The following is a 115,343-nucleotide window of genomic DNA, read 5'->3' as shown; positions in this document are numbered from 1 at the left end:
CAATGGCTGGAGCAAGTGTTCCGTGGCAAAGATTTTGGCCTGACCATCGTTTCGCATACCGAGCCAATGGATATCGGCATCTATGCGCGCCCCGATTACTACTTCCAATATGACAACCCCGAGTTCCAGGCTCTGATCACTGAACTGAATGCAGAAGCCAAGGCTGATAAGCGGACGGAACTGCTGCACAAGGCGCAGACGATGATCTCCGAGGATTACGTCAACGGGTACCTCTTCCAATTGGCGGCAACTGGCGTGGCCAATGCCAAGCTGCAGGGCCTTTGGGTCAATGCACCAACACAAGCCACTGACCTGACCGGCGTGTCCTGGGCCGAGTGACCTGGCCACATTAACAAACAGGTCTCCGAACACGTTCGGGGGCCTCCACCACGGGGAACGGTTCAACCATCATGCTGCGCTATAGTCTCAAGCGGTTTCTGTCGCTGCTGATCAGTCTGCTGGTGGCAAGTATCGTCATCTTCGTGGTGATCGAGATCGTCCCGGGCGATCCGGCCACATACATGCTGGGCATCAATGCTCAGGAAGACACGATTGCCGCCCTGCGCGAGGAACTTGGCCTGAACGCCTCCAAGCTTGAACGTTACTGGAATTGGTTGAGCGGCATGATGGTGGGCGATTTCGGCACGTCCTACACTTATCGTTCCCCGGTCAACGAGTTGATTGGTGATCGGATTTGGGTTTCCTTGCCGCTGGCATTGATAGCGCTGACTCTCTCGACCGCTATTGCTTTCCCCATTGGTATCATTGCGGCGTCGCGCCGTGGATCGGTCACCGATATGTCGGTCATGGGCGCCACTCAGCTGGGTGTCGCTATCCCGAATTTCTGGTTTGCGATGATCCTTGTTTTGATCTTTGCGATCAATCTGCGTTGGTTTGCTTCTGGCGGCTTCCCCGGTTGGGACGAAGGTGTTTTCGCGGGCCTCAAGGCTTTGACGTTGCCTGCAATTGCTTTGGCCCTGCCGCAAGCCTCGATCCTTGCGCGCGTCATGCGGACCTCCCTGCTGGATACGTTGTCCGAAGATTTTGTCCGCACTGCACGCGCCAAAGGCCTGTCCAAGGCCAAAGCCTTGCGTCGTCATGCGCTGCGCAACGCGTTGATCCCGGTGCTGACCATCATTGGTTTGCAGTTCTCGTTCATGCTGGCAGGGGCCATCATCATTGAAAACGTGTTTTACCTGCCAGGGCTTGGCCGCCTGATTTTCCAAAGCATTTCTCAGCGTGATCTGATCGTGGTGGAAAGTGTGGTGATGTTGTTGGTCTTTGCGGTGGTGCTGGTGAACTTCTTTGTCGATCTTACCTATGCGCTGGTGGATCCACGCCTTCGAGGGAGACAGTGATGAGCCTGACCACAGCCCCCCCCCGCAAGCCGTCTCTCCTGCGTACAATCACGAGTTCGCTGAACCTGACGCTGGGCCTTTTCATTATCGTGGTTTTTTTTGGCGGAGCGCTGATCTCGCTGGTCTGGACACCGTTTGATGTGGCCAGCCTTGATATTCCCAACAAGTTAAAGGCACCCGGCCTGCCGCATCTGATGGGCACGGATCACTTTGGTCGCGATGTATTCTCAATGATCCTTGTGGGCGCACGCACATCGATTGCAGTGGCTGTTGTGGCCGTTGGCATTGGCATGGGGCTTGGTGTGCCATTGGGGCTGGCTGCGGCTGTGCGCCCCGGCAGTTTCATGGACGAGCTGATCATGCGCGGCAATGATCTGGTGTTTGCCTTTCCGGCTCTGCTGATCGCCATCATGATCACGGCGGTGTTTGGTCCCGGTGCAGTCAACGCCATTCTGGCCATTGGCATCTTTAACATCCCTGTTTTCGCACGCTTGTCACGCGGTGCCGCGCTCAGCCTGTGGACCCGTGATTTTGTTTTGTCGGCACGTGTGGCGGGCAAGGGAGCGGTGCGAATTTCTTACGAACATATCCTGCCCAATATCCTCAACCTTCTGATCGTGCAGGGCACCATTCAGTTTTCGCTGGGCATCTTGGCTGAAGCTGGCCTCAGCTATGTCGGCCTTGGCGCACAGCCGCCGATCCCAAGCTGGGGACGGATGCTGGCCGAAAGCCAGACTATGATCAGTTTTGCGCCGCATCTGGCCCTGTTTCCGGGCCTTGCCATTGTGTTCACCGTATTGGGGTTAAACCTCATGGGGGATGGGTTGCGCGATATTCTTGATCCCAAAATTCGGAGGGAACGGTGATGGCGTTGCTTTCGATTGAAAACCTCAACCTGTCGATCCACGGCATTGATATCCTTCGGGATGTGTCGATGTCAGTTGAGGCGGGCAAAGTGTTGGGTGTGATCGGAGAGTCCGGGTCAGGCAAGTCCATGACCGCCAACGCCGTGATGCAGCTTTTGCCCAATGGCACCGACTGTTCCGGCACAATCCTGCTTGAAGGGCAGAACCTCTTGGATCTTCACGAAGGTCAGATGAACAGGTTGCGGGGAAAAGACATCGGTATGGTGTTTCAGGAGCCTATGACTGCGCTCAATCCGGTCAAAACCATCGGCGCTCAAGTGGCCGAAACTTTGTTGATCCACAAAGCCGCCTCAAAACCCGAAGCGCTGCGCATTGCACGGGAAACCCTCAATCGGGTTGGTTTGCCCGAAGACCGTTTTCCGATGTCGCGTTATCCGCATGAGCTGTCTGGAGGGCAACGTCAGCGGGTAGTGATTGCTATGGCGATTGCGCTGAAACCAAAGCTTTTGATCGCGGACGAGCCAACCACGGCTTTGGATGTGACCACGCAGGCACAGATTTTGCGGCTTCTAAAACGCCTTATCCAAGAAGATGACATGGGGCTTATTCTGATCACTCATGATCTGGCGGTGGTGTCGGATATGGCCGACGATATGGTCATCATGCAGAACGGTGTGGTTGTCGAACAAGGGCCCGCCGCAACGCTCTATCGTGATATGCAGCATCCCTACACCAAGGCCTTGTTTGAAGCCTCGAGCCACATACCGGATCGGGATTATGCGGATGAACGCGGTGCGGACCCGTTGTTGGAAGTGCGCAATGTCATACGGGACTACACTCTCCCACGCACAAAACTGTTCGCCGCTCCGGGGTATTTTCGTGCTGTGAACGATGTGAGTTTTGTCATCAACCGGGGTGAAAGCCTTGGGCTTGTCGGCGAAAGCGGTTGCGGAAAATCCACTCTCACACGCGCGCTTTTGGGGCTGGAACCTGTGCAAAGCGGCGACATTCTGTTTGACGGCGACCCGGTTGTGAAAAACGGCCTCGTGGTGCCCGACATCCGACGCAAGATGCAGGTGGTGTTTCAGGACCCTTATGGGTCGTTCAATCCGCGTCACAAGGTGTCTCGACTGATCACCGAACCTTACCATCTGTTGCCTTCGTCGCCCACTGGTGCAGACCGCGATCGTGCTATTGCCGAAGCGCTGGAAAGCGTCGATATGCCCGCAAGTGCTGCCGAAAAATACATTCACGAGTTTTCGGGTGGCCAGCGTCAACGCATTGCCATTGCTCGCGCTCTGATTATCCGACCCGAGTTGATTATTCTCGATGAAGCGGTCTCGGCGTTGGATGTCTCTGTGCGTGCGCAGGTGCTGGACCTGTTGTCGGACCTCTCGGATCGTTTTGGCCTGACCTATTTGTTCATCTCACACGATCTTTCGGTGGTACGCGCCATCACAGACCGGGTTTTGGTGATGAAATCCGGCAAGGTCGTGGAACGCGGGGCCACCGAAGACGTGTTTGAAAACCCGCAACACGCTTACACAAAAACACTCATTGATGCTGCGCCGCAATTGCCGGACGTGGCCTGAACAAGGCAAGTGACATGACCCTGAAAGACGATCTTTGGTACCCTTCGGATTGCTGCCTGATTGACGGTGAGTGGCGCGCTCCCATAGGGGGCGCGCGCATTGATCTGGTCGATCCGTCGGACGGGGGGCATCTGTGCCAGGTCGCTCGTGGCACCGACGGTGACATCGATACCGCCGTAAAGGCCGCCCAATCTGCGCTGGACGGAGAATGGGGACGTATGACAGCGGTAGATCGCGGGCGCGTCTTAACCCGAATAGGTCAACTGGTCCTCGAACGCACAGAAGAACTCGCCCGGATCGAAACCCGCGATGTGGGCAAGCCTTTGACGCAGGCGCGCAACGACGTAATCGCCCTTGCGCGGTATATGGAATTCTACGGAGGCGCCGCTGACAAAGTACATGGTGAAACGATCCCGTTTCAGGATGGCTACACCGTCTATACCTTGCGGGAACCCCATGGGGTGACCGGGCATATCGTGCCCTGGAATTATCCGATGCAGATCATTGGCCGCTCGGTTGGCGCAGCTTTGGCAATGGGCAATGCAGCTGTGCTGAAACCCGCTGAAGAGGCTTGCCTGACCGCATTGGCTTTTGCCGCCATCGCGCTTGAAGCCGGCCTGCCCAGGGGAGCGTTGAATGTGGTTCCGGGTCTTGGGGAAGAGGCTGGGGCCGCGTTGACCGCACATCCCGGCGTGCATCACATTTCGTTCACAGGATCGGTCAACACCGGCAGCCTTGTGCAAACTGCGGCGGCGCGAAATGTCATCCCCGTGACGTTGGAACTGGGAGGGAAATCGCCTCAATTGGTGTTTAATGACGCCGACATTGATCGCGCTCTGCCGTTCCTCGTGAACGCAGGTATCCAGAATGCTGGGCAGACCTGTTCTGCCTCGTCGCGCATCCTCGTTCAGCGCGGTGTGTTTGACGAGGTCCGTGACCGGATGGCGGAAAAGTACCGGGCGCTGCGGGTTGGTCCGGCGATGTCTGACATGGACGTTGGGCCTTTGGTGTCGTCCCGTCAAAAGGACATTGTGAACGGTTTTCTAAGCCGCGCAAACGACCTTAAGATAGCCGGACAGGCTCGCCTGCCTGACGATCTCCCACAGGCGGGCGCCTATGTGGCGCCAACTCTGTTGGCACCGGTCGACGCGGATCACGCATTGGCCCAGCAGGAGATTTTTGGACCAGTTCAAGTGATCATTCCCTTTGATGACGAAGAAGATGCTGTCCGCATCGCCAACGGCACGGAATTCGGGCTGGTGGCCTCGGTCTGGTCGGCAGACGGCGGGCGCCAGATGCGCTTGGCCAAACGTCTGCATGCAGGCCAAGTGTTCCTGAACAATTATGGCGCAGCAGGCGGTGTGGAATTGCCCTTTGGTGGGGTTGGGAAATCGGGCCACGGCCGCGAAAAAGGGTTCGAAGCGCTTTATGGATTTTCGACGGTCAAGACCGTCGCAGCATGGCATGGATGAGGTAAGGCTATGAGACTTCAAGGTAAAACAGCAATTGTCACTGGGGGCGCGTCAGGGTTTGGCGCAGGCATTGCGCGCAAGTTCGTGGCCGAAGGCGCACAGGTGCTGATCGCCGATCTGAATATTGAACTGGCCGAGGAACTGGCGCACGAACTCGGCGAGGCCGCTGTGCCGCTGGCGGTCAATGTGGCGGACAATGCCTCGGTGCAAGCCATGGCCAAAGTGATCGATCAAAAGTTCGGAACGCTGGATATTCTGGTCAACAACGCCGGGGTGACCCATCTTCCCAAACCGTTGGACGAGGTGACAGATGACGAATTTGATCGCATCATTTCGGTCAATGCGCGCGCCATTTTCCTCGCAGCGCGCCATTTTGTGCCAGCAATGAAAAAGGCGGGCCAAGGTGCCATCCTGAATGTGGCATCCACCGGAGGGGTCAGCCCACGGCCAAACCTCACATGGTACAATGCGTCCAAGGGCTGGGCGATCACCGCAACACGCGGCATGGCGGTCGAACTTGCACCCTTTGGCGTGCGCGTGAACGCGATCAACCCGGTGGCGGGCGAGACGCCATTGCTTAAATCCTTTATGGGCGAAGACACCCCGGAAGTTCGTGCCAAATTCCTGTCGACCATTCCCTTAGGGCGGTTTTCGACGCCCGAGGACATGGGGGCAGCGGCCTGTTATCTATGCTCGGACGAGGCCTCGATGGTCACGGGTGTTTGCATGGAAGTGGACGGCGGGCGCTGCATCTGAACAGTCCAGGGTATCGATGAAAAAGCCCCGCCTAAGCGGGGCTTTTCTTTTGCGGTGGGATTACCCGGCGTAGAGCGATCCGGTCGTGGTTGCCAAAAATGCGTCCAGCGGAATGTCTTCCTGTTTCAGGAAGCCTTGGTTCGGCAGGGTGCCATCCCGCACCATTTCGATAATGGCGACAACCGATCCGGCGGTTGTCCACGCGATGGCCGTGCGCTGTTTGCCTGCCACATCAATCGGGCGATAACCGCGGACAAACTCGTTGCGGCGCATCTGGCCATTGATGGTGCCTTCGGCTGCCGCGTGGACATAGACGATATCGTCATTTACCGGCGGCTTGGCGTTGACCAAGATCTCACCTGCTTCCTTGCGACGTTCGCGCATCAACAGCTCGTGGAAGAAGAAATTCATCATCTTGCCATGGCCCGGATACCGCATGGTTTTGTAATCCATATTGGCCACGCGCCCGGCATAGGTGTCGCACATCGTGCCAAGGCCGCCAGACGTGGTAAAGGCCTCAAGCTTCATGCCATCAATGTAGACGTCCTCGAACCATTCCATGGCCGAAACCATCTTGCGCGCGCCTTCTTCGATCACCTCGCAATCATTGAGGTATTCATTGACCACGCCCTCGGGCGACCAGTTGAACGAATAGCCCATAAGGCCCGTCGGGTGCTGAGGCAGGGCGCCGACCCGCATCTTACAACTGCGGCAGTCGTCAAACTCTTCGATCAGCGAGGCACCAACAATGCCGATGAACCCCGGCGCAAGCCCACATTGCGGCGCCATCAGACCCTTGGCGGTTTTACTAAGTTCAATGATGCGGTTGGTGGTGGGTACATCTTCGGTCAGATCGAAATAGTGAATGCCAGCCTGATGCGCGACCTCGGCCAGACGTGCGTTCAGGTGGTAGGGCAGGCAGGACAAGACCGCGTCCTGTGCCGCAAATTCCTGTGCAATTCCAGATGCATCGCCAAGGTCGATGGATTTGACGGTGAATGGCATGTCGCCTTTTGGGGCAACCAGATCAATGCCCGTGACGGTGAATCCAGACGCGTGCAACAATTCCGCCGCCAGCGTGCCGACCTTGCCCAGGCCGAGTACAGCAATGTTTTTCATGTTCTGTCCTCAGATATCGAACTTGATGCCCTGCGCGAGGGGGAGTTCGCGGGAGTAGTTGATGGTGTTGGTTTGGCGGCGCATGTAGGCTTTCCAGGCGTCCGAGCCGCTTTCGCGTCCGCCACCGGTTTCTTTCTCGCCGCCAAATGCGCCACCAATTTCTGCACCTGATGGGCCGATGTTGACGTTGGCAATGCCACAGTCTGATCCGGCCGCCGACAGGAAGGTTTCGGTTTCGCGTACATCGGTGGAAAAGATGCAGGACGACAGGCCTTGGGGCACATCGTTTTGCAAGGCAATCGCCTCGTCGAGGTCTTTGTATTTCACCACGTAGAGGATTGGGGCAAAGGTCTCGTGATGCATGATCGCGCTTTGGGTGGGCATCTCGACAATCGAAGGGTGTACATAGGCCGCATTCGGGAAATCATCGCCAAGCGCCTGACCACCGCCGTGCACGGTGCCGCCTTCGGTTTTGGCCTGCTCCAGCGCGCGTGCCATCGCGGTCATGGCTTCGGTATCGATCAGCGGTCCAACCAGAGAGCCGTCCACCAAGGGGTCACCAATCGGCAGGCCCTGATAGGCTTTGACCAGGCGCGGGATCAGCGCATCATAGATGTCTTCGTGCACGATCAGACGGCGCAGGGTGGTACAGCGTTGACCGGCGGTGCCGACGGCCGAGAACACGATCGCGCGCAGGGCCATTTCCAGATCGGCCGAGGGCGCCACGATCATCGCGTTGTTGCCACCCAGCTCCAGAATGGTGCGGCCCAGACGGGTCGACATGTCCCGCGCCACGGCCTGGCCCATCGGCACAGACCCGGTCGCGGAAATCAGTGCGACGTCTTTGGAGGCGGTCAGCGCCTCGCCCAATTCCCGTTCACCAACAAGGGTTTGGATCAGGCCCGCCGGGGCGTCGTCACCAAAGTCTGCCATCACGCGTTCACAAATCACCTGCACCGCCAGGGCGGTCAGCGGGGTTTTCTCGGACGGTTTCCAGATCACCGGATCGCCGCACACCAAGGCAAGTGCTGCGTTCCAGCACCAGGGCGCGACCGGAAAGTTGAACGCCGTGATCACGCCACATGTGCCCATCGGATGCCAGGTTTCGCGCATCGCGTGGCCGGGGCGTTCCGAGGCAATGGTCAGACCATAAAGCTGCCGGGAGAGACCCACGGCAAAGTCACAAATGTCGATCATTTCCTGAACTTCGCCCAGACCTTCCTGATAGATCTTACCGCATTCCAGCGTCACCAGACGGCCAAGGTTTTCCTTTTCCCGGCGCAGTTCTTCGCCCAACAGGCGCACCAGCTCACCCCGACGCGGCGCCGGTACCAGACGCCAGGACTTGAACGCTTCTTTCGCGGCCGCAATCTGTGCCTCGGCGTCCGCCACACTGTGCGTCGCAAGGCTGGCAATCAGGCTGCCATCGACCGGGGTGTAGACGTTGAGCGACCCGGCAGAGGTGGTCGCTTCGGAAAGACCGCAGGCGGTCAGAATGTCGGAATGGGTCGGCATGAGATCAGTAAGCGGCATGTGGCAATCCTTTGTGCTCGCGGCGTGGCTGTTTGGGCCAGTCTCCACGTTCGCTGCGTCAAGCAGAATGCCAATTCTTATTGCAAAAAGGGAAATTTATGTCATTTAGGCAGGGTCTATGAGGAGGCTAGAATGGATGATCTGGACCACAAGCTACTGCATTTGTTGACAAAAGATGCGCGTGCCTCGGTCACCGACCTTGCGCAGGCGCTTGGAGTGTCACGCGGCACGATTCAGAACCGGATCGACAAGCTGTTGCACACCAAAGTTATCAATCGCTTCACCGTGGAATTGGGTCAGTCCGAAGAGGATCACCAGATCAGCGCGCTGACGCTGATCCGGTTAAAGGCGGATGACGGTCGGGTGACCCTGGCAGCCTTGCGACGCATCGATGCGATCAAAGACATCCACACTTTAAGCGGCAATTTCGACATTGTCGTCGAACTGCGCACGTCGTCCCTAAAGCGGCTGGACGGTATTCTGGATCAAATCCGGGCCTTGCCCGAGGTGGCGGAAACGCAAAGCCAGATCCGCCTGTCCTCGGCGCTTTGACTTAGTCTTTTTCAAGCACCCTGCGGGCGACACGAAAACACTCAACCCCTTGGGGCACACCACAATAAATCGCGATGACATGGATGATGGCGCGAATTTCCTCTTCGCTCACGCCATTGGTCACAGCGCCCTTGAGGTGAATTTCCCATTCGTGCATTTTGCCCAGAGCGCCAATCATGGACAGGTTCATCATCGACCGGGTTTTGGCGTCGATTACGTCGTCCCCCCAGCCAAAGCCCCAGCACCATGCCGTCATGGCCTCTTGAAAGGGGCGGGTGAAATCATCAGCAGCAGCGAGGTTTTTCTCGACATATTCCGCACCCAGCGTGCCCTTGCGTTGCGCGAGCCCCTTCAGGAACAGGTCTTCATCAAAGAGGTCAGCCATGGGTGTTTTCCTTGTACTACAGGGTGATGCGATGTGCGTAGAGGTGATCATAATGCGGTTTCATGCGCCGGTATACCTGGCGTACACGGTCCGGCATTTCGGATAATTCGACATATTTGCGTTTTTGCGGAGTGAGGCCGGTGGATTTCGCAAGGTTGCCGTGAAACGATCCACCATCCCACCAGCTGTGCGCCGAAGGGTCGCCGCCGGGTTCCCAGGTAAGCGCCTCTGGGATAAAGGGAATTTCGACCGAATTGCAAAAAGCCTGTGTGATTTCGTGTGGGTTTTCCAGAAGGTCACCGCTGTCGATCACCAGCGGAGGCGAGCCGTTCAGTGCCCAAAGCAGATCGAACAAAGCGCGCTGTTCGGGAAATCCGACCTCGCCTTCGTGAAAATCCGGCCACTTGGCGTACATCGACGTGATGGTCAGCGCGGGATCGCGGATCAGACAGGCGTGGGTGAAATGCACAAGGAACGCAGGCGTCCACATGTGGTTGATATAATGTGGAAAATCCTTAACGAAGACCGGTCCACCTGCGGCGCGACGCTGGATGTCCTGCCAGACCGTATCCAGCGTCAGACCCGGGGTTGTCACCTCTCCAGGGCCAAACCGATGCCACATGGGATCTTCACCCTGATACCATGCCTCGCCAAAGGGTTCGTGCAGGCAGTCCATGTCGCCGCGCTGGCGCATCATCCGCTCAAACGCGGTAGAGGTCGAACGGGGGACAGCCCAAAGGGCGACGATTTTATGCATTGAGACTTTCTAGAAGCTGTCCTTGCGGGGTCGCTGGGCCAAGCCCCAAACTCTTGAAAATACGCCAGTAAAGCGCGGTGTCATGGCCGATGACAGGCTTGCCCAGCGCGGCCTCGAGAGTGCGGGTCAAGTGCAGGGGGCGTTGCGGCTGACCACCCGGGCCAGAGCGGAAATTGCACATGCCATTGATCAGGTAGGCGTCGGCATTTGGCGCTTGCTCAGCGACATAAGTGAATGATTTCATGGCAAGATCACCGTCGAACACCCAGCGGCAATCGTTTACCGCGTCCTGATCCGCAAACCATCCCTGATCGTGAAAGTTGCCCGCCCAGAGCACGTCAAACCCGGCCTCGCGCAGGAACCCAACCGTGCCCTGCCACCATGCGGGCCAGTGGTAAGCGGCGTTCAACGCCACCTTTTCAACGTTCAGTTCGCGCATGGCTTCGACCATGGCGTAACCCGCCATATGAAACTTAACTCCTTGTTTTTCCGAGAGTTTTTCGCAGTGTTCACGGATGCCCTCGACGCCCAGACCGCTGGCATGCACCCAGTTTGATCCCACCTGTCCAGCCACATCGACGCCATTGCGGGACATGCAGTGCACAAAATCGTCCAACATGCCAAAGTTCTGTTTTCGTTGATCAAGCCCGTGTTTGTAGTCGGGCGCATGCAGCATCCAGCCATGAACACCAACACTCTCGGGCGCCATGCGTAAGAAATCAGAAGGGGCTGCGTCATAGTCAAACGGAGGACAGGTAAAACCCACCTGATGCGGGAACAACTTGTGTTCGGGGCGCCATTGAGAGGGCATTAACATTCGCGCGTTTCCTGTGAAAAAGGGTGAAAATGACCAGTTTGTACAAAAATCTGAGGGGGAATAACCAGTTTGTACAAAATGCTCACCCCGGTTTTCTAAAGGATTTGTTTACGTCTCCACCGCCTCGCGCATCCATTGCTGGAGCGTACGGATCGAGTGTTCGGAACTCACACCGCAGCTGGGATCAACCACCAAGGGACCGGGACGGTAGCCTTTGGACTTCAGCCCGCGCTGCACGCTTTCGACCAGAACGATGTCTTCTTCCACGGTGGTTTCGCGATCCTGAATAGCGAGGTCGCGGATCATCTGATCCTCAATGCCGTCAACCGTAAATCAGCCGCGCCAGACGGTGCAATTGTCGACGTCGTCCGCGCGCCAGTGATAGGTGTTCAGCACATTACCGGGGTAGCATTGAAACGAGAACATCGGCCAGAGATACCAGCTTTGGTAGTCGCCCGCATGGGGCATCGAGAGGTCGATGGGGTAGGTCATCTTTTCCACCGGCTGACATTCAGTGATGTGGCGCAGCACATAGCCGCCCCCGGCGTCGGGTTGAATGTCATAGGTTTCGGGTTTGACCACGCCCTCGGCAAAGGTCGCGTGGTTCATCGGGCAGTGGTAGCATTCCGAGTAGTTTTCAACCGAGACTTTCCAGTTGCATTTCTCGGGGCATTCCACCCATTCCAGCGATGCCAGATCGCGGATGTGGGGGACGTATTCCGCGATCTCGGCGCGCACGCCGGGGTACCAGTCATCCATCGGGGCGGCGTCATCGTCGAGGTTCACAAACAGGAAGCCGTGGAAATCTTCCGCGCGGACCTCGGTCAGGCAAATCTCGGATTTATCAAACCCCGGCACCGATTTGATGTTTGGCCCCGCGCGCAGGCCGCCGGTCAGCTCGTAGGTCCAGGCGTGATAGGGGCAGACCACGACGCGGGTGTTGCCTGCCCCTTGCACCATTTCATGGGCGCGGTGCTGACAGACATTGTAAAAGACGCGCACCACCTCGTCACGGCCACGAATGGCAAAGAGGTTTTGGTCGGCGATGGTAAATGCAAAGTAGTCGCCCACGTTAGGGATCTGCGACATATGGCCGGCGAACTGCCAAGTGCGCGATAGAAGCCCCTGCATTTCATTGTCGAAAATCGCAGGGTCAGTGTAGTAACGGGCGTCCAGTGAATGGGTCAGAGGTGCATTCATGACGGATCCTCATGGTAAATGCCGAGCTGATGGCGGCGTTGGTGGAATTTTTCGACACGGGTCACGATCTCGGGCGAGGCCGAGGCGATGACGAAGCTGAGCAGTGTTTCCAAAAGCGCGATGGTTGAAACGGATGAGGGGAAGAATTGCGGCGTGTCTGCGGCCACAACAAATCCATAGTCTGCTGCCCGGATGATGGGCGAGGCCAGCGAGTCCGAGATGCCGACCACGCGCATGCCCTGTTCTTTGGCGACCTGTACCGCTGAAACAACCTCTTGACGGTAAGGGGCGCAGGTGATGGCGATCAGCACGTCGCGCTCATCCGCCCATGCAATGTCATCAATCGGGGTCGATCCTGCGCGTGGGATGGCGTGAAACTGCACCATGCCGGTTGAGGCCAGATAGGTAAAGTTGCGGGCGTTCGAGTTGTTGACCCCGACCCCCAGCGTGAACACACGTCGCGACCCCCAGATGGTTTCTGCGGCGGCGCGCAGATCTTCCTCGGCGATGCCTGCAAAGGTTTCTTCGATATTGCGCAGGGCGCTGGTGACCATATCCGCATAAAGTCCACCCAACGCGCCCTGTTTGCGAATATCCTGAAGCCAGCGGGCACGATCGGGGAAAGACGCCTGTCCACGGCGGATTGCCTCGCGGAAGGGTTCGCGAAAATCGTCGTAGCCTTCGAATCCCACCTGACGGGCCATGCGCACCACGGTGTTGGGTTTGACCTGTGCCGCCTCGGCAATTTCACGAACAGTGCTGACCCCCACATCACGCGGGTTTTCAAGCACATAGCGCGCGACTTTTTGCGCTTCGGGGGTCAGGTCATCCCATTCTTGGGAGAGGCGGGTCAAAACGGTATTTGATACATTTGTGTCATTCATGATTGATGATGGTGCAAATGATTGCTTAGCCTGTCGAGAGGAATTGCGACTCAGGGCGACAGGAAGAATTCGATGTCCAAAAAAGACCTTCCATGCCACGCGCGTGTTGTCATCGTTGGTGGCGGCGTGATGGGCGTGGGGTTGGCGTATCATCTGGCTCACGAAGGTTGGGGTGAGGATACGGTTCTCTTGGAAAAGGCCGAGTTGACCAGTGGGTCGACATGGCATGCGGCGGGGCAGATCACCCATTCAACCAGCTCGTTCAGTCTTGGCAAATGTGTGGACTACAACATCGGGCTTTATGCTGGTGGGCTTGAGGCCGAGACCGGTCAGGCCGTGACATGGCATGGCTGCGGGTCATTCCGGCTGGCCTATACGGAAGATGAGATGGACTGGCTGCGCCATACGATGTCAGTGACGCGATCTTTGGGGTTCAATATTGAATTGGTTGGCCCCGAGCGGATTGCCGAGGTGCACCCGTTTTACAACCTTGACGGGGTGTTGGGTGCGCTTCACACGCCGGACGACGGCCATGTCGACCCCACCAATGTGACCATGGCGCTGGCTGCAGGGGCGCGGGCCAAGGGGGTGAGGATCATTCGCCGTTGTCGCGCCACCAATATCACACAAGGTGATAGTGGCGAGTGGGTGGTGGAGACCGAGCAGGGCACGATCATTTGCGAACATGTGGTCAATGCCGGTGGCACCTATGCGCGGCAAATGGGGGAATGGTCGGGGCTGCAATTGCCGATGACGTCGATGACGCATCATTATTTTGGCACCGAACCGGTGCCAGAGTTTGTCGTGTTGGACCAAGAACTGCCGGTGATCCGCGATGATCGCAAGGTGTCGGGTTATATCCGGATGGAGCAAAAGCGCGGGCTGATCGGGATTTACGAGAAAGAGAACCCCAACACAGTGTGGGAAGATCATTGCCCTTGGGAGGCCGAAAACGAGCTGTTTGATGCAGATTATGACCGGGTTATGCCGTGGCTGGAAGAAAGCCTGAACCGGATGCCGATCTTTGCTGATCTGGGTATTCAGCGCGAAGTGCATGGCGCGATCTCGCATCCCCCCGATGGCAATCCGCTGATTGGGCCCGCGCCGGGTGTGCGAAACTACTGGTGTTGCTGTGGGACGCAGATCGGCATTGGCTGGGGTCCGGGGCTGACGCGCGAGTTGGCGCGGTGGATGGTGCATGGGGCGGCGGATATTTCGATGCGCGACTATGACCCGCGCCGTTTTGGCAGCTATGCCACCAAGGACTGGCAGGTGGTGAAGGCCAAAGAGGACTACTGTCTGCGCCATGAAATCCCGTTTCCGCATTTCAACCGGTTGGCCGGGCGGCCTGTTAAGCCATCACCGTTGTATGAGCTGCTGAAAGCCCGCGGGGCTGTGTATGAAGAGGTTTACGGCTTTGAGCGTCCGCGTTGGTTCGCGCGGGATGGTGTTCCGCAAGAGGATCAGTATTCGTTTCGCCGCAACGGCGTGCATGACATGGTCAACGCCGAGGTGAAAGCGGTGCGCGAGGCTGTGGGATTGATGGATGTGACGGCCTTTACCAAGGTCGAAGTGTCGGGGCCGGATGCCTATGCGCTCCTCGATCGGCTGACGGCCAATCGCATGCCCCAAAAGGTTGGGTCCATCACGCTGACCCATATGCTGAACCGGGCCGGGCGGATTGAGTTGGAAACCACCATCGTGCGCATGGCCGAGGATCGGTTCTATTTGGTTTGTGCGGCGTTCTTTGAGCAACGTTTGTTGGACCATCTGACCCATCAGCGTGACAACGAGGACGCGACGATTTCAGCTCTTTCGGCGGATTGGTCAGCCTTGTCTCTGAATGGCCCAAGGGCGCGGGATGTGTTGGGGTCCTGCACCGAGGCGGATCTGTCCAATGCGGGCTTTCGCTGGTTGTCAGCCCAGCAAATCACCGTGGCAGGCCACAAGGTCTGGGCGTTCAGGATGTCTTACGCGGGTGAGCTGGGCTGGGAATTACATATGCCCAATGCCGCCTGTCTGGATGTTTACACCGCACTTTGGGCTACGGGCGAGGCACACGGCATTCGAGAATACGGATCGTTTGCGATGAACGTGATGCGGATGGAAAAAGGCTTTAAAGGCGCCGGGGAGTTGACCAACGAAGTTACGCTGGCCGAGGCGGGTGTGTTGCGGTTTGCCCGCGACGACAAAGACTATCTGGGACGTGATAAGGCGCTGAACAAGGACCTGCCATGGGTCTGCGCCTATCTGGAAATTGAGCCGGATGGCGAGGTTGATGGCCATGGCGGAGAGGCGGTTTTGCGAGATGGTCAGGTTGTGGGGTCCACGGCGTCTGTAGCCTTTGGGCCGACGGTCGGTAAAATCCTTGCCTTTGCTTACGTGAAACCAGAGGCCGCCACGCCGGACACGGACCTTGAGGTTGTCATTCATGGCAGCCCCCGCAAGGCGCGTGTTCTGGGCGCGCCTGCTTATGATCCTCAAAGCCTGCGACCGCGGGCGGATATTGAAAAGGAAGACACCGAATGAACTTGCCAGAGAAAATGCGCGCCATGGTCACGATGGGCCACGGCGGTCTGGAGCAGATGCAATTGCACGCCGATTGGCCGCGGCCATCCCCCAAAGCAGGTGAAGTTTTGATCCGGGTGGGGGCTTGCGGCTTGAACAACACGGATGTGAACACGCGCTCGGGCTGGTATTCAAAGGCGGTGACAGACGCGACCACGGGCGATGCCTTTGACACGGTCAGCGAAGACGACCCAACGTGGGGCGGCAACCCAATCACATTTCCCCGCATTCAAGGCGCAGATGTCTGCGGGCATATCGTGGCTGTGGGCGACGGGGTGGACCCTGTGCGCATCGGGGAGCGCGTGATCACCGACAACTGGCTGCGCGACGAAAGTGACCCTGATAATAAGGACAAAACCGGCTATTTCGGTTCTGAGTGTGATGGGGGATTTGCGGAATACACTGTCATTCGGGCAAGCAATACGGTCGCTGTGCAGTCGGATCTCAGCGACGCAGAGCTGGCGACGTTTTCCTGTTCCTATTCCACGGCCGAGGGCATGCTGACTCGTGCCAAAGTGACCGACAAAGACACGGTTCTCGTGCCTGGTGCTTCAGGTGGTGTGGGTGGCGCGGTGGTGCAGCTGGCCAAGCGACGCGGGGCGCGGGTGATTGCGCTGGCGTCTGAGGCCAAGCACGGGGATGTGGCGGCATTGGGGGCGGATATGGTGCTGCCACGCGGGCCGGATGATTTGCGCGCCGCGCTGGGCAAAGAAAAAATCACTGTGGTGGCGGACGTCGTCGGTGGGCCGTATTGGCCCAACTTGATTGATATTCTGGAACGTGGCGGGCGCTATACCTGCTCGGGGGCGATTGCAGGACCCATGGTCGAATTTGATTTGCGCACGTTTTATCTGCGCGATCTGACCTTCACAGGTTCGACCGTGATTGACCCTGAGGTGATGGCCAACCTTGTGCGCTATATCGAGGCCGGAGACATCCGCCCGGCATTGGCGGCAACCTATCCACTGGAAGATCTGCGCGAGGCTCAGGCCACGTTTATCGCCAAGAAACACACAGGAAACATAGTGGTGACACCATGAGCAGACCCATCTTTGACACGCTTCTGGATGTGGCGCGAAAAGCCCATCAGGCCAGCACGGAAATGACCGCGTTTTGCCCGTTTCCCGATGATATCCGGGCCACCGAAGCAACGGCTTTTCACATTCCGGCCAGTGATCTGTTTCAGGCTGAAACCGGATTGTTCACCGATCACCATGATGATTTTCGCAAGGCGCTGGTTGCTGCCGCGCCGTATGTCAGGTGGCGCGAAACCTATAAAGGCACGGACATCGGGCAGGATTTTCTGGATCGGTTTGGCTGTTACTGTCTGATCGGCCCGGATGCGCCGTTTCACAGCGATCAGATGTTTTGCTGGATGGTCTATATGCCGCCCGGTCTGCATTATCCGTGGCATCATCATCCGGGCGAGGAAATGTATCTGGTGCTGGGGGGCGAGGCCGAGTTTTTCCGCAAAGGGGCTGCGGACGAGACGCTGCGCAGTGGCGATGTCTGTCAGCACGGATCGAACCAGCCACATGCGATGGAAACGTTTGAACATCCCGTGTTGGCTTATGTGGTCTGGCGCAACGGGTTTGCCACGCCCCCGGTTTTGACCAAGGACGAAAGGTAGACCATTGAAAATCACGCGTATCACTGTGTTTCACGTCGATCTGCCGCTGGAGCATCCCTATTGGCTGTCTGGTGGGCGGCTAAAGTTCGAAGTGCTGGACGCCACGCTGGTCAAGGTCGAGACCGACACAGGTCTGACCGGCTGGGGTGAAGGCACGCCTTGGGGGCATACTTATGTGCCAGCGCATGGCCCCGGTATTCGCGCCGGGATTGAGACGATGGCGTCGTTTGTTCTTGGCCTTGATCCGCGACGGGTGCTGGATGTGGAACGCGCCATGGATTTGGCACTGCCCGGGCATCTTTATGCCAAATCACCAATTGATATGGCCTGTTGGGATATTGCAGGGCAGGCGGCGGGGGTGCCGATTGCCGATCTGATGGGCGGCGGGTCGCGTACGCCGCGCCCGATTGCGTCGTCGGTGGGCGCAAAAACCGTGGAGGAAACCCGCGCGGTGATGGAGCGCTATCGTCAGCGGGGCTATGTGGCGCATTCGGTGAAGATTGGCGGCGATGTGGAGCGTGATATTGCCCGTATTCATGACGTCGAGGACATCCGCAAACCCGGTGAAATTGTGCTTTATGATGTCAATCGCGGCTGGACCCGACAACAGGCATTGCGGGTGATGAGTGCAACCGAGCATCTGAATGTGATGTTTGAGCAACCCGGAGAGACGTTGGATGATATTGCCGCGATCGCAGGCAAACACGCAGCGCCTGTGTCGGTGGACGAAAGCCTTGTGACGTTGCAGGATGCGGCCCGCATTGCCCGCGATGGATTGGCCGAGGTGTTTGGCATCAAGCTCAATCGTGTGGGCGGTCTGACCAAAGCCGCAAGGATGCGCGACATTGCGCTGGCACATGGCATCGACATGTTTGTAATGGCCACCGGGGGGTCAGTTCTGGCCGACACCGAGGCGCTGCATCTGGCGGCGACAATCCCGGATCACAACTGTCACGCGGTTTGGGCCTGCCAGGACATGCTGACCGTGGACATCGCCGGTGGACGGGGGCCGCGCAACATTGATGGCCATCTGCATTTACCCGAAGCTCCAGGGTTGGGGGTGCATCCCGATGAGAATGCGCTGGGCGATCCGGTGGCGCTCTATTCATGAAGATCAACCGCATATCGGTGTGGCATGTGCCGCTGACCAGCCACGAGACCTATTACATGTCGGATGGCAAAACCTGTGACACGGTGGAAAGTGTGGTTGTTGCGCTGGACACGGAGACTGGGGTGACGGGCTGGGGCGAAGTCTGTCCGATCCCGCACTATTTGCCAGCCTATTCGCGCGGTGTGGCGCCGGCGTTGCAGGAAATGGCGCCGGTTCTCTTGGGCGCGGATCCGGTGGGGCCAGAGGCCGTGATGGCCCGCGCCGAGGCGCAGTTGCAAGGGCACGTCTATGCCAAGTCGGCGTTGGATATGGCGTTGTGGGATATCACGGGCAAGGTGGCCGGGCTACCTTTGTATTGCTTGTTGGGCGGACGTCAGGCGGGTCGCATGCCGCTTTATCATTCGATCACCTGTGTCGCGCCGGATGAGATGGCGCGGATCGCTGTGGATGCCCAGGCGCAGGGGATCACCCAGTTTCAGGTCAAACTGGGCGCATCAGGTGATTGGCAGACGGATGTCGAACAGCTGACCAAAGTGCGCGAGGTCGTGGGGCCGGGGCCTTTGGTATACGGAGACTGGAATTGCGGTGCGACATCGCTGGACGCCACCCGCATAGGCCGGGCGGTCGCGCATCTGGATGTGATGCTGGAACAACCCTGTGCCACGATCGCGGATTGCACGCGGGTGCGGGATGCCACGGGATTGCCGATGAAACTGGATGAAAACGCCCATAACACCGCCAGCCTGTTAGAGGCGCACGCGGCGGGCTGCATGGATGCGGTGGCGATAAAGTTGTCCAAGTTTGGCGGCCTGTCTGCCAGCCGTATCGCCCGTGATCTGTGCCTTCACCTCGGTGCTAAGATGTGTGTCGAGGACACATGGGGGTCGGATATTACGACCGCTGCAGTATTGCATCTGGCGGCCAGCACGCCGCCAGCGCGGCTTATGAACACCTGCGATTTGTCGGCCTATGTAGCGCCGCGTATTGCACCGGATTGCCCAGTGCGTTCCGACGGCCAGATCGCGCCGCCCGAAGGGGCGGGGCTTGGAGTGACGCCGGATCGGGCGCTGTTGGGCGCGCCAGATATGGTTTTGGAGTAAGCGTCATGCAGAAGATTGGCACTCAGGACGAATGGATCACCCGCGCCCGCGAGGTTCTGCCTGCGGGCGGGTTCGGCAATTTTGACCCCGGCATCATCATTGCACAGGGGCAGGGCAGCCGCGTGTGGGACGAAGATGGCATTGAGTATGTCGACTACCTGATTGGGTCAGGGCCAATGTTGTTGGGGCATGGGCATCCGGAAGTGATGGAAGCGGTGCTGCAGCAGCTGCCCAAAGGTATGACGTTTTTTGCCAACAATACCAAAGGAATAGAGCTGGCCGAGGCGATCTGCGCGGCGGTGCCCTGTTGTGAACAGGTGCGGTTTGTCGCTTCGGGCGGCGAGGCGGATATGTACGCGATCCGGCTGGCGCGCGCCTTTACGGGGCGTGACAAAATTCTGAAGTTTGAAGGCGGCTATCACGGCATGAGCGCCGAGGCACAGATGAGCCTTGCGCCAGAACGGCAGGTGAATTTCCCGCAGGCCGTTCCTGACAGCGCGGGCATTCCGCAGGGAGTCGCCGATCAGATGGTGATCGCGCCGTTCAATGACCTTGAGGCGGTGGCGTCTTTGATGGATGAACACCCCGATATCGCAGCCATCATCGTGGAACCCCTGCAGCGGATCATCCCCGCAGTGCCGGGTTTTCTGGAGGGTTTGCGGGCGTTGTGTGACAAACACGGGGTGTTGTTGATCTTTGACGAGATTGTCACCGGATTTCGGCTGGCTTATGGCGGCGCGCAGGAACGCTATGGTGTGGTGCCGGACATTTGCACGCTGGGTAAAATCATTGGCGGCGGATTTCCTTTGGCGGCCCTTGGCGCAAGTGCCGAGATCATGCAGCATTTTGACAAGGGCCGTGTGGGTGCTGACAAATGGCTGATGCAGCTGGGCACGTTGTCGGGCAATCCGGTGGCTTCGGCGGCGGGTTTGAAAACCATGGAGGTTCTGCGCCGGGACGGGGCCTATGACAGGTTGCGCGCACTGGGCCGCCGATTGCAGGATATGCAAAGCAATGCCTTATCAAAGGCTGGCATTGCGCATCAGATTTGCGGAGACCTTACTTTGTTTGACATTTTCTTCACCGATCAGGCTTGTGTCGATTACCGCAGTGCCAAACACCAGTCTCCCGAAAGAAACGTGATTTATAACAACGTGTTGCGCCGCAATGGCGTATTCAAATCACCGGGCAAGATGTATCCGTCTTTGGCGTTGGTTGACGAAGACCTTTCCTTGACTGAGGCGGCGGTGTCCCGCGCGGTTACGGCCCTATTACAAAGCTGAGGGTCTCAGCGGTGCGAGGCGTGGCAATTCGCAACGCCTTTTTCTTCAGCGAACGGTGCAAGCGCTCTGGACTCTTTGGGTGTGCTATTCATAACGTTGAGCAGAAGTTTTTCACCGGATAAAGGACCTGAGGGATGTCAAAAAGAGTATCACTGGCAGCAATTGCACTGGCCGTTTCGACGACCGCAGCCATGGCGGGAAGCCATTGTGCGGATGGAAAAACCCTAACCGATGGCAAGTTGACTATCGCCACCGGCAACCCGGCCTATTACCCTTGGGTCATGGACAACGCCCCAGAAAGCGGCAATGGATTTGAACCTGCCGTGGCCTATGCTGTTGCCTCAAAGATGGGGTTCGAAGCTGCAGACGTGATCTGGGTGCGGTCGTCGTTTGACGAGGCCATTCAACCCGGTCCCAAAAGCTTTGACTTCAACATGCAGCAATTTTCGATCACCGAAGCGCGTGAAAAAGTCGTAGATTTTTCAGTCCCTTACTACTCGGCCCCGATGGCGGTCATGGTGGCCGCCAACGCGGCAGAAACTGAGGCTTCGGTCGAAGCATTGCGTGATCTGATCTGGGGTGGCGTGGGTACAACCACGGCCGTGCCAATGCTGACAGCGATCATTCAGCCCAACAAAGATCCGATGCTTTACGCTGATACTGCGGATGTCGCAGCAGCGATGCAGGCGGGACAGATTGATGCGGCCATGTTCGATTTGCCGACGGCGCTGTATCTCAGCGCGGTGGTTGTGGAAGGCTCTAAACTTTTGGGTCAGTTCCCGGCAGATCGCACGGAAAACCCTGACCAGTTCGGCATGTTGATGGAAGAAGGCAATCCGCTGAAGGCTTGTGTCAATGAGGCGATCAATGCGCTTGCCGAAAGCGGTGAACTGGCCGGAATCGAGGCCGAGTGGCTGCAGGAAACCACCGGCGTGCCGCTGATTGACTAATATGAAAAAGGATGACGCGGCGGGGAAAACCCGCCGCCAGATTTACGAAGAGAAGTTACGGCGCCGGTCTTTGCTCATTGCAGGGACCAGCACTGTTTTTGCTTTTCTTGCGGTTGTTGTTCTGGTGCCTCTGGCCCCCGGTTGGGAAAAGGTTAAGGCCAGTTTTTTCAACAGAGAAGTGTTTGTTGAGACCTTTCCAAAACTGCTCGACGCTTTCCTGATTGATGTGATGATCTTTGTGTGGTGCGCCCCGGCGATCACAGCCTTGGGGTTGTTGATTGCGCTTGCCCGGGACGTTCAAAGCCCGGCGTTGTTCCCATTGCGCATCTTTGGGGCATTTTACACGGATATATTCCGTGGCGTGCCGGTGGTTTTGACGGTTTACCTGATTGGGTTTGGCATTCCGGGTCTGGGCCTGCCGAGACCGTTCAATTCCCCCTATATCTGGGGGTCTTTGGCGTTGATCCTGACCTATTCGGCCTATGTCGCCGAGATTTTTCGTTCGGGGATTGAGGCGGTGCACAAAAGCCAGCGTTCGGCAGCACAGTCTTTGGGGCTGACGGACGGTGACACCATGCGATTTGTGATCCTGCCTCAGGCCATTCGCCAGGTGATCCCATCACAGATGAACATGTTTATCGCCCTGCAAAAAGACGTGGCTTTGCTGAGCTTTATTGGCCCGGTTGAGATTTTCCGTCAGGCAGGGGTGTTCAAATCTCTGATGGCGAATTTCACCCCCTATGTGGGGGCTGCGCTGATCTTTTTGGCCGTCACTGTGCCGGCGACACGTTATGCCGATTACCTTTTGGCCAAACAGAACAAGGAGCGCAGCTGATGGCGAAGCTTTCTTTGCGCGGTGTGGTCAAACGGTTTGGCGAAAACACGGTCTGCGATGGCATTGATCTGGAGGTCGAAGAGGGACAGATGGTCTGCCTGATTGGCGCATCCGGAGCGGGGAAGTCGACAGTATTGCGCTGTGTGAACCTGCTTGAGCCGATTGAAGACGGCGAAATTTTTCTGGACGGCGTTGATATTTCTGTGCCGGGGCTGAACCCTCAGCCGGTCCGCCGCAGAATCGGAATGGTGTTCCAGAGTTACAATCTGTTCCCGCATATGACGGCGATGGAAAACGTGATGCTGGCGCCACGACGGGTGTATGGCAAATCCCGGGAAGAGCTGAGACCTGAAATCGCCGAGTTGTTTACACGGTTCGGATTGGCCGACCGGATGGAGCATTACCCCGATCAGCTGTCTGGTGGCCAACAACAGCGTGTTGCGATTGTGCGCGCGTTGGCGATGAAGCCCGAAGTGATGCTGTTTGACGAGATCACCTCGGCGCTTGATCCGCAGTTGGTCGGAGAGGTGCTGGATGTGCTTCGTTTGCTGAAAGAATCCGGCATGACAATGGTTCTGGCCACCCATGAGATGGGGTTCGCCCGCGAGGCCGCGGACAAAGTGTGTTTCCTGAAAGATGGCCGCATCCTTGAAGAAGGATCACCCGAGACCTTGTTCGGCGCGCCAAAACATCCCGAGACCAAAGAGTTTCTGGCGCGATCCTTGAAGTGATGCGGCTGTTGGGCTTGGGGGTTACCCTTGGGCCTGCGCCGCAGTCACTGCGATCATATGTACGATGTCTTTGGCCGAGCAGCCCCGCGACAGATCGTTGGCGGGTTTGGCGAGGCCCTGAAGGATCGGGCCAATCGCGGTAGCACCGCCGATGCGCTGGGCGATTTTGTAGGCGATGTTGCCGCTGTCCAGATTGGGAAACACAAAGATGTTGGCGTCTCCTTTCAGCGGGGATGTGGCGGCCTTGGCGGCGGCCACCGAGGGCACAAAAGCCGCATCAAACTGCAATTCCCCGTCAATCATCACCTCGGGCGCGGCTTCTTGAGCGAGGGCTGTGGCCTCAGCAACCTTGTCGACGGCAGGGTGTGCCGCACTGCCTTTGGTTGAAAACGACAGCATCGCGACTTTGGGCTCTGCGCCAAGAAGCGCCGCATAAGAGGCTGCCGAGGCAACCGCGATGGCGGCCATCTCGCTGGCGTTGGGATCAACCACAAGCCCACAATCGGCAAACACAACCGCGTCCTGTTTTGGGTGATGCGGTTGATCCATGATCATTAGAAAAAAGCTTGAGATCAGTCGCGAGCCGGGTTTGGACCCGATCACCTGAATGGCGGCACGCACAATGTCGGCAGTTGTCGTGATCGCCCCGCCAACAGTGCCATCGGCATAGCCTTTACGCACCAAAAGAGCCGCATAAACATGCGGTTGTGCAACCGCTCTCAGGGCATGTTCAAGCGACACGCCTTTGTGCTTGCGCAACTCGTAAAACTCCAACGCCAACTCATCAAGATAGGGCGAGGTCGCCGGGTCATGGATCTCGATGCTCTCGGCGAGTTCGGTCTGGGCCAGCGAAAACTGCAACCGCACGGTGACGTCATCGCCCACCAGAATGATCCGGGCCAGCCCCAGGCGATCGGCCTCGATCGCGGCCTCTACGACGCGCGGATCGGTGCCTTCGCTCAGCACGATGGTTTTTTGCGCCCGGGCCGCTTTGTGATGCAGGTTCTCCAAAGGTGTCATGTTAGCAGTTCCTCTTTAGTGGCCCAAAAGGGCGACCCCGATCAGCACAAATACGGCGATGAAGATGGTTTCAAACACGATCAGCAAAATCGCCTGGCCACCAACGTCCAGAATGCGTTTGAGCGAGGTCTTCATACCCACCGCAGCGATAGACACCAAAAGCGCCCAACGCGACAGGCTCGACATGGCATCAACCACAACAGCCGGGATCAGGCCCATGGAGTTCAGGGTCGCGAAAATCAAAAAGCCGATGACAAATGTCGGCAGGATAGGGGGGCGTTTGGCGCCTTTGTCTTCGTCAGACATATGGCTGCGCACCATGATCGAAATCACCAGCACCACAGGGGCGAGCATGGCCACCCGGATCAGTTTCACCAATGTGGCCACTTCGCCGGTCTGGTCGGAGACAGAAAAGCCCGCGCCCACAACCTGCGCCACATCATGGATTGTACCGCCAAGGAAAACGCCGGACACTTCGTCATTGAAATCAAAGACTTCGGTCAGCATTGGGTAGACAATCATCGCCAATGTCGACAGCACGGTCACCGACAGAACTGTAAAAATCAGGTTGCGTTCAGAGTGTTCGTTTTTGGGCAGCACAGCGGAAATGGCCATCGCGGCCGAGGCCCCGCAGATCGCGACCGAGCCACCGGTCAACAGACCAAAACGCCAGCCGCGTCCCAAAAGGCGGGCACCGGCAAGGCCAAACAGGATCGTCGCAACGACGCCCAGTACAACAACCGCAATCAGCTTTGGGCCAAGACCAATCATCAACTCGACACTGATCCGGGCACCCAGAAGGGCGACGCCCAGCCGCAGAACAGTGCGGGCGGTAAATTCGATGCCCGGCTTGCAGACACCTTCTTCGGCCAGAAAGTGAAAGGCAATGCCCAGCAACAGGGCCATCAGCATGGCCGGAGCACCATAGTGTTCAGACAGGAATTGTGCAGCGGCGGCCACCACGACGGACACCAGGAACCCCTGTCCGTTGGTCTTGAAAAAGTCGTTGAGACCGGCCAGTGAGTATTTTGATGCTGTTGCCTGCATGGGGCGTACCTTTGTTTTTGTTGCGCTCCCCCAGAGGGAAGAATGAAACGGGGAGAGCGCAGGAAACCGGGGCGTTGCCGCCCCGGCGAGGAAAGTGTTTAGGCAGACCGCTTGCGCATGTCAGCCGCATTGATACCCGCCACAGAGACAGGTTTCTTCATGGCATCACGACGGAAGGGCTCACCCAGTTCCTGATTGAGCAGGATTTCAATGAAGGTGGTTTTGCCCTCTTTCATCTGACGGGTGACAGCCTTGTCCAGCTCGTCTGTCAGCTCTTCCATGGTGGTCACGGCGATGCCTTCGACGCCGCAAGCGCGCGCGATGCCAGCATAGCTGACTTCGGTGGACAGTTCAGTGCCGACAAAGTTGTCTTCGAACCAGAGCGTGGTGTTACGCTTTTCCGCACCCCACTGGTAGTTGCGGAAGATCACCATAGTGACCGCAGGCCAGTCGTCACGGTTGACCGACACCATTTCGTTCATCGAGATACCGAAAGCACCGTCTCCGGCAAAGCCGACCACTGGTGTGTCTGGGCAGGCGATTTTCGCGCCACAGATCGCCGGAAAGCCGTAACCACAAGGGCCAAACAGGCCCGGAGCGAGATATTTGCGAGTGTCGTCAAAGGTTGGGTAGGCGTTGCCGATCGCACAGTTGTTGCCGATGTCGGACGAGATGATCGCATCCTTGGGCAGAGCCGACTGGATTGCGCGCCACGCCATGCGGGGGCTCATCTTTTGTGGTTCACGACCCCGCGCACGTTCGTTCCAGGTTGTGCCCGGATCGTCGTCTTCGTGATCCATCGACGTCAGTTCCTGCGCCCATGCCGATTTGGTGGTGGCGATACGCTCTTTGCGTTCCTGACGACCGGCGTCTCCGGCAGTTTCGGACAGTTGCGCCAGAATGCCCTGGGCCACTTTCTTGGCGTCACCAACGATGCCGACCGAAACTGGTTTGGTCAGGCCAATGCGGTCTGGGTTAATGTCGACCTGAATGATTTTCGCATCCGCAGGCCAGTAGTCAATGCCATAGCCGGGCAGGGTTGAGAATGGGTTCAGACGAGTGCCCAAAGCCAGAACAACGTCGGCTTTCGAAATCAACTCCATACCCGCCTTGGAACCGTTGTAACCCAAGGGGCCTGCGAACAGGGGATGCGAGCCGGGGAAAGCGTCATTGTGCTGATAGCCCACGCAGACAGGTGCATCCAGACGTTCGGCCAGTGCTTTGGCGTCGTCGATGGCGTCTGCCAGAACCACACCAGCGCCGTTCAGAATGACAGGGTTTTTCGCGCCTGACAAAAGTTTGGCGGCTTCGGCCACGGCCTGTTCACCACCCGAGGGGCGTTCAAATTCAACCACGGCAGGCAGGTCGATGTCGATGACTTGGGTCCAGTAGTCGCGCGGGATGTTAATCTGGGCCGGTGCGCTGGCGCGTTTGGCTTGCAGGATCACACGGTTGAGGACTTCGGCCATCCGCGAGGGATCGCGGACCTCTTCCTGATAAGCGACCATGTCTTCCAGAAGCGCCATTTGCTCGACTTCCTGAAAGCCGCCTTGGCCAATGGTTTTGTTGGCCGCTTGGGGCGTCACAACCAACAGCGGTGTGTGGTTCCAATAGGCGGTCTTGATTGGCGTGACGAGGCTGGTGATGCCGGGGCCGTTTTGGGCAACCATCATCGACATGTTGCCAGAGGCGCGGGTGAACCCGTCGGCCATCATGCCTGCGTTACATTCGTGGGCACAGTCAAAGAATTTGATGCCAGCAGCTGGGAACAGATCAGAAATCGGCATCATGGCCGATCCGATAATCCCAAAAGCGTTATCGATACCGTGCATTTGCAGCACTTTTACAAAGGCTTCTTCGGTGGTCATTTTCATGGGTTTAAGTCTCCGAAACCCCACGTGCGGTGGGATGGTTAAAGGAACGCATAAAAGCGTGGGGAAATAGGGGTAGGGCCACTCACACGGCCCTGTTAAGTCCAATGTGGAACGTGGTCAGATTGGGTGGGCGCGATCCTCGATCATCAGGTCGCTGGCCTTCTCGCCGATCATGATGGCAGGGGCATTGGTATTGCCGCTGACGATCTCGGGCATGATCGCACAATCGGCGACACGCAAGCCGCGAATACCATGCACGCGCAGGCGAGAATCGACCACGGTATTTGGGCCCTGGCCCATCTTGCAGGTGCCTGTAGGATGGTAGATCGACGACGAATAGTTGCGCGCCCAGTCCAGCGTGCCTTCGTAGTCGTCCATATCGAGATCTTTGGTGGGGCGGAATTCTTCCGAGATTTTGGACGCCAGAGGTGCGTGGCGCGCAATCTTGCGAGCGATTTTGACGCCTTCGACGATGGTGCGGCAATCAAGATCGGTCGACAGATAATTGGGATGAATCTTAATCTTGTCACGCGGATCAGAACTGGCAAGGCGTAGCTCGCCGCGGCTTTCGGGGCGCAACTGACACACCGACATGGTAAAGGCCGAATAGGGGTGCACGCCCTCGCCCGGAGAATCCGCGGACCACGGTTGGACGTGGAACTGAATATCAGGCGTTTCCACATGGGGTCCGGTTTTCATGAACCCAACCGCGAGACTTGCGGCCATGGTCATCGGGCCTGCGCGAAACATGGCGTATTTGGCGGCGATCTTGGCCTGATTCAACAGGCTGCGGACTTCGTCGTTCAGGGTCGGTTCATTGCATTTGAAGACCAAACGCGCCTGCAGGTGATCCTGCATGTTTTTGCCGACAGCGGGCAAGTCGGCGACCACGTCAATGCCATGTTCTTTCAGCTGCTCGGCCTCGCCAATACCAGACATCATCAGGATTTGGGGGGACCCAAGTGCGCCAGAGGACAGGACCACTTCGCGCGTGCATTGTACGATCTGTTCTTTGCCCGACCCGTCCAGATAAGCCACGCCGGTGGCGCGCCCGTCTGCGATCACAACGCGATTTACCAAGGCCTTGGTGATAATCTCGAGGTTGGGGCGTTTGCGGGCGGGGTTAAGAAAGGCCACTGCAGAGGAACAGCGGCGACCATTGCGGGTGGTCAGTTGGAAATAGCCAACGCCCTCTTGCTCGGACCCGTTGTAGTCGGGGTTATAGGGATAGCCTGCGGCCTGAGCGGCGGCGACCCATGCGTCACAGATCGGGCGTTGCAGGCGCATGTTAGACACAGACAATTCGCCGTCGGTGCCGTGATAGTCATCCGCGCCGCGTTCTTGCTGTTCTGAGCGTTTGAACAGAGGCAGAACATCGTCCCAGCCCCAGCCTTCATTGCCCATCTGACGCCAGCGATCATAGTCTGCCTGATGCCCACGTACATAAAGAAGGCCGTTCAAAGAAGAAGAGCCGCCAAGCACTTTACCGCGGGGCCAATCAATCGCGCGGCCGTTCAATCCGGGATCGGGCTCGGTCCGGTAGCACCAGTCCACCGACGGGTTGTGCATCGTTTTGAAATACCCAACCGGCACGTGGATCCACGGGTTCCAGTCTCGCGGTCCAGCCTCAAGCAGAATCACCTTCACGGTGGGGTCCTTGCTCAGGCGATTCGCCAAAACGCATCCGGCTGAGCCGCCACCCACGACGATGTAATCGGCCTTTTTTTCCTGCATTTTCTGGTTCCTCCGCGAAACATTATTGCGTCGTTGCAAGTTTTCCTTGCGTCAACAGCAATAAGTCATTAAAAATGATACTGCAAGTCTCAAAAATTGAATTATTTGAACAACACGGAGGAGAAGTTCATGAAAGTTACGGACAAGCTCAGCGGGATTTCCCGCCGCGACCTTTTTAGGCTCGCAGGGCGTTATGGTATGTCGTCTACGCTGCTGGCAGCGGGATCTTTGGGGGGAATGGTGTCACTGCCGTCGCTCGCTGCGGCAGCCGAATCGACCTACGACAAGCGCTTTAAGAAAGAGGCCAAATTCACCCTGAAGTTTGGCGCATCTGGTTTTAACGCCCGTAACCTGCTCATTGAGCGGGCCGGAGCATTGGAATTCGCCCGCGATCTGGAATCACGTACAGATGGTGAAATCCGCGTGGAGTTCATCGGCGACAATCAGATATGTGGTCAGCTGTCTTGTGTTGAGAAAACACAGAACGGCATTATCGACATCTATGCAGCATCGACCCAGAACTCAGCAGGCGGCGCGCCCTATCTGAACGTTCTGGACTATGCTTATGTGTTCCCGGGCCGGGCGTCGCAGTATCACTTCCTCTATAGTCCTGAATCGAACGCGATTCTGCGTGACCCGCTTGAAAAGCGTCACGGGTTGAAGTTCCTGTTCAGCCACTGCGAACTGCGCGGCCTGCAAATGGGATCAACTTTCCAGGACAAACCGACAGTAACCAAACTTGAAGAGCTGTTTGGTACAAAGAACCGTGTGACGGGCACTCAGTTGGGTCGCATTGCGATGCAGCTTTTGAACCTGAACCCTGTTCCAGTTGCGTGGGAAGAAACCCTTGATGGTCTGAAAACCGGCCTGATTGATGGTGCTGAAACATGGGCCTCGGCGGTTGGTTACGCCAACATGTCGCCAGTTGTGTCTCAGTCTGTTGACCTGAAATTCTTCTGCGGCACCGAGCACACGTCGATGTCGTCCAAAGTGTTTGATAGCCTTGGAGGTGATCTTCAGGACGCTGTGATGGAATCGTCCTATCTCGCGCAGGTTCACGTGCAAGCCGCGAACGAGGCCGCCTTGGTCAAAACCGTTGGTTTCTCGGATCCGGTGATGCCGGGCACATTGTTTGACGAACATAACGTACGCCCTGCATTCCTTGCGGATGACCAGATCAAGATGGCCGAAGAAATGTGTTCACCTGAGCATAACCCAGAGCCTTGGGCACAATGGCGTGACCGCATCAACAAATGGGCAGGCGGTCTTGACACCTATTCAGAACTGCACCGGGTCGCGCGCGAAGTGCCTGCAGATATGAAGCCTGAAAACGTGGAGCCCCGCCGCTGGTGGAAAGCTTAATCACGTTTTGAACCGGCGGCGGGGGGACACGCCTCGCCGCCGTTTTTCTATGCAAACTTTAGAAGTTCGATACTGTCGGTCTCAGGGAGGAGACGGATCATGACTATTGCAAACGAAATCGCAGAGGTGTTCAGCGCCGTTCTATCGAACGATGCCTGGATGATCAGCGAGTCCCTGAAGACCAACGCCGCTTGGGTATTGGGGGCAATTGTGACGTTTCTTGGTGGGGCCCTTTTCCTCGTCGTGTATCACTATGTTCCCTGGATCGAGCGCAAATTTGAATCCACGGTGATGGTGTCGACCTATCTGTTGATCGGCGCGATCATTTTTGTCGAAGTGTTCCGGCGGTTTGTCTTGAATGTGCAGGCCCCGTGGTCAACCACATTGCCACCTTTTTTGTTCCTGATTATGACCTGGGCGGGCTGTGCCTATAACGTCAAGCTGCGCACGCATTTGTCGTTTGCAGAGTTTCGAATGAACATGCCGCGCCCGTTGCAGTTTGCCTGTTTGACGCTGGACACAGTTCTTTGGCTGGTCTTTTCGTGGATTGTCATTGTGACATCGACACAAGTGGCGGCAAATTCGGCTGCCAACTTTCAGATCATGCTGGGCACCGACAATATCCTGCAGTGGTGGTTCCTTGTTTCAGTTCCGCTGAGCTTCATTCTGATCGCAGCAAGAGCCATGGAAAATTGGCTTTTGGACCTGAAAAACCTGCGTGAAGGTAACACTCTGATCGCGCCAGTCGCCATCGGCGCAGATTGAGGAAAAGATCATGACTGACGGAAACTGGACCACTCTTATTTCAATTGGCGTGACCATGCTGTTTATGCTTGGCGTGCCTGTCTTCCTTGTGATCGGCTATTGGGTCATCGGCATGAGCCTTGTGCTTGGCTTGCCTCTCATCAACACCGGTTCGGCGCTGGCGGATGTGTTTACGGATGGCTTTGCCCTGCTGGCAATGCCGCTGTTCATCCTGACCGGAGACCTTATCAACCGTTCCGGGATTGCCAAACGCTTGTCGGACTTTGCTTATGCCTGCCTTGGTTGGCTGCGCGGCGGTCTGGCGATGGCCAGCCTAGGGGCGTGCGGGTTGTTCGCCGCGATCTCGGGCTCAAACTCGGCTACCACGGCGACCATTGGCTCAATGCTGCATCCCGAAATGGTCAAAGGCGGTTATGATGAGCGCTTCTCGGCAGCTACCGCTGCGGCGGGCGGCACGGTCGGGATCATTATCCCGCCCTCTATCATCTTCATTGTCTATGGCTTCTTGTTGAACCTGCCGATCTCTGAACTGTTCGTCGCGGGGATTATTCCGGGCACCATGATGGTGGGCGCGATGATGCTGGTGGCCTTTGTCATCTGCACCATCAACGGCTGGGGCTATCTGATCAAGCTGGAGTTCAACCGCGTGTTCAAAACCGCGGTTGGCGCGTGGCTCGGCTTTTTTGCCATCGGTCTGGTGCTTTGGGGCATTTACACCGGCAAGTTCTCACCGACTGAGGCGGCGGGTGTGACCGTGGGGTTCTGTATCATCGTCGGCTTTTTCAGCCTGCCCATTCACAAGATGATGGGCTCACCCTCGGAAGACAATGATTTCCGCGAACGCAGTGTGGCTGAATATCTGGTTGTTCAAGGCTTTAGCCCGCGTGAGCTGCCGTCGATCACCATGCGCTCAGCGCAGATTGCAGGCATTCTGGCTCCGCTGATTGCAGTGTCTGTTGTGATGCAACAGATCCTGTCGGTTCTGGGTGCGCAAGCCATCATCGGTGACTTTGTGCGCGGCATGGGGGGGTACTATGCGGTGCTGTTCACATCGATGGCGATTGTGTTTGTCGCTGGTATGGTTCTTGAAAGCCTTCCTGTGACGATCATCCTTGCGCCCATTCTGGCCCCGATTGCGCATTCGGTTGGCGTTGAGCCGGTGCAGTTTGGGGTGATCTTCCTTGTTGGGGCTTCGATCGGCTTTATTACGCCGCCCTATGGGCTCAACCTGTATGTCGCCTCAGGGGTGACGGGCGTGCCGTATTTCAGGCTTTTGCGATACACTGTGCCCTATTTGTTCGCCCTGCTGACAGTATGGATCATTGTCGCATTGGTACCTGCGCTCTCGACGATCCTGATCCCATCAGGGTAAGAAGGGGAAACACAGCGTTAATCCGAGGCAAGAATGACAGACGAAAACGGTAAAGAAGGCGCCATTCCAACCAATCTTCGTCTGCTTCTTGTTCTGGAAGCGATGGCAGAAGCCGGGGTTCCGGTCACTCCGACAGAAGTGAACCTGAAACTCGGCCTGCCCAAGCCCACGATCCACAGGTTGTTCACCACGCTGGAAACCGAAGGCTTTATTCAACGCGAAATTGACGGCCGGGGGTTCTCTCCCGGCCTTCGTTTACGCAAAGTGTCTGCAGGTATCCTGTCGTCGCTGCGCATTCGGACCGCCCGTATCGCCATTCTGAACAAGCTGGCGGATGAGATCGGGGAAACCTGCAATATCGCCCTGCCAGACCGGGATGCGATGCTGTATCTGGATCGGGTCGAAACCAAGTGGCCGCTGCGCATCCAGCTGCCCGTGGGCACGCGCGTGCCGTTTTATTGCACCGCCAGTGGCAAGATGTACCTCAGCAGTCTCGACCAGCGACATCTGCGCAATTATGCCGTCTCAACAGCGTTGGAAGCCAAAACGCCAACTACGATTACATCGCCGGACGTTTTGGTCAGTCAAGTAAAAGAGGCGCGCGAGCTGGGTTACGCCGCCGACAACTGTGAGTTCATGGAAGGCATGATCGCGATTGCGGTGCCGATTGTGGAAGCCAATGGTCGACTAGTGTCGACCCTGTCGTTTCACGCCCCTGAACAGCGGTTGCCTTTGAAAGATGCGCAGAAATATGTCCCGACGCTCAAGACGGCTGCAGAACAACTGTCAGCGCTGCTGGCGGATGGCGAGCCATAGTGCGCTCGTAACATTCACATCCCGTCCTGTTCGAAAGCCATGCCATGAAACTTGACCCGAAACGTTTTGAGATTTCCACAGGTCAGGCCACGATGAAGGCCGTTCTGACGATGGGGAACGGCGACTATGACATGCTGCGCTATTGTGATGTGCCTGTGCCGTCACCGGGGCCGGATGAGGTTTTGTTGAAGGTGCTTGGGGCAGGGGTCAACAACACGGAAATCAACACGCGGCTGGGTTGGTATTCGGCCAGTGTGTCGTCGTCGACCGAAGAAACATCGGATGTTGAGGCTTCGGACGGAGGGTGGAACGACGTCACACCGTTTCCGTTTATCCAAGGTACAGATTGCTGCGGCGAGGTTGTTGCGGTGGGCACGAATGTGAGCGCTGAGCGCATCGGCGAACGCGCGTTGGTGCGGGCGTGTATGCGAAAAAGTGGCTATCAGTCGATGGACAATGTCTGGATGGCGTCGGATTTTGACGGGGCTTTTGCTCAATATGTCGTAGTGCCAGCATCCGAAGTCTTTGCGGTGACCTGTGACTGGAGTGACGTCGAACTGGCCACCATCCCGTGTGCCTATGGAACGGCAGAAAACATGGTGCATCGGGCGTGTGTGAAAGCCGGTGATCATGTGTTGATTGCGGGGGCTTCTGGCGGTGTGGGATCGGCGGCGGTGCAGCTGGTCAAACGGCGCGGTGCCACCGTGACGGCGATCGCGGGGGGCAGCAAAATGGATCAGGTAATGGCCATTGGCGCGGACCGGGTGATTGATCGCAACGAGGATGTGCTGCAGGTGCTTGGCAAAGAAGCGGTGGATGTGGTGATCGACAATGTGGCAGGCCCCGAATTTCCGGCCATGCTCGAGGTGTTGAAACGCGGAGGGCGGTTTGTGTCGTCCGGTGCAATTGGGGGACCGGTTGTCGAATTGGACATGCGCACATTCTATCTCAAGGATATCTCGATGATCGGCTGTACGGCCTGGGATGAACCGGTGTTTCCCAATCTCATCGGGTATATTGAGCGCGGGGAAATTAGACCGCTTTTGGCGCAAACTTTCCCGCTGCACCAAATCGTTGAAGCGCAAAAAGCATTCTTGAAAAAACAGCACGTTGGCAATTTTGTCCTCATCCCTCCGACCTGAGAGCGGAACAGGGCACAAAAAAACGCCGGACACTATGGTCCGGCGTTGTCTCAGTCATAAAATGCTTAGCCGCGTGCTTTGACCGCATCGATGGAAGCCTCGAGGATGTCCATCGCTTCGGCAAAAATCTCGTCCTGAATGGTGATCGGCGCGAGGAAGCGGATGACGTTGCCGTAAACACCACATGTCAGCAGAACCAGACCACGGGTCAAAGCCTCGGCGCGCACGGCGTTGGCCATCTCGGCGTTGGGGGCACTGCCGTCTGCGGTGTTCAGTTCAGCCGCAATCATGAAGCCGGGGCCGCGGATGTCGACGATTTCAGGTGTGCGCTGGCGGATCGATTCAAGACGCTGTTTCAGACGTGAGCCCAATTCGTTGGCGCGGTTGCACAGGTCTTCTTCTTCGATCACGTCCAGCACGGCGTTGGCCGCAGCAATCCCCAAAGGGTTGCCGCCATAGGTGCCGCCCAGACCGCCGGGGGCGGCGGCGTCCATCAGGTCTTTGCGACCTGTGACCGCTGCCAGCGGCAGACCACCAGCCAAACCTTTGGCCATTGTGGTGATGTCGGCGCTTACGTCATAGCCGTCCATGGCAAACAGGTTGCCGGTACGGGCAAAACCGGTTTGCACTTCGTCAGCGACCAGAACGATGCCGTGCTCGTCGCAAAGCGCGCGCAGGCCGCGCATCAGCTCAGCCGGGGCCGGATAGAAACCACCTTCGCCCTGAACAGGCTCGATGATGATCGCGGCCACACGTTCTGGATCAAGATCGGCCTTGAACAGTTTGGTCAGCGCGCCAAGGGCTTCGTCTGTGGAGGTGCCGTGTAGTTCAACCGGGAAGGGGACGTGATAGACATCCGGCATCATCGCGCCGAAACCCTTTTTGTAGGGCATCACTTTGCCGGTCAGGGACATGCCCATGAATGTGCGGCCATGAAAACCGCCACCAAAAGCGATGACAGCCGGACGGCCCGTTGCAGCGCGCGCCACTTTGATCGCGTTTTCAACGGCTTCGGCACCGGTGGTCACAAAGATCGTCTTCTTTTCGAAATCACCGGGAACAACGTCGTTCAGGCGTTCGGCCAGACGGATGTAGTTTTCATAAGGCAAAACCTGATGGCAGGTGTGGGTAAAGCTGCCCACTTGTTTCTGGACCGCGCCCATAACTTTGGGGTGGCAATGGCCGGTGTTGACCACGGCGATTCCGGCGGCAAAGTCGATATAGCGGTTGCCTTCGACGTCCCAGACTTCGGAGTTTAGGGCGCGCTCGGCGTAAACTTGGGTTTGCATTCCAACGCCTTGGGCAACGGCAGCGTCGCGGCGTTTCGAGATTTCTGCGTTCGACATGACATGTCCTTTCGACATTGGTGACCCTGTCGGTCCCTGTTTTTGATCAAAAAGAGAGTACCGGGTTTCACGAAGGCGAAAAAGGCTGTTTCTTGCGTTGGGTAAGTCCTTGATATATTTGAGAGCAATACTCCAGTGTTGAGGATTGAAAACATGTCAAATGGTGATCAGGATGCCTTGGAAGTGGGGTTGCGGCTGCGGGCGATGCGCGAACACGCAGGGTTATCGCAGCGGGCCCTGGCCAAGAAAGCGGATGTCACAAATTCGACCATCTCTCTGATTGAAGCGGGAAAAATGAACCCGTCGGTGGGGGCGCTGAAGCGTATTCTTGAAGGAATTCCGGTCGGCATGTCCGAGTTTTTTGCCTTTGAACCCGAAGGGGAAAAGACAGTTTTCTATGCCGCTGAGGACCTGACCGAGATTGGCAAGGGCAAGCTGTCGCTGAAACAGGTGGGCACCAACCTTTATGGGCGGGCGATGATGATCTTGTCCGAGACCTATGAGATTGGCGCAGATACGGGCCGGGTGCTGTATGGCCACGAGGCCGAAGAGGGCGGCATTGTGGTGTCGGGGCGGGTTGAAGTGACTGTTGGCGAGCAACGCAAAGTTCTGGGGCCGGGGGATGCCTATTACTTTGACAGCCGCAATCCGCATCGGTTTCGCCAAGTGGGTCCAGAAAAATGCGTGGTGATCAGCGCTTGCACGCCGCCAACCTTTTAAGGGCCGACGCGTTCGATGAGATCACCCAAGGCAATTTCGCCGTCCTGTTCGATGGAACACAGGATGCCGCGAAGGCGCAAAACCTCGTGGTCGGGATGGGCGGTAAAGTCATAGGCTTCGCGGCCATAGCGGACTTTCCACTTGGCACAGCCTTCGTTCCACAGATCAGAGACGCGCAGCACCGCAGTGCCGATTTTGAGCAGGGTGCCTGCGGGCAGATTGTGCAAAGAGGTGTCCAGATCAGCGATAATCGTATCGCCGGGGTAAATGGTGTTTTCGCGATCCAGCCAGACCAGATCGAGAATGCGAGAGGGCAGGATTGAGACCTGAATGCGCGGATCAGCGCTGCCGTCTTCGAGCTTTAGCCAGGGTTTGCGCATTTCAAAGTCGCCTTCGATACCGCCCGAAGATGACAGTTTCAGACGATCCGGGAAGACCCGTTTGTTGTAACCGGGACGCGTGCACAGAGTTTGCACTGGCGCGCCAGTCTTGGGCGCGGCCAGCACATGCGGCAGGGCGGCATAGAGATCGTCCAGTTTGGCGTGTTCCGTCATGTCTTTTGTCCCCTGGCGCATGGATTTTGCAATGCGTCAGGGATTGTAGACGGCTCTCATCGAAATGGCGACTAGGCTTTGGGCTCAGGAGTGCCCCACAACAATCGTTTGGTCTCGGCCTCGGATGCCTGGAAGCTGGCCTTGTCAGACCATCCCCGCCAGCCGGACAATATCAGGGATTGCGCCACAGCCCCGCCGAGGGTCGTACCCGGCCCAAGAATAATAAAGACATCCGGCATCAGTTCGCGCGCAGCCGTGCGAATGGCGGCAGTGAGGTCATAGGATGCCACAACCTGATGCCCCAGCGTGTAATCGCGCAAGGCTGTCAGATCGGTGGCTTTCGGGTGCCACAGGGCCCCGCGCCCATCAATCAGCGGCAGAGTGGGTTGTTGAAACAGCGATTGGGGTAGCGCCGCTCGGCCCAGTTCAGCCACAGGGTCTTGCAACGCGGTGTGAAAACCGGCGTGATTGGGCAGGCGCATCGGAAACCGTTCACGCAAGCGTGGCATACGCTTTTCAAATGCGCTGAGGCCGGCCTCGTTACCGGCAAGCACCAGCATACCGCCAAGGTCAATCGACACGTCCAATGTATGATCGGGCAGGGCATCAATGTCGCGCATGGTAGACAGGATGGCATCGCGTTGGCCGGGAATTGGAACCCAGTTTTCGTCCGTGAATGGATAGATCAGCTGCCCGCCGATCAGATGTTCCTGCATCAATGTGCCCATGGTGTTGACCACCTCAAGCCCACCCATCGCATCCAGTGCGCCCGCACAAGCCAGCGCAATGTACCAACCCATCGAGTTTCCTGTAACGCCGACAATGTCAAACTGATCGCGGTCAATCGACAGGAAGTCAGAGTAGGCGCAGGCGTAGATCAGCGGCGAGGCATTGTCGCCGCGGGTGTGTTGCGCGCCTGAGAATCGCGCAGCCTGATCCAGTTCGGTGACGGTTTTTTGGCCGTGAGCGGTGCGATAGGCGTCCATCTCGCTGATCAGGGCGTGTCGCGTCGAATGGTGCTGACCCAGATATCCCAGTTCAGCCTTATTGTAGGTGCCGCGTCCGGGCGCGATCACAACAGCGGTTTGTTTCATGACGCGTTCCACAGGTTTGTTGCGGCTTCAAAGATGCTATCGCGCGATGGCATAGTCGCGGCATAGGCCGGGCCGGTTGCGATAAAGCTGTCCTCGGCGGCAATACGGGCATGCGGCAGATTGGTGTTTTCAGCCACAAGCGCCATCAGCGCTTCGGATACGTTACCGGAGGTGCGACACTCATCCACGATCAGGATTTTCTCGGCTCCATCAAGGGCTTCGACGATACCTTCGACTGGCAAAGGCGCCAGCCAGCGGATGTCGATAATCCGCGTGTCAATGCCAGCTTCGGCCAAGGGTTTGGCTGCCTGATGGCTCAGGTAGTTGCCATTGCCATAAGTCAAAATCGCCAAAGGACCGTCGCCCGAGACACCCACTTCGCCCAGAGGAATACGTTTATCTGGCGATGGGTAGGTGCGCATCCAGCCACCGTCTTTTTCGTCATGCAGATCGCGCATTGGATAAAGCGCGATTGGTTCGACAAACACCACAACACGCTGTTCTTCGCGCGCCAGTCTTACGGCCTCGCGCATCATCATTGCACCGTCTGCACCATTCGACGGGCAGGCGACAATGACACCGGGGATATCACGCAGGACACCCAGCGAGTTGTCATTGTGAAAATGCCCGCCAAAGCCCTTTTGATATCCAAGACCGGCGATGCGCAGCACCATCGGATTGGTGAACTGGCCATTTGAGAAAAAGCTGAGCGTGGCCGCTTCACCGCGGATCTGGTCTTCGGCATTGTGCAGATAGGCGAGGAACTGAATTTCCGGCATCGGCACAAAGCCGTTGTGCGCCATGCCAATCGCCAGCCCAAGAATGGATTGCTCATCAAGAAGCGTGTCGATCATGCGGTCCTGACCAAAGCGGTCGACCAGCTTTTGGGTCACGCCATAAACGCCCCCTTTGCGGCCCACATCTTCGCCCATCATGGCTATCTCTTCGTGCTCAAGCATCAAATCAGTCAACGCCCAGTTTAACAGGCGTGACATAGGCTGCGGTGAAGCGAATTGCTTGGCATCAGACCCAAAGGTGGCAAGTCGTGCTTCTTCGGACGGGCCATTGGTCGGCGCGCATTCCCGGACAGGCGGGATCAGGCTGGCCATCACGTCTTTGGCGGTTTTCAGGCGAGGCCGGGTGACCACCTCAGCCGCGACGCGGGTACATTGCCTGTCGGCTTCGTCATAGATTTCGAGCGCTTGCTGGGCGTTCAAAATACCCGCTTCAATCAGCAGACGGGCGGAATGCTGCAAGGGATCGTCCGCTTCCCAGGCTTCAAAAATCTTTTTGGACAGGTAGACCTGCTGCATGTCCGATCCGGCGTGGCCATAGAGTCGCACGAGAGTGAGGTGCAGGAAGGCGGGTTTCTTGCGGGTCCGCACATACTCGGCGGCCTCACGTGCAGCGCGGTAGGTGTCAAACAGGTCCAGGCCATTGGCGTGGAAGTATTTCAGGCCCGGACGGTTCCGGTAGTTTTCTCCGACCCAACCCTTGGGTGTGCGGGTGGAAATGCCGATCCCATTGTCTTCGCAGACAAACAGGAGCGGCATGGGCACCGATTGAAACGATGTCCAGCAGGCAGTGTTGATCGCGCCCTGAGCGGTCGAGTGGTTCGAGGACGCATCACCAAACGAACACATGACGATGCTGTCGTCCGCCAGCACCTGATGTTCCGGTGCGTGACGGCGTGCCAGACCGATTGAGTAAGCCGCGCCAACGGCCTTGGGCAGATGGCTGGCGATGGTCGATGTTTGTGGTGGAATGGACAACGCTCTGGAGCCCAGAACCTTGTGCCGCCCGCCCGAGATCGGGTCTTCGGTCGAGGTCGCAAAGCTGAGCAACATGTCCCACGTGGCGGTGGTGCCAGGCACCTGAGAAGACCGCATGGTTTGAAATGCGCCGTCCCGGTAGTGCAGGAAGGCCATGTCATCAGGGCGCAGGGCGGATGCAACCGCCGCCATGCCTTCGTGACCGGATGAGCCGATGGTGTAATATCCCTGACCCGCCGCCTGCATTTTTCGCGACGTGCGGTCAAGGTTACGGCTCAGGCATTGGGCGCGAAAAATGGCCACCGCCTCGGAGGCGTCCAGTGGGCCGCCGGCAGGGTTCCCTGCAGGCAGCGCATCCTTGGCCAAATTTTCGCGAAACGCCTGATTGACGATGTCAGCTCGATCCATGTGTCACCGGTTTTCTGAAGTTAAGAGAATGCCTGCAATCCAGTTTGTGCACGGCCCAGAATAAGAGCGTGAACGTCGTGGGTGCCTTCATAGGTGTTCACGGTTTCCAGATTCACCATGTGGCGCATGACGTGGAAATCCTGTGAAATGCCGTTGCCGCCGTGCATGTCGCGGGCGTGACGGGCAATCTCAAGGGCTTTGCCGCAGTTGTTGCGCTTGATGATCGAAACCATCTCGGGCGCGGCCTTGGCTTCGTCCATCAGGCGGCCGACACGCAATGCGGCCTGCAGGCCGAGCGAAATCTCGGTTTGCATGTTGGCAAGTTTCAACTGGAACAGTTGGGTTTGTGCCAAAGGCTTGCCAAATTGCTTGCGATCCAGGCCGTATTGACGTGCGCCGTGCCAGCAAGCTTCGGCAGCGCCCATTGCGCCCCAGGCAATGCCGTAACGTGCCCGATTGAGACAGCCAAACGGGCCTTTCAGGCCGGCCACATTGGGCAACAAAGCGTCTTCGGAAACTTCGACATTGTTCATCACAATCTCGCCCGTGATCGAGGCGCGCAACGACAGCTTGCCTTCGATTTTCGGAGCTGTCAGTCCCTTGGTGCCTTTATCCAGCACGAAGCCTTTGATCTTGCCGCCGTGGGCTTCGGATTTGGCCCAAACCACAAACACATCTGCAATCGGAGCGTTGGAAATCCACATCTTGGAACCGTTCAGCACATAGCCACCATCGACCTTTTTGGCCGTGGTCTTCATGCCGCCGGGATCGGATCCGGCGTCGGGTTCGGTCAGGCCGAAACAGCCGATCGATGTTCCCGCGGCCAGGCCGGGAAGGTATTTTCTGCGTTGCTCAGGAGTGCCATAGGCATAGATCGGATACATCACCAAAGACGATTGCACCGACATCATTGACCGATAGCCGCTGTCGACACGCTCAACCTCGCGGGCGACCAGACCATAGGTCACATAACCGGCACCCAACCCGCCGTATTCCTCGGGGATGGTGGTGCCCAAAAGGCCCATCTCGCCCATTTCGGCAAAGATCGCGGGATCCGTGGTTTCGTTGGCATAGGCGTCTGTGACCCGACTCATCAGTTTGTCTTGTGCATAAGCGCTGGCAGCGTCACGTATCATACGCTCATCTTCAGCCAGCTGTGTTTCTATCAGAAACGGGTCGTCCCAAGAGAACGAAGACAAGTCAGGCTGCGATTGCGGGGAAAGGTGATCAATCATCGGTGAATCCTTTAGTCAGTAAGTGCGTCGACGGCGCGGCGAATGCGTGCCAGTCCTTGAGTGAGATCTGTCTGTGAGTAGGCATAGGACATACGGAAATGTCCAGGCAAGCCAAAGGCACGCCCTGGTACAAGTGCAACAAGAGCTTCTTGCAGAAGATAGCGGCAGAAGTCTGCGTCACTGGTGATTGTTTCACCCTTTGGAGTACGTTTGCCGAATGTGCCCTCGCAGGACGGGAAAACATAAAATGCGCCGCCGGGGTTCGGGCATTTGAGACATGGCATATCATTCAATTCGGCCACCACATTGTCGCGCCGGGATTTGAACTCGGCCAGACGGGTTGCCAGCAAATCCTGCGGTCCGCTTAGGGCGGCCAGTGCGGCGGCCTGACTGACAGAACTGGCGCCAGAGGTGCATTGGCCCTGAACGGCGACCATTGCCTTGATCAATTCTGCCGGGCCAATGCCCCAGCCCAACCGCCAGCCGGTCATCGCATAGGCTTTGGAAACACCGTTTACGATCAGCATCCTGTCAGCGAGATCCGGCGCCGCATCACGGAAAGACGTGAAGGGCAGATAGCTGACGTGTTGGTAAATTTCGTCTGCGAGGATCCACACATGTGGATGCGTGCGCAATATCTCAGCCAGGCCCGCAAGATCGTCGGCCGAATACATCGCGCCGGTTGGGTTGCCCGGTGAGTTCAGCATGAGCCAGCGGGTCTTGTCGGTGATTGCGGCTTCGAGCTGTTCCGGGGACAGGCAAAACCCGGCATCAGCGCCACAGGGAATGGTCACCTGTTTTGCCTGACTGAACTGCAACATGTCGCTGTAGCTTGTCCAGAACGGGGCGGGTACGATGACCTCATCTCCGGGATCGATTGTTGCTTGCAGCGCGTTGGACAGAACCTGCTTGGCGCCTGTGCAGACAATGATCTGGTCCAGCGTTACGTCAAATCCTGAATCTTTGCCAATTGCGGACCGCAAAGCAGGCGTGCCTTGGGTCGGGGGGTATGTCGTTTCACCTGCGTGAGCGGCCGCCATTGCGGCATCGATCACATGTGCGGGTGTCGGAAAATCAGGCTCTCCGGTGCCAAAGGAAAGAACATCTTTTCCCTCAAGCTTCAGGGTGCGAGCAGCTTCGGAAATTTTAACGATTTCAGAGAGTTCTACCGCTGCGGCACGCGCCGAGCGTCGAAAGGTCGAGGAAGTTGAATTTGTCATTACGCCACGCAATGTTTTGATATGTCTAAAGTAGACAATAGAACAAAAAAATGCGATTTCCATCGACATTTCGGCATGTATTCATTACTGTTTGGAATGATATGTTGATTTCACGCCGTTTTCTTCCCCCGTTACCTTGGCTGAGTGCATTTGAGTCTGTGGCCCGGCTTGGGTCGGTGACCGAGGCGGCAGCAGAACTTGACCTGACGCAGGGTGCCGTGAGCCGCCAAATCCAAAAACTGGAAGAATTGCTGGAACTGCAGTTGTTTCATAGGGAAAGACGCAAATTGGTGGTGACACCGGCGGGGCGTACCTATGCCTCGCAAATTCAGGCCTCAATTTCAGCGATCGCCAATGCCACGCTTGCTCTTAAATCCAACCCTGATGGCGGATTGCTGGAGCTCGCCATTTTACCTGCCTTTGGCACACATTGGTTGGCTCCCCGGTTGCCTGCGTTTTTGGCCAAGCATCCGGGTGTGACAATCAATTTGGCCACGCGCATCGTGCCATTTGACTTTGGCCACGCAAATTTCCACGCGGCCATCCACTATGGCAAGGACGATTGGCCGGGTACGCATTCTTTGAAGCTGATGGAAGAGGAAGTTTTGCCGGTTATTTCACCAGACCTGTGCGAGGGTGGTGATCTGACTTTGCAACGGTTGACGCAAGTACCGCAAATGCAGCTGGCGACGCGGGCAGGGGGGTGGAAGCTGTGGTTCGAGCGGCAAGGTTTGGAGGATGCTTTGGCACCGGGGATCGAATTCGATCAGTTTGCCACGATGCTGAAAGCCGCGGTTTTTGGGGCGGGTGCTGCGTTGATGCCGCGATATCTGGTTGAAAATGAATTGGCTGATGGCAGTCTGATCACTCTGAAAGGCGCAGAAATGACGGGTATCGGTGCCTATTATCTGGTGTGGCCAGAGAGCCTTGATGATCATCCGCCGGTGGTGGCGTTTCGGCATTGGATCAGCAGTTTTATCGATGAGTTGGCGCATTAAGCCCCAGATATCCATGACGCGTTCAATCAGCCAGCAGGGTCGACCCAACGCCGTGCCGAATTTCCGGAAATCTCAAGAGAAGCCCACAAAAGATTAAGCGTGGCAGTGATCCAGAGTGCCCAGTAGATCAGTGTCATTCTGATCCAGATGTTCACCTATTGCGACAATGCGGGTTTCAGCGACGCCTTGCCAGGACCCATCAAGATCAAACGTCTCGCGGCTCCCCACTTTTTGATAGAGGACGCGGGAGTGCGGATGCTCGACGCAATTGAGAAAGCCCTTCGCGCGGAAAACCTGATGCGAAATGGTCTTCATAGTGGCTCTGAAAGCCTCTAGTGAAATGGGCTTGGTCGAAGACCAGCTTGTGGCGGTGAAAATGTCACTGTGATCGCCCGCAGTCACAGGGCTTTTTGGGTCCGCGTCTCGGTGAAATCCCAACAGCACATCTGCAGGGATGTCTCCGTTCACCACATTGAGCGCGGGCAAATCTGGAAACAACCAGTCTTCGCGCAAAGCGTCAATGTCGGACGGGGCCATAAGGTCAGCTTTGGTCAGCAGAACGATATCCGCCGCTTCAATCTGGCTGCGCACCAGCCCCGAACTTGCCGGGGGAAGGGTGTTGACGTTGGCCGCGTCAACCAGCGTGACAACCGCGTCGAGCCGTGCGGTTTCGCGAAACTGAGGGTAGCCAAAAACCGAAGCAATTCGACCGGGTTGCGAGACGCCGCTGGCTTCGATCAACACATGGTCCATTTCCGTGTCGCCCTGAAACAGGGCTTGCAGTTGCACCACCAGATCACCTTGCAAAGAACAGCACACGCAGCCGTTGGACAGCTCCATAACTTGTTGATTACGTTGCACGATCAGGTCTGCATCAATGTTTACGTCGCCAAAATCATTGACCATCACGGTGATTTTCTTACCGTGATCGCCTTTGAGAAGGCGATTGACCAAGGTGGTTTTTCCGGACCCGAGATACCCGGAAATGATCGTGACCGGGACAGGTGTCTTGGTCATATGGCTACCGGCCGGAAATTGGGGGCGGGGGTGTCAAATCGGGTGGCCATGCTTGTATCCGCCATCCAGTTTTCCGGATCGTTGACAACCTCTCCGTCAATCACCGTGAGGCGGACTTCGGTTTTGTGCAACCGGCCGGCGGGTTCGATCTCGAGCAGGTTTTGGTCCAGCACAATGAGGTCGGCAGACTTGCCAGTCGTGATTGATCCGGCGCTGTCTTCGATGTCCATTGACCATGCGCCGCTGATGGTGAGCATTCGGATGGCCTCAGCGACGCTGATTGGCTGGCCCAAAGTGCCATCCATCTCGCCCCAGGGGTTCTGACGGGTCACCAGAGCCTCAAAGCCGATCCAGGGATCAATGCTGCTAACGGGCCAGTCGGTTCCCATGACAGTCACGCCGCCCTGATCCAACACGCCGCGCACGTTAAAGACTTCTTGCAGGCGATCCCCATAGGCACCGCGCGCGCCGATGGTAAAGTCAGAAGGATACCAGCCGACGGGCGAAAACTCGGCAATCACATCCAGTTCGGCAAATCGCGCAAGGTTGCCTTCGTGCAAAAGGGTCGAGTGGGCGCATTGGTGGCGAATGCCGGGCCCGTTGCGGCGCCGGCAGTCGGCCACGGCGTCCAAAAAGATGTCCGAGGCCCCGTCGCCGGTGCAATGGGCAATCACCCGGATGCCGCGACGATCCATGTCTGTAACCATATCTTTGATATGTTCGGGTGTGAGGTTCAGGGACCCGCGCCAGCTGGCCTCGTTCGGCCATGGCGACAAAAAGTAGGAGGTGCGGGGTTCGGCGGTGCCGTCAAAGTGGAACTTCACCGCATTGGCGTTGATCCTGTTTGAGCGATAGAAATGGCGTTCTCCTGCCAAGAGTTCCCAGCGGCGTTTGACCGGGAAAATATCGTCCTGCCAGCTGATCGCGGCCTCGACCCGCACCGGCAGATCGCCCACCACATCTATGGCGCGCAAGGCATTCAGGCGGTTTTCACAGACATGTACGTATTTGGTCGCGACCACACCGCGGCTGGATTGGAACCGTGCACCTTCGCGGTAAGCGCGTTCCAACGCGGCTTGTGGGGGCGGAGGCATCGCGGCGGCAATCATCGCATAGGCACCATCTACCAGAATGCCGGTCGGAGTCTGCGAAAGCGGTTCGCGCACGATATAGCCGTTGTTGGGATCGGGCGTATTCTCGTCAATGCCCGCCAGTTCGAGCGCCTTGGAATTGGCCATGCAGCTGCCCCACTGACGATCCATGATGGCCACCGGGCGATCCGGGATAAAACTGTCGAGCCATTTGCGGTGTGGCTCAATCCCGGCTTTGCGGAAGTTGTAATGCACAAAATGCTTGCCAAAAATCCACTCGCGATCCGGGTTGGCGTCGGCATAGGCCAATATGGCCTGCTTCACTTCTTCGGCTGTTGGGGTTTCAAGTCCAACATCCAGATAATCAGAATACTGCGGGCCCAAGGCCAGATCGGGATGGGTGTGCATGTCATAAAGACCCGGCATAGCAAAGGCACCCTGCAGATCGCGCACCACTGTTGTCTGAGTGATATGCGCCTCGGCGTCCGCATTACTGCCCACGGCGATAAATTTGCCCTGACGGATGGCAACGGCTTCGGCCCATGGTTGGGCCTCGTCTACGGTGTAGATTTTGCCATTCAGCAAAACCAGGTCAGCGCCGTCTATAGACTGCGGCGCATTTGTCGAAGGGTAGGCGTTGGAGTTGACCATGGTGTATTGGCTCCGAAATCTAGGACAGATGGCCCGCAGGCCAGCCCGTTTTGTAATAGTTTGAGCAACTATTCAAACTTTATCTTGCAGCTGTCCACATGAATTTGGATCGGCGGCATTCTAGCGTTTAGGGGATGAACGCTTGAGTTTGGCGGCTTCGGCTGGTGCGCGGCCTGCATTCACCAATCGAACCATATCCTTCATGCGATCTCCTGCGTGACGGAAAAACATTGTGTGGCTTTCGCAAAAATAGTCCAGACCTGACTCACCATCACGGGCCAGCGCAAAGCGGTGTTTCGGACAGCCGCCATTGCAGGCAAAGCGGAAAGAGCAGGATTTGCATTGCTTGGTCAGCGCCTCGGATTTGTCGCGGCCAAACTGCTGCTGGCGATCGGTCCAAAGCATATCGCGTAGATGAGTCTCATTCAGATTGCCCAGCTTGTACTCTGGGTAAACATAGTGATCGCAGGAATACAGCGATCCGTCATGTTCCATTGCCAATCCATTGCCGCAGTTTTCCGCAAACACGCAGATGTTTGATCCACGTCCCAACCAAAGCCCCAACTGCGTGTCAAAATACTGTACATAGATTTTGCCGATGTCCTGTTTGAACCACGTGTCGAACACGTCGCACAGGAACTTGCCATAGGCGCGTGGGCTGACGCTCCACGAGGTGACTTTGTTGCCGGGATCCATGTCAACCTGAGGGGCAGAGGCCAGCGTGCCGTTCTCTTGCGCGCGTTCGACGATTGGAATGAATTGCATGAACTCAATGCCTAACCCTTTGAGGAAATTGTAAATCTCCTTGCCCTTGCCGCCATTGGCACGCTGCACCACGGTCAGCGCGTTGTGCTCAACCTCGTGACGTTGCAGCACCTCAAGACCCTTCATCACTGAGTCAAAGGTGGGGCGTCCTGCGCGGTCAACACGATAGCGATCATGCACCTTTTTGGGGCCATCAATGCTGATGCCGACAAGAAAACCATTGTCTTTCAGAAACGCCCCCCATTCATCGTTCAACAAAATGCCATTGGTCTGAAAGGCGTTTGCAATGGGCACGCCGTCGACGGCGTGTTTTTCCTGCAGGGCAATGATCTGGCGGAAATAGTCTACGCCCAGCATCGTCGGCTCGCCGCCTTGCCAAGCGAAATTGACTTCAGCCATGCCCGCCTCAACGCTGGCCTCAATCGTTTGGCGCACATAATTCTCAAGCGTGTCTGGCGCCATTCGGAATTTTTTTTCCGATGGGTAGAGCTTTTCCTTTTCAAGATAATAGCAATATTCACAGTCAATATTGCACCGCGGCCCAATGGGCTTGGTCATGATGTTGAAAGGGGCAGGGTTGGTCATGGATTACCTCTGGCGCGCTTGGTTTCACCGTCCTGTATTGGAGTTCAACAGGGCTGACACAAGTAAAAGATGACCCACTTGGAATTTCTTTCATGGTCGCAAACCGCGAAAGAATATTTCTCATGGCTGCGACAATCGGCCTATTTGTTACATTTGAATTATCAAATAGCATTTTTTGTAACACGTTAACCGCGCGAAAGATGTTATTCATGAATGAGACCCTTGCCCGGCCCGCTCCGGAAGTGCGCTCTGCGCCAACCGCTCGTCCCCTGACGGGTAATGAGGCCATTGCCCGAGGTGTGTGGGAGGCCGGCACCAAAGTGGCCGCGGCCTATCCCGGCACGCCATCGACCGAAATCATGGAGAATCTGGGCACATACCCGTCTGAGGACATGCATGCACAATGGTCGACGAACGAGAAAACCTCGTTGGATGTGGCAATTGGGGCGTCGTTCGCCGGGGTGCGGGCGTTTTCGTCGATGAAGCATGTGGGTTTGAACGTGGCCGCCGATGCGCTGATGTCGTTTTCCTATATCGGGGTGAACGGCGGTTTGGTGATTGCGGTCTGTGATGATCCCGGCATCCATTCGTCTCAGAACGAGCAGGACACGCGGATGTTCGCGCGTTTTGCCCAAGTACCAATTTTAGAACCTTCTGATGGACAAGAGGCGCTGGAATACACCCGGCAAGCGTTTGATTTGTCCGAAGAGTTCGACACGCCGGTGGTTGTACGCGCGACCACGCGTCTGTCACACACACGCAGCGCGGTGAATGTGGGCGAACGTCAGGTGGTCGAACCTCGTGGTTTTATCGAACAGCCCAGCAAGAACGTGATGATCCCGGCGCACGCGCGGATGCAGCACCCCAAAGTGTTGGACCGCGAACGCAAACTGATCGAGGCAATGAACACCAGCCCGCTCAATCGGATTGACCCCGGCGATCGTTCCGTGGGCATTATCACGTCTGGCATTACCTATACCTACGTCAAAGAATGCCTGCCAAACGCGACGGTACTGAAGCTGGGTGTCAGCTATCCTTTGCCGGAAACTCTGATCCGCGATTTCTGCGCCTCGGTCGGCCGGGTGATTGTGGTGGAAGAGTTGGAGCCCTTCATTGAAGAGGCGTTGTTGGTTATGGGGCTTGAGGTTGAGGGCAAAGCGTTCTTCCCAAGGCTCGGAGAGTTTTCACCAGAGGTGCTGCGTGAAGGCTTTGCCAAGGCGGGCCTGATGGACGCACCCAAGAAGACCGAAGGCTTTGACTTTGCCCCGATGATCCGCCCGCCGGTTTTGTGTTCGGGATGTCCACATACCAGTTGCTTCATGGCGTTGCGCGCGCTGGATATGCGCGTTGCTGGCGACATTGGGTGCTACACATTGGCCGTGGTTGAGCCGCTCAAATCCATGGACACATGCGTATCGATGGGATCAAGCATTGCCAATGCGGTCGGCATGGCCAAGGCAGGCACCGAGACCAAACCAATTGTCGCCACGATTGGTGACAGCACGTTCCTGCACTCGGGTATCCCGCCATTGATCGACGCGGTCTACAATCAGGCCAATATCACTGTGTTCCTTTTGGACAATCACATCACCGCCATGACCGGCGGGCAGGACCATCCGGGCACTGGCAAGACCTTGCGGGGCGACGAAACCGCCCGGGTCGATTACGTTGAATTGGTCAAAGCGCTGGGTGTGGAGTTTGTCAGCGTGGTCGACAGTTACGATATGGCCGCCCTACAGCATCAGTTGCGCGAAGCAATGGAATTCAAAGGTGTTTCCGTTGTGATCTCAAACCGTCCTTGTGTGTTGGATCCGGTCAAAATCAAGGGGCCGACCTTTGTGGTCGATCAAGACAATTGCACCGCTTGTCAGTCCTGTATGAACCTTGGCTGTCCTGCTCTGACATGGAGCGATAACTGGTTCGAAGGCCGCCATAAGGTCGCGATTGATCCCAACGCTTGTATCGGCTGTTCGTTGTGCGCGCAGCTTTGCACCTCGGACAGTATTCGCCCGCTAGACCTGCAAGAGGCCGCCAATGTCTGAGGTCGCGACCCCCAAAAACGTTCTGATCGTCGGTGTCGGCGGGCAGGGCGTCATTATGGTGTCCAAAGTGCTGGCGCAGCTGTGCCAGAACAACGGATACGAAGTAAAACAAAGCGAAGTGCACGGCATGGCCAAACGGGGCGGGGGCGTGTTTAGCCACGTGCGATTTGGCCCCAAAGTCTGGTCACCCACCATTCCCGAAGGTGAGGCAGATGTATTGGTCGCGCTGGAATGGGCTGAAGGTCTTCGCTGGATCAACTATCTCAAACCTGGTTCGGGAACTTTCATCGCGGATTGTCAGCGTATTGTCCCTCCCTTCGCATGTCGCAATCGCGGCCGCGGAGCCGAGGCCACATATGCCCCCCAGACTCCCGAAGAAATTATCGAACAGGTGCACGCAGGATTTGCCATCGACGCCACAACCATGGCGACGAACCTTGGCAACCTGCGTGCGGCAAACACTGTGCTGTTGGGTGCGCTGTCCACCGCCTTGGATTTCCCGGAAGAAGACTGGCTGGAGTCGATTTCGATGTTCGTCCCGCCCGCGTCGATTGAGATCAACCGGGAGGCTTTTTTCGAAGGCCGCGCCTGGGCGATGGAAAGCGACAAGCGTGTCGATGAGACCGCTGCTGGGCTGCACAAGGCGCACACAGACATCCACAATGTCGACATTGATACCGTGGTCGAGATCACCGAAGAATGGTGCAAAGGCTGTGATATCTGCGTGAAAATGTGCCCGGAACGGTGCCTGCGCATGAATGATCAGTTGATTGCCGAACTGGCGTTGCCCGATCTCTGCACAGGCTGCCGGATGTGCGAATGGCTATGTCCGGATTTTGCGATCAAGATCACCAACACCCCTGTAACCCCTCCCGCATTGGAGCCCGCCGAATAATGTCAGAGCGTCGCAATCTTCAAGGCAATCAGGCTTGCGCGCTGGGCGCGATCAAGGCCGGATGTCGTTTCTTTGCCGGATATCCGATTACCCCGTCATCCGAGGTCGCCGAGGCCATGGCGCGTGAGCTGCCCAAAGTGGGTGGCACCTTCATTCAGATGGAAGACGAGATCGCCTCGATGGGGGCCGTTGTTGGCGCCTCGATGGGGGGCGTGAAATCCATGACGGCGACGTCAGGGCCGGGATTCTCGTTAAAGCAGGAAAACCTTGGCTATGCCTGCGGGGCTGAAGTGCCCTGTGTCATTGTAAATGTCATGCGCGGTGGCCCGTCGACGGGCATGCCGACACGGCCTTCGCAAGGGGACATTATGCAGGCGCGTTGGGGCACACATGGTGACCACGCCATTATCGTGTTGGCACCGGCCTCTGTTGCCGAAGCCTATAGCGAGACCATCCGGGCGGTGAATATGTCTGAACGTTTGCGTGTGCCGGTTGTTGTGTTGTTGGACGAGGTGATCGGCCATCTGGTGGAAACCGTTGATCTGGACGATGTGCCCGAGGGCGCAGAGGTTTGGCGAAAATGGGCCGAAGGGCCTGCTGAGCACTTCGAGCCCTATGCGGTGACCGAAGATATGGTGCCGCCCATGCCCTATCCCGGAGATGGGTATCGCACCCACACCACGGGTCTGACCCATTCGCCAAGCGGGTTTCCAACGCAAAACCCGGCGCTGGCCGAGGCGGCGGTGATGCGGACGACGGATAAGTTGGTGCATCACCGTAAAGAGATCGAAAGCTATCGCACACAAGACGTGGAAGATGCCGATTTCCTGATCGTGGCGGTTGGCATTTCGGCACGTGCGGCCCGCCAATCCGTGCGCGATTTGCGTAGCCAAGGCATCAAAGCCGGGTTGTTTCGCCCCGTCACCCTTTGGCCATTCCCAGAAGAAGCCCTGCGTGAGACCGTGAAAACGTCCGGTGCAAAAACCGTGATTGTACCGGAAATGAATCAGGGGCAGTTGGTGCTGGAAGTCGAGAGGCTGTTGGCAGGGCAGGTCGCGATTGAGCGGATCAATCGCATTGATGGAGAAGCCATCACACCCGACGACATTTCCGCCAAAGCCCGCGAGGTGGCGTCATGAAAGATCACCTGAACGAAAACGAATTTAACATCAACGAATACATCCGGCTGGATCAGATGCCGCATTTCCTGTGTCCCGGTTGCGGGCACGGCATCGCGCTGCGCGCCCTTTTGTGGGCGGTGCATCAGTTGGGGATCGACAAGGATAAACTGGCCATCGTGTCAGGCATCGGGTGCTCGGGCCGCCTCAGCGCTTATGTGGATGCAAATACGTACCACACCACTCACGGACGCCCGTTGGCTTATGCCACCGGGTTGGCGCTGGCGCGGCCCGACCTGAATGTCATCGTGATCTCGGGGGATGGCGATTGTCTGGCGATTGGTGGCAATCACCTGATCCATGCTTGTCGGCGCAACCTCAACATGACCTGCATGATGTTGAACAACGAGATTTACGGCATGACCGGCGGTCAGGTGTCGCCCACAACATCCGGGGATCGTTACACAACCACAACACCTGCGGGCAACACTGAACCGGTGTTTGACGCCTGCGCATTGGCCACCGCTGCGGGGGCGAGTTTTGTCGGGCGCGAGGTGACCATGCAGATCATTGCGTTGCGTGACATGTTCAAAAAAGCGCTTGTTCACAATGGGTTCTCATTCGTTGAAGTGATTTCTGACTGCACCGAAATCTACGGGCGTAAAAACGATCTGGGGGCGTCTCCGGAAATGATGATGAGCCAGAAAAGCACAATGCGCCCGTTTGCCTATCGCAATACGGTGGATGTGCCTTTCCGTCCCAATGCGATGAAAACAGGGGTCCTGACCGAAGTGGATCGCCCGGAATACGGCAACGCCTACCGCGAGATGACCGCGGGTTTGCGCGGTGAAAAGGGAGGCACATGATGGACAGTCTCAATATCCGGTTCAGCGGCAGTGGCGGGCAGGGGCTTATCCTGGCCGCACGCATTTTGGCGTCTGCCTTGGTGTCCGAAGGCCGGAATGTCGCCCAGTCACAAAGTTACGAGCCTGTGTCTCGTGGTGGCCTCAGCCGTTCTGATCTTGTGGTGAGTGACGGCGAAGCCGACTATCCGTTAAGCCAGTCGCTGGACTATCTGCTTATTCTGCATGAGGCGGCAGCGACGGAATCTTCCGGGTTGCTGGATGAAAAATCGGTCATTCTGGTGGATGCGGATCAAGTGAAATCCCAGCCAGCGGCGCCGCTCAACGTCGTGTCGCTTCCGTTTGTGGAAACCGCCCGCCGGTTGGGCAACAAACGCGTGGCAAATATCGTGGCATTGGGGGCGTTAGCACAGGCCGGGTCGTTGTGTGATGAGGCCGCTTTGGAGAAATCCTTGCAGGCGATGACGCCTGCCAAGTTTTCTACGCTCAACATGGAAGCCTTTCAGGCAGGTCGCCAGTTGATGGCCGGTTAAGCGCGGGCCGCTTGCTGGGCGGCGACATTTTCTGCGACCAAAGCTTTGTACAATTCACGGATATACAAAGTCATCGGGCCCGCACCTTCATGTGGGCCTATGGTTTTGCCGTCAATCTCGGCCACGGGGGTCTGTGCGCCAAAAGTACCCGTTAGGAACGCTTCATCTGCACCATAAGCTTCGTACAATGAGAAGTTCTTTTCAAACACTGGGATATTGTTTGTGCGGCAAAGATCGATCACCTTTTGCCGGGTGACACCGTTCATGCAGTAATCCCCGGTTGAGGTCCAAACTTCGCCCCGACGGACAATGAAGAAATTGCAGGCATTGGTGGTGTTCACGAACCCATGCGGATCCAGCATCAACCCTTCGTCAGCACCTGCTTGTTCAGCCTGCAGGCATGCAATTACACAGTTCAGTTTGGAGTGGCTGTTGAACTTGGCATCCTGACTGGTTGGCAACCCGCGCACCTGAGGCACAGTGGCCAGCCGGATACCTTTGCCTAACAGACTTGTCGCTGGCCTGGAGTGTTCGACAATGGCCACAATGGTCGGGCCAAAGCGGCTGAGTTGAGGGTGCTGAAACGGCTTGGCTTTGCGTCCACGGGTGATCATCAGACGGCAATGCGCATCTGAAGTCATGCCATTGGAGGCAGCGGTCTCATTCAGCAAGGCGCGAATTTCTTCCGGGGTTTTGCCGATGTCCAGCGACACGGCTTTGCACGAATTGAACAACCGATCCATGTGTTCGTCAAAAAACGCCCATTCGCCGTCGTACAGTCGCATGCCTTCCCACATGCCGTCCCCCAACATGAATCCAGAGTCATAGACCGAGACCACGGCCTGATCTTTATGAACAATCTTACCGTCCACAAAGATCATCAGATCATCATTGCGGGCGTCCTGTTCGGCGTCATGGGTCGAGTGGTTTTCTGTGGTCATGAAATTCGCCAATACTGTGATGTCTCCGCGATATGAGGGGTTTCAGATCGCAGGGTCAATGGTCGATGGTTGGTTTACTCTTCGGCCTGGGCGGCGGTCACAGCGATCATATGGATGATGTCTTCGGCCGAGCAACCACGCGACAGATCGTTGGCAGGTTTGGAGAGGCCCTGCAAGATTGGGCCAATGGCCACGGCCCCGGCCATGCGCTGGGCGACCTTGTAAGCGATGTTGCCGCTTTCCAGGTTGGGGAATACGAACACGTTGGCGTCGCCCTGCAAGGGAGACGTGCTGGCCTTGGCACTCGCGACATCCGGCACAAAGGCCGCGTCAAATTGAAGTTCGCCGTCGACCAACAATTCCGGATTGGTTTCCTTTGCAATCGCCGTGGCGCGAACCACCTTGTCGACCGCCGGGTGATCCGCGCTGCCGTGAGTGGAAAACGACAGCATGGCCACGCGTGGGGTGTCGCCGATAAGGGTTTCGTAAGAGCGGGCCGATGCGATTGCGATCTGGGCCAGTTCTTCGGCGTTGGGGTCCACGACCAAACCGCTGTCCGTGAAGATAAACGCCCCCTTCTTGCTGTGATGTTCTTCGCAGAACAACATCAGGAAAAAACTCGAGATCAGTTTGGTACCGGGTTTGGGCCCGATCACCTGAATAGCGGCGCGCACGATGTCGGCGGTGGTGGCCACAGCCCCGCCCACAGTACCATCTGCATAGCCTTTGCGCACCAAAAGCGCTGCATAAACATGGGGTTGCAAGACAGCTCGCAAGGCATGTTCCAACGTCACTCCCTTTTCCTTGCGCAAGTCGTAATATTGCAGTGCGAGCTCGTCCAGATAGGGCGAGGTGGCCGGATCGTGAATATCGATGCCGTCACCTGGTTCGCTTTGAGCCAACGAGAATTGCAGCCGCACGGTGACGTCGTCGCCGACCAGAATGATGCGTGCAATGCCTTGGGCGCGAACCTGAATTGCAGCCTGAACAACACGAGGATCAGTGCCTTCGCTGAGCACGATTGTTTTCTGCGAACGGGCCGCATTTTGCAGCAGCATTTCCAACGGTTTCATCGATTTCCTCTCCCTCAGTGACCCTAATGGACAACCCCGTTCAACACAAACACTGTGATTGCCTGACCCTACCATGCGGGACGAGTGATTTGACGCCAGACAATGCGTAAAATGACGCAGGTCCTTCTATTTAGGCTGGGCAGCCCATTTGTCGGATGGCTGGCTGTTGGCGTGGCGGTCTTGAATAGGGGCGCGCGCCAGAATGCGCCCTATTGGCGCGAAGATACACAGATCATCTCCCGTAGTGGTTGATAAAATTCTTATTTTACAGGAGCTTGCATTTGGTTGGTGTGCTTGAATTGGTTGACAATTCGCGTTAAAGATGTCTCGTTAGTACACCTACACAGGAATGGACAGAAAGTGATCACGAAATGGGGGAGTTAAACCGAATTCTCCATGTCGAGGACGACCCTGATATTCAGGCTATTGTTAAGATTTGCCTAGAGACAATTGGTGGTTACGAGTTATTGCAATGCCTGTCCGGGAGAGAAGCGATTGAGCAGGCTGAAAGCTATGCGCCTGATCTTTTCGTGCTGGACATGATGATGCCCGGAATGAACGGAGTGGAAACCCTTGAAGCGTTGCGCGAAAATGCGGCCCTGACAGATGTACCGGCAATTTTCGTCACTTCGCTAAATGCGGCAGGCAAACATGAGAAGTCCATTCAGGATTTGGCGATTGGAATGATCCCCAAGCCATTTGACCCCACGTTGCTGGCGGAACAGATTCAGGACTTGTGGAGCCAAAACGTCGGCTGACTGTGCTTTGTCGGAACCGGTTTCAAACCTTAGGTGTGACGCGGCGGGCCCGCCTTCAGGGCTTTGCGCATTTCCTCGGCCATTTCATCAGCCGCCATCAGCACAGGCTCGGCTGCGATATCCTGTCTGCCGGGGATCAGGTTGGATTGATCCACCAGTGCCTCGACCTTTTCGGCAGCTGTGGCAAGATCGTTGAAACGGTACGTTGGCGCGACCCCAACAAGACTGTGGGCAATATAGAATAGACGCGACAGGCGATCCTGATCCGCACCAAAGGCTGCGATATCACAAATGACTTCTTCCAATTCGGTTTCTTTTTTCCGAAGGGATCCGTGAAACTGCACACGCAAAACGCTGAGATGCTTTTCAAGATGGTCATGGGGCTTGGGGGCTGGATGGGTCATGTCACTCTTTCTATTTGGCTTGCAAGGGAAGGGTGACAAAGAATGTTGTGCCTTCACCAAGCTCACTTTCATAGTGGATCTGGCCACTGTGGGCCTCGACGATTTGCTGCACGATGCTGAGGCCAAGGCCGGTGCCCTCGTGGGCACGGTGATCAGACGAATCCACCTGGCTGAATTTACCAAACACCAGATCGTGGGAATTCTCTGGAATGCCGATGCCGGTGTCTTTTACGGCGATCACGGCTGTATTGGCTTTGGCCTGCAATGAAACTTCAATGGAGGTGCCTGCATCGGAAAACTTCACAGCATTGGACAGTAGGTTGTCCAGAACCTGGGTCAGGCGGTCTTGGTCAGCATCTACACATAGGCCCTGGTCAACGTGCGCAAGGTGCACATCCACACCCACACCTTCTGCGTGGACGGAAATCGCATGCACCGAGTCCCCTACGATTTCTGCGGGGTCAAGCGGTGCCATTTGATAGTTCATACTATCGGATTCGAGCTTTTGCAGATCCAGCAGATCGTTGATGAGATTGGACAGTCGCTTGCTGTTCTTGTCCGCAATCTCAAGGATTTTTGCAAAGCCTGTGGGGTTTTTGGCGCCATCAATGGTCTTCATCAAACCAAGCGCGCCGATGATTGACGTGAGAGGGGTGCGCAATTCGTGGCTGACCACCGATACAAACTGAGATTTCAGTTCATACACTTCCTTTGCGCGGTCCCGTTCAATACGCAGTTCTTCATACTGGTCCAGACCCTTTTGATAAAGGCGCAGGAAGATCATCGAACATTCCAAAACAAAATACAGGACAAACAGCACTGTAGCCAAATGCATATAATAGACAGATTTTAAAGGTGGATTTAGAATCCAAATGTCGCGAATTGGGATAAATAGGAAGACAGCACTGTAGATCACCAGACGCACGGCCAAAACCTTGGGCAGTTGGTGGTTGTTCACAGCAGCAAACAAACCGGCCGCAAACAGGAAGAACAACGAAGTCATGTGACTCGACGTCCCCTCCAGATTTGCAACGAGCAAAACAAAGGTGGCGACAGCTGTCGCGCTTAAAGTCGAGGTGCCCAAAAGCTGAAAATAGTATTTCTGAGATTGGCGCGCCGACCCGCCGGACCAACGCATGACGCGCAAGGAAACAAGGCTATCAAGCCCATCCGCAACCTGACAAAACAAATAGCAGGAAATGGCGGTTTGGAAGTTGAAGAAAAACGAGCAAAGAAGCATCGCGCCCAGGTAAATTCCCTGACGCTGCGGGATCAGTGCGACACCTCCGCTGGCGAAATCTTTGATCTGTTTTTCAAGTCGTTTGGCGCTGGCTGGGGTGGTTTCGTTCGACGATTGCACAAATTTGGAAACCCACCGAAACAGCATCATTGGCATCGTCAGGGAAAGCGGCCCGTTGGCCTCATTTGTGCGTATTCTTACATCAGATTTCATTTTCTTTTGCCAGACCAATCCTGAGGAAATGCCATCAGTGAACCATTGCGCCGGGGGCGGGCTCGATAACCTGCCCATTCATTTCCAGCGCGCCAACATTTCGGTCAATTTTACGGAAGTCCAATAGGTGAAATGTTGTGTCGATGTAGCTGGTTTTATGAGGCACATAATTGGTTTGGGCAAAGGTACCTGTGGCTTTGATCGTGTCGCCAACCGACATTTGTCTGAGAAATCCTGTGATCAGGTCTTCCTCAAAAATCGAAAAACAAGTTCGGCTGGCATAGCCCCGCTGTTTGGCGGCATGCAGATCGCGAGGCAGAGAAGAAATATCAACCAGAAGTCGCTTTTCGGGCTCCTTCAAAAGAAGAAAACCGGCGACTTCACCAAAAACCTGGAACTGCATAAAATAGTCGGGCATTTACGTCCTCATGGTATCTGTTGTCTTAAAGCCAACCGCCCCCCAAAGGGCGCCGAGCAAAAAGAACACAATTTAATTCGCTTTCAGGATGTCGCCGCAAACTGGCAAAAACGTGTTCACAGAAAGGTCTTTCCTAGAAAACGAACGATCTTTTGCGGATGGTTTTGCAAACATGCGTCTGTGATGCTCGTTTGATCGGAGGAGATCGGCGAATTTTTGCCGGAAAAACTGCGTTTTCATGGTGGTTCAGGTACAGTTTTTAAAAATATCCACGAACTCGTGAATAAACTCTGGCGTGTTTTGTGTTTTTGTGAATCTTCTTAATCAATGTTGAGGCGAAATTCGGCGCAAAATGCTCCGGTTCAAGAGTGGCAAAAGCCACCATACCATAGGACAGGTTGTTCTTTCGGTGAACTCCGGATGGTGTTTCCTGATCTCTTGAGCGGGCAAAAAATGTCGGTGCGTGCGGTTTGGTCTTGGCAAAAGTGACAATCCTTGATTCACGTTGGGGTTGAAGTTTCGGGTTTGTATCGGGTACGCGGCAAGAACATCTGCAGGACTACTTCACAAATGGATGCGACGACGCTTTCTTTTGGAAACATGCATAATCATGGCGATTTGCTGGTAAAACTACTTCGGGCAAGACGGCAGTCTTTCATCGTCGAGCGCAACTGGGATCTCCCGGAAGCCGAAGGCATGGAGTATGATCAGTACGACACGCCTGCCAGCCGGTGGATTGCGATTCACGAAAACGACGAGGTGCTCGCGGGCATTCGTCTAACCCCAACCACCGCGCGTTGTGGAATGTACACCTATATGATCCGGGATGCGCAAAAGGGGATGCTTGAAGACATCCCTTCTGATCTTTTGGCGTTTGAAGCCCCAATAGACCAGAAAATCTGGGAGTCTTCGCGGGTGTTTATTTCAAAGAACACGCCTTCTAACAAGCGCCGCGCGGTTCAGCTGCAGCTTATGCTTGAGTTGATAAAAACTGCCAAGGATTTGGGAGCTGACAAGCTGCTGGGTATGGTGCCAGCCTTATGGCCGCGCTGGATCGGGAGGTTGGGCCTGCATGCAGAGCCAGTGGGACCTGTGATGGAGATCGAGGGTATGAAAGTGCAGGTCGCCATGATGGACCTGCACGATGCTGTTCACTAACGCTGACGGGCCAAAGGCACAGTTCCACCCATCATAGTGCGCCGTGTTTCATCGCGCATGGCGTCGCGAAGCAGCACCTCATAGGCACGTCGTTCCATAGCGGTTTGCAGATTGCTGCGCTTGCGGGTCATCATCAGGCGCTTCATCACTTTCAACACTTCTTTGCTGCCCGAGGCGCGTGTTTCTGCGCTGGAAGCCGCGGTCTGCAATGAGAACATTGCTCCTGCACGGGTCAGGGACTTCAGTGAAATCGCCTCTCCGACACTCAGAGTCACTTTGGTGTCGCCAAATCGCGCAGTGGGCGTTTCTGCAAACTGATGGTTCAGATTTAGTTCAAAATTATGCTGTGTTTGGTTCACTTTTCCGCTTGTTGTGCACAGAAACACGCCGTTGCCGCGATAGGCAATCAGGCAGTCTTCCTGGTTCATGTTCGCCGCCAGAACCGTTGCGATATCGGTCAGCATCCGGGTGAACGCCGTGGGTGTCAGGCTGCGATGTACCTGTTCCACATTCACGACCTTGACCGCAAACACGTGGCTTCGCATCAACTTGGCACGCGACAATTGCATGGTGTAATTTTCAAAAGTTACATAGCCAACAACACCCGGAATTCCCGTGATTTCGACGGGTTCAATCAGACTGGTTTCACAACTTCTCTCAAGGTCGCGCTTGAGGGCCGCAACTTCATTGAGACCTTCGTTCGAGCGCGCCTGCTCTTGGGTCAGGCGATCGGCATTGCTGATGCGGCTGAACAGCTCGAAGAAATCAAAAGGCTTGGTGACATAGTCTGTCGCGCCTGCATTAAAGGCTTTGTCGATGTATTTCTTTTGCGACATGGCCGTCAGCATGATGATCGGCACGCGGCCATGGCCTGCGGTTTTTCGCAGCTTTTTGCAAAGAATGATCCCATTCATTACCGGCATCTGAATATCGAGCAAAAAGCAATCAAACGGTGTGTCGGCATTGGCAACCATACGCAGGGCTTCCGGACCAGATGAGGCGGTGACCAATTCATGTGTGGTTTCGGCGGCCATAGAGACCGCGAGAAGTTCGCGAATGTTTTCGTCGTCGTCGACTGCAAGTATCTTCATATCCACATCCGTCCCATCACAAGTAGGCTCCAACTGAATCCGGATACTCCGCCGCGAGCTGGAGGAGAATCCGATCTATCTCATAGAAAAACCTATTCAGGCATTGCGGCGAGAAAACGGCGAAGTTACGAAAAATCTTTTGAAATTTCCTCATAGTCTGACGTTGTTTCGCGTCAATTTTCGGGAACTTTATTGGAAAAGCTGACCAAATCCTTCGCGCGCGTCAGTGATTCCACTCAGGCGCAACATGTGCCAGCCAAGGGCCTGATTGCTTGAAAGTGCGGCGACTCCTGTACGGGATTCGATCTCCGGGATCACGCGCAGACATCTTAGATTGGTGCAGGAAATGACGATGGCATCGCAGGGTGCTGCGTTGGCTACGGTTTCTGCTGCGGCCAAAATAGCGTCTTCGGTGATACGCGCGACCACACGGTCGTCGCCTTCTTCAAAAGATCCAAAAGCCGTAATTTCAAACCCTGCATTCTCGAGCTTTTGACGCATGCGCGCCGAAACGTCGGGCACGTAGGGGGTGATAAAGCCCAGCCGATTAACCCCTAAATGTTTTCCTGCTGCGATCAAAGCGGCCAGTGGGTCGGTAACCTGGGCATTTGGAAACACGGTTTGAATGGCACGGGCAACCCGCTCGGATCCGATTACGGTTGAGGCAGACGTGCAGCCATAGCCAATCACATCAAAATCGAGCGCGCCGGGCAACATCTTCACCGAGGCCGGCAAATCGGCCTCCATGCGGGCCAGTGTTTCCGGGCGGATCTCGTTCACCATAGGAATGCGGGTGTGATACAGGGCGACATCGGGCAGATCGGCCATCCGGGCAATCTCGGGTTCCAGCGTTTCGTCGGTTTCCAAAACAACCACGCCAAGGGTGGCGCGGGTGCCTATGCCTGCGTCTGTGTCAAATTCCAGTTTCATTCATACACCTTCAGATCACTGGCAACGCAGGCGCCGCCCGGGTTGATAACAGTTCAACCCCGTCACGTCGCACGACGATGTTTTCTTCATGCACCATGATGCGCCCATTTCCATAGCCAAGGGAAGGCTCAAGCGTGAGCACCATGTTTTCCTCGATCACTGTGGTGTCAAACGCTGCAAGGGACGGCCACTCGGTCAACTGCATGCCCAGCCCATGGCCCAAACGCCCAACATCGCCGCCCTGAACGTCGATCTCGGCAATGACCGATTGCATTGCGTAAAACAGATCACGGCAGGTGGCGCCGGGGCGGGCGGCGTCCATACCGGCGTTGGTGGCACGCCACAAGACATCATAGGCGCGTTTGGACAGGTCATCTGCCGCGCCAATCGCATAGTTGCGGTCAAAGTCACAGAAATAGCCATCCCAGGTGGCGCCCGTGTCCAGCATCAGAATGTCACCAGTTGCCAAAGGGCGGCGCGAAGGTGGAGAAATCACATCGTGATAACCGCCCTGATCCGCACCTCCGACAAGATAGGGCACATCGTCAGCCCCTCGCAGCAAGGCCTCCCGCCGGAAAGCACGAAACACATCCTCGAGCGGCGTACCTTCGGCCGCAAACTCGGGCACTTTGGCAAAGGTCGCGGACCCGATGGCACAGATATGGGCCAGTTTTTCAATCTCGGCTTCGGATTTGACCATGCGCAGTCCGCGGATCAGCCCGGTGGCATCATTGATTTTTAATCCGGGCAATCCTGCGATCAGGCGTTCATAATCGCCGAGTGGCATTCTAAGGCCCGTCTCATGACCTTTCATGATCCCGATGTGTTCGCCTTGTTGTGCCAATGGCGACAGCAGGTCTGTGAGCAGGCTTATGCCGTCGTCTTCGGGCGCAGGGGCACTCCAGGTGCGGATATCGTCGAGCCAGCTTCGGCGCATCAGTGCCGCGCCGATTTCCGGAATGATCGCGATGGGTTTGCCGGTGGCGGGTAAAAACAGGAACCACGGCCGCGTGGGGCTTTGCCAGAACAAGGTCTGAAAACCACTGAAATAGCGCACCTCTGGTTCGCTCATCAGCAAGAGGCCTGACAAGCCGTCCTCTGCCATTTTTGCCTGTGCCTTGGCAGTGCGCGTCGCGAATTCGGCTTCGGGAAATCCGCGCTCAGGAATGTCAGCCATAGGTGGTGCCTTCCATAATCGCCTGAAAGATGTCCGGGTCTGTGACGCCTTCTGAACCGATCAACAGAACACGCGCGTTTTCATCCAGCCTAAGGGCCGCGCTTAGGTCCGGGGACTGCCGCGCAGCGATCAAGGCCCCGAGCCCGGCCACGGCGCTTTCTCCGGCTTCAACAACCGGATCGCCGCCTTGAGGCCGGGCAAGCAATCGCACGGTTGGGGCGACGATACTGTCCGGGATGGTCAGGAAGTCCGAGGCCTCTTCGCGCAGAATTTCCCACGCCATTTCAGAAGGTTCGCCACAGGACAGTCCGGCCATAATGGTTTCTTCGGCGATCGCTACAGTCGTCGCCTGCCCCTTGCGGGCACTTTCAAACAGGCAGGCGGCCAGTTCGGGTTCGACAATCACCACGCGAGGGGGCTGATCGCCCCAGTACTGGCGTAACGCAGCTGCGACCGAAGCCGCCAACCCACCGACGCCGCCTTGCAAAAACACATGGGTAGGCGCCTGATTCAGTGCCTTGCAGGTCTCAAATGTCATGGCGCCGTATCCCGCCATTACATCGCGGGGTGGTTCGGTGTAGCCTTCCCAAGAGGTGTCCGAGACCACGAACCACCCGTTGGCGTCGGCCTCATCTCGTGCCAATGCAACGGACGCGTCATAGTCTCCGTCGATGCGGATCACCTCAGCCCCCAGATCACGCATGGCCTGCGCGCGGCCTTCGCTGACTTCGGCGTGAATGTAAATCCGGCAGGGTGCGCCAAACCGTTGACACCCCCACGCCAAAGAGCGCCCGTGGTTGCCATCGGTGGCGGATACCAGGGTAATATTGGCGCAGTCTGCTTTGTATTGACCGTTGCGAATGTCAGGCAGAGTTATGTCTTTGCCAAGGCGGTCGGACAATTCGCGTTGCAGGACGCGCAAGGCGGCATAAGACCCGCCCAAGGCCTTGAAGCTGCCAAGCCCAAAGCGTGGACCTTCGTGTTTGTAATCAATTCGGGCGATGCCCAATTGACGGGCCAGATCATCAAGAGCCACCAACGGAGTTGCCTCATAGCCCTGCCAGGCGGTGATTTCGGCTACGGCCTGTTCAAAATCACCGGGGGACAAAACCGTCATGGCGGCCTGTCCCTTGGTTGGATTGCCTGCCACATGATGAAGAGAGGCAGTTGTAAATACGTCCATTTTTTATCCTTTTCCTGCGGGCAATCTGTCGCGGACAAGCGTGACCCAGAAATCCGCGCCTTTGGTCAAAAGCGCATCGTTGAAATCATAATCTGATGCATGCAACGGGCGGCCGTGCGGGCCATCGATGCCATTGCCCAGCATCAGAAAACAGCCGGGAACCTGCGCGCTGAAATGCGCAAAGTCTTCAGAGAAACTCATTGGGGTACAGTCCGGATTGGTGGAAAGACCATTGGCCCGCGCGGCGCGGGTAGCGGCCTGAACCGGAGCAGGTGCATTGATGGTCTCGATGAATTCCGTGCGAAAGCTCACCTCGGCGACAATGCCATGTGCGGAGGCGATGCCGGACACGATCGCGCGCATGTGCTTTTCAATGGCGATGCGATCTTCTGGGGAACGCGCCCTGGCATCGCCTTTCAACGTCGCATTTCCTGGCAACACGTTACGAGTGCCATCGGTCAGGAATTCGGTCACAGACACCACAGCCCCGGCGCCGGGGGCGAGTTTGCGCGAAACGATAGTTTGCAAAGCCGACACGATTTCAGCCCCCACGGTGATCGTATCCACCCCGACCTGAGGCATGGAGGCATGGCCTCCTTGGCCTTTGATGTCGATCTCAAACAGGCTTTCGCTGCTGCAAATCAACCCGGTGCGGGTTTGCATATGGCCGACGGGCAGACCGGGCAGATTGTGAATGGCATAGACTTCATCCATCGGAAACTGGTTCAGCACGCCTTGGTCAATCATCGCCTGTGCGCCCAGCCCATGTTCTTCGTTGGGTTGGAACATAAACACGACGGTGCCATCAAAACCCGTCTCGCGGGCCAACGTTTCGGCGGCGCCCAAAAGCATTGCTGTGTGCCCGTCATGACCACAGGCGTGCATGACGCCGGGTTTGGTTGAAACATACGGGTGGGCCGAGGTTTCCGTGATTGGCAGCGCGTCCATATCGGCGCGTAATCCTATCGTGCCGGGACCATTTCCAGCCCGCAAAATCCCGACAACACCGACGCCTTCATACACTTCGATCTCTAAATCCCGCAGCATTGTGGCGACGATGGTCTTGGTGCGCTCTTCCTGAAAGCCAAGCTCTGGATGACGGTGAAGATCCTGTCTGATTCCGATCAGTTTTTTCTGCAGACTCATGGGGTGTTTCCATCGTTGTTCCGGCACGAGTTTAATGCTGAAATTGATCCGGCGGGAATGGAAACTTGGGGAAAGTTGGACGAAATAGGTTGCGTTTTGCCTGAGTTGCGATTTTTTTCGGAACATGGATGAAAAAGATCTGAAAATTTTGCGGCTGGTTCAAAATGATGCGCGGCTGACGGCGGATGCCATCAGTTTGGATGTAGGCCTGTCTGCGCCAGCCGTTCAGAAGCGGTTAAAGAAGTTGCGCGAAACCGGTGTGATTGAACGTGAAATCGCGGTGCTATCCCAAGGCAAACTGGGCCGCGATATGACCATCATTGTTGAGGTGATCTTAGAGCGTGAAAGCCGCGCGCATCTGGACGCCTTCAAACGCAAAATGCGACAGGCCGCATGTGTGCAGCAATGTTATTACACCACCGGCGAGGCCGATTTCATGTTGATCCTCACGGTGAAGGATATTCAGGAATACGAACGGTTCACCGAAGAGAATTTCTTTGATGAATCCAACATCAGCCGGTTTAAAACCTCGGTTGTGATGGACCGGGTCAAAGCCTCGCTGGATGTTCTTTAAGACACGCCTTTTTGCTCGCCTTTGCGGTTTGCACCGTTAAAGTCGACACAATCAGAACTGTCCGAGGTCTCTATGACATCGTCTTTGCCAAACTTGTTCTCTCAGCTTGATGTGGGTCCTGTGCGCCTGAAAAACCGCATATTTTCCACCGGGCATATGATTGTGATGCTTGAAGATGGCCTGCCAAGCGACGCTATGGTGGCCTATCATCAGGCGCGGGCCCAAGGCGGGGCCGGGTTGATCATTCTTGAGGCGGCACGTGCCCATAAATCTGGTGAAAGCGGGCGACCGGCCATTCGGGCTTATGACGACGCCTGCATTCCGGGATATGCGCGCATTGGAAAGGCCTGTCATGCGCATGGGTGCAAAGTGTTTGCGCAGCTGTCGCATCCGGGACGCGAGATGGTGCTGGCGGCAGACGGGACGCATTCTGTAGCAGTGGCGCCTTCGGCCATTCCTAACGAGCGGTTTCATGTCATGCCGCGGGCCATGTCAGAGGCGTTGATTGCAGAGGTGGTTGATGGGTTCGAGCTGGCTGCAGCACGCATTCGCAAGGCAGGCTTGGATGGGATCGAAATTGTCGCCTCGCATGGCTATCTGATTGCGCAGTTCTTTAACCCACGTGTGAACCTGCGACAGGACGCCTACGGCGGCAGTTTTGAAAACCGTATGCGATTCGCTTGCGAGGTGATGGCAGCGGTGCGCCGCGGGGCGGGGCCGGATATGGCCGTTGGCATGCGCATGTCAGCCGAGGAAAAAGATCACGACGGGCTTGAGGCGACCGAGACGCTGGAGATTGCGAAGCATTTCGACGGGCAGGGCGTGCTGGACTATCTGAACGTCACGGCAGGCACGTCAGCCGGGTTGGCTGGCTCGGTCCATATTGTGCCGCCGATGATGATTGAAACCGGTTATACCGCCCCTTTGGCAGCGGCCGTGCGGGCCGAGGTGAGCATCCCGGTGTTTGTCGCGGGACGCATCAATCAGCCGCAAATCGCCGAAGGCGTGCTGGCCAACGGGCAGGCCGATATGTGCGGCATGACCCGCGCCTTGATTTCTGATCCTGAAATGCCGACCAAAGCTCAGCACGGTGATCTGGACGACATCCGGGCCTGTGTGGCCTGCAATCAGGCTTGTATCGGTCATATGCTGAACGGATACCCGATTTCCTGCATTCAACGTCCTGAAACCGGGCGTGAGTTGCAGTATGGGACACTGGCCAAGGCCAAGACACCGCGCAAAGTTCTGATTGTTGGCGGCGGCCCTGCCGGGCTCAAAGCTGCCGCTGTGGCCGCAGCGCGTGGCCATGACGTGACGTTGTATGAGGCCGCGCAACGGTTGGGCGGGCAGGTCAATCTGGCACAGCTTTTGCCGGGGCGGGCCGAGTTTGGAGGTGTGACCGACAACCTCTCTCGGGAAGCCCGCAAGGCCGGGGCCAAAATCACGATGGGCACCAAAGCGACCCGGGCCATGATTGATGCCGAGGACCCCGAGGTGGTGATCCTGGCCACCGGGGCCATGCCCTATGCCCCGACGATTGAGGGCGAGGATGACGCGCATATTGTCTCGGGATGGCAGGTACTAAAAGGGGAGGCCAACGCCGGCGCCCGTGTTGTTGTAGCCGATTGGCGGTGTGACTGGGTTGGGCTTGGTTTGGCGGAGCAATTGGCGCGGGATGGTTGCCATGTGCGCCTTACTGTGAACGGCATGACAGCCGGGCAGAGCATTCCACAATATGCGCGCGATAAATGGTTGGGAGACCTTCACAGGCTGAGCGTTGAGATCACCCCTTATGCGCGTCTTTTCGGGGCAGACGGTGACACGGCATATTTGCAGCACACCCTCAGCGGAGAACCGATTGTGATGGAGGGTGTGGACACGATTGTCACCGCCTTGGGCCATGTGCCAGAGGCTGATCTTGCTGAAGGCTTACGCGATTGGGACGGGCCGGTGCATGAGATTGGAGATTGCCTGAGCCCGCGCACGGTAGAAGAGGCGGTTTTGGAAGGGTTGCGGATTGCTGCCAAAATTTAGCCTATGCTTGCGGACAAGTCCCTGAGGGGGTGGCTAAGCATGGTGACATGGCGACCTTTGATCTGGACCCAGCCATCCTTTTCCAGCCGCTTGATCAGACGTGATAGCGTTTCAGGCTGAACACCCAGCAAATCGGCCAGATCTGAGCGCGACAACGGCAGGCGCATGTGTCGCTGGCCCTTTTGTTGTTGTTCGCCGTGATGGTCCATCAGGGTCATCAGCAGGTCGGCAAGCTGTTCTTTGTAGGTTTTGGTGGCCGCCGAACAAATCCTTTCGTGGGTCCGATCAATCTCGCGCACACACCGCGTGGCCAGTTGTTTCATGATCGCAGGATTGTCCTGTAAAAGGTGGCTGGATGCAGACCGCGGAACCGTACATACGCGCGATGGTGTCAACGCGCGGGCTTCGGTCTGGTGTTGCCCATCCCCCAGAAACGAGCGAAAACCAATAACCTCACCGGGATATGCCAGTCTCAGAAGCGTGGAATTGCCATCAGCATGATGCGTGCGCAAGGCAATCAATCCCCGCGAGACACAAAATACGCCCCGGTTATCGGTGCCTTGTTCAAACAACACTTCGCCTTCGCTCAGATCGCGGCGCACAAAGTTTTGTGCCAGTGATCGCAAAGAATCCTGTTCAACAGGGTGCCAGACACTTTCCGCATAAAAGGCGCATTGGCGACAGGGATGGTCAATTTTCGCGGCGCTTTGCATCCGACCCTCAGTTTCAAATTGTTCTGCGCGCGTTAACTTTCCTCTCTTAGGTAATATGCAAGCCGGTGCCTGTCGACTGCGGCGCAACGTAACAGCGCTTTTGCTTCTATTAATCGCGCGCAAAATATGACGATCGTCAATGACGAAAAACCTGTGTTTGGAGGAGAACGGATCAAACCGCAGGATGCGCGGAAGTAAGACGGAGAGAGATTTTGTTCGATGAAAACTCTAACGATGGCCCCCGCCTGCCGGTGAAACCGCCCTCTCGCAAAGGGCGTGTATCGCTGTGGACCTATTTCCGTTTGTTCAAAAAGGACATTCTGTCGGCACAGCCCGCGCATCTTTACCGGGCCTGGATGGCTGAAATGCGCACACCTTTTTTCCGGTCCTATATGTGCAATGACCCCGAACTGGTGGACCTTGTCCTGAAAAAAAGGCCCATGGATTTTCCAAAATCTGAGCGTATTCGGGTGGGGTTGAAGCCTTTGTTGGGTGAGTCGATTTTCATCTCAAACGGGCCCTTGTGGGAACGCCAAAGACGTATCATTGATCCGGCTTTTGAAGGGGGGCGTCTTCGCACCGTGTTTCCCGCCATGTGGGACAGCGGTGTTGCGGCCGTTGAGCGTTTGGAGAAGGTAGCAGACAGAACACCAGTGGACGTCGAAGGGCATACCAGCCACGTGGCCATGGACGTGATTTTTCGCACGTTGTTTTCGGTGCCAGTAGAGCATGAAATCGCGTCCGCGGCATTCCAGACTTTCAAAGAACATCAGGCGGCTCAGCCAGTCGCCAATATTGGCGCGCTTTTGCCGTTGCCGAAATGGTTTCCGCGCCCGCATTCCCGCAAGACCCGCGAAACCGCGCGCATCATTCGCGATCTGATTGGCCAGCTGACTGAAGGGCGCGCAAAAGAGATTGAGGCCGGGACAGCGCCGGATGATCTGGCGACCAAGATCATGACCACAGCTGATCCCGAAACCGGAAAGGTTTTTGAGCACGAAGAAATGGTCGATCAGGTGTCGATTTTTTTCCTCGCAGGTCATGAAACCTCGGCGGCGGCCCTGGCGTGGTCCTTGTATCTATTGGCGCGATATCCGGACTGGCAGGACAAGTTGGCAGAAGAAGCTATCGCCGCATTTGAACCGGAAAAGATATACTTTTCAACGCTTTCCAAGTTGCGCCAGTCCCGCGCGGTATTCCGGGAGTCGATGCGGCTATATCCGCCTGTGCCAATGTATGTGCGCGAGGCTGCCTGTCCCGAAAGCTTTCGAGATCGCAAGGTGCGCAAAGGATCCCAAGTGATCCTCAGCCCGTGGCACCTACATCGGCATGAACGGCTGTGGGACCGGCCGGACGAATTTGACCCCGACCGGTTTGAAACCCCTAACGGCAAGGAATGTCTGAGATCGGCCTATATCCCGTTTTCTGCTGGTGCGCGGGTGTGTCCCGGGTCGGCTTTTGCCATGGCCGAAGGGCCACTGTTGCTGTCGATGTTGGTAAGGGCCTTTCGGTTCGATCCTGTCGAAGGCGATGACCCGATGCCCGTGGCCCATCTGACCGTGCGGTCTGCTGATGGCATTCGCCTGCGGATCACACCACGCACAAAGATCACCAAAAAGGACGCCTCGTCATGACTTTGCAAGAGACAGTGCAATCTACCCAACGGCCCAGCGCATGGCCTTATTGGATCACAATTACCTTTGTGCCGCTGGTTGTTCTGGCCGTGCTGCAGGGGGGCTGGACCATCCTTTTGATCCCGCTTTATGGCTGGGTGCTGATGCCGGTGATGGACACGGTTCTGGGTAAGAACTTGCGCAATCCAGACCCGGACACACCGGATGCCGCGTTATTCTGGTTTCGCCTGTTGACGTGGATCTGGTTTCCGATCCAGTTCGCTTTGGTGTTCTGGGCGCTGTGGTATCTGACCCATGTGGGGCAGTATTCGACGCTGGAAACTCTTGGCATCATGTTCGGGGTGGGCGTGACGACGGGTATTGTTGGAATCGTCTATGCCCATGAATTATTTCATAAATCCAATTGGACCGAGCGCAATCTGGGTGATCTGTTGATGGCGCTCGTGCTTTATGGGCATTTTCGCACCGAGCATCTTTTGGTGCATCATCCTTATGTGGGCACCCCTCGCGATACAGTAACCGCGCGCTACAACGAAGGCTTTCATCGCGCGTTTTTTCGCGTTCTTGTGCAGGGGCCGGGATCGGCATGGCGGGCCGAGAAAAAGATGCTGGCGCGCAAGGGGCTGTCGCCTTGGAATGCCGCGAACCCGATCTTCAAATATGCTGCACTGCAATTGGCATTTCTGGCTTTGGCTTACACGATTGGCGGCTGGGTTGCCGTGGGTTTGTTTGCCTTTCAGGCGCTGGTCGCTGTGTGGCAGTTGGAGCTGACCAACTATGTGGAACATTACGGCCTGACGCGAAAATATTTGGGCGAGGGCAAGTATGAGCCTGTACGCCTGCATCATTCCTGGGATTCGGCGCATCATGTGTCAGGCTTGCTGTTGATAAACCTGCAACGTCATGCGGACCACCATGTGCATCCAATGCGGCGTTTTCCGTTGTTGCAAATTTACGATCAGGAGCAGGTGCCACAATTGCCAACCGGGTATCCACCGATGACGGCGATGGCGATGGTGCCGCCGATCTGGCGTCGGGTGTTCAATCCCAAAGTGCGCGCATGGCGTCGCCAGTTTTATCCCGAGATCGAAGACTGGGGTCCCTACAAAGCATGGACCCTGCCAAAGCCCAAGGGATCGTAACTAGGCCGGATGGCGCGAGCGGAATCGTTCAATCTCGGCCTGCGTGGGTCTTTGGCCTGTGTAGACTTCGATATAGTCCGGCATTCTGTCGATCCGCTCTTTGGTGCCTTCTGTGACGCGCATTGAGATATAGCCGATTTGCGTGTACATCACGGTCATCGCGCGGGCATGGGCCTGTTCGCGGCCAAATTCAAACCGTTCAAACATCGCAGTTAAGGCGTTCTGTCGTCGGCTATCAGCCTGATCCAATCGCTGTTGCAGGGCGGCGTCGTTACGGGCCCAGTTGCGGATCGCCAGATCCAGGCGTGCATCAAACAAGGCGTCATCCAGCCAACAGTCAAACACGTTGAACATCGCTTCGGCGATTGTGTCCGCATAGGCTTCGGCGCGCGCCACCAGATTTCCGGTGTTTTTCTGCTCCCACCTTCGCACCATTGCCTCGAGCAATTGGTCACGGTCTTTGAAGTGCCAGTAGAAACCCGTGCGGGACAGGCCCAGCTTTTTGGCCAGAGGCATCACCTTGACGGCCTCAACGCCGTTTTCGGTCAACAGGTCATATGCGGCGGCCAACCATGCGGCTTCTGACCCGCCTTGTTTGTGAGTGTGTTGCATGGCGATGTCCTAGCAGTCTTGTCACTGGTGCACAAGTTTCTTGACACATATGTCGAGTCGCGCGACAGATATGTCAGAAAAATGTGTTTATCATGCGAGAATCGCCCATGACCACTGATACACCCACCCGTTCCCGCCGTTCCCGGCGATCGTCTTCACGGCCCGAACGTTCGGCGCAACCGGGGCAGAACCTGCACCTGCGAACGCCATTTATCACCCGTGGCATCCCCACATATGATTTGCTGGATGAAGGCAGTCTGGAAAGAATTGAAGCCACAGCAGACCGTATTCTTGCCGAGATTGGCATTGAAGTTCGCGATGACGCCGAAGCCGTGCGGCTGTATCGCGAGGCCGGTGCCAAGGTGACTGAGGTCACGGCCGACTCGTGGAACGTCAAATTTGAACCCGGCATGGTGCGTGAAATCCTGCAAACCGCGCCCGCCCGGTTTACACAATGTGCCCGCAACCCGGTCAACAATGTTGAGATCGGTACAGATGCGATGGTGTTTGCGCCCGCTTATGGGTCACCGTTTGTGATGGATCTGGACAAGGGGCGTCGCTATGGCACGATTGAGGACTTTGAGAACCTCGTCAAACTGGCGCAATCCTCGCCTTGGCTGCACCACTCGGGCGGCACCATTTGCGAGCCCACCGATATTGCGGTGAACAAACGCCATCTCGATATGGTCTACGCTCATATCAAGTATTCCGACCGGGCCTTTCTGGGTTCAATCACAGCGCCCGAACGGGCCGCTGACAGTATCGAGATGTGCCGCATTCTGTTTGGGGAAGATTTTGTCGACAACAATTGCGTCATCATGGGCAATTTCAACACAACATCTCCTTTGATCCTCGATGGCGTGACCACCGCAGGCATTCGCACCTACGCCGAAGCTGGGCAGGGGTCTATCCATTTGCCATTCTTGCTGGGTGGCGCGGTGTCGCCGCTCACTATGGCGGGGGCTGTCGCGCAATGTCTGGCCGAAAGCATGTCGTCTGCTGCACTGGCCCAATTGGTGCGCCCAGGAGCACCGACCATTCTGGCCGGGTTCCTGTCGTCGATGTCGTTGCGAACTGGTTCGCCAACGTTTGGTACGCCCGAACCCGCGCTGGGCTCTTTGGTCATGGGGCAATTGGCGCGCAGACTGGAAATGCCGCTGCGTTGTGCCGGTAATTTCAGCACCTCTAAACGTCCTGATGGGCAGGCCATGCAACAGGCGATGATGTCGATGATGTCAGCGGTGCAGGGCGGGGCCAACTATATCCTGCACGCGGCGGGATTCGCAGATGGGCTGTTATCGATGTCCTATGAAAAATTCATCATGGACACCGACATGTGCGGTGCGCTGCATGCCTATCTGAAGGGCATTGAGGTCAACGAAGACACGCTTGGGTTCGAAGCTCTGGCGCAAAATGGACCGGGTGAACACATGTTCGGCACGGACCACACGTTGCGTCACTATCAGACAGCCTACTGGGACAGTGGATTTAACGACGATTTGCCGTTTGAAACATGGGAAGAGCAGGGAAGTATTGACGCCGCCACCCGCGCCAATCAACGTTGGAAAGACACCTTGGCCGCATTCGAAGCTCCGGCACTGGACAAAGGTACGGATGAGGCATTGAAAGATTATATCGCGCGTAAAAAGGCCTCGGCGGCCGATGCTTGGTACTAAGGAGACAACGATGTCGAGCGACCCTCTGCTGCAACCTTATCAGCTGAAACACCTGACTTTGCGCAACCGGATTATGACCACCAGCCACGAACCGGCCTATCCCGAAGATGGCATGCCCAAAGAACGCTATGCGGCCTATCACGCCGAGCGCGCTAAAGCGGGTGTGGCGTTGGCGATGACGGCCGGATCGGCGGCCGTGTCCAAAGACTCTCCGCCAGTTTTCAATAATGTGCTGGCCTATAAAGACGAGGTGGTGCCGTGGATCAGGCAGCTGACCGATGCTTGTCACGAGCATGGTTGTGCCGTGATGATCCAGCTGACACATCTGGGTCGCCGGACAACATGGAACAAAGGCAACTGGTTGCCGTCAGTGTCGCCCTCCAAGCACCGCGAACCAGCTCACAGGGCCTTTCCAAAGAGGGCAGAAGACTGGGACATTGAACGGATCATCACCGACTTTGCCGACGCAACCGAGCGCATGAAAGCAGGCGGCATGGATGGCGTCGAATTGCAGGTCTACGGCCACCTTCTGGATCAGTTCTGGTCCCCTCTGACCAACGATCTGGATGGCCCCTATGGCGGGCAGTCGCTGGAAAGCCGTATGAAGATGCCGATGGATGTGTTGAAGGCCATCCGCAAACGGGTTGGCGACGATTTCATTGTCGGGCTGCGGTATACGGCGGACGAAGATCAGGCCGGGGGCATTACCCCGGAAGAGGGGCTTGAGATATCCAAACGTCTGGCGGACAGCGGTATGGTGGATTTCTTGAATGTCATCAAAGGGCGCATTCAAACTGACCCGGCGATGACCGATGTAATCCCTGTTCAGGGCATGGCCAACGCGCCGCACCTTGATTTCGCAGGCGAGGTCAAAAAGGCCACCGGCATGCCGACGTTTCATGCCGCAAAAATTCCCGATGTGGCGACGGCCCGTCATGCGGTGGCCTCTGGCCTTTTAGATATGGTGGGCATGACCCGTGCACACATGGCAGACCCGCATATCGTGCAGAAAATTGTTGAAGGGCGCGAGGATGATATTCGCCCCTGTGTTGGCGCAACCTATTGTCTCGACCGCATTTATCAGGCTGGCGACGCTTTGTGCATGCACAACGCTGCAACCGGTCGCGAGCTGACCATGCCGCACACGATCACGCCTGCTGAGACGCGCAAAAAGGTGGTTATCGTCGGGGCAGGACCGGGGGGGCTTGAGGCGGCGCGCGTTGCAGCCGAGCGGGGGCATGATGTCACCGTGTTTGAGGCACAGCCCGATCCCGGTGGGCAAGTGCGTCTGACAGCACTGAATAAGCGTCGCCGAGAGATGATTTCGATCATCGACTGGCGCATGGCGCAATGTGCGGCCCGAGACGTAGATTTTCAGTTTAATACCTGGGCGGAAGCCTCTGACGTAACAGCATTAAAGCCAGATGCCGTGATTGTGGCCACAGGCGGCCTTCCGAATGTGGAATTGTTTGAGACCGGCAAAGATCAGGGCCTGGTGATCAGCGCATGGGATTTGATCTCGGGAGATGTCAAACCCGGCTCAAATGTGTTGATTTATGATGAAAGTGGCGATCACCCCGGATTGATGGCGGCAGAAGTTGTCGCCGAAGCAGGCGGACATGTCGAAGTCATGACCCCTGATCGGGTTTTTGCCCCTGATATCATGGCGATGAACCTCGTTCCTTATATGCGTGCACTGCAAGAGAAGGATGTGATGTTTACCGTAACGCGCCGCCTTTTGGATGTGACCCGGGAGGGCAATCAGCTCAAAGCCAGAGTTGGTACGGACTATAGCGATTACACCTCGGATCACCTCTATGATCAGGTAGTTGTGAACTATGGCACGATGCCGCTCGATGACCTGTATTTTGACTTGAAACCGCTAAGTTCGAACGCGGGCGAGGTCGACTATGAAGCCTTGATCGACGGGCAGGTGCAAACTGTGTCTCGCAACGCGGATGGCGGGTTTCAGCTGTTCCGTATCGGTGATGCCGTCAGCGCAAGGAATACCCATGCTGCAATCTATGACGCCTTGCGTTTGGTAAAGGATATTTGATGCGTCTTGGGGTGATAGGCACCGGAACAATTGCATCTGCCGTGGTCCGTGGCATTGCGGGCGACGGCCACCAAATCACGGTTTCAGAACGCAGCGCCTCTCATGCGGCGGCTTTGGCGGCCGAGTTTGACAATGTCTCGGTGGCCGACAATCAAACTGTGCTGGATCAAAGCGACGTTGTGTTTGTCGCCTTGATGACGGGCGTCGCACGGGCGGTTTTAGGCAGTTTGGAATTTCGGGCAGATCAGCGTGTCATCACCTTTATGGGTGGGGCCACTTTGGCCCAAGCAGATGACATGGTGTCGCCAGCCACCGCGGTGGCTATCATGATGCCGTTTCCTGGCATTGCTCAGGGCGGATCGCCGATCATGATGCACGGAGACGCAGCCTTGGTGGGTGAGATTTTTGGGGCCCACAACAGTGTTTTCGACCTGCCAAACGCTGAGGAAATGGCAGCCTATCTCAGCGCACAGGCGGTTTTGTCGCCGGTGGTCCGGATGGTGGATGATGCCGCCAACTGGTTGGGCGAACGGGTGTCTGATCCCGCGCAAGGGGAAGAATTCCTGCGCGTTCTGGTCGCCTCGAACCTTATGAACACGGCTTGCGCACCGCTGATTGACGCCTTGAACACGCCAGGAGGTTACAACCAACGTTTGCGGTTGCATATGGAGCAAAGCGGAATGGGAGAGGCATTAGAACAGGGGCTAAACAAACTGGAGCGCGGAGAATGAGCCTGAACCACGTCTTCAACCCTGTGCAACTACGCCACAAAACGCTGAAAAATCGGATCGTGTTTGGCGCCCATACCACCAATATGGCCCGGGACGGGCTGCCGGGGGATCAACACCTTGGCTACTACCTTGAGCGCGCCATGGGCGGGGCCGCTATGATTGTGGTGGAACCGATGCCCGTGCATGCCGCCGCCGTGCTGACGCGCGGAAATTTCCGCCCGGCAAGCGACGATGTGATTCCGCATTTCAAACGCATCACCAAGGCTTGTCAGGCCCATGGCACGGTGATGATCCAACAGCTTTACCACGTCGGAGCCCATGGCGACTGGGACAACTCGTGGCATGCCAATTGGTCACCTTCGGGCGGGCCCAGCTATCATGACAACGATGGCAGCCACGAAATGACCGTGGCCGAGATTGAAGAGACCATTGATGGCTTTGTACAAGCCGCGATCCGTTGCCAAAAGGCCGGGTTTGACGGGGTTGAGGTTTGGGCAGCGTATCATTGCCTGCTGGATCAGTTCTGGACGCCTTTTTCCAACCAACGCACTGACGAATGGGGGGGCAGTCTTGAGAACCGCACCCGGCTGTCATGCGAGATTATGACCCGCATCCGCGAGGCTTGCGGGGGTGACTTTATCATCGGTCTGGGGGTCAATGACGACAGCGGCATAGAGGTTTGCCTTGGCCATGATGAGATGGTTGAGATCATCGCCTTGCACGATGCGGACCGGCTAATGGATTATGTCACTGTCGGGGCCGGAAGTTACTTTGATTTCTACAAGATCCTGCCCAGTTTCCAGTATGGGGAAAACCTTGGGGTAGATTTGGCCGAGCGTCTAAAAGCGGTCGGGATCACCGCGCTGGTGACCGCCGAAGCCAACATTCGCACGCCCGAGAACGCCAATGCCGTGTTAGGGGCAGGCCGCAGTGATCTGGTGTCATTGGTGCGTGGCCAGATTGCAGACCCGCATCTTGTCACTAAAGCGCAGGAAGATCGGATTGACGATATTCGCGGGTGTCTGAGCTGCAATCAGCAATGCTGGGGACGGCGTGGGCGGGATTATTACATTTCCTGCCTGATCAATCCGTCCGCTGGCCATGAATACCTGTGGGGCGGAGATCGTTTCACTGGCGCGGATCGTGCGAAATCGGTTCTCGTGGTAGGGGCGGGGCCTGCGGGTCTTGAGGCGGCGCGGGTGGCGGCGGAGCGTGGACATCACGTTACTCTGGCCGAAGCATCGTCCGAACTGGGCGGGCAGTTTCGCCTTGCGGGGCTACAGCCGCGCCGCGCTCAGATCACCGACCTGATCGTGTGGTACACACGTCAATTGGGCAAGCTTGGGGTCGACGTTCGCTTTAACACCTATCTCGACGCCGAAGAAATCGCCGCGTTTGGCGTCAATGAGGTTGTTTTGGCGACGGGGTCCCTGCCTGCTGGTACCGGGTTCCAAAAGGCTCTGCCGCATGTAGCAGAGATGCCGGGCGTCAGGGCGGGCAGCGTATGGTCCACCGAGGATGTGATGGGGCGTGCTGCGCGCTTGGGCAAACGGGTGATTGTGCTGGACGAGGGTGGTCATTGGCGCGGTATTGGCACCGCGTGGTTCATGGCCGAAGCGGGGCATGACGTCACCATCGTGACGCCCGATGCGATGATTGCCAAAGAATTGGTGCGCTCTGCGACAGATTTGCCTGCACGGCGCAGTCTCGCAGCCCTTGGGGCCCGATTTGTGACAGAAAGCGCCATCGTTGAGTGGCAAGAGGAAGGGGCCAGGATATTGTCGTTGCTGACTGGAGAGGAAACTTTGATTGAGGCAGACTCTTTGGTGATTGCCACGGGCAATGTCGCAGACACCGGATTGCACCATGATCTGTTGGAAGCAGAGATAACACCGCGCCTGATTGGCGACGCCGCAGCCCCAAGGTTGGCGGCAGCGGCGATCTATGAAGGGCGCAAAACCGGCCTGTCACTTTAGGCCGGTTCCGTCAAATTCAATCAGGCAAAGATCGCTTCGATTTTTTGCAAAGTGGCCACGTTGACGGCCACGCCGTTTTTGCGGGCCTCCGCCCGCTTTCCTTGTCTGCCATCTCCGGGCAAATGTGCGCCGTCCTGAACATGGATCGCCTCGGCAAGCGCTGCCAGTCGTTCGCCAAACCCGCCACCCGAGGTCGCACCGGGATCGATTGCCAGAAAGAACTGACCTGTGCGAGGCGGACCGCCAACGGTGCCTGAAAATGGCGAGGCATTTATGCCCAGCGTTGCACCGGTCATCGCGGCTGCCATCAACTCGGTCAGCAAGGCAATGCCAACCCCTTTGTAGCCGCCGGATGGCGCCATGGAGCCCTTGAGACCCACATCAGGATCCGTCGTTGGATTGCCTTGTGCATCAAGCGCCCAACCTTCCGGAATAGGCTTGCCTTCTCGTGCATGCTTCATGACTTCGCTTTTGGCAATTGTACTGGCGCTCTGGTCAATCAGGATGGTGGGCTCTCCTTCCGGGCCCGGGGCGGCGACGGAAAAGGGATTGGTGCCGACCACAGGTTTGGCCCCGCCAGAAGGTGCGATGGACGCGGGTGCATTGGTAAATCCAATGCCCAAAAGACCCGCAGCAGCCAGCCGGTAGGTGTGATAGCCAAGTACGCCACAGTTATAGCTGTTGCGAATGGCCAAAGCTGCCACGCCTTGTTCACGTGCCAGCGGGATCAGGCGTTCAAAACCCAGATCAATCGACGGATGCGCAAAACCACTGGCGGCATCCACGGTCACAACGCCGGGCTTGGGCAGTTCAACGGTCGGTTTGGCGTGTCCGTCCACCTTACCGCATTGCACATGTTCGCAGTAGATCGGGATATAGGCGAGCCCGTGACTGGCGATCCCGTCTGCCTCGGTGGCGGCAGTGGCTGCGGCCAGTGCGCGGGCGTTATCCTGTGATGTGCCTGCGGCAATCAAGGCCCGCAAAGAAAGCTCTTCGATTTCAGCAAGCGATAGGGTCTTCATGTCCATGTTACGGTCCTTGGATTAGTCGTTGTCAGTCAGCTCAGCGCCACCCGCGCCAAGGCGACGCGATTCTTCGGTGGCCGGAGCAAAGGTTTTGTGCGCATAGGCATTGAGTGTCGCCCACGCGGCGGGCGAGGGGCTGGCTCGGTCAAGCAGAGCAGTGGGTTGCGAGACTGACCCTCCTGTCTGGATGGAGACCATGCTGGCAACCTCCGGGCAGGCGCCATCACAGCCAAAACCCTGAGGATCAAAAGTGGCCGTAAACCCGTCGGTCTTCAGGGTCAGGGCGCCATCCAGCTGGCGTGCGGCCATGGCTGCAAATGGCAAGAGCATTGCCGGGCTTGCGACATTGCGCAGTACCAAGGGCGCGTCCTTCAGGCGGCTCGCGAAATCGGAAAGAGAAGCTCCGCTGGTGAGAGGGCAAAGAACATCACTGGCCTGCCAATCTGTCATCGGATCAACGGGGGTATGATCCGCTGCGGTTTTCGCCATGCCCCGGTTTAGGGTTGCGGCGAGCTCAGAGGCGCCGTCGAACCCATGTACGCACAACCAGCGCGTGGCTTTTGCGGCTTCCTCTGCCAATCCCCACACGTACCCTGCGCCGCGGGTGGCACGTTTGGCGGTGGCTTCGACTTCGTTCATTGCAAAGGTCATGCTGTCACCTCCGGATAGACCCAGAAATCAGCATTGTCTGGGGTTAGCTCGTCAGGGTAGGGCGCGCCGGAATACATCGCGATACGCACCCAGCGATCAGATCGGGGATCAAAGTGCGTGGCCCCGAAAAACGCGAGTTTGGCGCGCAGCATATCAATTGGCAGCACCTTGTCGCTGATCGTATTGTCATGGATTTCGCCGTATGGGGCGATGCGGCTCATTTGGGCACGACGCACGGTGTGGCGGTGCTCGGGGTGGGTCAGCAGAAATTCCGCAACGGTTTTATCGCTGTCGTAAGCCTTCAGCGTTTCATATGCCTTGGCCGCATCCCGCGCCGGAGCAAGAGGTTGTTCGTAATCGGTGATCGGTTCTTCAAATCGTTCGCCCAAACGAGGCTCAAGCTTTTCTTCGGACACATACCAGGCCCGCGCACAGTTTTCGCGCGCGGCCCAATCGATGTCCAATGCCCAGCCAAAACTATCCTTTAGGAGGTCTTGCACCGTCGAAATGCGCATTGAGCCATCAATGCAAAACGCGTCGCGATTGCTGTCAGACATACAATCCGCCAATCCGTCGACAAGGTCTGGATAGGGTTCAAGGATCAGCGATGCGATCAGTTCCTGACCTTCTTCGCTTAAGGACTTCTCAGACCAGACAATCAACCTGTCCCATGGATAATCCCGTGTTCCGGCGTGTTGTGTCAAAAAGGATTTTAGCTGCACAAGGTCCTTCTTCAGGTTTTGCAGTTTGCCAATTTGGATTGGGTGCTGTGAACGACTGGCCGCAACCAGTGTTTCGGTGCGCCGCAGGACGTCAAGGAATGCAGTGATTTCTGAGTTTTGCACCGTTTCCAGAGACCGCACTCGAGCGATGGCTTCTTCCCGAGCCATGACCCAATTATTGAACAATACAGGGTGGTTCACGATGTAGGGCGCCATGCCAAGCCCGGTGGAATTCCCGATCCCAAGGCGCCGCGCCATTTCTGGATGCAATGTCACTGTTGCATCGCCACCTTTTTGAAACGCCATATGCTGCACCAAATCGCGCACAAACCAACGTGTCAGAAACACCGAGAGCATTTCTGCCTGAAAAGGACCCTGCATTTCAGGGCGATCCGCTATCTTTTCGCGATCCGCAGCTCCGAGTTTGCCGGAGCCATAAACGGCTGTGGTGCGCATCAGGTATCCCACGCTCGCGATTTGTTCGGGATCCGGTTGCTGGCCAGCGGCCAGCGCATCGACCATATGGGACCATAGCCGCACAGAGCGATTGGCGCGCGACACTGAAATCTCACTGTCGCTGACCCGGCCTGCTTCTTGGAGGGGGATGTTTTGCCGTAGTCGTTCAACGTCCTGCGTGGTTGGAACACCGTCGAACAGCGTAAATGTTGCGTCCCAGGCTTCCGCGATCACCCGGTCTGATCTCTTGTCTGCTGGCAAGTCGTGGGCAAAGGCAACCAAGGAATAAGCCCGCTCAGGGCCTTGCGCCACATAGACTGCATGGCCCTCACCAGCGGCATTGATTTCAAACGCATGCCGGTAGAACTGCCAGTTTTCTGCCGCCATCCGTCTGGTCAATGTGCGCATGAAACTGAGGCGACACTGATGCATTGACCCCAGGCGGCTCAGACGCATGACCTGCGCTGGCGGGCGGCGTGGAATGGTGGTTGTCGGGTGCTCCATCAGATCAAACCTCGCTGAAAATTGCGCGCTTCCAGTGTGCGGGAAAGTGTTTTCATGCCATTATGCCTCGGGTCCGAAGTTGTCGGCAAAAAAGCGATACCAATTGCCTCCCATGATTGCGGCAATTTCGTCAGTGTTCATACCCACATCACTCAGGCCCTTGGCAATATTTCCAAAATCCCGATTGTCGCGGAACCAAGAAGGCATATCCGGGAAACCTGGCGCTGCGGCTGAACCTTCGCCATAGTCAATCTCTTTGGTCCATCGTCCAACGCGCATCCATTCAACGATGCTGTCGGGTTGATCCTGACACAGGTCTGTACCAATCCCCAGGTGAGACACACCATAAAGATCTGCCGTACGCGCGATCATCTCGCAAAAGCTGGTGATTGTGCAATCTGTCTTGTCCTTGAGGTGATGTGGGTAGACGGAAAACCCGAACATGCCTCCATTGCTCGTCACGGCGCGGATCACATCGTCCTTTTTGTTGCGCAAGGCAGGGGACCAGTCAAAGGGGTTTGCGTGGGTGATGGCGATAGGTCTTTGGCTGATTTCTGCGGCGTCTATGGTTGAACGATCCGCAGAATGGCTCATGTCGACCACAAGCCCGACGCGGTTCATCTCGCGGATCACTTGCCGACCCATACGGGTGATGCCGCTGTCTTCGGCCTCGTAACATCCGGTCGCCAAAAGCGATTGGTTGTTGTAGGTTAGCTGCATGAATCGTGCGCCCAAACTGTGCAGGATCTCGACAAGCCCAATGTCATCTTCAATAGGGCTGGGGTTTTGAAACCCAAAGAAAATGGCCGTGCGTCCTGTTTCGCGCGCAAGATCGATATCGCTGGCCCACTGGCCCTTCATGATCAGGTCGGGGTATTGTTCAAACCAACGGTTCCAGCGTTCAAAGTTCAACACCGTTTCACGGAAATTTTCGTGGTAAGAGATGGTGACATGCACAGCGTCCACATTGCCTTCGCGCATCTGGCGAAATATTTTTTCGGACCAGTTGGCATATTGCAAACCGTCTATCAGCATCTCTGAACGCTCCCCTCAGGATAAACCCAAGCAAAGATGGACATACGATGAGTTCCGGGTCAAACTTAAATTTCTGAAGGAAGTTTCAGGAAAATTGAAATATGGCCATAAAAATTGAAATGCTGCGCAGTTTTTGCACTGTGGCTGAGACGGGCAATCTGGCTGAAGCAGCCAACCGATTGGGGCGGACCCCGTCAGCGGTGTCGATGACGCTCAAACAGCTTGAGGATCATCTGGGTAAAAAGCTGTTCGAAACAGAACGTAAAAACCGGCTTTCCCCTTTGGGGGAGCAGGTGTTTGACTTGGCGAACAAACAACTTCGTCAGTTTGACGGGACCGTTCAGTCGATTGAATCTTCTGCCATCGCACCACACGGACTGGTGCGGATTGTGTCGGTGCCGTCTGTGGCGGCCAAGGTATTTCCGCCAGTGGTGGCAGAAATGTCCGCACGCCATCCTGGATTGCAGATTGAATTGCGCGACACTGATTCTCAGCAAGTGATCGATGCGTTGGCACAGGGGCAGGCCGATATTGGCATCGCGTCGGGGCAACGCGCGCTGAATGGGATGCGCGAACTCACCTTGTTTGAAGATCCCTTTGGGCTGGTATGTGCGGCAGATCACCCCTTGGCCAAACAACCGAATGATCCAACTTTGGATGATGTACGGGACGCTGGATTTATTCGGAACGCGCTGTGCGAAGAGATAGAATTGAATCGGCTTCATACCGTATTAGGTGGGGCCAGAATCACGGTGCACAACACTTTATCGCTCATTGCGATGGTGCGGCACCGTGACTGGGTGACGATTCTGCCTAAAACCGTGGTGGGGTTTGTCCCGGATCAGCTAATTTTTCGACCTATTCAGGGCCTGAATGAGACCCGCAAAGTGTCGCTCTATTTGCGTGAAAAATCCAGATTCCTAGAGATTTCTCAGGAACTGGCGGGTCTGATTTCGGCCGCTGTTTAAGTCAATCACAGCGTTTCGGGTGCAAAATGCTCTGGCAGGATATGCCCGAGAAAACTCAGGGTCTCCTGAATAGCCGTTTCGCGATTGCAGGTATCCGGAAATAGATACATCCGTTGCCAATAGCCATCCGTCAGTGTGTCAATCCAACCAGCAAGCTCGCGCGCCTGATCCTGCCGGTTGACGGCAAAAAGACGTTTGCAAATCAGTTCGATTGCATCGACCCGATTGTGGTCAAAGTGCTGGGTGATATCTGCGTATTGGGGCGTAAACTTCTGTTCGCCCCAAAAAGAGAACCAAACCGATAATGTTTCACGATTACAGACCGTTTCGTCAAAATCTGCGTTCACCAACGCCAAAAGTTGCGTTTTGGGATCATCTCCGGCTTTTTCCAGTGCGGCGCGCCAGAAGTCTTCGTACTTTTGGTAAATATCTTCAAGGGCAGCAGTCAAAAGGCCGTTCTTGGATTTGTAATAGAAAACCGCAACCCCCTGAGATAGGCCCGCTTCGGTTGCCACAGTGGCAAGAGTGGTTTTCGCCAGTCCGTTCTGAATTATTGACCGCAATGCGGCGTCAAGCAATTGCCGACGACGTTTGTCAGCATTTTCTTTGCGTTCCTTGCGGGGTTTTTTACCCGTAGGCGTTTGGTCGTTCATTCCAGACTCACATTATTTGCTTAGCTGTTTCTTTCACAAATTCATCAGTCTGTCAGCCCCGGAAAAAAATTTGTTTAAGCGCTCAAAAAAATATATTTACCCCCAGTCGGACTTCTCGTACAGTTTAACCCAACAGGAGAGACTCATGGGCCAACACGACAAATACGATGCGATTATTGCGGGGGCGGGCCACAACGGTCTGACCACAGCCTGCTATCTGGCGAAAGCCGGGTTAAAAGTAGCGGTGGTCGAAAAGAACGACTGGATCGGCGGGGCCGCTGTCAGCCGGTCTTTGCATGATGGCTGGACCTATTCGAACTGCTCGTATGTCTGTTCGTTGCTGCGTCGCGAGATTGTGCGGGATCTGGAACTGCCGCGCTTTGGCCTGCAGGTCATTCCTTACGAAGGCGGGGCGTCCTTTACACCGGATGGCGACTATTTTGCCTCTTATTCGGATCATGACGCGGTGCGTCGCGAAATGGCCCGCCACAGCCCGGCAGATGTGGATGCCTATGAGCGTTTTAGCCAAACCGTCATCCGGCAATGTCGGTTTATCCGCCCGTTCCTTCTGCGCAACGCACCTGATCCGGCCTCGTTGAAGCCGCGAGACATCAACGAATTGCTGTTCCTTGTGAAAAAAGCCCACGGCCTTGGCGCCAAAGAACTTGGCGAGACGCTACGGTTCTGGACGATGTCGATTGGCGATTTTCTGGACGAACATTTCGAAAGTGACCTCATCAAGGCGCATATTGCCGGGGCTGGGATCATCGGCACCGGACTTGGTGTCTATTCGCCCGGCACAGCCTATGTTCTGTTGCATCACTATATGGGTGACGTTGATGGCGCGATTGGCGCGTGGGGGTTTGCGCGCGGCGGCATGGGGGCGATTTCAAACGCGTTGGGCGCCTGTTTCGAAGAGGCAGGAGGCACCATCGTCACCGGATCCGGTGTAGAACAGTTCCTTGTGAAAGACGGTAAAGTCACCGGCGTCGCGCTGGATAATGGCGACACCTACGAGGCGCCCATTGTGGCTTCGAACATGGATGTAAAGCGCACGTTCCTGAACCACACCGAAGAAAAACACCTGCCCGAGGATTTCACAAAGGCGGTCAAACGCTTCAAAATTCGCGGCTCCTCTGGCAAGTTGAACATCGCTCTGGATGCTCTGCCAGAGTTCCCGGCAGCACCAGAAGGCGCGTCTTTCTTGCGTGGAGACATGCATTGCTCCACCTCGCTCAATGAACTCGAGCGGGCCTACGATGATTGGAAAGACGGCCATTGGTCCAAGGATCCATATTTCGATATGCTGATCCCCAGCCAGATTGACCCGACGCTGGCGCCTCCAGGCAAACATATGATGACGGTGTTTGTACAATATGCGCCTTATGATCTTGAGGTGAACGGGGTGCGCTCCGGTGAAAACTGGAACGATGACACCCGCAAGCAATTTGCCGATTGCGTTCTGGATAAGATCGAAGTGGCAATGCCCGATATCCGCGAAAAAATGCTGCATGCGGAAATTCGGACCCCTTGGGATATCGAAAACGAAGTTGGTCTGACCGAAGGCAACATCTTCCAGGGTGAGCTGACCTTTGACCAGTTGTTGTTCAACCGTCCGGTACCGGGCTACGCACAATACGACACGCCGATTGACGGCATGTATCTGGTTGGATCCTCGGCGCACCCGGGCGGCGGTGTGATGGCGGCTCCGGGCGCAAACGCAGCCCGTGAAATTCTGCGCAACATTGGCAAGGGCAGCGCAATGCCCAGCCATAACGAATAAGGGGGGCGATCATGACAAATTCATCAACATATGACGTCGTGGTGATCGGTGGCGGTCACAATGGCCTCGCTGCCGCGGCAACGCTTGCGAAAAAGGGCAAATCGGTCTGTGTGATCGAGAAATCGGACGCAATGGGTGGCATGGCGCGTAACGTTGCTATGGGCGAGGGTGTCTCGGCCCCGCAAATCGCGCATCTGTTGCACAATCTGAACCCAAAAGTGGCTAAAGAACTGGGTCTTGGTGATCTGCTGAAGGGATCGCCTTTGCCAACCACATCTTTGTCTGCGGACGGTAACCACGTTGTGGTTGAAGGCGCTATGGTGCGCTTTGCCGATGGTACCACGCACCCCGACGTCAATGCTTATGCCAAGCAAACCGCGCAGCTGCGAAAATTCGCCGGGTTGTTGGGGCAATTGTCGACCAAATCGCCTCCCAAGCTGGATGGTGGCCTAACGTCGATGGCCGCTTTGGGTGAATTGGCCGGATTGGCCAAGCTGGGCCTGAACGTCAAAATGATGGGCAAAAAGGACATGCGTGAATTCTTGCGTGTGGTCCTGACCAATGTTTACGATCTGGTTCTGGATGAAATGCCGGACGGACCGCTGGCTGGGATGATCTGCGCCGATGCGGTGCGTGGCAACTATGTGGGGCCACGGTCGCCGGGCACCGTGTTCAATCTGATGTATCGCTTGGGAACGGGCGGCGAAGTGCGTATGCCCAAGGGCGGCATGGGCGCTGTTGCCCGTGCATTTGAAGCCGCGGCAACCAAGGCCGGGTGCGATCTGCGCACTGGTAGCGGAGTAGCCCGCGTAAATGTCGAGGCCGACAAGGTCACCGGCATTGTGCTGGAAGACGGCACCGAGATTGCAACCCGTGCGGTTCTGTCCTCGGCAGCCCCCATGGCGACCATGAAGATGGCGGGCATTGAGCATTTTGACGTCGAAGCAGCGCGGCGCATCAAGAACATGCGCTGCAAAGGCACGGTTGCCAAACTGAACCTCGTTTTGAAATCTGCGCCGCAGATCGAAGGTCTGAGTGCCGCGCAAATGGCAGGCCGATTGTTGATCGCGCCGTCAGCCGAGACTGTCGAACGTTCGTTCAATCCGGTAAAATACAATGAACTTCCCACCGCGCCTGTGGTCGAAGCTGTGATCCCAACGCTAAGCGATCCCGAGCTGGCCTCGGGCGGGCGGCATATCCTGTCGGCGGTTATTCAACACGTCCCACACACGCCGACCGGCGGATGGAACGATGCCAATCGTCAGCAAGTCATCGATACAGTTGTCGCGCAGCTAGAGGCGCATATGCCGGGGCTGAGCAGCACGATCGAAGAAGCACAACTGCTGACACCTTCGGACATCGAAGATCTGACTGGCGCCCCCGGAGGCCATTGGCATCATGCTGAAATGGGTGTGGACCAGATTTTGACGGTGCGCCCGGTGAATGGCCTTGCGCACTATCGCTTTGCCGTAGGCGGACTTTACCTTTGTGGCGCGGCTGCCCATCCGGGTGGCGATGTCACCGGCGTCCCGGGGCGCAACAGTGCAATGCAACTTTTGAAAGACGGGGTGCTGTCATGACCAAGGCTGCAACAAAACAGGCCGTGCCGATCGGCGTCATTCCAACGCCACTTTATGATCGCATGGAAGCGATCAGCACAGCCAAAAGCTGGGCAAACTGGGCGGGTTTCATTTCGCCATTGGTGCTGGATACGGTTGAGTTTGAATACTTTGCGATCCGCAACCAGTCGACGCTGTTTGATATTTGCCCAATGCACAAATATCGCATCAAAGGGCCAGATGCGCTGAAGGTTGTGAACCGGCTTGTTACGCGGGATGTGTCCAAGTTGCGTGATGGTCGTGTGGGCTATGCGATGTGGTGTGATGAAGAGGGCATGCTGATCGATGATGGCACCGTGTTCCGTTACTCGGAAACCGAATTCATGCTGTGTTGTCAGGAAACAATGTACAGCTGGCTTTTGGATACGGCCTGGGGCTTTGACGCTGAAATCATTGATGACTCTCATACTGTTGCGGGTGTTTCGCTTCAGGGACCGACCACCTTTTCTTTGCTCAAGGACGCGGGCCTTGATGCGGTTGAGGACATGAAGCCGTTTGATTTGCGCGAGATTGAGCCCGGTCTTTGGGTGTCACGCACGGGCTTTACTGGTGATCTTGGCTACGAGCTTTGGACCGCATGGAATGACATTGGCGCATTGTGGGATCGCTTGTGGGCCGCCGGGGGGCATTGGGGCCTGCGCGCCATTGGTGCCGAGGCGCTGAACATGGTGAGAATTGAGGCCGGGTTCATTGCCGCTGGGGTGGATTTCCAGCCGGTGCACGCAGCGATGCGCCTAAATCGTGGGCGAAGCCCCCTGGAACTGGGTTTTGATAAACTGGTGCACTTTGAAAAGGGCCATTTCAATGGCCGTCGTGCCTTGTTGAAGCAACAACAGGACGGTGTTCGCTATCATCTGGCCAAGATTGATATTGGAGGCTTTAAGCCGGCCGACGGATCGTTGATCTATCATCGGAAAAAGAGAGAAGTCGGCCATGTCACGTCGGGAATCTGGTCGCCGACAATGAAGCAAAACATCGCACTGGCCGAGTTAAAAGCGCCGTACGGCAAGGCAATCACGGATGACCTTTGGGTCGAGATTTACGTAAGCGAAGAAGGGCAATGGGACAAGCGCATTGTACCTCTGACCTTTGTCGACAAACCATTTTTCCAGAATGCACGGTCGCGGGCAACTCCGCCGAACCCATTCTGATACATAGGAGAACAGGACATGACTGAGATGACCAAAGTAGCGGGCTCTAACACCCCGAGCAACGAGACCCTGATCGAGTGGGACCGGATGCACCAAATCCACCCCTGGCATGCGATGGATGCGTGGCGTGGCTATGACAATATGCTCGTGGACACCGCCGAAGGCATTTATATGTACGACAGCACGGGCAAACGGTTTATCGATGGACCGGGCGGTATGTGGTGCACGCAAATTGGCTATGGCCGCAAAGATATGGCCGAAGCGATCTATGATCAGGTGATGAAGCTGCCCTATACGTCGCCTTTTACTTCGGCCACGGAACCGTCGGCAATTCTTGCCAAGAAAATCGCCGATATGGCGCCGGGTGATCTGAACAATGTGTTCTTTACCACAGGTGGCTCGACCGCAGTGGATACAGCGCTACGCACTATGCAGTACTGCAACAACCGCCGCGGCCTGCCCGAAAAGAAGATGATTATCGCGCGCGAAAAGGGCTATCACGGATCGACCTATCTGGCCCATTCGGTGACCGGCAAAGAACGCGACAAAAGCCACTTTGATTTTGAAACGCGTCTTGTGCACTTCCTGCCAGATGTGAACCCATATCGCCGCGCTGAAGGCCAAAGCGTTGAAGAGTTCTGCGACGAAAAAGTTGCCGATCTTGAAAAGGCCATTGCCGAAATTGGTGCTGACAAGATTGGTGCCTTCATCGCCGAACCGATCCTGTCATCAGGAGGGGTTATTGTTCCGGCCCCGGGGTATCACAAACGCACGCTCGAGATTTGTCGCGCCAATGACATTTTCTACATCTCGGACGAAGTTGTGACCGGTTTCGGCCGTCTGGGTTACTGGTTTGCCTCGGAAGAGCTTTTTGACATCCAGCCTGATTTCATCACCAGCGCCAAGGGCCTGACCTCGGGCTACCTGCCGCTTGGCGCCTGTATCGTCTCAGACCGCGTTATGGAAATGATGAGCGACAGCGATGAGCCGTCCAGTTTTACCAATGGATACACATATTCGGCGCATCCTGTGAGCTGTGCGGCTGCTCTGAAAAACATCGAAATCTTTGAGAATGAAGGCGTTCTGGAACACGTGCGCGCTGTCACGCCGCATTTCCAGAAGCGGCTGCGCGATCTGATGAAATTCAAGATTGTCGGCGATGCACGCGGTATGGGTCTTTTGGGCTGTATCGAAGGTAAGGCGGAAGATCTCGAGGCCGAGAAAAAACTGGGCAGCCAGATCGACGAAGCCTGCGAAGCACGCGGCCTTCTGGTCCGTCCGCTGATCAACATGGCGGTATTCTCGCCACCTTTGATCATCACCATCGAACAAATTGACGAGATGTTCGACATTCTCGAAGACGCGCTTCAGGAAGTTCAAGACAATTTGAACGCAGCATAACAAACAAAGAAGCCCCCTCGCGATGTCGCAAGGGGGCTTCTTTTTGGTTCACGAGGGGCATGCTCAGACAGCAATGCCTCGCTCTCAACAATTTAGACAGTGTGTTCGCGCCGGCCATATTTTTTCGCGATATCAACATCCTCACCCAAGTCCATTGCCACACGGTAACCGCTGTGCACAGCTGCGGCGACAATGCCGGGGGCTTCGGCGTCTCCGATGCGCGTTACCGACTGAATGCCCACAGCCTTTACCCTGTCTTCGATAGCCATCAACCCGTCATAGAGATCAGACACGGGCAACCGGCGAGTCAAAGGCACAATGACATCGCAGGCCAGATCGCTTTCCTGTTCTGAGAACATACAAGACAGGCGGGCACTGCCCGGGTTGGCGGCCACAATGGTTTTGTTGGTCACAATCTTAACACCCGCTTCAATCAGGGCCGCGTTCGAACTGTAAACTTCGGTGGTGTATTGCCCCCAGTCACAGGGGCGTCCGGCAGGGGTGACCAAAGTCACTTGATGACCTTTCCTACGTAACTCCAGCGCCATGACTGATCCGAGGTAATAGTGATCGTCATCGTAAATCACCACATGATTGGCGTCGAAGGGATCCCCGTCCAACACGGTTTCTGCACCCAGAACCATGTCCGGTGCCTCGTGCCGAAGTCCGGTGTCCGAATGACGCCCAACGGTATCGGTCGACCACGTGGACCCGGTGGCCAGCACCACGTGATCGACACCCAATTCCAGCACGTCCTGTGGTGTCATGCGGCTTTCGCGGAAGATTTCGATGTTGTCCAATTTTTCAATCTGGCCGACGCGCCAATCACGAACACGGGCCAGTTCGGCCATACCAGGCAGGCGGCTTTCGCGGCTGACCCGTCCGCCAAGATCGCGGGTTGCTTCGGCCAGCATAACGTTGTGCCCCCGTTCTCCCAGTACCCGCGCTGCCTCAAGGCCTGCCGGACCAGCGCCAACAACCAGAACAGTTTCGTCTTTGCGCGGACTGGTGCCCGCGCGATCCGGATGCCAGCCCAGTTTCCATTCTTCGCCCATGGTCGGGTTTTGAGTGCACCGGATCGGTACACCGAGAGAGTCATGGGCATAACACACGTTGCAACCAATACATTCGCGGATGTCTTCTGAACGACCTTCTTCAATTTTCTTGGGCAAAAATGGATCAGCAATCGACGGTCGTGCCGCGCCGATCAGATCTTGCGATCCATCTTTGATCACCCGCGCCATTGTGTCGGGCGAGGTGAACCGGCCAACGGCCACAACCGGTTTGGACGTCAGTGACTTTGCTGCAGCGATGCTGTCCACGAAGGAGGCTTCTTTGACGAACCGGCTGGCCCCCATTTCAACGCCATAGTCCGGAACTGTCAAATCCCAGAGGTCGGGCAGATCAGCCAGCAAACCAAAGGCATCGAAGGTTTCGGGGTCATTCAACGCCACACTGAACCGGGTGGCCACTGCCGCCTTATGACCGACTGCTTCGCGGGTTTCTTCGATCAACTCACGAACGATCCGAACCCGGTTTTCCAGCGAGCCGCCGTATTCGTCTGTGCGGGTGTTGATTGTCGGGTCAAGAAACTCGGAAATCAGATAGCCGTGGGTGGCATAGACATAGACAATGTCAAAACCCGCCTCGCCCGCCCGCAAAGCAGCATCCCGGTGCCAGCGACGGATATCGCGGATATCCTGCTTGTCGACCTTGCGCGCCTGAAATGGATTTAAAACGCTGCTGTCCGTCTGAGGCCGATTGCGCAGCCCGTAAGCAGGCAGGCGGGTGCCGAGGTTCGCGACCATCCCGCCGCCGATCCACAGTTCCACCCCGGCCAGTGCGTCATGTTCATGTACCGCATCGGTCATGAGCCGGTTGGCACGGATGTCATCCTGATCCCACAAAGCCGCATAAGGGTAATAGTCGTTGTCGGACGTCGGGTGGATCGAACAGAACTCAGTGTTGACCACCCCCCAGCCTCCTTCGGCCTTCACACCCCGCATTGCCGCCAGTGTTTGTGGTCGTCGCCAGCCCATTCCGGTGCAATGGGGGACCTGATAAAATCGGTTTTTGGTTTCTACTGGACCAATCTTTATGGGTTCAAAGAGTACATCGTGTCTTGGATCGCGCATTTTTGCCTATTTTCACATCATTTTCGACTTAAAATTATTTGAGCGCTCAATTAAACCTTGAGTCAAGTGATGTTCCCGCATAAATTTTTTGTTGAACTGGTCTGTCTGAAAAACTCAGATGGTCCACGCCACCAAACAGGGAGAGAAATATGTATCACTTTAGAAAGACGGCGACGTGTATCGCAGCCGCCTTGTCGCTGACTGCTGGTGCAGTCATGGCCGCCGACGCTGATCTGGTTATCTTTGACTGGGCGGGTTACGAAGACCCCGAGTTCTTCAAAGCCTATACTGCCAAACATGGCGACAGCCCAACCTATGCCTTCTTCGGCGACGAAGAAGAAGCGTTCCAGAAACTACGTTCCGGCTTTAAAGCTGACATGGCGCACCCTTGCTCGCAATCCGTTCCAAAATGGATCGAAGCTGGCCTTCTGGCACCGCTGGACATTAGCCGCATTGATCGCTGGGACGAGCTGGAAACGTCGTTCCGTGACATTCCCGCTTTCCAAAAAGATGGTGAGTATTATTTTATTCCGGTCGATTGGGGCAACACGCTGGTCACCTATCACACAGAGCACCTGAAGGCGGAAGATGTGCAATCGCTGCAAGCCTTTGCTGACCCTAAGCACGCAGGCCGCATTTCGGTTGGTGACAACGTTGACGACGCCTATGCATTGGGTTTTCTGGCCACTGGCGTGACCGACTGGACCAAGGCAACGGACGAAGAGTTCAAAGCTGCATCTGATTTCCTGCGCAAAGTTCATCAGAACGTGCGCACCTATTGGGCCGACGGCGCGTCTCTGGCTCAGTTGATGCAAAGCGGCGAAGTGTACCTGTCATGGGCCTGGAACGAGACTTTCTCGACCATGTCTTACGAAGGTCACCCAATCGCGATCAACAAAGATACAGACGAAGGCAGCTCGGCTTGGGTTTGTGGGTATACCAAACTGGCGGATGCGCCGGGCTCCGAAGACAAGTTCTATGACTTCATCAACGCATGGCTCGAGCCTGCAACTGCCAACTATCTGGTTGGTTACTGGGGCTATGGCCACGGTAACGCAACCGCAATGGCAGCCATGGCTGAAGCCGATCTGGCGGCCGTCGGGCTGGCATCGAACGAGCAAAGCCGGGCGAAAACCTTGTGGCAGTCACCAGTACCATCAGAACTGCGTGAAAAGATGATTGCTGAGTTCGAACTCATCAAAGCTGGTTTCTAAATCCACTCACGGAGAGAAATCAGGAAGCCCCGGTCAAATGGCCGGGGCTTTTTGCTTGTTTGCCCTTAGCCCCAAGAAAGAGAATTCCATTGATTGATCTGAAAACCTTCGAAAACCTTGCAGATACACCGCTGAGTGCCTTTGCACCGAAACCTACGACTCTCACCGAAGGACAAGAAGAAGCTGCCGTTGTTCTGTGGACTTCACCAGATGAGAACACGTCTATTGGCGTTTGGGAGTGCACGCCCGGTCATTTCACGGCCGACCGAACATCTGCCGGCGAATATTGCCATATCATTTCTGGGCGCGCTTCAGTGACCAATGCTGACGGTAGCGGAACCCGAGAGATCGGACCGGGTGACCTGTTGATCCTGCCACAAGGTTGGAAAGGGGAGTGGGTCATTCACGAGCATATGCGCAAACTATTCGTGATCAATACCTCAACTTAGTTTAGCTTAAATACATAGTTTCAATGCCGAAACCACACATCAACCATCGATCGCCGCTGATCGATGGTTGGTCATTAATCTGCATCGTTTGCAAGTTGGAAAAAAGATCGGGATTTTCCGATTAACTCGGCTTTTGACCCCGAATATGATGTGGACAGTGTTCGCCAGACTTGAGCACCGGCATCATTTTGCTCCAAGTCGAAACCTGGTCTGCAATAAAGGTTTCACCATGGGCTTGTTCCAGTTTGGATCGTTCAGGGCCCGTTAGCCGGTTTAGTTCACCTGCCGCGACTTCCCGGTACCATGGGTTGCGATTGCGCAACGAGATTTGGGAAAACCCGACATCTGCCAAGGCGCGGGTGTACCGACCAGGCGAGGCCATGGCGAAATCCAGATCCTCTGCCGTGATATAGTCCTGCATTTCGGGTGACGGGGTGTTGTCGTGCGAAATCAGCCAGTCTGACGCCGCAAACCACCCGCCGGGCCGCAACACGCGATAAACATCACGGCTCAGAGTTTCTTTGTCCGGGATATGGATAATTGAGTCTTTTGAGTAGACGATGTCAAAGCTGTTTTCGGGAAACGGGAAGGGGCCGGGTTCGACTAGCTGGATATCGATCCTGTCTGAAAGCCCCGCCGCGGCTGCTCGTTGGCGGGCCTCATTGACGACCGGCTCCTCAACGTCAATGCCGATCACTTTCTTTGCCCCAAGCGTTCCCGCCAAAAGCACGGCGATTGCACCCGAACCGCTTCCTATGTCGAGAACGGTTTTACCGCGAAGGTCCAACCCTTCGACTACAAGCGTCGCTTCTTCTGCTCCGCCGGGAGACAGAAACCCGTCTCCCCACATGTCCTCAAGAAAGTGGATAACCTGATTGTCGTAGTGCAGTTCATTGTCGCTCATGCGGTGTCCTCCCGATCATCGCTTGGCGGCCTGCGGATGTGCTATTCGAAAAGCACGACGGATTCCGCCCCCCATCTGACCATGACCTTGCTGCCAGCAGGCAGAACCGAACGGCCTGCCGTGTTGCGCATGGATATAGTGACAGGTTCGCCGCTGCCGGGCAATTGCACCGTATAATAAGTCATATCGCCGTAATACGCCGTTCCAGTGACCTCGCCTTCGACTTTGTGCTCGGCATTGTCATTTCCATCACCAAGGACAGTCAGCATTTCGGGGCGGATTCCAACCGCATCAATCGTTGCAGGATTGAGACCGGCCGGCGCGATGTCGATAGGGACCTGAACGGGGCCCAAAGCATCAATGTTGATGGTCAATGTGGTTTCGTCTTGCGACCCAAGTTTGGCATCGAGAAAGTTCATCACGCCAATGAAAGAGGCAACCCGTTTGGTTCGCGGGCGGCGATACAGCTCTTCGGGGGATGCCAGTTGAGCGATCTCACCTTCAAACATCACCGCAATTCTGTCTGACATGATCAGCGCCTCTTCCTGATCGTGTGTCACCAGAATGAAAGTAATGCCAAGGGTTTGCTGCAAAGAGCGCAGTTCTACCTGCATCTGGTCGCGCAGTTTCTTATCCAGCGCCGAAAGAGGCTCGTCCAGCAAGATCACTTTGGGTCGCATCACCAGTGCCCGCGCAAGCGCCACACGCTGACGCTGACCGCCCGACAATTCATGCGCGCCGCGGTCGCCCAGCCCGTGCAGATCAACCATGTCGAGGGCTTTGTCGACCTCCGTAGCGATCTCTTTCTTGGGCATTTTTTGGGTTTTTAGTCCATAGCCAACATTTTCCGCAACGCTGAGATGCGGGAAAATTGCATAGCTTTGGAACACCATGTTGGTGGGGCGCTTGTTGGCTGAAATCCCGGCCATTGGTTTGCCATTAATGTCGATGGTGCCGGTGGTTGGTTCATCAAAACCGGCAATCATGCGCAGCAATGTGGTTTTGCCACAGCCAGACGGGCCCAACAGAGAAAAGAATTCGCCCTCGCGGATGCCCGCATTGATCCCTTTCAGCGCCTGAAACGTGCCGAAAGTTTTGGTGACATCGCTTAGAACGATGATGTCATTTGCGTCGATAGCCGCCATTACATAAATCCTCCGGCCGAAGCCTCAATGCCCTGTTTCTTAGCCGCACGACGGCGGAACCATTCCGCGAGGATCAGAAGAACCACGGACAGAGCCAGCAAGATGGTGCCCAGGGCCATGACCGAGGGCAGTTTTGTCGGGAAGCGCAACTGGCTCCAGATATAGACGGGCAGGGTGACATCCGTGCCGGTCAGGAAAAACGCGATGATGAATTCATCCAACGAGATGGTGAAGCAGATCAACAGGCTGGACACCACGCCGGGCATGACCAAAGGCAAGATGACGCGCCGGAACGTGCCCCAGCGGCTTTCTCCCAGGTCGAAAGAGGCCTCTTCCAGACTGTTGTCGAGGCCCTGAAAAGCTGAACTCAGAATGGCGATGGAAAATGGCGTGCAGATCAGCACGTGACCGGCGACTACCGTCCAGAGTGACAGGGACATGCCGAGCTGCATCAACAGGACCAGCAGCGATACGGCCACAATAATCTCGGGCAGCACCAGCGGCAGCATAATGAACCCCATAACCGGGCGCTTGCCCGGAAAGCGGTAGCGTGCAGAAGCCCGCGCGGCGCAAGCCCCAAGAATGGTGCTGATCACAGCGGTTGAGATGGCCACCGTTGCGCTGTTTCGCACGGCCCCATGAAGGGCCTGGGTCTCCCAAAGCACGTCGAACCATTTGGTTGTAAAGCCCTGAAGTGGAAACGAAATGATGGTTGCGTCGTTAAAGGCAAACATTGGTAGCAAGAAAACCGGTGCGTACAAGAATAACATGTAGACTACCGCGTAGACGGTCAGCCATTTGCCTGAGAGGTATTTGCTAAGCGAACTCATTGCACTCTCCCTCCAAATTTCTTACCTGCGGCATAAATTATCAAGCTGATAACGGCGACGATCATCATTGATGACACTGCCAAGGCCGCCCCAAGAGGCGCGTTATTGGCTTTGCCAAACTGAATCTGGATCATGTTCGCAATCATCAATCCGTCGGTACCTCCGACGAGTTTAGGGGTAATAAAGTCGCCCACAGTCGGGATCAGCACGATCAGAGTTGACGCAATCACGCCTGGCATAGCCAGAGGCAACGTGATGCGGAAGAACCGGCGCACAGGACCGTCGCCCAGATCTTCGGCGGCTTCCAGAAGCGATCGGTCAATCTTTTCCAACGCGACGAAAATCGGCAGGATCGCAAACGGAGCCCATGCGTGGGCCAGCGTCAAAACCACAGCATTCGCGTTGTACAGGATAAAGGTCAGCGGCTCGGCAATCAGACCGAGTTCCATCAGGGCCGTGTTCAAAACGCCGTTATAACCAAGGATCACTTTCCAAAGGAAGACGCGCAGCAGGTAGCTGGTCCAGAAAGGTACAGTGATCAGGAACAGCCACAGCGCTTTGCGGTTTTTGACGTGAAACGACAGGAAATAGGCGATGGGAAAGGCCAGAACGACCGTCACAACAGTGACCAGCAGCGAAATCTTCAGCGACCGAATCATCAAAACCTGATAGATCGGCTTGCTCCAGGCTTCGCGGTAGTTGTCCAGCGTCAGTGTAGTCTCGATGTCCAGATAGTTCTGTGTCCAGAAGCTAAATGTCACCACCATCGCCAAAGGGGCTGCCAGCATCAACAACGCGTAAAGGGCTGTTGGACTGAGCAGTGTGAGTCCCTGTCGGGCCTCTTTGTCGAGTGTCATTCCCATTTCGGTGTCCTTGTTTCGTGGACCAAGTTCTCATTCGAGGCATGGCAAATTGCTTTGCACAAGTCTTTTCCTGCCACATTTCTTTGGGTGTGTCCTAACAAATTTTATTTGAGCGCTCAATAAAACTATTTGCGACAAGACCCATTTTGCTGCTATTTTCCGTTAAAGCCCTTTGAAATCTAAATAAAAGGAACTGCAATGCGTCGCGGTCGTACACGGAAACAACCCGAAACTCAGGAAAATGTGCGTCCCAGCACCCGACATTTTGGGGCGACGCCTGCCTACGGGCCGTTAAGTGATTCCGAAGTGACCAAGGTGATCGGCACGGCGATTTCGTTGATGGCGAGTTCCGGGATTGTGTTCGAACCGGGTACAGAGGCGGATGATCTGTTACGCGATGCTGGGTGCACGTTGGGAGACGACGGGATCGTGAAAATTCCCGAGGCTGTGACCCAGCGCGCTTTGGAAACCGTGGCGCGCAAAACTGTTCTTTATGATCGCAACGGCGAAAACCCGGTCACGATTGACAACGAAAACACGATCTTCATGCCGGGCATGACCAACATTGGTGTTTATGATGATGCCACCGGCGAACCCCGGCCTTCGACCCGCGAGGACCTTGCCGCCATAACCCGTCTGTCAGACGGGCTACCGAACATCGACATGATCTGTGTGTCAGTCAAAAACGTGGCAGATTCGACCATCCATGGAGAAATCGACGAATTCCTCTGCATGATGGAAAACACAACCAAGCCTCTGGAGTATCTTTGCGAGTATCCTGTTTCGCTTGATGCGGTGATTGAGATGGCCACCGCAGTGCGGGGCAGTGCCGATGCGCTGCGTGACAAGCCGTACTTCTTTCATCTGGTGACGCCATTGCCGGTGAGCTTTGCGCAAATCCACATTGATCAGATTCTGTCAGCTGTGCGGGCAGGGGTGCCGGTTGGCGTTGGAACGCTCTCTATTGGTGGTGCCTCTTCGCCAATCACATTGGCCGGCTGTCTGGTGCATTGTCTGATGACAGATTTTGCCGCCATCGTTTTGGGGCAGCTGGCCGTCGAGGGCAGCTTTTGCATGGGCGGGTCAGACGTTTTCTTTATGGAGCCTGCCACTGGTGCGATTGGCAGTTTCTCGCAGATGTCGATGGGCGACATGGCGGCGGCGCAAGTGCGGCGTTCCTTGGGGTTTCCGTCGCTGACGGCCTCAGGTGGATGCACAGTAGCGCGTCGGTTCAATCAGGATGCCGTGTGGGAGCTGTCTGCCAGCACCATGAACATCTTTTACCACCGCCCCGCGACCGTCGACTATCTCGGTTCGCTGGATCAGGGGCTCACGTTTTCCGAAGTGGCGTTGTTGTTCAGCGATGATCAGGCCGGAATGTTGCGCAAGATGTGGGAAGGGGTATCTGTCACCGATGAACAGATTGGCACGGACCTGATCGATAGCCTTGGCCCCAAGGGACAGTATTTGGCAGAACAGCACACGGTTGATAACTGCCGCACGCAAGTTTGGAACTCGCGCTATCTTGGCCCGAACATCCCTCTTAGCAATGGGGGCTTGCCAGATCAGGATCTGTTTGAACGAATTGCACTGGATCTCGCCGAGCGCCGCAAAGCCCCGCCGCCCGCCGCTCCGGACGAAGCCGTGATGCAGGTTGCGAAAGATGTTTTGGCGCGGTTCCGCGAGGGTTAAGCAACCCTCGGGGCCATCCGGTTCTTTGGCAATTTGATCGGGAACCTTTCCCGGATTGCTTTGTCCACATCTGCCGGGATGGCGTTGACGAAATGTTCGGCCAGCAGTTTTCCTGCGGCTTCGTGGGCACGTTCATCCATGGTTTTTGCGCCTTCTGCGATCCATACCTGTTGAGAGGACCGATCTGCGGTCGCTGGATAGACGTATTCAGTTTTCATGGATTTCAATGTGTCACCGGCCCCCAAATAATGCCCATCTCCCAACACAGCGGCTTTGATGGTGTCGACGCTTAGGGTTTCGTCGCTGACTTCAATGCCGCGCACAACCCGTTGGGCCATGCCCAGCATGTCATTGTCGATCACCAAAGCTTCGAACGAGCAGCCCATCAGGCTGGCCATCATGCCCGCAGATTCTAGAACACGGTTGGCCCCCGCAAGGCCTGCGACCACGGATGTGATGCCCTTTTCATAACCCATCTGCGCGTCAGGCATTTTGGCGTCTGACATGGATGCTGCAACGGTTGTCGGCAGGTCGTAAAAACGACCAATCTGTGCAACGGCGGCCATGGACACGGCGACTTCTGCCGATCCGCCTGCAAAGGCACCTGTGCGCAGATCAACCGCAAAGGGCCAGGCCGCAAAAGACATTGGGCAGCCGGGGTTGACCATGTTGACCACACAAAGACAGGCCAGAGCCTCAGCCGTGACCTGAACAAGAGCACCGGCGAGGAAAGACGGGGCCGTTGCCCCGGATTGAGGAGCGATTGCAATGTCGTTCACAAGGCCGAGGCGACTGGTAGTGACCAGAACATCCAAGTTTTCCTGCGCGAAACGCAAAGGCGAAACGATCGGGCAGCCACCGAAGCTGACAAAGGGACGCTCACGGAATTTGTCTTCGCCGCCGGCCACCATAGCGTACATTTCAAGCGCGTGAGGGATCGATTCGACTGTATTGAATGTGTGCTCGACAGGTTTGGTCGTACCCGCCAAAACCGCATAAACCACGTTGATGTCATGCTCATAAAGGTCAACCAGCTCGGTCGGAACCACGGTCTGGCCGAACTGGTGAATGTTGGGCAGGGCATCAACAACCCGCGCGGTGTCGTAGAGGTCGATTAGGGTTGAGGGGCGATAGCTCCGGGATTCATAATCCAAGATCGAAACAGCCTCGCCACTTGTGCAATAATTGACCTTGTTGCCTCCGACATGCACGTCCGCATGCATCGGATCGCGGCTGTAGACCGTGTATTCGCGGGCAGCTTTGGTGAGAAGGTCCTCTACCAGCGCATGAGGAAAGCTGAGCCGCCCGTGTGCGTTCACGAAACAGCCCTGTTCGGTGGCCAGCTCAATTACTTCGTCTGTGGCATCGCCAATGCCCACATCCGCCAGAATATCCAGTGCTGCTTTGTGGATTGATCGCAGATCATGATCGCTCAGCGGGTTGTATGTTCCGCCCTCAAGACCTGCGCGAACCGCTTGGCGTGTTTCGTCCCTGGTATCTTCACGCATCGCGACGCGTGCAGCACGGCCACCGGCGCGACGGGTTCTGGAAGGGCGAGAGGTCATGGCATTTGTCCTGTTACTTGGCGTTTGGAGGTGCTTTAGCAGAAAACTGAGTGATTAGTCAAATTTAACTGAGCGCACGCTCAAAAAAGTTGCGAAGAGCCCGAGGTTGATGGTATTGTCTGGATATGGACCAAGTTGTGACGAATGAGACAGACTCCCCTACCAGCCGCCGGATGAAGGCGCGTATCTTAACTTCCGTGGTCGAGGTTGTGGCCATGCAGGGGCTAAGTGGCACAACGCTGGCGAAGGTGGCGGACCGCGCGGGCGTCAGCCAGGGCGTTCTTGTGTTTCACTTCAAGTCCAAATCGGGCCTGCTGAATGCCACCTGCCGTCATCTGATTGAAGACTACATGCAACTTTGGCAGCCCGCGCTTGATCTTATCAATCCGGCGGAGCGCATCACAGGATTGGTGCGTGCTGACTTTGATCCCAGCATATGTTCCCCGCAGCAGTTAGCGCTGTGGTTTGCTTTTTGGGGCGAAGGAAATGCCCACAACTGGTATGATGACTTCTGTCGGGATGCCGAACGCCAGCGGACCGATGCGATGATCGATACCTGTCGGGCGTTAGTCCCTTCGGAAAACCCTGAGATTCTGGCCCAATCTATCGATTGTTTTATTGATGGGCTTTGGTTGCAGATGCATTTGCAAGGCGAGAAGGTAACGCCACAAGATGCACAAGAGCGGGCATTGGGGCATCTGCATTTGCTTTTACCGAACATTGTCTAGCGGTTAAGGTCGTGGCGTCATAAATCAAATACTGATTATCAAATATTCCAAGAGAGAGAATCTGGACTGTTTGCATTTTCAATAAAAGCCACAAAGAGTAGAGTGCAATCTTGTCCGCACTGCCACTAGCCATCGGAGGAATATAATGGGCGTCCGCAGCGAAATCCGCTTTCTGTTGAACGACAGGGATATCTCTATCTCCGATCTTGGGGCGTCAAACACGCTTTTGGATTTTCTGCGCCTTGATCAGCGTCTGACCGGCACCAAAGAAGGTTGCGCCGAAGGCGACTGTGGGGCTTGCACTGTGCTGGTGGGGCGTCTTCACGAAGGGCAAATGCGCTATGAAGCTGTGAATGCGTGTATCCGGTTCCTTGCTTCGGTTGATGGCTGCCATGTGGTCACGATTGAGCATCTGCGCGGCAAAGATGGCGCGTTGCACCCTGTGCAGCAGGCCATGGTTGAAGAGCACGGCAGCCAATGCGGGTTTTGTACCCCTGGTTTTGTAATGTCGCTTTACGCACTTTGGATGGAAGTGCCAGAGCCTTCGGAACATCAGATTGAAACGGCTCTGCAAGGCAACCTTTGCCGTTGTACGGGCTATGCCCCTATCATTCGTGCCGCGCATGCCATCAGCCGCTACGGCACGCCCGCGTCAGATTTTTTGGTGCAGGAACGCGCCGTTGTTGCTGCAAAACTAAATGCGCTGAGTGATGGCTCTCGGGTTGAAGCGGGCCCGGACGACAACCGTGCAATTATTCCGGCATCTGTTGATGATCTTGCTGAAGTTCTGGTTGCTAACCCAAATGCAACCATCGTGGCAGGCGCAACGGATGTGGGCCTTTGGGTGACAAAGTTTCTGCGCCCGATTGGCCCCGCGATTTTTATCGGGCTAATGGATGACCTAAAGTCCATAAATTCCGATGCGGATCGTATACGTTTGGGTGCCGGTGTCAGCTATTCCGAAGCCGAAGAAACATTGACCTCTGCCTTCCCGCATCTGGCCGAGTACTGGTCGCGTATCGCTGGGTGGCAGGTGCGCAACATGGGGACAATTGGCGGCAATATCGCGAATGGATCACCTATTGGAGACACACCGCCAGTTTTGATCGCGCTGAATGCGTCGATCACCCTGCGCCGTGGGGCTGAGCGCCGTCAGGTCGCATTGCAAGACTTCTTTGTCGCCTACGGCAAACAGGATCGGGTTGCCGGGGATTTTGTCGAAGAGATCCATATTCCCGTTTCGCAAGGCGACTGGCGTCACGCGGCCTATAAGATTTCGAAACGTCGCGACGAAGACATCTCATCGGTTGCCGTAGGGCTCGCGGTTGAGGTTGAGAATGGCAGGATCGTTGCGGCGCGCCTGGCTTTTGGTGGCATGGCGGCAACACCGAAACGGGCCGCGCAGGCCGAAGCCGCGCTTGTTGGGCAAGCGATGGCCGAGGCAAGTTTTGAGGCTGCCGCACAAGCTCTGACACAGGATTTCGCCCCGCTGACTGATTGGCGCGCCAGCGCTGAATACCGCCTGAAAGTGGCGCAAAACCTGCTGCGCCGATTCTGGTTGGAACAAAATGGCGATGACACCGCCCGGCTGAGCGCATGACGATGGGAAAAAACATGACACAATCCGCGTCTATCAAAGGTGGCGTAAACACCGATCTGCGCCATGACAGCGCCATCAAACATGTCTCGGGGCGAGCGGAATACACCGACGATATCCCCGAACCCATCGGCACGCTGCATGCCTATCTTGGCGTGTCGAACGTGGCGCATGCCACGCTGAACGGCATAGACCTTGAGGCTGTACGCGCCGCCCCCGGTGTGGTCGGCGTGCTGACCGCCGCAGACATTCCCGGCCACAATGACGTCAGCCCCACGGGCCGCAATGACGAGCCGGTGTTTCCGACCGAGAAGATCGAATTCCACGGCCAGCCGCTGTTTGCCGTGGTTGCCGACACCCGCGACAACGCCCGCAGGGCGGCAGAGCGGGCCGTCGTCGATTGCGATGTCCTGCGCCACGCGCTGGACCCGATTGCGGCACAGGATGCCGGGTATCCTCATATCACCGACAATCTGACACTCGCACGCGGAGCGGCTGAGGCTGAGATGCCGAAAGCCACCAATCGCGTGGCTGGTCGGATGAGCATTGGCGGTCAGGATCACATGTATCTGGAAGGGCATATTGCTTTTGCCATTCCCGGCGAAGACGACGATGTGATTGTGCATTGCTCAACCCAGCACCCGTCCGAGGCGCAGCATATGGTGGCCCATGTTCTGGGCGTGCCGTCGAACGCCGTGGTGGTGAATGTGCGCCGTATGGGTGGTGGATTTGGCGGCAAGGAAAGCCAGATGAACCTGTTCTGTGTCGTTGCCGCAATGGCCGCGAAAAAGTGGAACGTGCCGGTGAAAATCCGCCCCGACCGCGATCAGGACATGACGGCCACCGGCAAGCGCCATGACTTTGTCGTCGATTACGAGGTCGGCTTTGACAATGATGGCCGTATCGAGGCGGTCAAAGGTGACTTTGCTGCGCGCTGTGGCTGGTCTTCGGACCTGTCTGGCCCGGTCACGGACCGCGCGCTGTTTCACGCCGACAATGCCTATTTCTATCCGCATGTGAAACTGGTCAGCCAGCCGATGAAGACCAACACGGTCTCAAACACGGCTTTTCGCGGCTTTGGCGGACCACAGGGCGTGGTGGCTGCCGAACGCATGATTGAAGAGATTGCCTATGCGCTGGGCAAGGACCCGCTTGAGGTGCGCAAAGCCAACTTTTATGGCGGCGAAGGGCGGGACCTGACGCCCTATCATCAGCAGGTCGAAGACAATATTCTGGACCGCCTGATCGGCGAACTTGAGGACACGTCAGAGTATCAGGCCCGTCGACAGGCCATTCTGGAGCACAACGCCAAGGGTGGCATCATCCGCAAGGGCATCGCGCTGACACCGGTCAAATTCGGCATCTCGTTCACCGCGACCTGGTACAATCAGGCCGGCGCTTTGGTGCATGTCTATAACGATGGCTCGATCCATCTGAACCACGGCGGTACGGAAATGGGGCAGGGCCTCAACACCAAAGTGGCGCAGGTTGTGGCGGAGGCCTTTCAGGTCGATTTCGACACCATCAAGATCACTAAGACGACAACGGAAAAGGTGCCGAACACATCGGCCACGGCGGCCTCAAGCGGATCAGACCTCAACGGCATGGCCGCGCTGAACGCCTGCGATCAGATCAAAGAGCGGCTTGTTGCCTTTGCCGTGGAAGAGTGGGGTGTTTCGGCGGATGAGGTCGAATTCCAACCCAATCAGGTGCGCGTTGGATCTGAGGTCTTTGCCTTTGGCGACTTTGTCAAACGCGCCTATATGGCGAGGGTTCAGCTCTCGGCGGCAGGCTTTTACAAAACGCCGAAAATCCACTGGGATCGTGCGGCTGGCAAGGGGCGCCCGTTCTATTACTACGCCTATGGTGCCGCCTGTTCCGAGGTCAGCATCGACACGCTGACTGGCGAGTATGTCATTGATCGCACGGATATTTTGCATGATGTGGGCAATTCCCTGAACCCGATCCTCGACAAGGGCCAGGTCGAAGGCGCGTTCATTCAGGGCATGGGGTGGATGACCACCGAAGAGCTGTGGTGGGATGACAAGGGCGCATTGCGCACCCATGCGCCATCGACCTACAAGATCCCGCTGGCCTCGGATCGTCCGCGCATCTTTAACGTCAATCTGGCTGACTGGTCGGAAAACCGCGAGTTGACCATCAAACGATCGAAAGCCGTGGGCGAGCCACCCTTTATGCTGGGTATTGCAGTGCTCGAGGCGCTGTCGATGGCGGTGGCATCGGTGGCCGATTACAAAACCTGTCCGCGTCTGGACACGCCCGCGACGCCGGAACGTGTTCTGATGGCTGTTGAGCAGCTCAAAGGGGCGTAATCTGATGGTTTCGGTGGATATCAGCGACTTCTTTGAGCGGCATGACCGCGTTGTGGAAGTGTGCCTTGCGGATGTGCGGGGATCATCCCCGCGCGAAGCGGGCACGCGCATGTTTGTCGCGCCGGATGCGCTGAACGGAACCATCGGTGGTGGCCAGCTGGAGTATATGGCGATTGACGAAGCCCGGGCCATGCTGAAACGTGGTGACAGGGCGGGTGAAATGGACGTGCCGCTGGGCCCGGAGATCGGGCAATGCTGTGGCGGGCGGGTTCGTATTACCCTGATCGAAATGGATCAGGCAGCCAAAGACATAGCGAAAACGCGCGCCCGCGCGGATGAGCAGGCCCTGCCACATGTCTATGTGCTGGGGGCGGGCCATGTGGGACGGGCGCTGGCGGATCTGTTTCAGCACATGCCGGTGAAATGCGTCCTGATTGATCAGCGCGCCGAGGAACTCGGTCTTAGCCACGCCAACGTCGAGACCCGGCTGACGCCCTTGCCCGAGGTCGACATTGCACAGGCCCCCAAACGCAGCGCCTTTGTCGTGCTCACCCACGATCACGCCCTTGATTTCCTGCTGTCATCCGCTGCGCTGGAACGCAATGATGCGGCCTATGTCGGGCTGATCGGCTCGAAAACAAAGCGCGCCAAGTTCAAATCTTGGTGCAAAAATCAGTGCGATGGCCTGTCCATCGACACGTTGATCTGCCCTATTGGGGCAGGCGGTAGCCGCGACAAGCGGCCGTCCGTGATCGCCGCGCAAGTCGTGGCCGAAGTGATCACGGCATTGACCTCTGAACCTGCCGAAACCAGCGCCCCCCCGGGGGCAAGTGAACCGCCCACTCAGGGCGATCCATTGGTGAGGCAGAAGACAATCCGAAAGGATCACGTCTGAGCCTCATCCTGTAACTGGAGGAGGTCCGTCATGACGGAAATGAGTTACACCTACAAGCTGTTTCATCGCAGCGATTTCAGTGCCTTTTGGGCGTTGTTTACCGATAACCTGATCAACCTGATGGTGTTGGCCGGGGTTTGTCAGTTTGTGTTCAACATGCCCGCCGAGATCGTGTTCGGGCGCATTGTCCCCGGTGCTGCCGTGGCGATTATGGCAGGCATCGCGGTTTATGTGGTTTTGGCCAAGCGCGCCGCCGCGCAACATGGCCGGGACGTAACAGCGCTGCCATATGGCATCTCGACCCCGGTGATGTTCGTCTATCTGTTTGGCGTGATCGGCCCGATCTACTGGTCGACAGGCGATGCAACACTCGCCTGGCAGGTTGGCATCGGTGCTGGCTTTATCGGTGGTATCGTCGCGGCGTTTGGGGCCATTGTCGGCCCGTTCCTGAAACGCGTGACACCGCGCGCCGGTATGCTGGGCACGCTCTGCGGCATCGCGCTGGTGTTTATCGGCACTGTGCCGCTGGCCACAATCTTTGAAGATCCGTTTATTGGTTTTGCCTCGCTGATCATCATCCTCTGGGGGCTGGTGGGCCGTTTCCGCCTGCCGTTCAACATTCCAGCGGGCCTGTTGGCGCTGCTGATCGGTACGATGGTGGCGTTGCTGACCGGCAAGGCCTCGGTCAGCTTTGAAGGCGTGGGTGTCTACGCGCCGATGCCCTATTTCGGTGACCTGATTGCAGGTATTCAGCATCTCTTTGCCAACCCGGAACTGTTCCTCGTGCTGGTGCCGGTGCAGATCTATAACTTCATCGAGACCATGAACAACGTCGAAAGTGCCGAAGCTGCGGGGGATCACTACCCAGTGGCCACCTGTCAGGTTATTGATGGTGCTGGTACGATGATTGGTGCGCTGTTCGGCTCGCCCTTTCCGACCACTGCCTATATCGGTCATCCGGCCTATAAACGCATGGGCGCGCATTCGGGCTATATCATTGGTGTGGGCATCGTGATCCCGTTGGCGGCGTTCTTTGGCCTTCTGGCGTTCCTCAACAACCTGATCCCCGTGGCTGCCGCCGCGCCGGTTCTGGTGTTTGTGGCGCTCAGCCTGATCACCAATACCGCGCATTCGGTGAAAACCGACCACATGGCCGCCGTCACGCTGGCAATGATGCCACATGTCTCGGCCTTTTTGATGATCAAATGGGGCTCATTGATGAACGCGCTTGGTGCCACCGGCGTCGAAGGTCTGCCACGTCTTGGCGACGAAGCGCTGACTGCTGCCCTCTTGCAGCAGGGGGCGCATTTCCAGGGGCATCTGGCGCTGTCACAAGGCGCGATCATCACCGGTCTGGTCTGGGGGGCGATTGTGGCCTCGGTCATTGACGGCAAGTTCAAGAACGCCGGTGGCTTTGCCTTTGCGGGTGCCGTGATGTCAGCCATCGGTATCGTGCATTCGGCCAGCCTGCATATGCCGACGCTGGATGGCGTGACCATCGGTTATCTGATCGCGGCTGGGTTCCTGTTCATCTATCCGATGTTCCACAAGGAAGATGATCTGGAAAACCCCAACGTCGTCGTCGACGAAGTTCCGGCGGAATAACCCAATCTGATCCTGACTGCGGGCGGCATCCTTCGCCCGCAGCACCTATTTTACCGGATATCAAACATGACCGTTTCTGGACAAAGACAGCTGTTGCGCGGGCGCGTGCTGAACTTCCACGCAGACCCCGTGAATGAGGCCGATACAGAGGCCTATGACTATTTCGCAGATGGCGCGCTGATTGTGGCCGATGGCAAGATCGAAGCCATTGGAGATTACGACGCCCTGAAACAACCGGGGCTGACCGAGGTCGACCACCGGCCACATCTTTTGATGGCCGGTTTCATCGACACGCATATTCATTTCCCTCAGGTGCAAGTGGTTGCCAGCTGGGGGGATCAGCTGTTGGACTGGCTGAACAACTATACATTCCCCGAAGAGGTGCGTTTTGCCGATCAGGGCCACGCCGACGCCATGGCGCGTGCGTTTTTTGATCTGTTGACCAGCCACGGGACGACGACAGCAATGTCTTTCTGCTCGGTTCATGCGGGCAGTGCGGATGCCTATTTCACCGAAGCCGCGCGCCGCAACATGTGCATGATCGGCGGCAAGGTGATGATGGACCGCAACGCGCCCGACGGGCTGCGCGACACGCCGCGATCGGGTTATGACGACAGCAAGGCGCTGATTGACCGCTGGCACGGGCGGGGCCGCGCGCACTACGCGATCACGCCGCGATTTTCTATTACGTCCACGCCGGAGCAGATGGAGATGGCGGGGGCGCTTGCGACAGAACACCCCGATTGCTTTGTCCAGACGCATCTGTCGGAAAACAAGGACGAGATCGCCTTTACCAAATCGCTGTACCCACAGGCCCGCGACTATCTCGATGTTTATGAACGCTATGGGCTGGTGGGGCCAAAGACCTTTCTGGGGCACGCCATTCACCTCGAAGATCGCGAGATTGCGTCGCTCGCTGAGCGGGGCGCGCATCCGGTGTTCTGCCCGACCTCAAACCTGTTTCTGGGCAGTGGATTGTTCGATGACGGCGGGTTGCGAGAGCAGGGCATCACCAATGCGATTGCCACCGATATCGGCGCGGGCACCAGCTATTCCATGCTGCAAACTCTGAACGAAGGCTACAAAGTTCTGCAATTGCAGGGGCAGAAACTGCATCCCTTGCGCGCCTTTCACTGGATCACGCGCGGCAATGCCGTGGCAATGGGAATGCAGGATCGGATCGGTACGCTGCATGCCGGTACGGACGCTGACATCGTGGTGCTGAACACATCGGCCACCGATGCGATGGCGCTTCGGTCTCAGCGCGCAGAAACCCTGTCGGAAGAGCTGTTCATTCTGCAGATCATGGGCGACGACCGGTCGGTCGAACAGGTCTATGTGGCAGGGCGTGCGCAAAAGGGTGTGGATCTGCCACCAGCGCGTGCTCTGCGCTCTGCCTGAGCCGCTACTTTTCAGGGTTGGGGGTGTCTGCCCCCAATCCTTGAGACAATTCCCCGGCGGCCGCCTTTACCAGCGCTGCCACCTCGGGGATACGGTCCGAGGTCATGCGGCTCACGGGACCAGACACGGAAATGCCGGCCACGGCTTCACCATAGAAGTTCGTGATCGGCGCGGCGACGCAGCGCATTCCCAGATTTTTCTCTTCGTCATCCACCGCAAACCCCTGCGCGCGCGATCTGGCCATCTCGGCGCGAATAGCGTCGGGGTCGCTCAGGGTTTTTTCCGTGAAATCCGTTAGGGTCTGCTCTCGCAGGAAACGCTCAAGACGCCGTTCGGGGAACAGGCTCAAGAGCGCCTTGCCAATGCCCGAGGCATGCATCTGCGACAGGGTGCCGGGCGGAAAGAACGCCCGGATCGACTCGTGGGTTTCCACCTGGCTGACGAACATCACCATGTTGTCTTTTTCGATGCCAAGGTTGGCAGTTTCCCCTGTCGCCTCCATCAGGGTTCGCATCACCGGGCGCGCCCGTTCAACAACACTGGAGCGTCGCAAAAACGCTGAACCCAGCCGAAACGAGGCCGGGCCAATGTGCCATTCCTGCGTCTGCGGCTCACTTTCCACAAATCCACGGGCCGCAAGTGTTGTCAGTACCCGGTACATCGTGGCTGCGGACTGATCCAGCTTCTCAGCAATCTCAGACAAGGTAAGACCCGAGTGCCCGGCAAGGGTTTCCAGCACGATCAACGCCCGATCCAGCGATTGAATCGGGTTTGCCGCAGCGTCGGAGTTGAACGCCTTGGGGCGGCCTTTCTTGCGGAGTGGTGGCTGCATTATGGGGCCTTTGGGCTGTGATCTGGTCATTTTAAGAAATACTTTGAAAATTGAATTCACTCAATAAAAAAATGTAACATTTTGAATTTGTGTACGTTTATCTGGATTATTTGATTTTGAAAAACCTTTTCAAAAAAATTTACTCACAACCAATGCACCTATAAATTGACCCGGACATTCCCAAGAGGAGGCTGACATGAGCTTTCAAAATCCTGTATTCATTCCCGGCCCGACCAACATGCCCGAAGCCTTGCGTCGTGCGGCCGATATGCCGACGCTGGATCACCGCTCGTCATTGTTTGCCGAAATTCTGCACCCCGCGCTGGACGGCGTGAAGCAAGTTCTGAAAAGCAAAACGGCTGAGGTTTTCGTGTTCCCGTCAACCGGCACCGGTGGCTGGGAAACCGCGCTGACCAACACGCTGTCAGCCGGGGATAAGGTTCTCGCGGCGCGCAATGGCATGTTCAGCCATCGCTGGATCGACATGTGCACCCGCCACGGGCTGGACATGCAGATCGTCGAAGCGGCCTGGGGCGCTGGCGTTCCAACGGATCGCTACGAAGAGATCCTGCGCGCCGACAAAAACCACGAGATCAAGGTTGTTCTGGCGACCCATAACGAGACCGCCACCGGCGTCAAAAGCGATATCGCTGGCGTGCGCCGCGCACTCGACAATGCGGGCCACCCGGCGCTCTTGTATGTGGATGGTGTGTCGTCGATTGGTTCGATGGATTTCCGCATGGACGAATGGGGCGTCGACATCGCTGTGACCGGCTCGCAAAAGGGCTTTATGCTGCCCGCTGGTCTGGCCATCATCGGCTTTTCGCCCAAAGCCATGGCACAGGTGGAAACCGCAACCCTGCCGCGCACCTTTTTTGACATTCGCGATATGGCGGCGGGCTATGCCAACAACGCCTATCCCTACACGCCTGCAGTGGGCCTGTTGAACGGGCTGAAGCTGGCGACCGAGATGTTGCTGAATGAGGGGCTGGAGAACGTCTTTACCCGTCACAACCGCATTGCCAACGGGGTTCGCGCCGCTGTGAATGCATGGGGCCTGACCCTCTGCGCACAGTCGCCGGATCTCTACTCCGACAGCGTCAGCGCTATTATGACTCCGGAAGGGTTCAATGCGACTGACATCGTCAGCCATGCTGCGGATGTATACGGAGTCGCCTTCGGTGTCGGATTGGGTGAGGTTGCCGGCAAAGTGTTCCGGATTGGCCACCTTGGATCGCTGACTGATGTGATGGCCTTGTCTGGTATCGCCACCGCCGAGATGTGCATGGTCGACATTGGGCTCGATATCCAACTTGGATCGGGTGTGGCCGCCGCGCAGGAAGTCTATCGGCAAACCACGGGTTACACCCTCAAAGCGGCTGCGTGATGAAGGATACCGTCGACATGATTATTCCTACCTTTGACGACATGCTGACCGCGCATGAACGCATCAGGCCTTATGTGCATGAAACGCCTGTCCTGACGTCTTCGTTTCTGAACGAATTGACCGGCGCTAACCTGTTTTTTAAGTGTGAAAACTTTCAAAAAGCAGCCGCGTTTAAGGTGCGTGGTGCGTCAAACGCAGTGTTCGGTCTTAGCGATGAGCAAGCGGCGCGCGGGGTGGCAACGCACAGCTCGGGCAATCACGCACTGTCTTTGTCCTATGCGGCCGGTCGACGGGGAATTCCATGCCATGTGGTAATGCCGCATACCGCCCCGCAGGCAAAAAAGGACGCAGTGATCGGCTATGGTGGCCAGATCACCGAATGTGAACCATCCACAACCGGCCGCGAAGCGGTCTTTGCCGAGGTACAGGAACGCACCGGTGCCGATTTTGTACATCCCTATAATGATCCGCGCGTCATTGCCGGGCAGGGGACCTGTTCGCGCGAATTGATTGAGCAAACCGGTGGTCTGGACGCTGTGATTGCGCCAATTGGCGGTGGCGGCATGATTTCAGGCACTTGTTTGACCCTGTCGACCCTTGCATCAGAGACAGCGATTTATGCTGCGGAACCCGAACAGGCTGACGATGCCTATCGGTCGTTCAAGGCGGGTCGCATCATTGCAGACGACGCACCCGTCACTGTGGCCGATGGGCTCAAGGTGCCGCTCAAGGATTTGACCTGGCATTTCGTGTCCAGTCACGTGACAGACATTCTGACCGCGTCAGAGCAAGAAATTATCGATGCGATGCGTCTTATCTGGGCGCGTATGAAGATTGTGATGGAGCCTTCCTCGGCTGTGCCGCTGGCCACCATCCTCAAGAATAAAGAAGTCTTCGCGGGAAAACGCGTGGGTGTCATCATCACCGGTGGTAATGTCGATCTCGACAAATTGCCCTGGATGAACAGCTGAACATCGGAGTGAAGAACATGAATGCACAAACTAAATTTGACGAATTGATCGTGGGCTTTGATGTGCCGGCTCTGCCAGGTATGGACGAGGCTGACATCCAGACCCCGGCGCTAATCCTGGATCTGGATGCGCTGGAGCGTAACATAAAGAAGATGGGCGATTACGCAGCGGCACATGGTATGCGGCATCGGGTACACGGAAAAATGCACAAATCCGTGGATGTCGCCAAACTTCAGGAAGAACTGGGTGGCGCAGTTGGTGTGTGCTGCCAAAAAGTGTCTGAGGCCGAAGTGTTCGTGCGCGGTGGCATCAAGGACGTGCTTGTATCCAATCAGGTACGTGATCCTTTGAAAGTTGACCGCCTTGCGCAGCTGCCCAAACTGGGCTCGCGCATCATTGTGTGTGTGGATGATCTGGACAACGTGGCAGACCTTTCTGCGGCTGCCGTCAAACACGGCACAACTTTGGAAATCTTTATCGAGATTGACTGTGGTGCGGGACGCTGTGGCGTCAACTCGACCGAGGCCGTTGTTGAGATCGCCAAGGCGATTGACGCTGCAGAGAACCTAAAGTTCACCGGAATTCAAGCCTATCAGGGTGCGATGCAGCACATGGACAGTTATGAAGACCGCAAAGCCAAATTGGACGTCGCGATTGCTATGGTGCGGGACGCCGTGGATGGGTTGAAGGCCGAAGGTATCACATGCGAATTGGTGTCTGGTGGCGGGACTGGGTCGTACTATTTCGAGAGCAATTCAGGTGTATACAACGAGCTCCAGTGTGGATCTTACGCGTTTATGGATGCAGACTATGGTCGTATTCTGGACAAGGCTGGCAATCGTATAGATCAGGGGGAATGGGACAATGCCCTGTTCATTCTGACTTCGGTGATGAGCCACACCAAGGCTGACAAAGCCATTGTGGATGCAGGTTTAAAAGCGCAATCCGTGGATAGTGGATTGCCAACCGTATTTGGCCGTGATGATGCGGTCGAGTATCTGAAGTGTTCGGATGAGCATGGGGTCGTGGGCGATCCGGATGGCGTGTTGAGCGTGAATGACAAATTACGCCTCGTGCCCGGCCACTGCGATCCAACCTGCAATGTGCATGATTGGTATGTCGGTGTGCGAAACGGCAAGGTAGAAACTTTGTGGCCCGTGTCAGCACGCGGGAAAGCGTTTTAATCGGTGGATGGGATGAGGGGGCCAGCCCCCTCAAGCTTCCCCGGAGTATTTCTAACAAGATGAATGAAGGAGCGGGTGCGATGTGGATTGTTCCTGAAAGAGAAATTGCGGGCCTGATGACCCGAGAGGCGGCCTTTGGGGCCGTTGAAAAGGTGTTTTCTTCGATGGCGTCGGGGGATGCTCATAACTTCCCAGTCATTCGAGAAGCCATTGGGCACGAAGAGGCGCTTTACGGCTTCAAAGGCGGGTTTGATCGGGCGGGGGCCGCATTGGGATTGAAGGCGGGTGGTTACTGGCCACACAATCTTGAGAAACGCGGCTTGATCAATCACCAATCAACAGTGTTCTTATTCGATCCCGATACGGGCAAAGCCAGTGCGATGGTTGGAGGCAATTTGCTGACTGCGCTGCGCACTGCAGCGGCGTCTTCAGTGTCGATCAAGCATTTGGCGCGTTCTGATGCCAAAGTGATTGGTATGGTCGGAGCAGGCCATCAGGCGACATTCCAGCTGCGGGCGGCACTTGAGCAGCGGAACTTCGATAAGGTGATCGGCTGGAACCTGCATCCGGAAATGTTGCCAAACTTGGAAAAGGTCGCAACACAAGCCGGTCTGCCGTTTGAAGCCGTGGAGCTGGACGGATTGCACGAGGCAGATGTGATTATCACCATCACGTCGTCTTTTGAAGCAAGTCTGATGTCCCACCACGTCAGTGACGGCACGCATATCGCCTGCATGGGAACAGACACCGTGGGTAAGCAAGAAGTAGAACCTGCATTGATCGAACGCGCCAGTGTGTTCACCGATGAGGTCGCGCAGGCAATCTCACTTGGCGAAAGCCAGCATGCGGTTTGCGCGGGAACCAAGGCCGAAAGTGACATCAATGAAATTGGCGCGGTCATTAATGGCACACATCGCGGTCGCAAGAGTGACGATGAAGTGACGCTGTTTGATGGCACAGGGGTCGGTCTTCAGGATCTGGCTGTGGCGGCATCGGTGGTTGACCTGGCAATCGCAAAAGGCGTGGCGATCGAAGTCGACTTTTGAGCATCTCATCCAAGCAAGTAAAAAAAGGGCCCTGTCATCTGCATGACCGGGCCTTTCTGTCGTTATGAGCGGTGCAAAGCTTAGGGCACCAGATCCTTTAATCTATGCAAGGCGATGCGTTCGACTTGTTTGCAGGCTGTGGCGCGCTCGGAGGGGGTGTTGTTTGTGATGCGTGTTTGGA

At 56.4% G+C, this 115,343-nt stretch carries 99 protein-coding genes and 1 pseudogene (1 of these 100 running past the window's edge); 56 read left to right on the top strand and 44 right to left on the bottom strand.

The window, feature by feature from the left end; all coding sequences use genetic code 11:
• From BUC32_RS06175 to BUC32_RS06150, 6 genes are all read left to right on the top strand, one after another.
• Window positions 1–339, top strand: the final stretch of a protein-coding gene (locus tag BUC32_RS06175; RefSeq protein WP_073250734.1) for an ABC transporter substrate-binding protein. The gene continues 1,146 nt to the left of window position 1, outside the view; 339 of the gene's 1,485 nt are visible here — the last part of the coding sequence; its start codon lies beyond the left edge, outside the window; its stop codon occupies window positions 337–339.
• 71 nt (window positions 340–410) lie between these two features.
• Window positions 411–1,358: an ABC transporter permease gene (locus BUC32_RS06170; RefSeq protein WP_073250732.1), complete on the top strand. Its 948-nt coding sequence runs from the start codon at window positions 411–413 to the stop codon at window positions 1,356–1,358.
• Entirely contained in the window at window positions 1,358–2,224 is an 867-nt protein-coding gene (locus BUC32_RS06165; RefSeq protein ID WP_073250730.1) for an ABC transporter permease, read from the top strand. Before BUC32_RS06170 ends, BUC32_RS06165 begins: the two co-directional genes overlap by 1 nt.
• Window positions 2,224–3,816 (top strand): ABC transporter ATP-binding protein, encoded by a 1,593-nt coding sequence (locus tag BUC32_RS06160; protein WP_073250728.1) that lies wholly within the window; start codon window positions 2,224–2,226, stop codon window positions 3,814–3,816. Before BUC32_RS06165 ends, BUC32_RS06160 begins: the two co-directional genes overlap by 1 nt.
• 14 nt (window positions 3,817–3,830) lie before the next feature.
• A complete protein-coding gene (locus BUC32_RS06155) occupies window positions 3,831–5,288 on the top strand; it encodes an aldehyde dehydrogenase family protein (protein WP_073250726.1) in 1,458 nt (485 codons plus the stop codon).
• A gap of 9 nt (window positions 5,289–5,297) precedes the next feature.
• On the top strand, window positions 5,298–6,044 hold the full coding sequence (locus BUC32_RS06150; RefSeq protein WP_073250724.1) for an SDR family oxidoreductase: 747 nt from the start codon (window positions 5,298–5,300) through the stop codon (window positions 6,042–6,044).
• A 60-nt stretch (window positions 6,045–6,104) separates the two neighbouring features.
• On the opposite strand, the gene BUC32_RS06145 is transcribed toward BUC32_RS06150, so the two are convergent.
• The gene (locus BUC32_RS06145) at window positions 6,105–7,163 is read right to left on the bottom strand and encodes a saccharopine dehydrogenase family protein (RefSeq protein WP_073250722.1); all 1,059 of its coding nucleotides are present in this window, start codon (window positions 7,161–7,163) and stop codon (window positions 6,105–6,107) included.
• Window positions 7,164–7,172: 9 nt separating this feature from the next.
• Window positions 7,173–8,696: an L-piperidine-6-carboxylate dehydrogenase gene (amaB, locus tag BUC32_RS06140; protein WP_407695242.1), complete on the bottom strand. Its 1,524-nt coding sequence runs from the start codon at window positions 8,694–8,696 to the stop codon at window positions 7,173–7,175.
• Window positions 8,697–8,828: 132 nt separating this feature from the next.
• Between amaB and BUC32_RS06135 the strand changes: the two genes are divergently transcribed.
• A complete protein-coding gene (locus tag BUC32_RS06135; RefSeq protein WP_073250718.1) occupies window positions 8,829–9,248 on the top strand; it encodes an Lrp/AsnC family transcriptional regulator in 420 nt (139 codons plus the stop codon).
• 1 nt (window position 9,249) lies between these two features.
• On the opposite strand, the gene BUC32_RS06130 is transcribed toward BUC32_RS06135, so the two are convergent.
• The 5 genes and pseudogenes from BUC32_RS06130 to BUC32_RS06110 all read right to left on the bottom strand — a co-directional run bounded on the left by BUC32_RS06130 (window position 9,250) and on the right by BUC32_RS06110 (window position 13,291).
• The gene (locus tag BUC32_RS06130) at window positions 9,250–9,633 is read right to left on the bottom strand and encodes a carboxymuconolactone decarboxylase family protein (RefSeq protein WP_073250716.1); all 384 of its coding nucleotides are present in this window, start codon (window positions 9,631–9,633) and stop codon (window positions 9,250–9,252) included.
• A 16-nt stretch (window positions 9,634–9,649) separates the two neighbouring features.
• The gene (locus BUC32_RS06125) at window positions 9,650–10,390 is read right to left on the bottom strand and encodes a sulfotransferase-like domain-containing protein (protein WP_073250714.1); all 741 of its coding nucleotides are present in this window, start codon (window positions 10,388–10,390) and stop codon (window positions 9,650–9,652) included.
• Window positions 10,383–11,207 (bottom strand): aspartate racemase/maleate isomerase family protein, encoded by an 825-nt coding sequence (locus tag BUC32_RS06120; protein WP_139280651.1) that lies wholly within the window; start codon window positions 11,205–11,207, stop codon window positions 10,383–10,385. Before BUC32_RS06120 ends, BUC32_RS06125 begins: the two co-directional genes overlap by 8 nt.
• Window positions 11,208–11,315: 108 nt before the next feature.
• Window positions 11,316–12,407, bottom strand: a pseudogene (locus BUC32_RS06115) (aromatic ring-hydroxylating oxygenase subunit alpha).
• Window positions 12,404–13,291, bottom strand: coding sequence for a MurR/RpiR family transcriptional regulator (locus tag BUC32_RS06110; RefSeq protein ID WP_073250711.1), 888 nt, complete (start codon window positions 13,289–13,291; stop codon window positions 12,404–12,406). Before BUC32_RS06110 ends, BUC32_RS06115 begins: the two are co-directional and overlap by 4 nt.
• A 72-nt stretch (window positions 13,292–13,363) precedes the next feature.
• Here BUC32_RS06110 and BUC32_RS06105 point away from each other — a divergent pair, with 72 nt between their 5' ends.
• From BUC32_RS06105 to BUC32_RS06065, 9 genes are all read left to right on the top strand, one after another.
• Window positions 13,364–15,820, top strand: coding sequence for an FAD-dependent oxidoreductase (locus tag BUC32_RS06105; protein WP_073250709.1), 2,457 nt, complete (start codon window positions 13,364–13,366; stop codon window positions 15,818–15,820).
• Window positions 15,817–16,899 carry an alcohol dehydrogenase family protein gene (locus BUC32_RS06100; RefSeq protein WP_245815137.1) on the top strand — a complete coding sequence of 361 codons (1,083 nt, stop codon included), beginning with the start codon at window positions 15,817–15,819 and terminating at the stop codon, window positions 16,897–16,899. Before BUC32_RS06105 ends, BUC32_RS06100 begins: the two co-directional genes overlap by 4 nt.
• Entirely contained in the window at window positions 16,896–17,489 is a 594-nt protein-coding gene (locus BUC32_RS06095; protein WP_073250707.1) for a dimethylsulfonioproprionate lyase family protein, read from the top strand. Before BUC32_RS06100 ends, BUC32_RS06095 begins: the two co-directional genes overlap by 4 nt.
• Window positions 17,490–17,493: 4 nt before the next feature.
• Window positions 17,494–18,600 carry a mandelate racemase/muconate lactonizing enzyme family protein gene (locus BUC32_RS06090; RefSeq protein ID WP_073250705.1) on the top strand — a complete coding sequence of 369 codons (1,107 nt, stop codon included), beginning with the start codon at window positions 17,494–17,496 and terminating at the stop codon, window positions 18,598–18,600.
• A complete protein-coding gene (locus BUC32_RS06085) occupies window positions 18,597–19,700 on the top strand; it encodes a mandelate racemase/muconate lactonizing enzyme family protein (RefSeq protein ID WP_073250704.1) in 1,104 nt (367 codons plus the stop codon). The genes BUC32_RS06090 and BUC32_RS06085 overlap by 4 nt, the downstream gene beginning before the upstream one ends.
• Window positions 19,701–19,705: 5 nt before the next feature.
• Entirely contained in the window at window positions 19,706–20,983 is a 1,278-nt protein-coding gene (locus tag BUC32_RS06080; RefSeq protein WP_073250702.1) for an aspartate aminotransferase family protein, read from the top strand.
• A gap of 134 nt (window positions 20,984–21,117) precedes the next feature.
• Entirely contained in the window at window positions 21,118–21,933 is an 816-nt protein-coding gene (locus BUC32_RS06075; protein WP_073250700.1) for an ABC transporter substrate-binding protein, read from the top strand.
• A gap of 1 nt (window position 21,934) precedes the next feature.
• On the top strand, window positions 21,935–22,768 hold the full coding sequence (locus BUC32_RS06070; protein WP_073250698.1) for an amino acid ABC transporter permease: 834 nt from the start codon (window positions 21,935–21,937) through the stop codon (window positions 22,766–22,768).
• Entirely contained in the window at window positions 22,768–23,499 is a 732-nt protein-coding gene (locus BUC32_RS06065; protein WP_073250696.1) for an amino acid ABC transporter ATP-binding protein, read from the top strand. The genes BUC32_RS06070 and BUC32_RS06065 overlap by 1 nt, the downstream gene beginning before the upstream one ends.
• Window positions 23,500–23,520: 21 nt before the next feature.
• Here the strand turns inward: BUC32_RS06065 and pta (BUC32_RS06060) are convergent, their stop codons facing one another.
• The 4 genes from pta (BUC32_RS06060) to BUC32_RS06045 all read right to left on the bottom strand — a co-directional run bounded on the left by pta (BUC32_RS06060) (window position 23,521) and on the right by BUC32_RS06045 (window position 29,174).
• On the bottom strand, window positions 23,521–24,519 hold the full coding sequence (gene pta / locus BUC32_RS06060; RefSeq protein ID WP_073250694.1) for a phosphate acetyltransferase: 999 nt from the start codon (window positions 24,517–24,519) through the stop codon (window positions 23,521–23,523).
• Between the two features lie 15 nt (window positions 24,520–24,534).
• Window positions 24,535–25,566, bottom strand: coding sequence for a YeiH family protein (locus tag BUC32_RS06055; protein ID WP_073250692.1), 1,032 nt, complete (start codon window positions 25,564–25,566; stop codon window positions 24,535–24,537).
• Window positions 25,567–25,664: 98 nt separating this feature from the next.
• Entirely contained in the window at window positions 25,665–27,440 is a 1,776-nt protein-coding gene (gene xsc, locus BUC32_RS06050) for a sulfoacetaldehyde acetyltransferase (protein ID WP_073250690.1), read from the bottom strand.
• Between the two features lie 117 nt (window positions 27,441–27,557).
• Complete coding sequence (locus BUC32_RS06045) at window positions 27,558–29,174, bottom strand: GMC family oxidoreductase (protein WP_073250689.1); 1,617 nt, start codon at window positions 29,172–29,174, stop codon at window positions 27,558–27,560.
• 129 nt (window positions 29,175–29,303) lie between these two features.
• On the opposite strand from BUC32_RS06045, the gene BUC32_RS06040 reads away from it, so the two are divergent.
• The 5 genes from BUC32_RS06040 to BUC32_RS06020 all read left to right on the top strand — a co-directional run bounded on the left by BUC32_RS06040 (window position 29,304) and on the right by BUC32_RS06020 (window position 34,631).
• Window positions 29,304–30,536, top strand: coding sequence for a TRAP transporter substrate-binding protein (locus BUC32_RS06040; protein WP_073250687.1), 1,233 nt, complete (start codon window positions 29,304–29,306; stop codon window positions 30,534–30,536).
• 99 nt (window positions 30,537–30,635) lie between these two features.
• On the top strand, window positions 30,636–31,301 hold the full coding sequence (locus tag BUC32_RS06035) for a TRAP transporter small permease (protein ID WP_073250685.1): 666 nt from the start codon (window positions 30,636–30,638) through the stop codon (window positions 31,299–31,301).
• Window positions 31,302–31,311: 10 nt separating this feature from the next.
• Window positions 31,312–32,673 carry a TRAP transporter large permease gene (locus BUC32_RS06030; RefSeq protein ID WP_073250682.1) on the top strand — a complete coding sequence of 454 codons (1,362 nt, stop codon included), beginning with the start codon at window positions 31,312–31,314 and terminating at the stop codon, window positions 32,671–32,673.
• A gap of 33 nt (window positions 32,674–32,706) precedes the next feature.
• Window positions 32,707–33,489: an IclR family transcriptional regulator gene (locus BUC32_RS06025; RefSeq protein ID WP_073250680.1), complete on the top strand. Its 783-nt coding sequence runs from the start codon at window positions 32,707–32,709 to the stop codon at window positions 33,487–33,489.
• A gap of 44 nt (window positions 33,490–33,533) precedes the next feature.
• Window positions 33,534–34,631 (top strand): alcohol dehydrogenase family protein, encoded by a 1,098-nt coding sequence (locus tag BUC32_RS06020; protein WP_073250678.1) that lies wholly within the window; start codon window positions 33,534–33,536, stop codon window positions 34,629–34,631.
• A 65-nt stretch (window positions 34,632–34,696) separates the two neighbouring features.
• Here the strand turns inward: BUC32_RS06020 and BUC32_RS06015 are convergent, their stop codons facing one another.
• Window positions 34,697–35,977, bottom strand: coding sequence for a 4-aminobutyrate--2-oxoglutarate transaminase (locus BUC32_RS06015; protein ID WP_073250898.1), 1,281 nt, complete (start codon window positions 35,975–35,977; stop codon window positions 34,697–34,699).
• Window positions 35,978–36,130: 153 nt separating this feature from the next.
• Between BUC32_RS06015 and BUC32_RS06010 the strand changes: the two genes are divergently transcribed.
• Window positions 36,131–36,697: a cupin domain-containing protein gene (locus tag BUC32_RS06010; protein WP_073250676.1), complete on the top strand. Its 567-nt coding sequence runs from the start codon at window positions 36,131–36,133 to the stop codon at window positions 36,695–36,697.
• On the opposite strand, the gene BUC32_RS06005 is transcribed toward BUC32_RS06010, so the two are convergent.
• The 5 genes from BUC32_RS06005 to BUC32_RS05985 form a co-directional block, all read right to left on the bottom strand.
• Entirely contained in the window at window positions 36,694–37,251 is a 558-nt protein-coding gene (locus BUC32_RS06005; RefSeq protein ID WP_073250896.1) for a hypothetical protein, read from the bottom strand. The genes BUC32_RS06010 and BUC32_RS06005 overlap by 4 nt on opposite strands.
• Window positions 37,252–37,322: 71 nt before the next feature.
• Complete coding sequence (locus tag BUC32_RS06000; RefSeq protein WP_073250674.1) at window positions 37,323–38,345, bottom strand: ACP S-malonyltransferase; 1,023 nt, start codon at window positions 38,343–38,345, stop codon at window positions 37,323–37,325.
• A complete protein-coding gene (locus BUC32_RS05995; protein WP_073250672.1) occupies window positions 38,342–40,525 on the bottom strand; it encodes a thiamine pyrophosphate-dependent enzyme in 2,184 nt (727 codons plus the stop codon). The genes BUC32_RS06000 and BUC32_RS05995 overlap by 4 nt, the downstream gene beginning before the upstream one ends.
• A gap of 20 nt (window positions 40,526–40,545) precedes the next feature.
• Window positions 40,546–41,760: an acyl-CoA dehydrogenase gene (locus BUC32_RS05990; RefSeq protein ID WP_073250670.1), complete on the bottom strand. Its 1,215-nt coding sequence runs from the start codon at window positions 41,758–41,760 to the stop codon at window positions 40,546–40,548.
• A gap of 11 nt (window positions 41,761–41,771) precedes the next feature.
• Window positions 41,772–42,980: a pyridoxal phosphate-dependent aminotransferase gene (locus BUC32_RS05985; RefSeq protein ID WP_073250894.1), complete on the bottom strand. Its 1,209-nt coding sequence runs from the start codon at window positions 42,978–42,980 to the stop codon at window positions 41,772–41,774.
• A gap of 50 nt (window positions 42,981–43,030) precedes the next feature.
• Between BUC32_RS05985 and BUC32_RS05980 the strand changes: the two genes are divergently transcribed.
• Entirely contained in the window at window positions 43,031–43,978 is a 948-nt protein-coding gene (locus tag BUC32_RS05980) for a LysR family transcriptional regulator (RefSeq protein WP_220387622.1), read from the top strand.
• 93 nt (window positions 43,979–44,071) lie between these two features.
• Here the strand turns inward: BUC32_RS05980 and BUC32_RS05975 are convergent, their stop codons facing one another.
• From BUC32_RS05975 to BUC32_RS05965, 3 genes are all read right to left on the bottom strand, one after another.
• Window positions 44,072–44,995, bottom strand: coding sequence for a CobW family GTP-binding protein (locus BUC32_RS05975; protein WP_073250666.1), 924 nt, complete (start codon window positions 44,993–44,995; stop codon window positions 44,072–44,074).
• A complete protein-coding gene (locus BUC32_RS05970) occupies window positions 44,992–46,737 on the bottom strand; it encodes an amidohydrolase (protein ID WP_073250664.1) in 1,746 nt (581 codons plus the stop codon). Before BUC32_RS05970 ends, BUC32_RS05975 begins: the two co-directional genes overlap by 4 nt.
• Before the next feature lie 120 nt (window positions 46,738–46,857).
• A complete protein-coding gene (locus tag BUC32_RS05965) occupies window positions 46,858–48,087 on the bottom strand; it encodes an anaerobic sulfatase maturase (RefSeq protein ID WP_073250662.1) in 1,230 nt (409 codons plus the stop codon).
• Between the two features lie 209 nt (window positions 48,088–48,296).
• Between BUC32_RS05965 and iorA the strand changes: the two genes are divergently transcribed.
• From iorA to BUC32_RS05940, 5 genes are read left to right on the top strand one after another with little or no spacing between them, the layout of a single operon-like run.
• Entirely contained in the window at window positions 48,297–50,129 is a 1,833-nt protein-coding gene (iorA, locus tag BUC32_RS05960) for an indolepyruvate ferredoxin oxidoreductase subunit alpha (protein WP_073250660.1), read from the top strand.
• Window positions 50,122–51,024, top strand: coding sequence for a 2-oxoacid:acceptor oxidoreductase family protein (locus BUC32_RS05955; RefSeq protein WP_073250658.1), 903 nt, complete (start codon window positions 50,122–50,124; stop codon window positions 51,022–51,024). The genes iorA and BUC32_RS05955 overlap by 8 nt, the downstream gene beginning before the upstream one ends.
• Window positions 51,024–52,163, top strand: a complete 1,140-nt coding sequence (locus BUC32_RS05950) for a 2-oxoacid:acceptor oxidoreductase subunit alpha (RefSeq protein ID WP_073250656.1) — start codon at window positions 51,024–51,026, stop codon at window positions 52,161–52,163. Before BUC32_RS05955 ends, BUC32_RS05950 begins: the two co-directional genes overlap by 1 nt.
• The gene (locus BUC32_RS05945) at window positions 52,160–53,008 is read left to right on the top strand and encodes a thiamine pyrophosphate-dependent enzyme (protein WP_073250654.1); all 849 of its coding nucleotides are present in this window, start codon (window positions 52,160–52,162) and stop codon (window positions 53,006–53,008) included. The genes BUC32_RS05950 and BUC32_RS05945 overlap by 4 nt, the downstream gene beginning before the upstream one ends.
• Window positions 53,005–53,538: a 2-oxoacid:acceptor oxidoreductase family protein gene (locus BUC32_RS05940; protein ID WP_073250652.1), complete on the top strand. Its 534-nt coding sequence runs from the start codon at window positions 53,005–53,007 to the stop codon at window positions 53,536–53,538. Before BUC32_RS05945 ends, BUC32_RS05940 begins: the two co-directional genes overlap by 4 nt.
• Here the strand turns inward: BUC32_RS05940 and BUC32_RS05935 are convergent.
• Both BUC32_RS05935 and pta (BUC32_RS05930) read right to left on the bottom strand, forming a co-directional pair.
• Window positions 53,535–54,479 carry an aminotransferase class IV gene (locus tag BUC32_RS05935; RefSeq protein WP_073250650.1) on the bottom strand — a complete coding sequence of 315 codons (945 nt, stop codon included), beginning with the start codon at window positions 54,477–54,479 and terminating at the stop codon, window positions 53,535–53,537. The two genes, BUC32_RS05940 and BUC32_RS05935, sit on opposite strands and share 4 nt — an antisense overlap.
• A gap of 74 nt (window positions 54,480–54,553) precedes the next feature.
• Window positions 54,554–55,552, bottom strand: coding sequence for a phosphate acetyltransferase (gene pta / locus BUC32_RS05930; RefSeq protein ID WP_073250648.1), 999 nt, complete (start codon window positions 55,550–55,552; stop codon window positions 54,554–54,556).
• A gap of 371 nt (window positions 55,553–55,923) precedes the next feature.
• Here pta (BUC32_RS05930) and BUC32_RS05925 point away from each other — a divergent pair, with 371 nt between their 5' ends.
• Window positions 55,924–56,310, top strand: a complete 387-nt coding sequence (locus BUC32_RS05925) for a response regulator (protein ID WP_073250646.1) — start codon at window positions 55,924–55,926, stop codon at window positions 56,308–56,310.
• A 29-nt stretch (window positions 56,311–56,339) separates the two neighbouring features.
• On the opposite strand, the gene BUC32_RS05920 is transcribed toward BUC32_RS05925, so the two are convergent.
• The 3 genes from BUC32_RS05920 to BUC32_RS05910 are packed head-to-tail and all read right to left on the bottom strand — an operon-like array spanning window position 56,340 to window position 58,585.
• Entirely contained in the window at window positions 56,340–56,714 is a 375-nt protein-coding gene (locus tag BUC32_RS05920) for an Hpt domain-containing protein (RefSeq protein ID WP_073250644.1), read from the bottom strand.
• 10 nt (window positions 56,715–56,724) lie between these two features.
• The gene (locus tag BUC32_RS05915) at window positions 56,725–58,167 is read right to left on the bottom strand and encodes a sensor histidine kinase (protein ID WP_175556904.1); all 1,443 of its coding nucleotides are present in this window, start codon (window positions 58,165–58,167) and stop codon (window positions 56,725–56,727) included.
• 34 nt (window positions 58,168–58,201) lie between these two features.
• Window positions 58,202–58,585: a hypothetical protein gene (locus tag BUC32_RS05910; RefSeq protein ID WP_073250607.1), complete on the bottom strand. Its 384-nt coding sequence runs from the start codon at window positions 58,583–58,585 to the stop codon at window positions 58,202–58,204.
• A gap of 600 nt (window positions 58,586–59,185) precedes the next feature.
• Between BUC32_RS05910 and BUC32_RS05905 the strand changes: the two genes are divergently transcribed.
• The gene (locus BUC32_RS05905) at window positions 59,186–59,743 is read left to right on the top strand and encodes an acyl-homoserine-lactone synthase (RefSeq protein WP_322788013.1); all 558 of its coding nucleotides are present in this window, start codon (window positions 59,186–59,188) and stop codon (window positions 59,741–59,743) included.
• Here BUC32_RS05905 and BUC32_RS05900 read toward each other — a convergent pair.
• From BUC32_RS05900 to BUC32_RS05880, 5 genes are all read right to left on the bottom strand, one after another.
• Window positions 59,740–60,834: a response regulator gene (locus tag BUC32_RS05900; protein ID WP_073250603.1), complete on the bottom strand. Its 1,095-nt coding sequence runs from the start codon at window positions 60,832–60,834 to the stop codon at window positions 59,740–59,742. The two genes, BUC32_RS05905 and BUC32_RS05900, sit on opposite strands and share 4 nt — an antisense overlap.
• A 189-nt stretch (window positions 60,835–61,023) precedes the next feature.
• Complete coding sequence (locus BUC32_RS05895; protein WP_073250601.1) at window positions 61,024–61,764, bottom strand: maleate cis-trans isomerase family protein; 741 nt, start codon at window positions 61,762–61,764, stop codon at window positions 61,024–61,026.
• Window positions 61,765–61,774: 10 nt separating this feature from the next.
• Window positions 61,775–62,941, bottom strand: coding sequence for a M24 family metallopeptidase (locus BUC32_RS05890; protein ID WP_073250599.1), 1,167 nt, complete (start codon window positions 62,939–62,941; stop codon window positions 61,775–61,777).
• Window positions 62,934–64,124, bottom strand: coding sequence for a diaminopropionate ammonia-lyase (locus BUC32_RS05885; protein ID WP_073250597.1), 1,191 nt, complete (start codon window positions 64,122–64,124; stop codon window positions 62,934–62,936). The genes BUC32_RS05890 and BUC32_RS05885 overlap by 8 nt, the downstream gene beginning before the upstream one ends.
• A 3-nt stretch (window positions 64,125–64,127) precedes the next feature.
• A complete protein-coding gene (locus BUC32_RS05880) occupies window positions 64,128–65,270 on the bottom strand; it encodes an amidohydrolase (protein ID WP_073250891.1) in 1,143 nt (380 codons plus the stop codon).
• Between the two features lie 124 nt (window positions 65,271–65,394).
• Here BUC32_RS05880 and BUC32_RS05875 point away from each other — a divergent pair, with 124 nt between their 5' ends.
• Both BUC32_RS05875 and BUC32_RS05870 read left to right on the top strand, forming a co-directional pair.
• Window positions 65,395–65,844, top strand: coding sequence for an Lrp/AsnC family transcriptional regulator (locus tag BUC32_RS05875; protein WP_073250595.1), 450 nt, complete (start codon window positions 65,395–65,397; stop codon window positions 65,842–65,844).
• Between the two features lie 72 nt (window positions 65,845–65,916).
• Window positions 65,917–67,878 carry an oxidoreductase gene (locus BUC32_RS05870; RefSeq protein ID WP_073250593.1) on the top strand — a complete coding sequence of 654 codons (1,962 nt, stop codon included), beginning with the start codon at window positions 65,917–65,919 and terminating at the stop codon, window positions 67,876–67,878.
• On the opposite strand, the gene BUC32_RS05865 is transcribed toward BUC32_RS05870, so the two are convergent.
• Window positions 67,875–68,591, bottom strand: a complete 717-nt coding sequence (locus tag BUC32_RS05865) for a Crp/Fnr family transcriptional regulator (RefSeq protein WP_073250590.1) — start codon at window positions 68,589–68,591, stop codon at window positions 67,875–67,877. The two genes, BUC32_RS05870 and BUC32_RS05865, sit on opposite strands and share 4 nt — an antisense overlap.
• A 212-nt stretch (window positions 68,592–68,803) precedes the next feature.
• On the opposite strand from BUC32_RS05865, the gene BUC32_RS05860 reads away from it, so the two are divergent.
• Together BUC32_RS05860 and BUC32_RS05855 are read left to right on the top strand one after the other, a co-directional pair.
• The gene (locus BUC32_RS05860) at window positions 68,804–70,225 is read left to right on the top strand and encodes a cytochrome P450 (RefSeq protein WP_083599254.1); all 1,422 of its coding nucleotides are present in this window, start codon (window positions 68,804–68,806) and stop codon (window positions 70,223–70,225) included.
• Entirely contained in the window at window positions 70,222–71,367 is a 1,146-nt protein-coding gene (locus tag BUC32_RS05855) for an alkane 1-monooxygenase (RefSeq protein WP_073250588.1), read from the top strand. Before BUC32_RS05860 ends, BUC32_RS05855 begins: the two co-directional genes overlap by 4 nt.
• On the opposite strand, the gene BUC32_RS05850 is transcribed toward BUC32_RS05855, so the two are convergent.
• The gene (locus tag BUC32_RS05850; RefSeq protein ID WP_073250586.1) at window positions 71,368–71,979 is read right to left on the bottom strand and encodes a TetR/AcrR family transcriptional regulator; all 612 of its coding nucleotides are present in this window, start codon (window positions 71,977–71,979) and stop codon (window positions 71,368–71,370) included.
• Between the two features lie 107 nt (window positions 71,980–72,086).
• Here BUC32_RS05850 and BUC32_RS05845 point away from each other — a divergent pair, with 107 nt between their 5' ends.
• Genes BUC32_RS05845 through BUC32_RS05830 form a run of 4 tightly spaced genes read left to right on the top strand, consistent with a single transcriptional unit; the run spans window position 72,087 to window position 78,418 of the window.
• Window positions 72,087–73,655 (top strand): trimethylamine methyltransferase family protein, encoded by a 1,569-nt coding sequence (locus BUC32_RS05845; protein ID WP_073250584.1) that lies wholly within the window; start codon window positions 72,087–72,089, stop codon window positions 73,653–73,655.
• Window positions 73,656–73,665: 10 nt separating this feature from the next.
• On the top strand, window positions 73,666–75,711 hold the full coding sequence (locus BUC32_RS05840) for an NADH:flavin oxidoreductase (protein WP_073250582.1): 2,046 nt from the start codon (window positions 73,666–73,668) through the stop codon (window positions 75,709–75,711).
• On the top strand, window positions 75,711–76,442 hold the full coding sequence (locus tag BUC32_RS05835) for an NAD(P)-binding domain-containing protein (protein WP_073250579.1): 732 nt from the start codon (window positions 75,711–75,713) through the stop codon (window positions 76,440–76,442). Before BUC32_RS05840 ends, BUC32_RS05835 begins: the two co-directional genes overlap by 1 nt.
• Complete coding sequence (locus BUC32_RS05830; protein ID WP_073250577.1) at window positions 76,439–78,418, top strand: oxidoreductase; 1,980 nt, start codon at window positions 76,439–76,441, stop codon at window positions 78,416–78,418. Before BUC32_RS05835 ends, BUC32_RS05830 begins: the two co-directional genes overlap by 4 nt.
• A gap of 20 nt (window positions 78,419–78,438) precedes the next feature.
• Here the strand turns inward: BUC32_RS05830 and BUC32_RS05825 are convergent, their stop codons facing one another.
• From BUC32_RS05825 to BUC32_RS05810, 4 genes are read right to left on the bottom strand one after another with little or no spacing between them, the layout of a single operon-like run.
• Window positions 78,439–79,446, bottom strand: a complete 1,008-nt coding sequence (locus tag BUC32_RS05825) for an Ldh family oxidoreductase (RefSeq protein WP_073250575.1) — start codon at window positions 79,444–79,446, stop codon at window positions 78,439–78,441.
• Between the two features lie 15 nt (window positions 79,447–79,461).
• On the bottom strand, window positions 79,462–80,094 hold the full coding sequence (locus BUC32_RS05820; RefSeq protein ID WP_073250572.1) for a DUF3726 domain-containing protein: 633 nt from the start codon (window positions 80,092–80,094) through the stop codon (window positions 79,462–79,464).
• Entirely contained in the window at window positions 80,091–81,776 is a 1,686-nt protein-coding gene (locus tag BUC32_RS05815; protein WP_073250570.1) for a hypothetical protein, read from the bottom strand. The genes BUC32_RS05820 and BUC32_RS05815 overlap by 4 nt, the downstream gene beginning before the upstream one ends.
• Before the next feature lie 60 nt (window positions 81,777–81,836).
• Window positions 81,837–82,811 (bottom strand): membrane dipeptidase, encoded by a 975-nt coding sequence (locus tag BUC32_RS05810; protein ID WP_073250568.1) that lies wholly within the window; start codon window positions 82,809–82,811, stop codon window positions 81,837–81,839.
• A 101-nt stretch (window positions 82,812–82,912) separates the two neighbouring features.
• Here BUC32_RS05810 and BUC32_RS05805 point away from each other — a divergent pair, with 101 nt between their 5' ends.
• Window positions 82,913–83,779 carry a LysR family transcriptional regulator gene (locus tag BUC32_RS05805; RefSeq protein WP_073250566.1) on the top strand — a complete coding sequence of 289 codons (867 nt, stop codon included), beginning with the start codon at window positions 82,913–82,915 and terminating at the stop codon, window positions 83,777–83,779.
• A gap of 5 nt (window positions 83,780–83,784) precedes the next feature.
• On the opposite strand, the gene BUC32_RS05800 is transcribed toward BUC32_RS05805, so the two are convergent.
• Window positions 83,785–84,432 (bottom strand): TetR family transcriptional regulator C-terminal domain-containing protein, encoded by a 648-nt coding sequence (locus tag BUC32_RS05800; protein WP_073250564.1) that lies wholly within the window; start codon window positions 84,430–84,432, stop codon window positions 83,785–83,787.
• Window positions 84,433–84,577: 145 nt separating this feature from the next.
• Here BUC32_RS05800 and BUC32_RS05795 point away from each other — a divergent pair, with 145 nt between their 5' ends.
• Genes BUC32_RS05795 through BUC32_RS05780 form a run of 4 tightly spaced genes read left to right on the top strand, consistent with a single transcriptional unit; the run spans window position 84,578 to window position 90,386 of the window.
• Window positions 84,578–86,215, top strand: coding sequence for a phytoene desaturase family protein (locus BUC32_RS05795; protein ID WP_073250562.1), 1,638 nt, complete (start codon window positions 84,578–84,580; stop codon window positions 86,213–86,215).
• Between the two features lie 11 nt (window positions 86,216–86,226).
• The gene (locus tag BUC32_RS05790; RefSeq protein WP_073250560.1) at window positions 86,227–87,795 is read left to right on the top strand and encodes a phytoene desaturase family protein; all 1,569 of its coding nucleotides are present in this window, start codon (window positions 86,227–86,229) and stop codon (window positions 87,793–87,795) included.
• Window positions 87,792–88,985, top strand: coding sequence for an aminomethyltransferase family protein (locus BUC32_RS05785; protein ID WP_073250558.1), 1,194 nt, complete (start codon window positions 87,792–87,794; stop codon window positions 88,983–88,985). The genes BUC32_RS05790 and BUC32_RS05785 overlap by 4 nt, the downstream gene beginning before the upstream one ends.
• Window positions 88,986–89,012: 27 nt before the next feature.
• Entirely contained in the window at window positions 89,013–90,386 is a 1,374-nt protein-coding gene (locus BUC32_RS05780) for an aminotransferase (RefSeq protein ID WP_073250888.1), read from the top strand.
• Between the two features lie 92 nt (window positions 90,387–90,478).
• On the opposite strand, the gene BUC32_RS05775 is transcribed toward BUC32_RS05780, so the two are convergent.
• The gene (locus tag BUC32_RS05775) at window positions 90,479–92,521 is read right to left on the bottom strand and encodes an oxidoreductase (RefSeq protein ID WP_073250557.1); all 2,043 of its coding nucleotides are present in this window, start codon (window positions 92,519–92,521) and stop codon (window positions 90,479–90,481) included.
• Window positions 92,522–92,670: 149 nt separating this feature from the next.
• Here BUC32_RS05775 and BUC32_RS05770 point away from each other — a divergent pair, with 149 nt between their 5' ends.
• Both BUC32_RS05770 and BUC32_RS05765 read left to right on the top strand, forming a co-directional pair.
• Window positions 92,671–93,735: an extracellular solute-binding protein gene (locus BUC32_RS05770; RefSeq protein ID WP_073250555.1), complete on the top strand. Its 1,065-nt coding sequence runs from the start codon at window positions 92,671–92,673 to the stop codon at window positions 93,733–93,735.
• 89 nt (window positions 93,736–93,824) lie between these two features.
• Window positions 93,825–94,184: a cupin domain-containing protein gene (locus tag BUC32_RS05765; RefSeq protein ID WP_073250553.1), complete on the top strand. Its 360-nt coding sequence runs from the start codon at window positions 93,825–93,827 to the stop codon at window positions 94,182–94,184.
• 121 nt (window positions 94,185–94,305) lie between these two features.
• On the opposite strand, the gene BUC32_RS05760 is transcribed toward BUC32_RS05765, so the two are convergent.
• From BUC32_RS05760 to BUC32_RS05745, 4 genes are read right to left on the bottom strand one after another with little or no spacing between them, the layout of a single operon-like run.
• Window positions 94,306–95,088: a methyltransferase domain-containing protein gene (locus BUC32_RS05760; RefSeq protein WP_073250551.1), complete on the bottom strand. Its 783-nt coding sequence runs from the start codon at window positions 95,086–95,088 to the stop codon at window positions 94,306–94,308.
• A 41-nt stretch (window positions 95,089–95,129) separates the two neighbouring features.
• Window positions 95,130–96,233: an ABC transporter ATP-binding protein gene (locus tag BUC32_RS05755; RefSeq protein WP_073250549.1), complete on the bottom strand. Its 1,104-nt coding sequence runs from the start codon at window positions 96,231–96,233 to the stop codon at window positions 95,130–95,132.
• Complete coding sequence (locus BUC32_RS05750) at window positions 96,233–97,063, bottom strand: ABC transporter permease (RefSeq protein WP_073250547.1); 831 nt, start codon at window positions 97,061–97,063, stop codon at window positions 96,233–96,235. Before BUC32_RS05750 ends, BUC32_RS05755 begins: the two co-directional genes overlap by 1 nt.
• A complete protein-coding gene (locus tag BUC32_RS05745) occupies window positions 97,060–97,926 on the bottom strand; it encodes an ABC transporter permease (RefSeq protein ID WP_073250546.1) in 867 nt (288 codons plus the stop codon). The genes BUC32_RS05750 and BUC32_RS05745 overlap by 4 nt, the downstream gene beginning before the upstream one ends.
• Before the next feature lie 198 nt (window positions 97,927–98,124).
• On the opposite strand from BUC32_RS05745, the gene BUC32_RS05740 reads away from it, so the two are divergent.
• Window positions 98,125–99,618 (top strand): trimethylamine methyltransferase family protein, encoded by a 1,494-nt coding sequence (locus BUC32_RS05740; protein ID WP_073250544.1) that lies wholly within the window; start codon window positions 98,125–98,127, stop codon window positions 99,616–99,618.
• Here BUC32_RS05740 and BUC32_RS05735 read toward each other — a convergent pair.
• On the bottom strand, window positions 99,615–101,183 hold the full coding sequence (locus tag BUC32_RS05735) for a trimethylamine methyltransferase family protein (RefSeq protein ID WP_073250542.1): 1,569 nt from the start codon (window positions 101,181–101,183) through the stop codon (window positions 99,615–99,617). The genes BUC32_RS05740 and BUC32_RS05735 overlap by 4 nt on opposite strands.
• 137 nt (window positions 101,184–101,320) lie before the next feature.
• On the opposite strand from BUC32_RS05735, the gene BUC32_RS05730 reads away from it, so the two are divergent.
• From BUC32_RS05730 to guaD, 6 genes are all read left to right on the top strand, one after another.
• The gene (locus BUC32_RS05730; RefSeq protein ID WP_175556903.1) at window positions 101,321–101,911 is read left to right on the top strand and encodes a TetR family transcriptional regulator C-terminal domain-containing protein; all 591 of its coding nucleotides are present in this window, start codon (window positions 101,321–101,323) and stop codon (window positions 101,909–101,911) included.
• Window positions 101,912–102,056: 145 nt separating this feature from the next.
• The gene (gene xdhA, locus BUC32_RS05725; protein WP_073250537.1) at window positions 102,057–103,511 is read left to right on the top strand and encodes a xanthine dehydrogenase small subunit; all 1,455 of its coding nucleotides are present in this window, start codon (window positions 102,057–102,059) and stop codon (window positions 103,509–103,511) included.
• A 14-nt stretch (window positions 103,512–103,525) separates the two neighbouring features.
• Window positions 103,526–105,841 (top strand): xanthine dehydrogenase molybdopterin binding subunit, encoded by a 2,316-nt coding sequence (gene xdhB / locus BUC32_RS05720; protein ID WP_073250886.1) that lies wholly within the window; start codon window positions 103,526–103,528, stop codon window positions 105,839–105,841.
• Window positions 105,842–105,845: 4 nt separating this feature from the next.
• Complete coding sequence (gene xdhC / locus BUC32_RS05715) at window positions 105,846–106,736, top strand: xanthine dehydrogenase accessory protein XdhC (RefSeq protein WP_073250535.1); 891 nt, start codon at window positions 105,846–105,848, stop codon at window positions 106,734–106,736.
• A 30-nt stretch (window positions 106,737–106,766) separates the two neighbouring features.
• Window positions 106,767–108,341, top strand: coding sequence for a xanthine/uracil/vitamin C permease (locus tag BUC32_RS05710; protein ID WP_073250533.1), 1,575 nt, complete (start codon window positions 106,767–106,769; stop codon window positions 108,339–108,341).
• A 66-nt stretch (window positions 108,342–108,407) separates the two neighbouring features.
• A complete protein-coding gene (gene guaD / locus BUC32_RS05705) occupies window positions 108,408–109,742 on the top strand; it encodes a guanine deaminase (RefSeq protein ID WP_073250531.1) in 1,335 nt (444 codons plus the stop codon).
• Between the two features lie 4 nt (window positions 109,743–109,746).
• Here guaD and bhcR read toward each other — a convergent pair whose 3' ends face one another.
• A complete protein-coding gene (bhcR, locus tag BUC32_RS05700; protein ID WP_073250529.1) occupies window positions 109,747–110,574 on the bottom strand; it encodes an HTH-type transcriptional regulator BhcR in 828 nt (275 codons plus the stop codon).
• A gap of 196 nt (window positions 110,575–110,770) precedes the next feature.
• Between bhcR and bhcA the strand changes: the two genes are divergently transcribed.
• From bhcA to bhcD, 4 genes are all read left to right on the top strand, one after another.
• A complete protein-coding gene (bhcA, locus tag BUC32_RS05695) occupies window positions 110,771–111,961 on the top strand; it encodes an L-aspartate--glyoxylate aminotransferase BhcA (RefSeq protein WP_073250527.1) in 1,191 nt (396 codons plus the stop codon).
• Window positions 111,961–112,932, top strand: coding sequence for a beta-hydroxyaspartate dehydratase BhcB (gene bhcB / locus BUC32_RS05690; protein WP_073250525.1), 972 nt, complete (start codon window positions 111,961–111,963; stop codon window positions 112,930–112,932). Before bhcA ends, bhcB begins: the two co-directional genes overlap by 1 nt.
• Before the next feature lie 17 nt (window positions 112,933–112,949).
• Window positions 112,950–114,116 (top strand): 3-hydroxy-D-aspartate aldolase BhcC, encoded by a 1,167-nt coding sequence (gene bhcC, locus BUC32_RS05685; protein WP_073250523.1) that lies wholly within the window; start codon window positions 112,950–112,952, stop codon window positions 114,114–114,116.
• Between the two features lie 80 nt (window positions 114,117–114,196).
• The gene (gene bhcD, locus BUC32_RS05680) at window positions 114,197–115,162 is read left to right on the top strand and encodes an iminosuccinate reductase BhcD (RefSeq protein WP_073250884.1); all 966 of its coding nucleotides are present in this window, start codon (window positions 114,197–114,199) and stop codon (window positions 115,160–115,162) included.
• Window positions 115,163–115,343 lie beyond the last annotated feature (181 nt).

The sequence above is a fragment of the Shimia gijangensis genome, assembly GCF_900142085.1.
Taxonomy (GTDB): Bacteria; Pseudomonadota; Alphaproteobacteria; order Rhodobacterales; family Rhodobacteraceae; genus Shimia; species Shimia gijangensis.
This window is presented reverse-complemented; position numbering and strand designations above follow the sequence as displayed.

What these genes read in the sequence shown, in the direction of transcription:
- BUC32_RS06170 (WP_073250732.1), top strand. Translation starts at nt 411, where the DNA reads ATGCTGCGCTATAGTCTCAAGCGGTTTCTGTCGCTGCTGATCAGTCTG.
- BUC32_RS06165 (WP_073250730.1), top strand. Translation starts at nt 1,358, where the DNA reads ATGAGCCTGACCACAGCCCCCCCCCGCAAGCCGTCTCTCCTGCGTACA.
- BUC32_RS06160 (WP_073250728.1), top strand. Translation starts at nt 2,224, where the DNA reads ATGGCGTTGCTTTCGATTGAAAACCTCAACCTGTCGATCCACGGCATT.
- BUC32_RS06155 (WP_073250726.1), top strand. Translation starts at nt 3,831, where the DNA reads ATGACCCTGAAAGACGATCTTTGGTACCCTTCGGATTGCTGCCTGATT.
- BUC32_RS06150 (WP_073250724.1), top strand. Translation starts at nt 5,298, where the DNA reads ATGAGACTTCAAGGTAAAACAGCAATTGTCACTGGGGGCGCGTCAGGG.
- BUC32_RS06145 (WP_073250722.1), bottom strand. Translation starts at nt 7,163, where the DNA reads ATGAAAAACATTGCTGTACTCGGCCTGGGCAAGGTCGGCACGCTGGCG.
- amaB (WP_407695242.1), bottom strand. Translation starts at nt 8,696, where the DNA reads ATGCCGCTTACTGATCTCATGCCGACCCATTCCGACATTCTGACCGCC.
- BUC32_RS06135 (WP_073250718.1), top strand. Translation starts at nt 8,829, where the DNA reads ATGGATGATCTGGACCACAAGCTACTGCATTTGTTGACAAAAGATGCG.
- BUC32_RS06130 (WP_073250716.1), bottom strand. Translation starts at nt 9,633, where the DNA reads ATGGCTGACCTCTTTGATGAAGACCTGTTCCTGAAGGGGCTCGCGCAA.
- BUC32_RS06125 (WP_073250714.1), bottom strand. Translation starts at nt 10,390, where the DNA reads ATGCATAAAATCGTCGCCCTTTGGGCTGTCCCCCGTTCGACCTCTACC.
- BUC32_RS06120 (WP_139280651.1), bottom strand. Translation starts at nt 11,207, where the DNA reads ATGTTAATGCCCTCTCAATGGCGCCCCGAACACAAGTTGTTCCCGCAT.
- BUC32_RS06110 (WP_073250711.1), bottom strand. Translation starts at nt 13,291, where the DNA reads ATGAATGACACAAATGTATCAAATACCGTTTTGACCCGCCTCTCCCAA.
- BUC32_RS06105 (WP_073250709.1), top strand. Translation starts at nt 13,364, where the DNA reads ATGTCCAAAAAAGACCTTCCATGCCACGCGCGTGTTGTCATCGTTGGT.
- BUC32_RS06100 (WP_245815137.1), top strand. Translation starts at nt 15,817, where the DNA reads ATGAACTTGCCAGAGAAAATGCGCGCCATGGTCACGATGGGCCACGGC.
- BUC32_RS06095 (WP_073250707.1), top strand. Translation starts at nt 16,896, where the DNA reads ATGAGCAGACCCATCTTTGACACGCTTCTGGATGTGGCGCGAAAAGCC.
- BUC32_RS06085 (WP_073250704.1), top strand. Translation starts at nt 18,597, where the DNA reads ATGAAGATCAACCGCATATCGGTGTGGCATGTGCCGCTGACCAGCCAC.
- BUC32_RS06080 (WP_073250702.1), top strand. Translation starts at nt 19,706, where the DNA reads ATGCAGAAGATTGGCACTCAGGACGAATGGATCACCCGCGCCCGCGAG.
- BUC32_RS06075 (WP_073250700.1), top strand. Translation starts at nt 21,118, where the DNA reads ATGTCAAAAAGAGTATCACTGGCAGCAATTGCACTGGCCGTTTCGACG.
- BUC32_RS06070 (WP_073250698.1), top strand. Translation starts at nt 21,935, where the DNA reads ATGAAAAAGGATGACGCGGCGGGGAAAACCCGCCGCCAGATTTACGAA.
- BUC32_RS06065 (WP_073250696.1), top strand. Translation starts at nt 22,768, where the DNA reads ATGGCGAAGCTTTCTTTGCGCGGTGTGGTCAAACGGTTTGGCGAAAAC.
- pta (WP_073250694.1), bottom strand. Translation starts at nt 24,519, where the DNA reads ATGACACCTTTGGAGAACCTGCATCACAAAGCGGCCCGGGCGCAAAAA.
- BUC32_RS06055 (WP_073250692.1), bottom strand. Translation starts at nt 25,566, where the DNA reads ATGCAGGCAACAGCATCAAAATACTCACTGGCCGGTCTCAACGACTTT.
- xsc (WP_073250690.1), bottom strand. Translation starts at nt 27,440, where the DNA reads ATGAAAATGACCACCGAAGAAGCCTTTGTAAAAGTGCTGCAAATGCAC.
- BUC32_RS06045 (WP_073250689.1), bottom strand. Translation starts at nt 29,174, where the DNA reads ATGCAGGAAAAAAAGGCCGATTACATCGTCGTGGGTGGCGGCTCAGCC.
- BUC32_RS06040 (WP_073250687.1), top strand. Translation starts at nt 29,304, where the DNA reads ATGAAAGTTACGGACAAGCTCAGCGGGATTTCCCGCCGCGACCTTTTT.
- BUC32_RS06035 (WP_073250685.1), top strand. Translation starts at nt 30,636, where the DNA reads ATGACTATTGCAAACGAAATCGCAGAGGTGTTCAGCGCCGTTCTATCG.
- BUC32_RS06030 (WP_073250682.1), top strand. Translation starts at nt 31,312, where the DNA reads ATGACTGACGGAAACTGGACCACTCTTATTTCAATTGGCGTGACCATG.
- BUC32_RS06025 (WP_073250680.1), top strand. Translation starts at nt 32,707, where the DNA reads ATGACAGACGAAAACGGTAAAGAAGGCGCCATTCCAACCAATCTTCGT.
- BUC32_RS06020 (WP_073250678.1), top strand. Translation starts at nt 33,534, where the DNA reads ATGAAACTTGACCCGAAACGTTTTGAGATTTCCACAGGTCAGGCCACG.
- BUC32_RS06015 (WP_073250898.1), bottom strand. Translation starts at nt 35,977, where the DNA reads ATGTCGAACGCAGAAATCTCGAAACGCCGCGACGCTGCCGTTGCCCAA.
- BUC32_RS06010 (WP_073250676.1), top strand. Translation starts at nt 36,131, where the DNA reads ATGTCAAATGGTGATCAGGATGCCTTGGAAGTGGGGTTGCGGCTGCGG.
- BUC32_RS06005 (WP_073250896.1), bottom strand. Translation starts at nt 37,251, where the DNA reads ATGACGGAACACGCCAAACTGGACGATCTCTATGCCGCCCTGCCGCAT.
- BUC32_RS06000 (WP_073250674.1), bottom strand. Translation starts at nt 38,345, where the DNA reads ATGAAACAAACCGCTGTTGTGATCGCGCCCGGACGCGGCACCTACAAT.
- BUC32_RS05995 (WP_073250672.1), bottom strand. Translation starts at nt 40,525, where the DNA reads ATGGATCGAGCTGACATCGTCAATCAGGCGTTTCGCGAAAATTTGGCC.
- BUC32_RS05990 (WP_073250670.1), bottom strand. Translation starts at nt 41,760, where the DNA reads ATGATTGATCACCTTTCCCCGCAATCGCAGCCTGACTTGTCTTCGTTC.
- BUC32_RS05985 (WP_073250894.1), bottom strand. Translation starts at nt 42,980, where the DNA reads ATGACAAATTCAACTTCCTCGACCTTTCGACGCTCGGCGCGTGCCGCA.
- BUC32_RS05980 (WP_220387622.1), top strand. Translation starts at nt 43,031, where the DNA reads ATGCGATTTCCATCGACATTTCGGCATGTATTCATTACTGTTTGGAAT.
- BUC32_RS05975 (WP_073250666.1), bottom strand. Translation starts at nt 44,995, where the DNA reads ATGACCAAGACACCTGTCCCGGTCACGATCATTTCCGGGTATCTCGGG.
- BUC32_RS05970 (WP_073250664.1), bottom strand. Translation starts at nt 46,737, where the DNA reads ATGGTCAACTCCAACGCCTACCCTTCGACAAATGCGCCGCAGTCTATA.
- BUC32_RS05965 (WP_073250662.1), bottom strand. Translation starts at nt 48,087, where the DNA reads ATGACCAACCCTGCCCCTTTCAACATCATGACCAAGCCCATTGGGCCG.
- iorA (WP_073250660.1), top strand. Translation starts at nt 48,297, where the DNA reads ATGAATGAGACCCTTGCCCGGCCCGCTCCGGAAGTGCGCTCTGCGCCA.
- BUC32_RS05955 (WP_073250658.1), top strand. Translation starts at nt 50,122, where the DNA reads ATGTCTGAGGTCGCGACCCCCAAAAACGTTCTGATCGTCGGTGTCGGC.
- BUC32_RS05950 (WP_073250656.1), top strand. Translation starts at nt 51,024, where the DNA reads ATGTCAGAGCGTCGCAATCTTCAAGGCAATCAGGCTTGCGCGCTGGGC.
- BUC32_RS05945 (WP_073250654.1), top strand. Translation starts at nt 52,160, where the DNA reads ATGAAAGATCACCTGAACGAAAACGAATTTAACATCAACGAATACATC.
- BUC32_RS05940 (WP_073250652.1), top strand. Translation starts at nt 53,005, where the DNA reads ATGATGGACAGTCTCAATATCCGGTTCAGCGGCAGTGGCGGGCAGGGG.
- BUC32_RS05935 (WP_073250650.1), bottom strand. Translation starts at nt 54,479, where the DNA reads ATGACCACAGAAAACCACTCGACCCATGACGCCGAACAGGACGCCCGC.
- pta (WP_073250648.1), bottom strand. Translation starts at nt 55,552, where the DNA reads ATGAAACCGTTGGAAATGCTGCTGCAAAATGCGGCCCGTTCGCAGAAA.
- BUC32_RS05925 (WP_073250646.1), top strand. Translation starts at nt 55,924, where the DNA reads ATGGGGGAGTTAAACCGAATTCTCCATGTCGAGGACGACCCTGATATT.
- BUC32_RS05920 (WP_073250644.1), bottom strand. Translation starts at nt 56,714, where the DNA reads ATGACCCATCCAGCCCCCAAGCCCCATGACCATCTTGAAAAGCATCTC.
- BUC32_RS05915 (WP_175556904.1), bottom strand. Translation starts at nt 58,167, where the DNA reads ATGAAATCTGATGTAAGAATACGCACAAATGAGGCCAACGGGCCGCTT.
- BUC32_RS05910 (WP_073250607.1), bottom strand. Translation starts at nt 58,585, where the DNA reads ATGCCCGACTATTTTATGCAGTTCCAGGTTTTTGGTGAAGTCGCCGGT.
- BUC32_RS05905 (WP_322788013.1), top strand. Translation starts at nt 59,186, where the DNA reads ATGCATAATCATGGCGATTTGCTGGTAAAACTACTTCGGGCAAGACGG.
- BUC32_RS05900 (WP_073250603.1), bottom strand. Translation starts at nt 60,834, where the DNA reads ATGAAGATACTTGCAGTCGACGACGACGAAAACATTCGCGAACTTCTC.
- BUC32_RS05895 (WP_073250601.1), bottom strand. Translation starts at nt 61,764, where the DNA reads ATGAAACTGGAATTTGACACAGACGCAGGCATAGGCACCCGCGCCACC.
- BUC32_RS05890 (WP_073250599.1), bottom strand. Translation starts at nt 62,941, where the DNA reads ATGGCTGACATTCCTGAGCGCGGATTTCCCGAAGCCGAATTCGCGACG.
- BUC32_RS05885 (WP_073250597.1), bottom strand. Translation starts at nt 64,124, where the DNA reads ATGGACGTATTTACAACTGCCTCTCTTCATCATGTGGCAGGCAATCCA.
- BUC32_RS05880 (WP_073250891.1), bottom strand. Translation starts at nt 65,270, where the DNA reads ATGAGTCTGCAGAAAAAACTGATCGGAATCAGACAGGATCTTCACCGT.
- BUC32_RS05875 (WP_073250595.1), top strand. Translation starts at nt 65,395, where the DNA reads ATGGATGAAAAAGATCTGAAAATTTTGCGGCTGGTTCAAAATGATGCG.
- BUC32_RS05870 (WP_073250593.1), top strand. Translation starts at nt 65,917, where the DNA reads ATGACATCGTCTTTGCCAAACTTGTTCTCTCAGCTTGATGTGGGTCCT.
- BUC32_RS05865 (WP_073250590.1), bottom strand. Translation starts at nt 68,591, where the DNA reads ATGCAAAGCGCCGCGAAAATTGACCATCCCTGTCGCCAATGCGCCTTT.
- BUC32_RS05855 (WP_073250588.1), top strand. Translation starts at nt 70,222, where the DNA reads ATGACTTTGCAAGAGACAGTGCAATCTACCCAACGGCCCAGCGCATGG.
- BUC32_RS05850 (WP_073250586.1), bottom strand. Translation starts at nt 71,979, where the DNA reads ATGCAACACACTCACAAACAAGGCGGGTCAGAAGCCGCATGGTTGGCC.
- BUC32_RS05845 (WP_073250584.1), top strand. Translation starts at nt 72,087, where the DNA reads ATGACCACTGATACACCCACCCGTTCCCGCCGTTCCCGGCGATCGTCT.
- BUC32_RS05840 (WP_073250582.1), top strand. Translation starts at nt 73,666, where the DNA reads ATGTCGAGCGACCCTCTGCTGCAACCTTATCAGCTGAAACACCTGACT.
- BUC32_RS05835 (WP_073250579.1), top strand. Translation starts at nt 75,711, where the DNA reads ATGCGTCTTGGGGTGATAGGCACCGGAACAATTGCATCTGCCGTGGTC.
- BUC32_RS05830 (WP_073250577.1), top strand. Translation starts at nt 76,439, where the DNA reads ATGAGCCTGAACCACGTCTTCAACCCTGTGCAACTACGCCACAAAACG.
- BUC32_RS05825 (WP_073250575.1), bottom strand. Translation starts at nt 79,446, where the DNA reads ATGGACATGAAGACCCTATCGCTTGCTGAAATCGAAGAGCTTTCTTTG.
- BUC32_RS05820 (WP_073250572.1), bottom strand. Translation starts at nt 80,094, where the DNA reads ATGACCTTTGCAATGAACGAAGTCGAAGCCACCGCCAAACGTGCCACC.
- BUC32_RS05815 (WP_073250570.1), bottom strand. Translation starts at nt 81,776, where the DNA reads ATGGAGCACCCGACAACCACCATTCCACGCCGCCCGCCAGCGCAGGTC.
- BUC32_RS05810 (WP_073250568.1), bottom strand. Translation starts at nt 82,811, where the DNA reads ATGCTGATAGACGGTTTGCAATATGCCAACTGGTCCGAAAAAATATTT.
- BUC32_RS05805 (WP_073250566.1), top strand. Translation starts at nt 82,913, where the DNA reads ATGGCCATAAAAATTGAAATGCTGCGCAGTTTTTGCACTGTGGCTGAG.
- BUC32_RS05800 (WP_073250564.1), bottom strand. Translation starts at nt 84,432, where the DNA reads ATGAACGACCAAACGCCTACGGGTAAAAAACCCCGCAAGGAACGCAAA.
- BUC32_RS05795 (WP_073250562.1), top strand. Translation starts at nt 84,578, where the DNA reads ATGGGCCAACACGACAAATACGATGCGATTATTGCGGGGGCGGGCCAC.
- BUC32_RS05790 (WP_073250560.1), top strand. Translation starts at nt 86,227, where the DNA reads ATGACAAATTCATCAACATATGACGTCGTGGTGATCGGTGGCGGTCAC.
- BUC32_RS05785 (WP_073250558.1), top strand. Translation starts at nt 87,792, where the DNA reads ATGACCAAGGCTGCAACAAAACAGGCCGTGCCGATCGGCGTCATTCCA.
- BUC32_RS05780 (WP_073250888.1), top strand. Translation starts at nt 89,013, where the DNA reads ATGACCAAAGTAGCGGGCTCTAACACCCCGAGCAACGAGACCCTGATC.
- BUC32_RS05775 (WP_073250557.1), bottom strand. Translation starts at nt 92,521, where the DNA reads ATGCGCGATCCAAGACACGATGTACTCTTTGAACCCATAAAGATTGGT.
- BUC32_RS05770 (WP_073250555.1), top strand. Translation starts at nt 92,671, where the DNA reads ATGTATCACTTTAGAAAGACGGCGACGTGTATCGCAGCCGCCTTGTCG.
- BUC32_RS05760 (WP_073250551.1), bottom strand. Translation starts at nt 95,088, where the DNA reads ATGAGCGACAATGAACTGCACTACGACAATCAGGTTATCCACTTTCTT.
- BUC32_RS05755 (WP_073250549.1), bottom strand. Translation starts at nt 96,233, where the DNA reads ATGGCGGCTATCGACGCAAATGACATCATCGTTCTAAGCGATGTCACC.
- BUC32_RS05750 (WP_073250547.1), bottom strand. Translation starts at nt 97,063, where the DNA reads ATGAGTTCGCTTAGCAAATACCTCTCAGGCAAATGGCTGACCGTCTAC.
- BUC32_RS05745 (WP_073250546.1), bottom strand. Translation starts at nt 97,926, where the DNA reads ATGGGAATGACACTCGACAAAGAGGCCCGACAGGGACTCACACTGCTC.
- BUC32_RS05740 (WP_073250544.1), top strand. Translation starts at nt 98,125, where the DNA reads ATGCGTCGCGGTCGTACACGGAAACAACCCGAAACTCAGGAAAATGTG.
- BUC32_RS05735 (WP_073250542.1), bottom strand. Translation starts at nt 101,183, where the DNA reads ATGACCTCTCGCCCTTCCAGAACCCGTCGCGCCGGTGGCCGTGCTGCA.
- xdhA (WP_073250537.1), top strand. Translation starts at nt 102,057, where the DNA reads ATGGGCGTCCGCAGCGAAATCCGCTTTCTGTTGAACGACAGGGATATC.
- xdhB (WP_073250886.1), top strand. Translation starts at nt 103,526, where the DNA reads ATGACACAATCCGCGTCTATCAAAGGTGGCGTAAACACCGATCTGCGC.
- xdhC (WP_073250535.1), top strand. Translation starts at nt 105,846, where the DNA reads ATGGTTTCGGTGGATATCAGCGACTTCTTTGAGCGGCATGACCGCGTT.
- BUC32_RS05710 (WP_073250533.1), top strand. Translation starts at nt 106,767, where the DNA reads ATGACGGAAATGAGTTACACCTACAAGCTGTTTCATCGCAGCGATTTC.
- guaD (WP_073250531.1), top strand. Translation starts at nt 108,408, where the DNA reads ATGACCGTTTCTGGACAAAGACAGCTGTTGCGCGGGCGCGTGCTGAAC.
- bhcR (WP_073250529.1), bottom strand. Translation starts at nt 110,574, where the DNA reads ATGCAGCCACCACTCCGCAAGAAAGGCCGCCCCAAGGCGTTCAACTCC.
- bhcA (WP_073250527.1), top strand. Translation starts at nt 110,771, where the DNA reads ATGAGCTTTCAAAATCCTGTATTCATTCCCGGCCCGACCAACATGCCC.
- bhcB (WP_073250525.1), top strand. Translation starts at nt 111,961, where the DNA reads ATGAAGGATACCGTCGACATGATTATTCCTACCTTTGACGACATGCTG.
- bhcC (WP_073250523.1), top strand. Translation starts at nt 112,950, where the DNA reads ATGAATGCACAAACTAAATTTGACGAATTGATCGTGGGCTTTGATGTG.
- bhcD (WP_073250884.1), top strand. Translation starts at nt 114,197, where the DNA reads ATGTGGATTGTTCCTGAAAGAGAAATTGCGGGCCTGATGACCCGAGAG.